Here is a 93,756-nt window from a genome sequence, read left to right on the forward strand (position 1 = left end):
CGAGCCCCTCCAGCAGGCCCTGCTCGGTCTGCGCCGGCGGGGCCTCCGCGATCAGCTTCTCGGCCTCGACGATCGCGTCGGCGAACGGCCGGGTCAACGAGAACTCGTTCTCGATCATGCCGGCACGGCCCAGCGGTTGGCGAGCAGCCGGAAGCCCGGGTTGCCCTCCCAGGAGAGCATCGACTCGTAGGTCCGGACGTACCCGATGTGCGACATCCGCCAGGCGCCGTCGGCGTCCCGGCGGTAGGTGTCCTCGTAGAAGGCGGCGCCCTCGATGATCACCTTGTGGTCGGGGACGATGACCTTGTCGGTGAACGACCACCGCCCGGTCGCGGTGTCGCCGTCGACCTCGATCTCGGGCTGACCTGCGTGGTGGACGGTGATGATGCCGTTGCCGAGGCTCGTGGTGAGGAACTCGAGGATGGCGTCGCGTCCCTCGAACTTCTTCCCGTCCCCGCCGACGGCGTGCGTCCCGTAGTCGGCCGTGGCGTCGACGGTGAAGGTGTCGGCCACCTCGTCCCACAGCTTGAGGTCCACCCCGCGCAGGTACCGGTACTTCAGCCGCTTGATCTCTTCGAGTACGACCAGGTCCATGCTCACAGGGTCTCGCACCGCTTGACCAATGACAAGAACATGTTCTACTTTTTTCCGGTGTCCGTGGCCTACGAACTGTCCCACCTGGCGGCGCTCGAAGCGGAGGCCGTGCACGTCTTCCGCGAGGTCGCGGCGACCTTCGAACGCCCGGTGCTGCTCTTTTCCGGTGGCAAGGACTCGGTGGTGATGCTGCACGCCGCCGCGAAGGCGTTCTGGCCGGCGCCGCTGCCCTTCCCCGTGCTGCACGTCGACACCGGCCACAACTTCGACGAGGTCATCCGGTTCCGGGACGAGACCGTCGCCGCGCTGAACCTGCGCCTTCTGGTCGCGAGTGTGCAGGACGACATCGACGCCGGCCGCGTCGTCGAGGAGACCGGCCCGGGCGCCAGCCGCAACCGGCTGCAGACCGTCACGCTGCTGCGCGCCATCCGCGAGGGTGGGTTCGACGCCGTGTTCGGCGGGGCCCGCCGCGACGAGGAGAAGGCCCGCGCGAAGGAACGCGTCTTCAGCTTCCGCGACGAGCACGGCCAGTGGGATCCGCGGGCCCAGCGGCCGGAGCTGTGGAACCTCTACAACGGGCGACACCGGCGCGGCGAGCACATCCGCGTCTTCCCGCTGTCGAACTGGACCGAGCTGGACATCTGGCAGTACATCCGGGACGAGCGGATCGCCTTGCCGCCGTTGTACTACGCGCACCGGCGCCCGGTCGTCCAGCGCGACGGCATGCTGCTGGCGGCGACCCGGTTTCTGTCCCTTGTGGACGGCGAGAAACCGTACGAGGCGACCGTGCGCTTCCGGACGGTCGGCGACGCCACCTGCACCGGCTGCGTCGAGTCGTCGGCGGCGACACCGTCCGAAGTGGTCGCCGAAGTGGCCGCCACGCGCGTCACCGAGCGCGGCGCCACGCGCGCCGACGACCGGATTTCCGAAGCAGGCATGGAAGACCGCAAGCGGGAGGGCTACTTCTGATGCAGCTGCTGCGGATCGCCACGGCGGGCAGCGTTGACGACGGGAAGTCCACGTTGATCGGCCGGCTGCTGTTCGACTCGAAGGCGATCTTCACCGACCAGCTCGCCGCCGTCGAACGCGCCAGCCGCGAGCGCGGCGAGGACTACCCGGACCTCGCGCTGCTCACCGACGGCCTGCGCGCCGAGCGCGAGCAGGGCATCACCATCGACGTCGCCCACCGCTACTTCGCCACGCCCAAGCGGAAGTTCATCATCGCCGACACCCCGGGCCACCTGCAGTACACGCGGAACATGGTGACCGGCGCGTCGACGGCCGACCTGGCGCTGATCCTCGTGGACGCGCGCAAGGGCGTGCTGGAGCAGTCGCGGCGGCACGCGTTTTTGGCTTCACTGCTGGGGATCGGGCACCTCGTGGTGTGCGTGAACAAGATGGACCTCGTCGGCTGGTCCCGGGAGCGGTTCGACGAGATCCGCGAGGAGTTCCGCCGGTTCGCGATGAAGCTCGACGTCGCCGACCTGACGTTCGTGCCGGTTTCGGCGCTGCACGGCGACAACGTCGTCCACCGCAGCGCGAGCATGCCGTGGTACGAAGGGACTTCGCTGCTGCACCAGCTCGAAGAGGTGCACGTCGCGTCCGACCGCAACCTGATCGACGCCCGGTTCCCGGTGCAGTACGTGATCCGCCGGCCGGACTTCCGCGGCTACGCGGGCACCATCGCGGGCGGGGTGTTCAAGCCGGGCGACGAGGTTGTGGCGCTGCCGTCGGGGTTCACCTCCCGCGTCCGGGCGGTCTGGGGTCCCGGCGGGACGCCGCTCGCGGAAGCGTTCACCGGGCAGGCGGTGACGGTCGAGCTGACCGACGACCTCGACCTGGGCCGCGGCGCGATGCTGTGCCGCCCGGGCAACCGCGCGGAGTCGGCCCGCGAGGTCGACGCGCTGGTGTGCTGGTTCTCGTCGCGCTCGTCGCTGGCACCCGGCGCTTCCTACGCGGTCCGCCACACGACGACCGAGACGCGGGGCACGGTGGAGCGGCTGGAGTACCGCCTCGACGTGACGACGCTGCACCGCTCCGAGGCGGAGTCGTTGTCCCTGAACGACATCGGCCGCGTCCGGCTGCGCACGCGGGCGCCGCTGCTGTTCGACCCCTACCGCCGCAACCGCGCCACGGGCGGCTTCCTGCTGGTGGACGAGCACACCGGCGACACGGTCGCGGCGGGCATGATCACCGGCGCGGTCGCGTCCCCGGTCGTCTGGCACACCGCGGCGGTCCGCCGCGAGGACCGCCCGACCCGCGGCGCGACGGTGTGGCTCACCGGCCTGTCGGCGTCGGGCAAGTCGTCGGTGGCGGTCGAGCTGGAACGCCGCCTGGTCGCGGCGGGCCGCCCGGCGTACCTGCTGGACGGCGACAACCTGCGCCACGGGCTGAACGCCGGGCTAGGGTTCAGCCCTTCGGACCGCGCCGAGAACGTGCGCCGGGTCGCGGAGGTGGCACGCCTGTTCGCGGACGCGGGCGTGGTGGCGATCGCGTCCCTGATCAGCCCGTACGCTTCGGACCGGGCTCGCGCGCGCGAAGTGCACGCGGACCTGCCGTTCGTGGAGGTCTTCGTGGACACGCCCCTGGAGGTGTGCGAGGCGCGCGACCCGAAGGGGATGTACGCGAAGGCGCGCGCCGGGGAGATCAAGGGGTTCACCGGCATCGACGCGCCGTACGAGCGCCCGGAGTCCCCGGACCTGGTGCTGCACCCGGCCGACGGCGACCCGGCGACCATGGCCGCCGCCGTCCAGGCCCTGCTGGACGACCTCGGCTAACCGGCTTCGAGCACGAAGAACAGGAAGCTCGGGAAGGTGTCGAGGATCGGGAAGTCGTCCGGGAACAGCTCACGCGCGGCCGCCGTGGGCCGGGGTTCGTGGACGACGGCGAGCCGGAACCCCGCCGCGGTGAAGGCGTCGGTCATCGCGTGCAGCGGCTTGTGCCAGAAGGTCATCCGCCCGGTCTGACCGTGCAGCGGGAATTCGTCGGTCCAGGTGTAGTGCGCGAAGTAGTCGGGCCGGGGGCCTTCCTGGCGGTGCGTGAGGTTGACCATGAGCGGGTGGTTGACCGACGCGATCAGCCGTCCTCCGGGCTTGAGCACCCGTTTCAGCTCGCCCAGCGTCGGCGCCCAATCGCGCAGGTAGTGCAGCACGAGCGACGCGGTGACGAGGTCGAACTCGCCGTCGGGGTAGGGCAGCGGTTCGGCGAGGTCGGCGACCCGCAGATCGGCATCGTCCCCGAGCCGCCGCCGGGCCTGCTCGACCATCCCGGCGCTCTGGTCGAACCCGGAAACCACGGCACCCCGCTCCCGCAGCGCGGCGAAGAGCGGCCCGGACCCGCACCCGGCGTCGAGCACCCGCTGCCCGGCCACGTCCCCGGCCAGCGCCAGCGCGGCGGGCCGCTCGTAGTGGGCGTTCATCAGACTGGACTCGTTCTCGGCCGCGTAGGCCTCGGCGAAGCTGTCGTATTGAGCGGTCATGCCTTCATCCTGCCGGAATCACGAAGCCCGAGTCGTAAGCCCGGATCACGGCCTGGGTCCGGTCGCGGGCACCCAGCTTCGCCAGTACGTTGCCCACGTGGGTCTTCACCGTCTGGACGCCCAGGTACAACTGCCCCGCGATCTCCACATTGGACAGTCCGGCGGCCATCAGCCGCAGGACTTCGCGCTCCCGCTCGGTCAGGTTGACGCTCGCCAGCCCGTCCCCGCTCGGCGCGTGCCCCGCGGCCAGGCGGCGGATCGCCGCGGGGAACAGCAGCGACTCCCCCGCCACCACGGTCCGGATCGCCGCCACGATCTCCTCCGGCCGGGCCCGCTTGAGCAGGAACCCGCTGGCCCCGGCGCGCAGGGCGTCGTAGACGTAGTCGTCGTTCTCGAACGTGGTCACCACGATCACCTTCGGCGGGTCCACAGTGGACATGAGGTGCGTCGTGGCGGCGATCCCGTCCACGGCGGGCATCCGCACGTCCATCAGGACGACGTCGGGCCACAGCCGGACGACGAGCCCGGGCACTTCGGCGCCGTCGGTGGCCTCGCCGACGACGGAGAGGCCGGCTTCGCTGTCGACGATCGCCCGTAACCCGGCCCGGATCAGGGGCTCGTCGTCGACCAGCAGCACCCCGACGCTCACCGCCCGCTCCCCCACGGCACCCGCACCACGACCTCCCACCGCTCGTCCACCCGTCCCGCCGACAGCTCGCCGCCCAGCACCGCCGCCCGCTCGGCCATCCCGCGCACCCCGCGACCGCCACCGGCGCGGCCGGACCCGGGCGAAAGCGGGTTCGTCACCCGGGCCACCAGCTCCTGCCCCGCGACCGACACGACCACCGCCACCGGGACCCTACCGGCGTGCCGGACCGCGTTGGTCAGGCATTCCTGCAGGATCCGGTACACCTCGCGGGACACCACCGCCGGCACCGCGGCCAGGTCGCCGTCGATCGAGGCCGTCACGGCGGTGCCCGCCAGCCGGGTCGTCTCCAGCAGCGTCGGCAGCTCGGTCAGCGCCGGGCGCGGCGTGCGGGACGCCGCCTCTTCGCGCAGCAGGCCGAGGACGTGGTCGAGGTCGTCGAGCGCCGTGCGGGCCGAGTCCTCGATCGCGCCCAGCGCGCGCTCGGTGAAGGCCGGGTCGGTGCGCAGCGTCCGCCGGGCCGCGCCCGCCTGGAGCGTGACGACGCTCAGCGCGTGCCCCACCGAGTCGTGCAGTTCCCTGGCCAGGCGGTTGCGCTCGGCGAGCTGCTCGGTCCGGCGTTCCAGCCGGGCGATGCGGTCGGCCGCGCTCATCCCGAGCAGCCCCGTCGCGGCCCGGCGCAGCAGGCCGCCGATCGCCCAGACCGCGTACACCAGCAGCACCCCGCCGAGCACGAACACCGCGGGCAGCCACGCCGACGCCCAGCCCACCGGCACCGTCAGCGCGCCGTCGGTGGTCTCGACGAGCTGCCCGGTGAACACCGCGCTCACCGACAACCCGATCGCGGCCGGCGCGAGCAGGCTGAAGAAGCTGACGACGAACCCGGCCACGACGTGCAGCACGAACATCCCCGCGGCCTGCCGCCGGCCGCGGCGGGTGTGCGGTTTCGCCGGGGCGTCCGGCACCGGGTCGTCCAGCAGCTCGCGGACGGCGGTGGATTCGAGCACGTGCACCGCGGGCAGGAACGCCGTGCCGGCCAGCACCAGCAGCGTGAGCCCGCCGCCGATCACGGTCGCCCGCTCCATCGACGTGACGAACGGCAGCACCGACGGCACTGCGATCGCGGAAAACAGCAGGTAGGGCACGCTGATCGCGCCGCCGAGGACGAGGTAGACCCAGCGGCGGTAGGTCGCCTTGGCCGTCAGGGGGCGGAGAACGCGCACCGGCCGATCTTCGCAGCCCCGGGCGGCGCGCGCCTCCCCCTCGCGATGGACGCGCTAGCGGACCGAAACCCGGGTCTCCGTCCGCGCCGCCGCGAAGCCGTTCACCCACAACGACTGCACCTTCGCGGCCTCGGTCGCGTCCGGGTTCGCGTTCTTGCACGCCGTGCCCGGGCCGTGGCCGGACATCAGCTCGGTGCACGGGCCGCTGTAGTGGTCGGGCAGGCCGAGGTTGTGGCCGAGCTCGTGCGCGGCGATCCGGGTCGGGTCGTAGCCCTCGGCGACCTGGCTGGTGTCGAGGTAGATGTCGCCGCGGCCGTGGCCGTTCGTGTTCGTGTACGAGCCGCCGCTGTGGATCTCGTGGAACTTGATCGTCGCGCTCGTGTTCCGCTTGACCAGCTTCACGTCGGTGACGGCGGCGTTCCAGTTGGCCGCGCCCTGGTCGATCTGGGCGAGGTAGTCCGGCGCGCCCGAGGAGCTGTAGTACAACGTCGTGACGGCGGCCGCCGAGGCTTCGGGGGCGAATCCGAGGGCCAGCGGGGCCACCAGCGCCAGGGCCGCGACCCGGGCGAGCACGCGTGCGTCCATCGTGTCTCCTTCGTCCGATTCAGAGAACACTTCACCGTGGTTCGAGCGATCAGGTTAGAAGTCAACGAACAAGGGTGGCCACGGCCGAAAGTAGTTCCCTCGCGGGAGGGAGCCGGGTCCCGCCGCCGCGTGAGCCGCCCGGGCCCGCCGCCGTGGTCTGCTCTCCGGCGTGGACATCCTGCTGGGCCTGCTGACCCTCCCCCTGTACGCGCTGGTGCTGTGGCCGCTCGTGGTGGCCTCGCGCCGGGTGCTCGGCGTCCGGATCGGCGCCGTGCGGGCGTTGTGCGGCGCCGGCTTCGGCTGGCTCGTCGCGGGCGGGATCGCCCAGGCGTTCCCGGTTTCCCTGCGGCACAACGGCGGCGCGGCGCTCGGCCTGCTGATCCCGTTGGCGGGCAGCGCTTTCCTCGCGACGCTGATCTTCCTCCTGGTCGCCGAGATGGCCCTGCCGAACGGGTTCCGGGTGCGCGCGCTGGGCACCAAGATCGCGCGCGCCCGCCGGTACTCGCAGATCAGCCGGATCGCCATCAAGCACGGGCTCGGCCGCTACCTCGCGGGCCGCCGCGATCCCGATCTCGCCCCGGGGCGGCACGCCAAGCTCGCCCGGTCCCTGCGCCAGGCGCTGGAAGAGGGCGGCGTGACGTTCGTGAAGCTCGGCCAGCTGCTCTCGACCCGCGCGGACCTGCTGCCGCCGGTGTTCGTCGACGAACTCGCGAAGCTGCAGGACAAGGTCGCGCCCGCCCGCGCCGACGCCGTGTGGGCCGTGCTGACCGCCGAGCTCGGCGGCTCGCCCGACGACGTCTTCGCCGAGTTCGACCCCGAACCGCTCGCGGCCGCGTCGGTCGCGCAGGTCTACCGCGCGAAGCTGCGCGGTGGCGAGGAAGTCGTGGTGAAGGTCCAGCGCCCGGGCGTGCGGGAGCAGGCCGAGCGCGACATCGACATCGTCCGGCGCGTCGCCGCGGCCCTCGAGGAACGCGCGGACTGGGCGCGCTCGCTCGGCGTCGCCGACCTGGCCGACGGTTTCGCCGAAGCACTCGCCGAGGAGCTCGACTTCACCATCGAGGCCCGCAACATCGCCGCCGTGGCCGCGACTTCCCACCCCGACGTCGTGCTGCCGACCGTCCACAAAGCACTGTCCACCGAGCGCGTCCTGGTGATGTCCCGGCTGACGGGCAAGCCGTTGGAAGCGGCGCCGCCCGCCGACCGCAAGCGGCTCGCGCGGTCGTTGCTGCGCTGCCTGCTCGATCAGTTGCTGATTGGCGGCGTCTTCCACGCCGACCCGCACCCGGGCAACCTCATGCTGCTCCCCGGCGGCCGCCTGGGCCTGCTCGACTTCGGCTCGGTCGGCCGCCTCGACGCCGGCCTGCGCGGCGGCCTGCAGAACCTGGTGCTGGCGCTGGACCGCGGTGACCCGGCGGCCCTGCGCGACGGGCTGCTGGAGATCGTCGACCGCACCGGCGACATCGACGAACAGCGGCTCGAACGCGCCCTCGGCGCGCTGGTCGCCCGCCACTTCGGCCCCGGCCGCACGCCCGGCATCGACCTGTTCACCGGGCTGTTCCGGGTGGTCGCGGACTTCCGGCTGAGCGTGCCGCCCCCGGTGGCCGCGGTGTTCCGCGCGCTGGCGACGGTGGAGGGCACGCTCGCCGCCCTCGACCCCGGCTTCGACGTGATGGCCGAGTCCCGCGCGTTCGCCGCCGAGCAGGTCGGCGCGGGCCTGCGCCCGGAGCCGCTGCGCCGCACGGCGGTCAACGAGGTGCTGGCGCTGCTCCCGGTGCTGCGCCGCCTCCCCCGCCGCGTCGACCGCATCGGCGCGGCCCTGGAGGAGGGCAGGCTGTCGGTCAACGTCCGCCTGTTCTCGGACGAGCGCGACCGCGACGTGGTGACGGGCCTGGTCCACGAGGTCCTGCTGGCGTTCGTGGGCGCGGCGACCGGGCTGATGGCGGTGTTCCTGCTGACCGGCACCGGCGGGCCCCGGATCCTGCCGGACCTGACGCTGCACCAGGTGTTCGGCTACAACCTGCTCGTGATCAGCGCGCTGGTGGGCCTGCGGCTGCTGTTCGTCGTCTTCCGGCGCTCCGGACGGCGGCCACGATCAGCCCGGTGAGCCCGGCCGCGGACAGCGCCGCACCGCCGAGGACCCACCACCGCACCCCGGTCAGGGTTTCGTCGGCGTACGGGGTTCCCGGCAGGCCCGCGTCGGTGAACGCGTTCGTGCGGGCCAGCGGCGACGGGTGCAGCACGGACCCGGTACCGACCACGAACCCGGTGACCGCGGAAAGCGGGACGACGCCGAGGACGCGCGAATCGCGGGCCCGGCCCCGCTCGTCCCCGAGCACGAACACCGTCCCTTCGTGCAGGCGCGTGAGGTAGGGCGTGGTGGCGTGCGGATCGTGCGCGTACGCGTCCTGGCTGAGGTAGGTCTCGGTGATCGGCTCGCCGTCGACCACGAGCCGCCCGTCGGTGCAGCAGGCGACGACGTCCCCGCCGACCGCGACGACCCGCAGCGCCGACGACCCGGCGGAATCCGCGTGGGCGAACGCGCCGCGGTCGAACACGACCAGGTCCCCACGGTGGACCACCTCGCCGTGGCGGACGCGCACGACGGCCGAATCCCCCGGCTTCACGGTGGGGCTCATCGCCACGCCCGGCACCCGGTAGGACCGGTAGTCGAGGAAGTCCGTGCCCAGGCCGTAGCCGGCGGCCCCGAACCCGAGGAGCAGCACGACGATCCACCCCGCTAGGACCAGGGAAATCCTACGGCGCTTCGGCGGCGCGAGTTCGGTCACGGTGATCTATCGAGCCGCGACCTGCGCCGTTACCCCGTCCGCGGCGCGTACATGATCACCGCGACCCCGGCCAGGCACAGCAGCGCGCCGATGACGTCGTAGCGGTCCGGGCGGTAACCATCCGCGACCATCCCCCACGCCAGTGATCCCGCCACGAACACGCCGCCGTACGCGGCGAGGATGCGGCCGAAGTGGGCGTCCGGCTGCAGCGTCGCCACGAAGCCGTACAGGCCGAGGGCGAGCAGGCCGCCGCCGATCCAGAGCCAGCCACGGTGTTCGCGGATGCCCTGCCAGATCAGCCACGCGCCGCCGATTTCGCAGATCGCCGCCGCGAGGAACAGGAGGATCGAGCGCAGGACCACCCCCGGGATACTAGCCGGGTGCCGTTCACGCTGAGTCATCCCGCCGCCGTGCTGCCGCTGGCGAGGCGGCCGCTGGTGGCGTCCGCGCTCGTCGCCGGGTCGGTCGCGCCGGACGTCTTCTGGTTCGTGCCGCGGCTGCCCGGGGTCGGGCTGACGAAGACCCACGAGCTCGCCTCGGTCCTCTGGCTGGACCCGCTTCTCGCGCTGGTGATCCTGGCCGTGTTCCAGCTGCTCCTGAAGGAGCCGCTGCTGGCGCTGGCCCCGAGGCCGCTGGCCGAACGGCTCCCCCGCGGCTTCAGCTGGCGACGGCCGGGCTGGATCGCCCTCTCCCTGGTGCTCGGCGCCGCCACCCACGTCGGGTGGGACGCGTTCACCCACGAAAGCGGCGGCTTCCCGTTCCTGCGGATCCCGCTGGTCACCGGCGTCGACGTCGGGCGGCTCATCCAGCTCGTCAGCACGATCGCCGGGGCCGCGGTCCTCGCCTGGTGGCTGCGGAACTGGTACCGCGCCGCGCCCACCCGTCCGGTCCCGCCGGGCACTCGCCACCGCAAGCCCGTCGCGGCCTTCCTCACCGCCGGGGCGCTCACCGGCATGGCCGCCGAACTACTGCCGTTCCTGGCCCACCACGACCCGATGACCCGCGCGGGCGTGGCCGGCAACGCGACCTACCTACTGGTCACCGGCGCGTGCAGCGGGTTCCTCGCCGCACTCGTCCTCTACGCGCTCGCCTGGCACGCCCGGAAAAGCCGTGAAGGCCACCTTGGGGAACTTGAAGTTCCTCAAGGTGGCCTTCACGAAGCAGACGAGATCAGACGGTGAAGCCGAGGGCGCGCAGCTGCTCGCGGCCGTCCTCGGTGATCTTCTCCGGGCCCCACGGCGGCATCCAGACCCAGTTGATCCGGAAGTCCTTGACGAGCCCGCCGCTGGTCAGCGCGGCCGACGTCTGGTCCTCGATGACGTCGGTCAGCGGGCAGGCCGCGGACGTCAGGGTCATGTCGAGGGTCGCCGTGTTGTCCGGCTCGACGCGGATGTCGTAGACCAGGCCGAGGTCGACGACGTTGATGCCGAGCTCGGGGTCGACGACGTCGCGCATGGCCTCCTCGACGTCCTCGATCTTGGCGAGGTCGAGGTCCTGCTTCGCCGTGGTCTCGGCGTCGAGGTCGGCGGCGGTCCGGCCTTCGCGAGCGTCGGTGGCGGTGTCTTCGGTCATGCTTTCTCAGCTCCGTTGGTGGTCCGGGCGACGGCGTCCTTGAAAGCCATCCAGCCGAGGAGGGCGCACTTGACGCGGGCGGGGTACTTGGCGACGCCCGCGAAGGCGACCCCGTCCTCCAGCACGTCCTCGTCCGGCTCGATCTTTCCCTTGCCCTGCATCAGTTCCACGAAGGCGTCCATGGTGGTGAACGCCTCCTCAAGCGTGTGGCCGACGACCAGATCCGTCAAGACCGACGTCGAGGCCTGGCTGATCGAGCAGCCCTGGCCGTCGTAGGAGACGTCGGCGACCTTCCCGTCGTCGAGCTTCACCCGCAGCGTCACCTCGTCGCCGCAGGTCGGGTTGACCTGGAACGACTCGGCGTCGAACGGGTCGCGCAGGCCGCGCCCGTGCGGGTGCTTGTAGTGGTCCAGGATGATCTCCTGGTACATGCTCTCCAAGTTCACTGCGCCACCCCGAAGAACTTCTGCGCCTCGCGGATGCCCGCGACGAGCGCGTCCACTTCGGACAGGTCGTTGTACAGGTAGAACGACGCGCGCACGGTCGCCTGCGCGTTGCACGCGCGGTGCAGCGGCCACGCGCAGTGGTGGCCGACGCGCACGGCGATGCCGAGGCTGTCGAGCACCTGGCCGGCGTCGTGCGGGTGCACGCCGTCGATCACGAACGACACGGTCGCGCCGCGGTCCGCCAGGTCCGTCGGCCCGACGATCCGCACGCCCGGGATCGCGCCGATGCCTTCCAGCGCCGCCGCGGCCAGCTCGTGCTCGTGGGCCGCGATCCGGTCCATGCCGACGGCCGAGAGGTAGTCGACGGCCGCGCCGAGGCCGATGGCCTGCGACGTCATCGGGACGCCCGCCTCGAACCGCTGCGGCGGCGGCGCGAAGGTGGAGCCCTCCATGCGGACCATCTCGATCATCGACCCGCCGGTCAGGAACGGCGGCATGGCCGACAGCAGCTCGGTGCGGCCGTAGAGGACGCCGATGCCGGACGGGCCGAGCATCTTGTGCCCGGAGAACGCCGCGAAGTCGACACCCAGCGCGTGGAAGTCGACCGCACCGTGTCCATACAAACCGTGGGGCACCGACTGGCAGGCGTCGAGCACGGTGAACGCGCCGACCGCGCGAGCCTTCTCGACCAGCAGCGAAACCGGGTTGACCGTGCCGAGCACGTTGGACTGGTGCGCGAACGCGACCACCTTCGTGCGCGGCGTGATCAGTTCGTCCACATCGGACAGGTCGAGGCGGCCCTCCGGCGTCACCTTGAACCACTTCAGCGTCGCCCCGGTGCGCTGGCAGAGCTGCTGCCACGGCACGAGGTTCGCGTGGTGCTCCATCTCGGTGACGACGATCTCGTCACCCGGGCCGACCACGAACCGCGAGGCCTCGGGACCGGCGGTGGCGGCGTTGCCGAACGAGTAGGCGACCAGGTTGATGCCCTCGGTGGCGTTCTTGGTGAACACCAGCTCCTCGGGGTCGGCGCCGACGAACTCGGCGATCTTCGCCCGGGCCGACTCGTAGGCGTCGGTCGCTTCTTCGGACAGCTGGTGCGCGCCGCGGTGCACGGCGGAGTTCGACGTGAAGACGTAGTCGCGTTCGGCGTCGAACACCGCCTGCGGACGTTGCGAGGTCGCTCCGGAGTCCAGGTACACCAAGGGTTTCCCGTCGCGGACGGTGCGCGACAGGATGGGGAAGTCGGCCCTCAGGGCCGCCACGTCGAGTGGCAAAGAGCTGGCCGAGGTGGTGGTCATCGGGCCGACTCCTCTCTTTCTCGGTGTACGGGGGAACGTCAGACGGACGCGGGCTCGGACTTGCCCACGTACTTGACGTAACCGTTCTCCTCCAGCTCGTCGGCGAGCTCCTTGCCGCCCGACTCGACGATCTTGCCGCCGGCGAAGACGTGCACGAAGTCCGGCGTGATGTGGCGGAGGATCCGGGTGTAGTGCGTGATCAGCATGACGCCGACCTCGCTCGAAGCCTTGTACGCGTTGACACCCTCGGAGACGACGCGCAGGGCGTCGACGTCCAGCCCGGAGTCGGTCTCGTCGAGGATGGCGAACTTCGGCTTGAGCAGCGCCAGCTGCAGGATCTCGTGGCGCTTCTTCTCGCCGCCGGAGAAGCCCTCGTTGACCGAGCGCTCGGCGAACTCCTGCGAGATCTCGAGCTTGCCCATCTCCTCCTTGACCTCCTTGACCCAGTGGCGCAGCTTGGGGGCCTCGCCACGGACCGCGGTGGCCGCGGTGCGGAGGAAGTTGGACATGGACACGCCCGGCACCTCGACCGGGTACTGCATCGCGAGGAACAGGCCCGCGCGGGCGCGCTCGTCGACGCTCATCTCGAGGACGTTCTCGCCGTCGAGGAGCACCTCACCCGAGGTGACTTCGTACTTCGGGTGCCCGGCGATCGCGTAGGACAGCGTGGACTTGCCCGAGCCGTTCGGGCCCATGATCGCGTGCGTCTCGCCCGACTTGATGGTCAGGTTGACGCCCTTGAGGATCTCCTTGGCGCCTTCGTCGGTCGTGACCGAGGCGTGGAGGTCCTTGATTTCCAGGGTAGCCATTTCTTCGTTTCCTAAGTCAGAGAGGGCGGTCAGGCGCCAACGGCTTCGAGTTCGGCTTCGATCGCGGCTTCGAGGCGCTCGCGCACCTCGGGGACGTCGATCTTCACCAGGATCTCGTGGAAGAACCCGCGCACGACCAGGCGCCGCGCGGCCTCTTCGGCGATCCCGCGCGACTGGAGGTAGAACAACTGCTCGTCGTCGAACCTTCCCGTCGCGCTCGCGTGGCCGGCGCCTTCGATCTCGCCGGTCTCGATCTCGAGGTTCGGCACCGAGTCCGCGCGCGCCCCGGGCGTGAGCACCAGGTTGCGGTTGAGCTCGTAGGTGTCGGTGGCCTCGGCCGCGGCCCGGATCAGGACGTCGCCGATCCAGACCGCGTGCGCGTCGTCGCCCTGCAGCGCGCCCTTGTACATCACGCGCGACTTGCAGTTCGGGACCGCGTGGTCGACGAAGAGGCGGTGCTCCTGGTGCTGGCCCTTGTCCGCGAAGTAGACGCCGAGCATCTCGACGTCGCCGCCCTTGTCCGCGAAGGTCGCGGTGGGCGAGATCCGGACGAGGTCGCCGCCGAGGGTGATCACGGTGTGCCGCAGCGCGGCGTCGCGGCCGAGCTTCAGGTGCTGCTCGGAGACGTGCACGGCGTCGTCGGCCCAGTCCTGGACGCTGACCACGGTGACCTTGGCGCCGTCGCCGATGACGAACTCGACGTTGTCGGCGTAGGTGCCGGAGCCGACGTGGTCGAGCACGATGACGGCCTCGGCGAACGCCTCGGCGCGGACCTGCAGGTGCCCGTAGGCGACCTCGCCCTCGCCCGGGCCGTGGATCCGCAGCACGGACGGCTTCGACGCCTTCGTCTCCTTGGGCACCGTCACGACGGTGGCCTTGGTGAACGCCGAGTACGCCTGCGCGGCGATCCGGTCGCTCGGGACGCCGGCCTCGCCGAGGCGCGCGTCGTCGCGGCCGACGGTCTCGATCTTCAGCTCGTCCGCCGCGTCGGCGTCGAGGGTGATCTCCCCGGTGGCGGCGGCGGTGCCGTTGTGCAGGCCGCGAAGGCGCTTCATCGGCGTGAAGCGCCAGTTCTCCTCACGACCGCCCGGGACCTCGAAGGCCTCGACGTCGTAGGAGGTGAAGCGCTCCGCGCGGGAGGCGGCCGGAATGACCGCCCCCTCGCGAAGAGCCTCGGAAACGTTGTTCTCGGTAACCGACATGACTAGCCGACGGACCCTTCCATCTGGAGCTCGATCAGGCGGTTCAGCTCGAGCGCGTACTCCATCGGCAGCTCACGGGCGATCGGCTCCACGAAGCCGCGCACGATCATCGCCATCGCCTCGGCCTCGTCGAGACCGCGCGACATCAGGTAGAACAGCTGGTCCTCGCTGACCTTGGACACCGTGGCCTCGTGGCCCATGGACACCTCGTCGTTGCGGATGTCCACGTACGGGTACGTGTCCGACCGCGAGATGGTGTCGACCAGCAGCGCGTCGCAGACCACGCTGGAGCGCGAGTGGTGCGCCCGCTTCGCGACCTTGACCAGGCCGCGGTAGGACGTCCGGCCGCCGCCGCGCGCCACCGACTTCGACACGATGGTCGAGGAGGTGTACGGCGCGAGGTGCTCCATCTTGGCGCCCGCGTCCTGGTGCTGGCCCTCGCCCGCGAACGCGACCGACAGGACCTCGCCCTTGGCGTGCTCGCCCATGAGGAACACCGACGGGTACTTCATCGTCACCTTGGAACCGATGTTGCCGTCGATCCATTCCATGGTCGCGCCGGCTTCGCACTTGGCGCGCTTGGTGACCAGGTTGTAGACGTTGTTCGACCAGTTCTGGATGGTCGTGTACCGGCAGCGGGCGCCCTTCTTGACGATGATCTCCACGACCGCCGAGTGCAGCGAGTCGGACTGGTAGATCGGCGCCGTGCAGCCCTCGACGTAGTGCACGTAGGCGTCTTCGTCGACGATGATCAGGGTGCGCTCGAACTGGCCCATGTTCTCGGTGTTGATCCGGAAGTAGGCCTGCAGCGGGATCTCGACGTGCACGCCCTTCGGCACGTAGATGAACGAGCCGCCGGACCACACCGCCGTGTTCAGCGCGGAGAACTTGTTGTCGCCGGCCGGGATGACCGAGCCGAAGTACTCCTGGAACAGCTCCGGGTGCTCCTTGAGCGCGGAGTCGGTGTCCAGGAACAGGACGCCCTGCTCCTCCAGGTCCTCGCGGATCTGGTGGTAGACGACCTCGGACTCGTACTGCGCGGCGACACCGGCGACGAGGCGCTGCTTCTCCGCCTCGGGGATGCCGAGCTTGTCGTACGTGTTCTTGATGTCCTCGGGCAGGTCCTCCCAGGAGGTGGCCTGCTTCTCCGTGGACCGCACGAAGTACTTGATGTTCTCGAAGTCGATCCCGGAGAGGTCCGCGCCCCAGTTGGGCATGGGCTTCTTCTCGAAGAGCTTGAGCGCCTTGAGTCGCGCTTCGCGCATCCACTCCGGCTCGGACTTCTTCGCGGAGATGTCGGTGACGACGTCCTCGTTCAGCCCGCGACGGGCGCTGGCGCCCGCTTCGTCGGAGTCGGCCCAGCCGAACGCGTACTTGCCAAGGGACTCGATGGTCTCTTCCTGGCTCAGTGGCGCGGTGGTGGGAGTGCGCTGCTCGGCAGCGGCAGTCATGCGGGTTTCCCTCCATTCGGGATCCGTGCTTCGCGCCCAGTGGGCACCGTGCTTCCCGGCTCGGGATGGGCCGGGTTACCCGTCGTGACGGGCACGTGTGTGGTGCACGCGGAATCACCGCGCGCGATGGTCGCCAGCCGCTGGACGTGGGTGCCCAGCAGCCGCGCGAACGCCTCCGTCTCGGCCTCGCACAGCTGCGGGAACTCCGCGGCGACGTGGGCGACCGGACAGTGGTGCTGGCAGAGCTGCGCCCCCACGTTCTGGCCAGGGGCCGGTGCGCCGACCTGACGGGTCGACGCAGCGTAGCCCTCCCTGCTCAGGGCGGTCGCCAAGGCCTCCGCGCGCGCCGCCGGATCACTCGAACCGGTGATCGCCGGGCGGTGCGGGCCGACCAGCTTCTCGACGCGCTGCTCGGCGAAGGCGCGTACGGCGTCTTCACCGGCGTGCTCGGCGAGGAAGCGGATGGCGGAGACGGCGAGGTCGTCGTAGGCGTGGCCGAACCGGGCGCGGCCGGGCTCGGTGAGGAGGAACAGCTTCGCCGGACGGCCCCGGCCCCGGGGTCCGCGGCGCGGCGCGTCCCTCGTCTCGGCCTCGCCGTCGGCGAGCAGGGCGTCGAGGTGCCGGCGGACGGCCGTCGGGCTGATGCCGAGCTGCTCGGCGACCACGGCGGCGGTCATGGGACCCTGTTCCAGCAGCAGCCGGGCGACCTCTTGCCGGGTCTTGCCGTCGGCGCTGACCTGCGACGGGACGTGCGGGTGCGGGGCACGCGGCATGTCGCCGCCCGCCTGGTCACCCGCCTCCGTCTTTTTCACAACACAAGTGTGTCTTATTTCCCCGCGGTCGGCAAAGGCGGGGTGTCCGGCAGTGATCCGACTCACTCCGGGGCGGACCGATACCCTGCACCCGTGGCAGTGGGTGAGCAGGACCAGCAGGCGGCGGTGATCGCGACGGAGGGCGCACACCCGGTGACGCTTTCGCCCGTCCGCCCCCTCGAACCGCTCCCCCTCGAAGCCGACGAGCGGCGCGGGCTGAACGTCGTGCGCCGGTTCGGCACGGTCGGGTCGCTCTTCCTCGCCCTCGGCTCGCTCGGCGCCGGCGCCGCCCCGGTGATCAACCCGGTGCAGGAGATCCCGGTGCTGCGGCTGTTCACCCGCATCCCGACGGTGTCGCTGGCCATCGCCATCTCCGGGATGGGCATCCTGGTGCTGAGCTGGCTGATGCTCGGCCGGTTCGCCCAGCCCAGCCGCGAGCGGCTCGCGTCGCAGGGCCAGCTCGCCCGCACCATCGCGCTGTGGGTGCTGCCGCTGCTGGTGATCCCGCCGCTGTTCTCCCGCGACGTCTACAGCTACCTCGCGCAGAGCGAGATCGTGCACCGCGGCATGGACCCGTACGTGCTCGGCCCGGCGCAGGCGCTCGGCGTCGCCGACCCGTACACCGCGGGCGTGTCGAACATGTGGCGCGAGACGCCGGCGCCGTACGGGCCGCTGGTGCTGCGCCTCGGCGGCTGGCTGGCGCCCCTGGCGGGCAACAGCATCGCGGTCGGCGTGCTGCTGCAGCGCGTGCTCGCGCTGGCCGGCGTCGTCCTCATCGTCTGGGCGCTGCCGCGGCTGGCGCGCCGGTTCGGCGTCCAGCCCGCGACCGCGCTGTGGCTCGGCGCGCTGAACCCGCTGCTGATCTTCCACTTCGTCGCCGGCGCCCACAACGACGCGCTCGCCGTCGGCCTGATGCTCGCCGGGCTGGAGGTGGGCATCCGGCGGCTGCCGATCCGGGTGAAGGGCGACACGCCCCCGCCGCTGGCGCGGGGCGAACTGCTCTACATCGGGCTGGGCGTGGCGATCATCACGCTCGGCGTCGCGGTGAAGCTGCCCGCGGTGTTCGCGCTGCCGTTCTTCGCCGTGATGGTCGCGCGGCGCTGGCACGGCAGGCTCAAGGACCTCTTCCTGGCGGGCGCGCCGATGGCGGCGTGGTTCGGCGTCGTGCTGGTCGCCGTCTGCTTCGGCACCGGGCTCGGCTTCGGCTGGTTCGGGGCGACGTTCAACACCCCCGGGCTGGTCCGGTCGTGGATCTCCCCCACCGCCGAGCTGGCCAACCTCTCCGGCGTCCTGGGCATCGCGCTCGGGCTCGGCAACCACACGAACGGCCTGGTACCGATCCTCGGCGCGCTCGGCTACCTCGTCGCCGTCGCCATCACGTTCAAGTTCCTCTGGGACAGCTTCAAGTGGCGCTACCGGCCGATCATCGGGCTGGGCGTCTCCCTGGGCGCGGTGATGATCCTGCAGATCAACCTGCAGCCCTGGTACGTGCTGTGGGCGGTGATCCCGCTCGCCGCGGCGGCCGGGACGTCCCGCTTCCGGGTGGCCGCGGCGGTGCTGTCGGCGGCCCTGCCGTTCCTGCTGCCGCCCACCGGCAGCACGTTCGACGGCCGCCCGTACGTGCTGCCGTTCGCCTACGTCGCGGCGATCGTGGTGTGCGGCGGCGGGCTGCTGATCGTCCGGCGGCTGGCGCCCGTGCTGCTGTCCAGGCCGTCCCCGCGGGTGCCCGCGCGGGCCGAGCCCGTATCGTGACCCGATGTGAGTGCCCCCGCCGTCGAGATCACCGGGCTGGTCAAAAGCTACGGCTCCACCCGCGCGGTCGACGGTCTCGACCTGCGGATGGAGCGCGGCAGCGTGCTGGCCCTGCTCGGCCCGAACGGGGCCGGCAAGACCACCACCGTCGAGCTCTGCGAAGGCTTCCTCAAGCCTGACGCGGGCACGGTGCGCGTCCTCGGCCTCGACCCGGTCCGCGAGTCGGCGGCCCTGCGCCCCCGCGTCGGCATCATGCCCCAGGGCGGCGGCGCGTACCCCGGCGTCCGCGCCGACGAGATGCTCCGCCTGGTGGCGTCCTGCGCGGCGTCCCCGCTGGACCCGGCCTGGCTCCTGGACACCCTCGGGCTGGCGTCGGTGCGCCGCACGCCGTTCAAGCGCCTTTCCGGCGGCCAGCAGCAGCGGCTGTCACTGGCGTGCGCCCTGGTCGGGCGCCCGGAGCTGGTGTTCCTCGACGAGCCGACGGCGGGCATGGACCCCCAGGCCCGCCGCCTGGTCTGGGACCTGCTGGCGGCGTTGCGCCGCGACGGCGTCTCGGTGCTGCTGACCACGCACCTGATGGAAGAGGCGGAGGCGCTGGCCGACACGGTGGTGATCGTCGACCACGGCAAGGTCGTCGTTTCGGGCGCGCCCCAATCGCTGACGACGGACGAGACCGGCGCGGCGGGGTTGCGGTTCAAGGCCCGCACGCGGCTCGACACGGCGCTGCTGACGGCGGCGCTGCCGGAGGGGTACGCGGTGCGCGAGTCGGCGCCCGGGACGTACGTGGTGGTCGGCTCGGTCGACCCGCAGGTGGTCTCGACGGTCACGGCGTGGTGCGCCCAGCAGGGCGTGCTGCCGGAGGAGCTGCAGGTCGGCAAGCGGACGCTCGAAGAAGTCTTCCTGGAGCTGACCGGACGGGAGCTGCGGGCATGACGGTTTTCGAACCGGGCACCTTCACCCCGGCCCCCGGCCGCGGGTCGCTGGGCCGGATGCTGCGCACCCACGCGCGGGTCGAAGCGAGCCTGACGCTGCGCCACGGCGAGCAGGTCCTGCTCACGCTGCTCATCCCGCTGGCCCTGCTCATCGGGTTGTCGCTGCTGGACATCCTGCCTGCGTCGTCGCTGGGCTCGACGTCCAAAGTGGACTGGATCACGCCCAGGATCCTGGCGCTGGCGGTGATGTCCTCGGCGTTCACCGGCCAGGCGATCGCACTGGGCTTCGACCGGCGGTACGGCGTGCTGAAGCGGTTGTCGGCGACGGCGTTGCCGCGCTGGCTCCTGGTGGCCGGGCGCGTGGTGGCGGCGCTGGTGGTGGTCGCGCTGCAGTCGGTGATCATCGGCGTGGTGGCGGCGTTCCTGGGCTGGTCGCCTTCGGCTTCCGGGCTGGTGTCGGCTCTGGTTCTGCTTGTCTTGGGGACGCTGGCGTTCGGCGCGCTGGGCGTGCTGCTGGGTGGCGCGTTGCGCGCGGAAGCCGTGCTGGCGCTGGCGAACGTGGTGTGGTTCATGCTGCTGCTGGCGGGCGGGATCCTGCTGGCGCCGTCGTCGTTGCCCGCGGGGCTGGCTTTCGTCGTCGAGCTGCTGCCGTCGGGCGCGCTGGCGGAGGGCATGCGAGCGGCGCTGGTGGACGGGGCGTTCGCGCCGGGACCGATGGCGGTACTGGCGGTGTGGGCGGTCCTGGCGGGCGCGCTGGCTTCGCGGACCACGAAACTCACCTGAGTCCCCAGCGCCCCAAGGTGGCCTTCGGTGCGTCAGACGCACCCAAGGCGGCCTTCGGTGCGCGAGACGCAACCAATGTGGCCTTGGGGCGCTCCGTCCCGGTCTTCGCGTGACCTAGGTCCCTTGTGGCCGCGCCACCGTTCTGGGCGCCCGGACCTGCCGGAAGCGCGTTTCCCGGGCGCTCTACCATCGATGGGTGCCGTTCACCAGCCTCGTCGCCCGCCTGCCGTTTCCGTCCGCCGCCGTGCAGCGGGCCGTCGGGATCGCCGCGGTCCTCGCGCAGGCGCTGATCGGCGTCACCGGCTCCATCGTGCGCGTCACCGGGTCCGGGCTCGGCTGCCCGACCTGGCCGCAGTGCGTGGCCGGCAGCCTCGTGCCGAAGCACGACTCCGGGATCGACGCACTCAACCAGTGGATCGAGTTCGGCAACCGGATGCTGACCGGCGTCGTCATCGCCGTGGCCGCGGTCGCCGTCGTCACCGCGTGGCGCGTGCAGATCGACCACCCGGGCCGCACCCGCCTGGTGAAGCTGGCCTGGACGATGCCCGGCGGCGTCGTGCTGCAGGCCGTCGTCGGCGGGCTCACCGTGCTCGCGAAGCTGGAGTGGTGGACGGTCGCGATCCACTTCCTCGCCACGACCCCGCTCGTCTGGCTCGCCGTCCTGCTGCTGCGCGCGTTCCGCGAAGGCGACGAGCCCGCGAAGCCGCTGGTCCCCGCCGCCGGCCGGGGCATCCTGGTCGCGCTGGCCGCGGTGATGTGGCTCGTCCTCGCGGCGGGCACCACGGTCACCGGCGCCGGCCCGCACAGCGGCGACCTCAACACCCACCGCCTGAACGCCCCGGTCGAAGCGCTCGCCCAGGTCCACGGCGGGCTCCTGGTGCTCTACCTGCTGCTGCTCGCGGTGTTCGGCCTCCAGCTGATGCGCGTCGGCGCGCCGAAGAGCCTGTGGCAGCGCTACACGGCGGTCTGGGTGATCGCGCTGGCGCAGGGCGGTCTCGGTTCGCTGCAGTACGCGCTGGGCGTGCCGGAGGCCATGGTGTCCTTCCACGTGCTCGGCGCGATGGCGGTCATCATCGCGACGGCGACCCTGTGGACCGGCAGCCGCGACCGCGGCCCGGTGGTCTCGCTGGAGCCCGCGCCGCGCGAACTCGCGGCCGCCTGACCGCAACGCACTGGTAACTCCGCGTCGGGGTGCCCGTTTCGCCCGTCGGTTACTGTTCGCGCCATGACCTCGCGCGCCGCCCCCAAGCCGCTGATCTCCCACCGCCGCGGCACGGGCGAGATGATCGTGCTCAAGACGTTCCTCCTCGTGCCGTTCGCGGCGCTGCTCATCGCGATCCCGCTGGTCTGGGGCTGGGGCATGACCTGGCTCGACCTGATCCTCGCCGCGGTGTTCTACGTCTTCGCGACGCTGGGCGTGACGGTCGGCTACCACCGCTACTTCACCCACGGCGCGTTCAAGGCCCCGCGCCCGCTGCGGGTGGCGCTGGCCATCGCGGGCAGTATGGCGGTCCAGGGTTCGGTGATCTTCTGGGTGGCCAGCCACCGCCGCCACCACGCGTTCGCCGACCGCGAGGGCGACCCGCACTCCCCCTGGCTGTTCGGCACCTCACCGGCGGCGCTGCTGCGCGGCTTCTGGCACGCGCACATGGGCTGGATGTTCGGCCGCGAGGTCACCAACGCGGACCGCTTCGCCCCGGACCTCGTCGCGGACGACGACCTGCGCTGGGTGAACCGCTACTTCTGGCTGTGGATCACCCTCAGCCTGGCGCTGCCGGCGGTGCTGGGCGGCCTGATCAGCTGGTCGTGGTGGGGCGTCGTGACGGCGTTCTTCTGGGCCGGGCTGGTGCGCATCGCGTTCCTGCACCACGTTTCGTGGTCGGTCAATTCGGTGTGCCACCTGATCGGCGAGCGGCCGTTCGCCAGCCGCGACAAGGCGGCGAACTTCTGGCCGCTGGCGGTGCTGTCGATGGGCGAGTCCTGGCACAACTCCCACCACGCGGACCCGACGTGCGCGCGGCACGGGGTGCTGCGGGGGCAGGTGGACATTTCGGCGCGGGTGATCCGGACGTTCGAGCAGCTGGGCTGGGCGACGGACGTGCGGTGGCCGAGGGCGGACCGGCTGGCCGCCAAACGGGCCTGAGTTCACCCACGGTAACCTTCTCTCGCGGACAGTGATCCGCGCATCCGAACAAGTACACAGAGGGAGAGAGCGCGTGGTGCACCACGACCACGCCGGTGGCGGCGGCGAAGGCGGCGGCAACACCGGCAACTGAGGTCAGCGCTCTCCAGGGAAGGGAATGAAGCCACGTTGGCGTGATGTGGCTTCGTTTTCACCGCTGCGGCCAGCGGAACGCGATCCCGTACTCCTCCCTCGGCTGGCAGCTCCCCTCGAAGGTGTGCTGCACGAACCCGTCGCCGACGTCGAGCAGGCGCGGATCACCCGGCGCCGGCCGCCGCAGCCGTTCCACCTCGAGCTGCTCCGCGTACCACCAGCAGGCAGCCGGCAAGCAGGCCTCGTCGAACTTGACCCGGATCGTCAGCCCGCCCGGCGCGACCCCGTGGTGGTCGACCTCGACGCTGATCCACCGCCGCACTTCGTCGAGTTTCCAGTCCAGTGCCTCGGAAACGAACGCGTAGCGCTCGCCCAGCCGCAGCTTCCGCCGGAACCGCAGCCGGGCCAGCACGGGGTCGCCCGGGTCCTCGCCGGGCACCGCGACCAGGCGGCAGTTCCACAGGGCGACCACCGGCAGCTCGGTGAGGTTCCCGGACCACCCGGTCCCCGCTTGGACGTCGTAGCCGTCGAGACCGTCCTTGCGGGCGACGATGTCCCGTTCGGTGATGCGGCGCAGCGCCGTCCGCCGGTGCATGACGACGGTGACCAGCATCCGCTCCACGAACACCGGCTGCGCGCCCTCGGACGGGGCACGGAACTCCTCCGGGCTCCCGCCGCCGGGCGGTGTTCCCGTCATGGCCGACCGCCCGATCTCCACGTAGGGCAGCCAGTCTTCGCCTTCGAGGTGCCCGAGCCGGCCTGCCACGGCGGCGGCGAGCATTTCCAGCGCGCCGGCCCAGGCTTTGTTCATCGGCGTGTTCGACAGCGGTTTGCGGGCCCCGAAAAGACCGCGCACCTCGGCCAGCTGCCCGAACCGTTCACCGAGGGTCGGCGCCCAGCCGCTGTCGGGAACGGGCGGCAGCCGGAACGCCGCGAGCAGGACGAAATGCTCCCGCGGTTCCACCACCGAGCCCACTTTGCCGATTTCGTCGACGACGAGTCCCCAGACCGCGAATGCACGCGTTTCCGGACTGGCCGACGGTAGCGAAGCGGTCGGGGCGACGAGGCAGCCGAGCACGTTCGCGGAGCCGTTCGACGACGGCTCGGCCGCACGCCTGAGGGCTCCGAGCAGGTCATCGTCGCGGCGCCGGGCCAGCGATCCCAGCGCCGCCTTTTCGGGAAGCCCCGGCAAAGATCGACAATCGGCAGAAAAGTCCGGCAAGCAGAAACACCTCCGCACCACCAAAGATCATTTCCGATCGCAGCCCCCGCGCGGCACCCTGAAAGGAGCGTACTAGTACACCATAGAGAGGGGTAGTACGGTGGGCAATGGGGAACGCGACCGGGACGATTCCCGGAGACTGCGGAAATTGATCAAAGCCGGCCTCACCGGAATCGGCGGGCTCTATTTGATCACCGGCTCGATGGCGGTGACCACGATCGGCGCGGTCGTCGCGCTGGCGCTCGCCGCTGTGCAGCGAGCCGCCGAGTGACTACGCCAGCTGCTGCCGCACCGCGGACGCGAAACGCAGCGCCGCGCTCGGGTCCGTCTGGCGGAAGCCCAACGACGGCTCCGTCAGCTCCAGCTCCAGCAGCAGTGGCTTCCCGTCCGCCCCGCGCACCAGGTCCACCCGGGCGTACAGCAGCTCGGCCCGCAGGATCCCCAGCAGCGCCGAAGCCGCGTCGAGGACGTCTTCGGCCAGTGCCAGCGCTTCCGCGGGCGGCGAAGCCGGTGCCAGCTTCTCCGTCAGGTACAGGCCGGAGGCGTCCATTGTGGACCCCAGCATCGCGCCCTTCGAGAAGGCGTGCGAGTAGATCCCGCCCAGGTAGACCAGCGCCAGCTCGCCCGAAGTGTCCACACTGGACTGGTACGGCTGGATCAGCGCCGTGTGGCCCTCGGCGTGCAGCGCGGCCACGTGCGCGGAAGCGTCGGCCCCGGCGGTGAAGCGGGCCGCGCCGCGCGAGCCCGCGCCCACCGACGGCTTCACCACGAAGTCCGTGGCGGGGAAGCGGGCGTCGTCGCCGGGCGCGGCCAGTGCGGTCGGCACCACGGCCAGACCCGCGTCGAGCAGCTCGGTCAGGTACGTCTTGTCCGTGTTCCACCGGACGACGTCGGCGGAGTTCAGCAGCGACGGGACCGATTCGCACCAGTCGAGGAACTCCGGGCGGCGGGCGGCGTAGTCCCAGGTCGCGCGCAGGACGACCGCGTCCGCCGCGGCGAAGTCGAACGACGAGTCCCACGGTGCCCACGACACCGAGAAGCCCAGTGACGCCAGCGCGGGCACGACAGCGTCGTCGTCGCCGTCGCCTTCCGGCAGCTCCGAACAGCTGACCAGGACCGCGGTGGGGCTCACCTGCCCGCCATCTTGCGGCGGTGCTCCGGGCCGATCTTCGTGGCCTGCACCGTCTCCGCGTCCCACGTGGCCGGTGCGAGGTCCTCGACGGCCTCGACCAGTGCCTCGCCGGTTGCGATGGTGGGCACTACGACGTCGCCGAGCGCGCCGTCGGCGCCGACGAGCACGACGCGGGCGCCCGCCCGGCCGATGTTCTCCACCACCGCGCGGGACGGCTTGCCGTGCGCCTTCACGAACTTGCGGGCCGCACCCAGCTGCGCGCTGGTCGGCGGAACAGTCTCTTCAGCCACGTTCCGAACCATAACGAAGAACCCGCCGGAACGCGGAACAGCGTGGCGTCGGCCATAGTTGCACCGGGAGAACCCGACCCGAGGAGGACCCATGCCCACCGCAGTGCAGGTGACGAAGACCGGCGGCCCGGAAGTGCTCGAACCGGCCGAAGTGGACGTCGCGGGCCCGGGGGCCGGCGAGCTGCTGGTCGACGTCGCCGCGGCCGGCGTGAACTACATCGACACCTACCAGCGCCAGGGCATCTACCCGATGGAGCTGCCCTTCGTGCTCGGCCTCGAAGGCGCCGGGACGGTCGTCGAAGCCGGCGATGGCACCGGCTTCGCGCCCGGCGACCGCGTCGCGTGGCAGGGCTCGATCGGCAGCTACGCGGCCCGCAAGCTCGTCCCGGCGTCGGTGGCCGTCCGGGTACCCGAGGGCGTCTCCCTCGAGACCGCCGCCGCGACGATGCTGCAGGGCATCACCGCGCACTACCTGGTCGCCTCGACCTTCGAGGTCAAGCCGGGCCACGACGTGCTGGTGCACGCGGCCGCCGGCGGCGTCGGGCTGCTGCTGGTCCAGCTGGCGAAGGCGCGCGGGGCCCGGGTCATCGGCACGGTGTCGACCGAGGAGAAGGAGAAGCTCGCCCGCGAAGCCGGCGCCGACGAGGTGATCCGCTACGACCGCGACGACTTCGCCAAGCTCACCCGCGAGCTGACCGGCGGCGAGGGCGTCGACGTCGTCTACGACGGCGTGGGCAAGGACACCGTCGACGGCAGCCTCGCCAGCCTCAAGGTCCGCGGCCTGCTGGCGCTGTTCGGCGCCTCGAGCGGCCCGGTCCCGCCGCTGGACCCGCAGCGCCTCAACGCGGGCGGGTCGCTGTACCTGACCCGCCCGACGTCGGTGCACTACACGCGCACGCGCGAGGAGATCGACTGGCGGTCGAAGGAGCTGTTCGACGCGATCCTCGCGGGTGAGCTGACCGTCCGCATCGGGGGCAAGTACCCGCTGGCCGACGCCCGCCGGGCCCACGAAGACCTCCAGGCCCGGCGCACGACCGGCAAGCTCCTGCTCATCCCCTGACCGTAGCTTTCACGTGAAAGCTACGGTCAGCCCTGGTTGCCGGGGACCGAGACGGCGTCGGTGACGAAGACCAGGGTCTCGTTCGGCTTGATCCCCCGGCCGCCCTCGCGGTACGCGAGGTCGGGCGGGATGATCAGCAGGCGGCGGCCGCCCTGCTTGATGCCGGTGAGGCCCTGGTCCCAGCCCGGGATGACCTCGCCCGCGCCCAGGTTCAGGTCGAACGTCTCGCCGCGGTCGTAGGAGTTGTCCAGGACCTTCTTGTCCGACCACGTCACGAGCAGGTAGTTCATCTTCAGCTTCTGCCCGGCCGCGGCCGCCGGACCGGTGCCCTCGGACAGGTCCTTCGTGATCAGCTTCTTCGGCGGGTCGCAGTCGTCCGGGACGGTGATCTCGGGCTTTTCGCCGAACTTCCCCGTCGTCTTGATGTCCTCGGCGGCGCACTCGCGGCCCTTGCTCTGGGTCGCCGGGGCGGCGTTGGACGAGGGGACGGCCGGGCCCGCCGGGGCCGCCGTTTCGGTCTTGGCGTCCTGGCCGCACGCGGCCAGCGACAGCGCCGCCGCGGCGACGACCACGAACTTCCCGATCTTCTGCATGCGAGGCACCCTAGCCAAGCACGGAGAGTGCCGGTACCTCGTCACCGGTCCGGACCACGCCGAGCCGCCGGGTCGCGCGCGTCAGGGCCACGTACAGGTCGTTGAGCCCGCGCGGCGAGCCCGCGACGACCTCGTCCGGCGCCACCAGCACCACCGAGTCGAACTCCAGGCCCTTCGACCGCTCGACCGTCAGCACGCTCAGCCGCTCGTCCGACGCCCCGAGCAGCTCCGAAACCGCCTCGAGCCGGGACGGCGGCACCAGCACCGCCACCGTGCCACCGTCCACTTCGGACAACTCGCGCGAAACCAGCCCGGGCAGCTCCGCGGCGAGCGATGCCGGGCGCGCCGACCACGGCGGCACCCCGGTCTCCCGCACCGAAGACGGCGCCGCCAGCTCCGGGGACACCTCCGCGAGGACCCGCGCGGCCACGGCCATGATCTCGGCGGGCGTCCGGTAGTTCACGGTCAGCTCTTCCAGCCGCCACCGGTCCGCGACGTACGGCGAGAGCACCTCGCCCCACGACCGCGCCCCGCCCGCCGCGCCGGTCTGGGCGACGTCGCCGACCAGCGTCATCGAGCGGTTCGGTGAGCGGCGCATGAGCAGCCGCCAGTCCATCGCCGAGAGCTCCTGGGCCTCGTCGACGATCACGTGCCCGAACGTCCAGGTCCGGTCCTGCGCCGCCCGCTGGGCCGCGGTCAGCTCGCTGCGCGCGACCTGGCGCTCGGCGAACAGCTCGGCGTCGAGGACGTCGGAGACGCGCAGCAGCTCCTCGTCGATGATCTCCTCGTCCTGCTCGAGGATGTCGAGCACGCCCTCGGCGTACGCGCGGTCCTCGCGCTCACGGCGTTTGCGCTCGACGCGGGCTTCGGTGTCGTCGACGCCGATCAGCTCGGCCAGCTCGTCGAGCAGCGGCACGTCGGCGGGCGTCCAGCGCGCGTCCCGTCCGCTTTCCAGCAGGGCGCGATCCTCGGGCGACAGCAGTTTCCGGGCCGCGCTGTCCAAGCGTTCGCGGTCGGCGAACAGGTCGTCGAGGACGCCTTCCGGGGTCAGCACGGGCCACAGCGCATCCAGCGCCGCGGCGACGTTCTCGTCGGCCGCCAGCTCGGCCCGGATGTCCTGGAGGTCCTGCCCGTCGAGCAGGTCGTCCCCCAGCTTCCGCGCGGCCTGCCGGGTCAGCGCGTCGAGGACGTCGGAGACGAACAGGCGCCGCGCCGGGTTGTGCGGGCGGCGCGAACGGCGGGCACGGGTGCGCGCGTCGGCGCACGTCTTGCGGTCCAGGCGCAGCACGTCGTGCTCGTACTCGATCTCCAGCACCGGCTCGGGCACGCGCTGGCGGTCGCGGACGGCGTTGGCGAGCACGTCGGCCATCACCAGCCGGCCCTTGACCTCGGTGGTCTCGCGGGGTTCGGCGCCGTCGGCGTCCAGGCCCGGGTAGAGCTGCCCGATGGTGGCCAGCAGCACGCCGGTCTCGCCGAGCGACGGCAGCACCTGGCCGATGTAGCGCAGGAACGTGCTGTTCGGCCCGACGACCAGCACGCCGCGCGTGGTGAGCTGCTGCCGGTGCGTGTAGAGCAGGTAGGCGGCGCGGTGCAGGGCGACGGCGGTCTTGCCGGTGCCCGGCCCGCCCTGCACGACCATGACGCCGCCCAGCGGGGCGCGGATGATGCGGTCCTGCTCGGCCTGGATGGTGGCGACGATGTCGCTCATCTCACCCGTGCGCCGCTGCTCCAGGGCGGCCAGCAGCGCGGCCTCGCCGGCCAGCCCGAGGTCCTGGCCCTGGTCGGCGGCGGTGAGGTCGAGGACCTCGTCGTCGAAGCCGGTGACCTTGCGGGTCAGCGACCGCAGGTGCCGCCGCCGGCGCACCCCTTCGGGCGACGCCGCGGTGGCGAGGTAGAACGGCCGCGCGACCGGCGCCCGCCAGTCGACGAGCAGCGGCTTGTAGTCGTCGTCCTCGTCGAACAGCCCGAGCCGGCCGATGTAGGTGGTTTCCTCGGCGCTCCCGGGGACGAAGTCGAGCCGCCCGAAGGCGAGGCCCTGCTCGACGGAGCCGAGCTGGGCGAGCCGGTCGGTGTAGAGGGTGGTGGCGACGTCGCGCTCGGTCCGGGCCTGCGGGGTCCCGCCGGTCAGCCGCAACGTCTCGTCGAGGCGGCGCTGGGCGTCGGCGCGCTCGGCGTCGAGCTTCGCGTAGAGCGTGGTGACGTACGCCTGCTCGCGGGCGAGCTCGGCGGAGAAGTCGTCCGAAGACAAAGATCCTGCTTTCGCCTCAAGGAAAAGAGCCAACAGAGTCTAACGGCGGTCGCCGCGCGATCATTCCGTCCCGAGGGCGCAGTACGGGGAGATCTCGCCGGCCCGGACGGCGACGGGCAGCACCTTCTCCCCCGGCGCGCACGACACGTCCGCCGGCGGCAGCTGCGCACCCCCGGTGATTTGCCCGTCCGGGGCACGGAACACCACCGCGGCACCGCGGCTGGTCAGCGCACGGCAGTTTCCGGAGCGGTAGCGGACCCCTCCGGGGACGACGTCGGCGGTCACGGGCGTGAAGCCGCCGAGGGACTCCGAGGGCAGCCAGGTGACCGGGCCGACGGCGGGCCGGTCGAGGACGACGCCGATCCGCTGTCCCGGGGTGAGCGCCGGCACCTCCACGGTCCGGGTGCCGGCCGTGACGACGATCCGGTAGGCGGCGAGGGTGCTGGTGTTCTCCAGCACGGCGGCACCCGGGCCCTGTTCGGCGACGCGGACGGCGCCGCCGTCGGGGGCCGGGCCGGGGACCGCGGTGATCTTGGCCGGGATGGCGCAGCCGGTCCCGAGGAGCCGGTTCTGGTCGAGGTCGACCCGGCCCCGGCCGAGGAGGACGAGCAGGCCCAGGACGACGACCGCGGCGGCCGCGGTCCCGATCCGTCTCAGAACGGCAGGCCGAGGGTGGGCAGGCCGATCGCCGAGTCGACGGCCAGCGCGACGAACACGATCATCAGGTACGTGTTCGAGCGGTGGAACAGCGCCATCGGCTTGGTCTCCTCACCGCGCCGCACCGCGGCCTGCAGGCTGTGCGCGTAGAAGAGGAACCAGCCGCCGGCGAGGATGGCGAAGGTGCCGTACAGCCAGGACGTCACCGGGAGCAGCAGCAGCGTCCAGGCCACCATCACCCACGAGTAGATGACGATCTGGCGGGCGACGTGCTGGGCGGTGGCGACCACCGGCAGCATCGGGACGCCGGCGCGCTCGTAGTCGTCGCGGTACTTCATGCCCAGCGCCCACGTGTGCGGCGGCGTCCAGAAGAAGATGACGCCGAACATCACGAACGCCGGCCACTGCACGGTGCCGGTGACGGCCGCCCAGCCGATGACCACCGGCATGCAGCCCGCCGCGCCGCCCCAGACGACGTTCTGCGACGTGCGCCGCTTCAGGCCGAGCGTGTAGACGAAGATGTAGAAGAGGATCGTCGCGACCGCGAGGATCGCCGAGAGCAGGTTCACCGTGAGGTAGAGCACGGCGGCCGAGGCGACGCCCAGGACCAGGCCGAAGATCAGCGCGCCGCGGCGGGGCACCGAGTCCTTGACCAGCGGGCGGCGCTTCGTGCGGTTCATCACCTTGTCGATGTCCGCGTCGATCACGCAGTTGAGCGCGTTCGCGCTGCCCGCGGCCATCGTCCCGCCGACCAGCGTGGCCAGGACCAGCCACGGCGACGGGATCTGACGGCCGGCGAGGAACATCGCCGGGATGGTGGTGACGAGGAGGAGCTCGATCACCCGCGGCTTCGCGAGCGCCGCGTAGGCGCCGACGACCCGGCGGAGGCTTCGCCGCTCACCGTGCGGTCGCTCACCGGTCGGGTGCACCGCGCTGGTGTCGTCACTGCGTCCGTGCGCAGCGTTCACCAACGACATTTCACTCCCTGCGTCAGGTTCGGGCGGGGCCAGTCCGGGTAGCCGGAGAACCAGCCCTACTGAACCCTCGAACGATGTTAGACGTGGTGAATCCCGTGGGTGATCGCGGGTCCTCGACAGCCCGAAGCACTAGGCTGGCCGCGACGGGCCGCGATTGCCCCTGCGCATGGCCGCGAGCAGGAATATCGTCCCTTCGGGATCGATTGAGATGAGTAGCCGCGCACACGGGTGACCGGAACGAGGAAGACCAGCCGCAACCATCATGACCGGGAGTTGGAGTTCAGTGTCCGAAACCGCCACTACCAGCGAGAACAACCCACTCCTCCGGCGCAACGTGCCCGCCGACTGGACCGAGACCGACACCCGCGCCGTGGACACCGTCCGGGTGCTCGCGGCCGACGCGGTCGAAAACTGTGGCAGCGGCCACCCCGGCACCGCGATGAGCCTGGCGCCGCTGGCCTACACGCTCTTCCAGCGCACGCTGCGTCACGACCCGAACGACCAGAACTGGCCGGGCCGCGACCGGTTCGTCCTCTCGGCCGGGCACTCGAGCCTGACGCTCTACATCCAGCTCTTCCTCGCCGGCTACGGCCTCGAGCTCGAGGACCTCAAGCAGCTGCGCAAGTGGGGCTCCAAGACCCCGGGCCACCCGGAGTACCGCCACACCGACGGCGTCGAGACCACCACCGGCCCGCTCGGGCAGGGCCTGGCCAACGCCGTGGGCATGGCGATGGCGGCCCGCCGCGAGCGCGGCCTGCTCGACCCGGACGCCGCGCCCGGCGAGAGCATCTTCGACCACTTCGTCTACGTCGTCGCCTCCGACGGCGACATCGAAGAGGGCGTCACCTCCGAGGCGTCGTCCATCGCGGGCCGCCAGGAGCTGGGGAACCTGATCGTCTTCTACGACGACAACAAGATCTCGATCGAGGACGACACCAACATCGCGCTGTCGGAGGACACCGTCGCGCGCTACGAGGCCTACGGGTGGCACACCCAGGTCGTCGAGGGCGGCGAGGACGTCGTCGCGATCGAGGAGGCGATCAAGGCCGCCAAGGCCGAGACGCAGCGGCCGTCGTTCATCGCGCTGCGGACCGTCATCGGCTACCCGGCCCCGAAGAAGATGGGCACCGGCAAGGCGCACGGCGCCGCGCTGGGCGCCGAAGAGGTCGCCGCGGTCAAGGAGATCCTGGGCTTCGACCCGGAGCAGTCGTTCCAGGTCGAGGACGAGGTGCTCAAGCACACCCGCCAGGCGCTCGACCGCGGGAAGGCCGCGCACGCGGAGTGGACCAAGAAGTTCGAGGCGTGGGGCGCCGCGAACCCGGAGCGCAAGAAGCTGGCGGACCGCCTGTCCACCCGCACGCTGCCCGAGGGCTTCGCCGACAACCTGCCGAAGTGGGAGCCGGACGCCAAGGGCATCGCCACCCGCAAGGCCTCCGGTGAGGTGCTGAACGCGCTGGCCGACCCGCTGCCGGAGCTGTGGGGCGGCTCGGCCGACCTGGCCGAGAGCAACAACACGACGATGAAGGGCGCCGACTCGTTCGGTCCCGAGAAGGCCGCCACCGACATGTGGCAGGCCAACCCGTACGGCCGGACGCTGCACTTCGGCGTCCGCGAGCACGCCATGGGCTCGATCCTCAACGGGATCGCGCTGCACGGCGGCACCCGCCCGTACGGTGCGACGTTCCTCATCTTCTCCGACTACATGCGCCCGCCGGTCCGGCTGGCCGCGCTGATGAAGGCGCCGGTCACCTACGTGTGGACGCACGACTCGATCGGCCTCGGCGAGGACGGGCCGACGCACCAGCCGATCGAGCAGCTCTCCGCGCTGCGCGCGATCCCGGGCCTCAACGTCGTCCGCCCGGCGGACGCCAACGAGACCGCGTACGCGTGGAAGGCGGTCCTGGAGGACATCCACCACCCGTCCGGCCTGGCGCTGACCCGCCAGAACGTGCCGGTGCTCGAGGGCACCAGCGCGGAGGGCGTCGCCAAGGGCGGGTACGTCCTGGCCGACTCCGACGGCACCCCGGACGTGGTCCTCATCGCCACCGGTTCCGAGGTCCAGCTCGCCGTCGAGGCGAAGAAGACCCTGGACGCCGACGGCGTCAAGGCGCGAGTCGTGTCCATGCCGTGCGTCGAGTGGTTCGACGCGCAGGACGCGGCCTACCGCGAATCCGTCATCCCGGCCGGGGTGAAGGCCCGCGTGTCCGTCGAGGCGGGGATCGCCCAGTCGTGGCACCGCTTCACCGGTGACGCCGGGGTGAACGTTTCGATCGAGCACTTCGGCGCCTCCGCCGATGCCGCCACACTGTTCCGTGAGTTCGGTTTCACCGCGGAAGCAGTCGTCGAGGCCGCGCGCCGCTCGATCCAGAACACCAAGAATTCCTGAAGGGGATGACAGTAATGAGCAACGACAAGCTCGCCGCGCTGTCCGAGGCCGGTGTCTCGATCTGGCTCGACGACCTCTCGCGTGAACGCCTGAACACCGGCAACCTGGCCGGCCTGATCCGCGACAAGCACGTCGTCGGCGTCACGACCAACCCGACGATCTTCGCCAACGCGATGTCGAAGGGCGACGCCTACGACGAGCGGACCCGGGAACTGGCCGCCCAGGGCGCCGACGTCGAGGCGACCATCCGCGACCTGACCACGACCGACGTGCGCAACGCCGCGGACCTGTTCCGCGAGGTCTACAACGCCACGAACGGCGTCGACGGCCGTGTCTCGATCGAGGTGGACCCGCGCCTGGCCAAGGACACCGGCAAGACGGTGGCCGAGGCGAAGGACCTGTGGAAGACCGTCGACCGGCCGAACGTGCTGATCAAGATCCCGGCCACCGAAGAGGGCCTGCCGGCGATCACCGCCACGCTCGCCGAGGGCATCAGCGTCAACGTCACGCTGATCTTCTCCGTGGAGCGCTACCGGGCCGTCATCGAGGCCTTCTTCGCCGGCCTGGAGCAGGCCAAGGCCAACGGCCACGACCTGCGCGGCATCCACTCGGTCGCGTCGTTCTTCGTCTCCCGCGTGGACACCGAGATCGACAAGCGCCTGGACGCCATCGGCACCGACGAGGCCAAGGCCCTGCGCGGCAAGGCCGCCGTCGCCAACGCCCGGCTCGCCTACGCGGCCTTCGAGGAGCTGTTCGCTTCGGACCGCTGGAAGGCCCTCGCGGCCGACGGCGCCAACGCGCAGCGCCCGCTGTGGGCCTCGACCGGCGTGAAGAACCCGGACTACTCGCCGACGCTCTACGTCGACGACCTGGTGGTCAAGGACACCGTCAACACCATGCCGGAGAAGACCCTGGACGCCGTCGCGGAGCATGCTGAGCTCAAGGGCGACCAGGTCACCGGGCGCGGCGCCGAGGCGCAGGAGGTCTTCGACCGGCTGGCGGCCGCCGGCATCGACATCACCGACGTCTTCCTGGTGCTGGAGAACGAAGGCGTCGAGAAGTTCGAGAAGTCGTGGACCGAGCTTCTGGAGACCGTGAACGGGCAGCTCGAGAAGGCGAAGGGCTGAAGCACGACATGACCACAGGTGAGAAGACCGGCGTCGAGATCGTGGACGCCGCACTGGCGGAGCGCGCCGCGCCGCTGGCCGACCGGCTGGTCGCCGACCAGGCCGCGTCGAAGCTGGCGGCGCAGGACGCGACGCTCTGGGGGCCGGACGCCGAACCCGAGGCGTCGATCCGGCTGTCGTGGACGACGCTGCACAAGTCGTCGCGGCCGCTGATCGGCGAGATCGAGGCGCTGCGGACCGAGCTGCGGTCCGAAGGCGTCGACCGCGTCGTGCTGGCCGGCATGGGCGGCTCGTCGCTGGCGCCCGAGGTGATCACCGCGACCGACGGCGTGCCGCTGACCGTCCTCGACACCACCGACCCGGGCCAGGTCGCCGACGCGCTCGCCGGCGACCTGGAGCGCACGGTGATCGTGGTGTCGTCGAAGTCGGGCGGCACCGTCGAGACCGACAGTCACCGGCGGATCTTCGCGAAAGCGTTCGCCGACGCGGGGATCGATGCGGCGCGGCGGATCGTGGTCGTCACCGACCCGGGCTCGCCGTTCCAGGAACTGTCCGAAAAAGAGGGGTACCGCAAGGTCTTCCTCGCCGACCCGCACGTCGGCGGCCGCTACTCGGCGCTGACCGCGTTCGGGCTCGTCCCGGCCGGGCTGGCCGGCGCGGACGTCGCCCGGCTGCTCGACCAGGCCGCTTCGGTGGCCGACGAGCTGGCCGCGGACTCCGCGGACAACCCGGCGGTCAAGCTGGCCGCCGCGTGGGCCGCGGCGCACGAGGCGGGCGCCGAGAAGGTCGTGCTGGCCGACACGGGCTCCGGGATCAAGGGCTTCCCCGACTGGGCGGAGCAGCTGATCGCCGAGTCCACCGGCAAGCAGGGCACCGGCCTGCTGCCGGTCGCGGTCGAAGGCCCGGAGGCGGCCGGCTTCGCCGACGCGAAGTCGGACGCCACGGCCACCGCGGTCGGCAGCCCGCAGGGTGCGGCGAAGATCGCCGTCACCGGCTCGCTCGGCGCGCAGTTCCTGCTCTGGGAGTTCGCGACGGCGCTCGCCGGCCGGCTGCTCGGGATCAACCCGTTCGACCAGCCGGACGTCGAGGCGGCCAAGAAGGCGGCCCGCGCGCTGCTGGACGACCCGGAGAAGCTCAAGGGCGGCGAGGCCGCGTCCAATGTGGACGGACCGGTCGAGATCTTCGGCAGTGACGGCGTTTCCACGGACGGCAGCCTGACCGACGTGCTGCGCGCGTTCTTCGCTTCGGCGCCGGACGCGGGCTACATCGCGGTGCAGGCCTACCTCGACCGGCTCGACGACGCCTCGACGTCCCTGCTGCGCGGCGAGATCGCCAAGCGCACCGGGAAGCAGACGACGTTCGGCTGGGGACCGCGGTTCCTGCACTCCACCGGCCAGTACCACAAGGGCGGGCACCAGAACGGCGTGTTCCTGCAGCTGACCGGCGCGGTCGAGCAGGACCTCGACGTGCCGGACCGGCCCTACACGCTCGGCCAGCTGCAGCACGCGCAGGCACTGGGTGACGGGCAGGTGCTCGCCGAGCACGGCCGCCCGGTGCTGCGTCTGCACCTGACCGACCGGGCCGCGGGCCTCGCGGCGGTCGTCCGCGCGGTACAGGAGGTCGGCGCATGACGTGGAGCAACCCCCTTCGCGATCCGCGGGACAAGCGGCTCCCCCGGATCGCCGGGCCGTCCAGCCTGGTGATCTTCGGTGTCACCGGCGACCTGGCCCGCAAGAAGCTGATGCCCGCCATCTACGACCTGGCCAACCGCGGGCTGCTGCCCGCGGGCTTCTCGCTCGTCGGGTTCGCCCGGCGCGACTGGGAGCACCAGGACTTCGGCGAGCTCGTGCACGACTCGGTCAAGGAGCACGCGCGGACGCCGTTCAAGGAGTCGGTGTGGAACCGGCTCGCCGAAGGCATCCGGTTCGTGCAGGGCACCTTCGACGACGACGACGCCTTCGACCGGCTCGCGCAGACTGTGAAGGACCTCGACCAGGAACGCGGCACCGGCGGCAACACCGCGTTCTACCTGTCGATCCCGCCGAGCGCGTTCCCGGTGGTGACCAAGCAGCTGGCCCGCTCCGGGCTGGCGAACGCCGACGACAAGACGTGGCGGCGCGTGGTCATCGAGAAGCCCTTCGGGCACGACCTGAAGAGCGCCGAAGAGCTGAACGCGATCGTCAACGACGTCTTCCCCGAGGAGTCGGTGTTCCGCATCGACCACTACCTCGGCAAGGAGACGGTGCAGAACATCCTGGCGCTGCGCTTCGCGAACCAGCTGTTCGAGCCGATCTGGAACGCCAACTTCGTCGACCACGTGCAGATCACCATGGCCGAGGACATCGGCCTCGGCGGCCGCGCGGGGTACTACGACGGCATCGGCGCGGCCCGGGACGTCATCCAGAACCACCTGCTGCAGCTGCTGGCCTTCACCGCGATGGAGGAGCCGCTGTCGTTCGAGCCGCGGGCCCTGCGCGCGGAGAAGATCAAGGTGCTTTCGGGCACCAAGCCGCTCGGGCCGCTGAACAAGACGAGCGCGCGCGGCCAGTACGCGGGCGGCTGGCAGGGCGGCACGAAGGTGCCGGGCCTGCTGCAGGAAGAGGGTTTCGCGAAGGACTCGAAGACCGAGACCTACGCGGCGGTGACCCTCGAGGTGCAGAACCGCCGCTGGGCCGGGGTGCCGTTCTACCTGCGCACCGGCAAGCGGCTCGGCCGCCGCGTCACCGAGATCGCCGTCGTGTTCAAGCGGGCGCCGCACCTGCCGTTCGACTCGACGTCGACCGAGGAGCTGGGGCAGAACGCCCTGGTCATCCGGGTGCAGCCGGACGAGGGCATCACGCTGCGGTTCGGCTCGAAGGTGCCGGGGACCACGATGGAGGTCCGCGACGTCACGATGGACTTCGGCTACGGCCACGCGTTCACCGAGTCCTCCCCCGAGGCCTACGAGCGCCTGATCCTCGACGTCCTGCTGGGCGAGCCGTCGCTGTTCCCGGTGAACGAAGAGGTCGAGCTGTCCTGGAAGATCCTGGACCCGATCCTCGACCACTGGGCCAAGGAAGGCGCGCCCGAGCAGTACCCGCCGGGCACCTGGGGGCCGCCGTCCGCCGACGAAATGCTGGAGCGCACCGGCCGGAAATGGAGGCGCCCGTGATCATCGACCTGCCGTCCACCACGACTTCGGCGTTGAACAAGAAGCTGGTGGAGATCCGCGAACAGGGCGGGCAAGTGGCGCTCGGGCGGGTGCTGACGCTGGTCATCGTGGCCGACGACGACGCCAGGCTGGAAGAGGCGATCGAAGCGGCCAACGGCGCCAGCCGCGAGCACCCGTCGCGGGTGATCGTGGTGGCCAAGGGCGCCCGCACCGCGGCCCCGCGCATCGACGGCCAGATCCGCGTCGGCGGCGATGCCGGCGCGAGCGAGGTCATCGTGCTGCGGCTCTACGGCCCGCTGGCCTCGCAGGGCCAGAGCGCGGTGGTGCCGCTGCTGCTGCCGGACGCGCCGATCGTCTGCTGGTGGCCGGGTGCCGGCCCGAAGGACCCGGCGAACGACCCGCTGGGCCAGCTGGCGCAGCGCCGGATCACCGACTCCGCCGCGGAGAAGAGCCCGGTCCGGGCCCTGACCACGCGCGCGAAGGCGTACACCGCGGGCGACACCGACCTGGCGTGGACCCGGCTGACCCGCTGGCGGGCGCAGCTGGTGTCGGCGCTGGACCTGCCGCCGTTCGAGAAGATCACCGGCGCGACGGTGACGGGTGAGGCCGACTCGCCGTCCACCGAGCTGCTGGCCGGCTGGCTGGCGGAGTACCTGAAGGCGCCGGTGAAGCGCGTGAAGAGCGCGGGCGCGGCCGGGATCATCTCGGTGACCCTGGACCGCCGCTCCGGGCCGGTGGAGCTGCACCGCCCGGACGGCCGCGTCGGCACGCTGACCCAGCCGGGCCAGCCGACCCGCCGGATCGCGCTGCAGCGCCGCAACAACCAGGACTGCCTGATCGAGGAGCTCCGCCGGCTCGACCCGGACGAGATCTACGAGGCGGCCCTGCACGGCCTGGGCAAGATCGCCACGGGCACCAACGGCAAGACGGGAGCCCCGCCGAAGGCCGACGTCACGTCCCCCGCCGCCGCGGCGGCGGCCGGTGCCAAGAAATGAGCAAGACGGAAGTAGTCGTCTACGCGAACCAGGACCTCCTGGCCGCCGCGGCGGCCGCCCGGCTGGTCACGCGGCTGGTGGACGTCCAGGCGGCCAAGGGCACGGCGTCCCTGGTGCTGACCGGCGGCGGGACGGGCATCGCGGTGCTGTCGGAGCTGCGCGCTTCGGCGGCCCGCGACGCGATCGACTGGTCCCGCCTCGACATCTACTGGGGCGACGAGCGGTTCGTCCCGGCGGATTCGGACGAGCGGAACGAGAAGCAGGCCCGCGAGGCGCTGCTGGACCACGTCCCGCTGGACCCGAAGCGCGTCCACGCGATCGCGGCGTCCGACGGCGAGTTCGGTGACGACGTCGACGCCGCGGCGGCGTCGTACGCCTCGGTGCTGGCGGACAACGCCGGCCCGGAGGACCACGGCAACGTCCCGACGTTCGACATCATGCTGCTGGGTCTCGGCGGCGAGGGCCACACGGCGTCGGTGTTCCCGGAGTCGCCCGCGGTGTACGAGACCGAGCGTTCGGTGGTGGCGGTGCGCAACTGCCCGAAGCCGCCGCCGACGCGGGTTTCGCTGACGCTGCCGGCGATCCGGCAGGCGCGGGATGTGTGGCTGATGACGGCGGGTTCGGCGAAGGCGGACGCGGTGGCGTTGGCTCTGTCGGGGGCCGGTGAGGTTCAGCTGCCGGTGGCCGGGGCCCGCGGGCACCGGCGGACGCTGTGGCTGCTGGACCGGTCCGCGGCGGGCAAGCTGACAAAGGTGTACCAGCCGCCCACGGCCTAGCTTTTCGGTGGTTCGTGAAGGCCACCTTGAGGAACTTGAAGTTCCTCAAGGTGGCCTTCACGGCTTTCCGGGGTCACTCCGTGCGCCAGCCGCGCTCCAGGCAGCCGAAGATCTCCTCCGCGGCCCAGCGGGGGTTTTCGTGGGCCGTGATCAGGTCGCGGGAGGCCAGGGCGAACCTCGCCAGTGCCGCGGACCGGACGTCGCCCGCCGGCGCGCCCGACTCCGCCGCGATGGCGTCGGCGAGCGCCGTCTCGTGGCGCATCCACATGCGCCTGCCGTACTCGCGCAGGGCCGGGGTGCTCTCGATCAGGCGCAGGAACTCCTCGTCCGGGCCGCCGTCGGAGACGTCGCGGAGGATGTGCTTGCGCAGCGCGTCCACGATCGTGTGGCCCGGCGGGCGGCCGTGGACCGCGGCGACCAGGGCCGCCTCGATGTCGTCGTCCTGGTCGAACAGCAGCGCTTCCTTGCTCGGGAAGTACTTGAACAACGTCGTGACCGAGACGTCGGCGGCGTCCGCGACCTCCTTCACCCCGACCTCGTCGTAGCCGCGTTCGAGGAACAGCTTCAGCGCGGCGTCGGCCAGCGCCTGCCGCGTCTGCGCCTTCTTGCGCTCGCGGCGCCCGGTCACTTCGGTCATGGCGCCAGCCTACGTGATGGTGAACTCACTTCAAAAGTTGAGTCGTTGCACTTTTTGAGTCACTGTGCTTTTCTGGGTTCAGGCCGCCGGACCGACCGGCGGCCCCGAACTCCCAGGGGGAAGCCATGAACTCCATCGCGATCGTCGGCGCCGGCCTCGGCGGCCTGGCCTGTGCCCGCGTCCTGCAGCTGCACGGCGTCGACGTCACCGTCTTCGAACAAGAGGCCTCGGCCGACGCCCGTCCCCAGGGCGGCACGCTCGACATGCACGGCGACACCGGCCAGGTCGCCCTGCGCACCGCCGGCCTGTACGACCGGTTCCGGGAACTCGCGCGCCCCGAAGGGCAGCAGATGCGCGCCCTCGACCCGCACACCGCGGAGGTCGTCATCGACGAAACCCCCGACGGCGACTTCCGCCCCGAAATCGACCGCGGCCAGCTCCGCGGTCTCCTCCTCGACTCGCTCGCCCCCGGCACCGTCCACTGGGGACAGGCGGTCACCGACGTCGCCGGCGCGCGGCTGACGTTCGACGGCGGCGAGACCAGGGACTTCGACCTCGTGATCGGCGCGGACGGCGCGTGGTCCCGCGTCCGCCGGGCCCTGACCGGCGTCCGGCCGGTCTACAGCGGGGTGACGTTCGTCGAGTTCGGCCACGACGCCGCCTCGGATCTCGCGGCCGTGACCGGCCGGGGCACGATGGTGACCAAGGCGGGCGGGCACGCGCTCTTCGCGCAGCGCACGAGCAACGGCGACGTCCGCTGCTACGCCGTGTTCTACGCGCCCGAGGACTGGCACGCCGGCCTCGACTTCGCCGACACCGCCGCCGTGCGCGCGAACCTGCTCGAGCGCTACGCCGGCTGGCACCCGGACGTGCTCCGGTTCCTGGCCGACGTCGAGGGCGGGTTCACCCACCGGCCGCTGCACGTGCTGCCGGTCCCCCACGCGTGGACGCACACGCCGGGCCTGACCCTGCTCGGCGACGCGGCCCACCTGATGCCGCCGCTCGGGGTCGGCGCGAACCTCGCCCTCCTCGACGGCACCGAGCTGGCGACCGCGCTGGCGACGGCGCCGAGCGTCGACGAGGCGGCCATGGCCTACGAGGCCGGGATGCTGCCGCGGTCGATCGAGACGGCGAAGGCGTGCGCGAGCGGTCTCGACGACCTGCTCAGCGACGACCTCAACTCGATGGCGGCCTGAAGAACTTCCGCCGGACGGCCACACGTGGGTAACATGATTCCCACGATGTGGTCGTCCGGGTACACGCAGAGCAGCACTTGCTCCACTCTGAGTAGCACCCTGGCGCGACCTTCCCCCTTTTGGACCAAGTCGTTACGGAATCCGGACGCCGGAACACCGACGGCGGGTGAAACTTACTGTCTTCGTACGCGACCTCGTTAGCATCCGCACATTTGTTCGTTGCTGCGCGTCCCGATCGGGCCCTGAGCACCTCTCACCAACAAGTCCACAAGACGAATGGGGTCGCCAGCGATGAGTACAGAGGGACTCTCGATTCCAGGCATCTCGATCGCGAGCTCGGGGCCGTCGGCCGCCGAGCGGGTGCGAAAGCGGGGGCTGAGCGTGTTCGGCTCACTGCCCCGGCCCGCCGTGGTCACGTTCGCCATCGAGGCGGCCGCGGTCATCCTGGCGGTGCTCGACGTCTGGCTGGTGATCCCCGAGAAGGCCCAGCCGTACTCGATCTGGCTCTCCGGCGCCGCCTGCCTCGCGGTGGTGTTCCGGCGGAAGTTCCCGTTCCTCGCGGTGCTCGTCGCGGTCCCCGGCTTCCTGGCCGGCTGGGCACAGCTCGCCTCGATGATCACGCTCGGCATGCTCGCCACCCGCCGCCAGCTGCACTGGCAGACCTGGGTCGGCGCGGCGCTGGTGTGGATCTGCCGGTTCGTGCAGTGGCCACTGGAGGACTTCGCCGAGCTCAGCTGGCGTGAGCACATCCTCGACGGCATCTACGGCGTCCTCGTCGCCGGCATGCCGATCGCGATCGGCCTCCTCATCGGGGCGCGGGCCGAGGTCGCGAACAAGCTCGCCGAGCTGGCCACGAGCCGCGACCGCGAGCGCCGCTTCCACGCCGACGCCGTCCGCGCCGAAGAGCGCGCCCGGCTGGCCCGCGAGATGCACGATGTGGTGTCCCACCAGATCACCCTGATCGCCATGCAGGCCGGCGCGCTGCAGGCCCAGACCACGGACGACCGGGCGCAGGAGACCGCGCAGGTCATCCGGACGCTGTCGAAGCGGACGCTCGAGGAACTGCGCTCGCTGCTGAGCGTGCTGCGCGCGGGCGCCGACGACGACGGCCCGCGCCCGGGGATCAACGACCTCGACCGGCTGATCCGGACCTCGGAGGTCCCGGTCCACCTGTCCGTGGAGCACCTCCCGGAGGCCCTCCCCAACCAGGTCTCGGCGGCGGCGTACCGGACTGTCCAGGAGTGCCTGACGAACGTCCACAAGCACGCCCCGGGCGCGACGGCGACCATCCGCATCCAGGGTGAGCACGGCGCACTCAAGATCGAGGTCCGCAACGACCGCGCGAGCCGCCCGGGCGAGTCGCTCCCCTCGGGCGGTCACGGGCTCACCGGTCTGGCCGAGCGGGCCCGCCTGCTGGGCGGCAGTTTCGAGACGTCGAAGTCGAAGGACGGCGGCTTCCGGGTGCGGGCCCGGTACCCGCTGGACCGCTGACGCCGCACTGAGCAGCCCCCGTTTTCCACGCTAGCCCCGGGTACCGACAGTTCCGGTCGTGCGCAAAGCCGTGAAGGCCACCTTGAGGGACTTTAAGTCCGTGAAGGTGGCCTTCACGGCTTTCGGCGCACGGAACTGTCGGTGCTCCCCGGTAGCGTGGAAAACGGGGGCTGCTCGCGTCCGGGTGCGCGCGAAAAACCACCCCGAGGAGTCCCGGGGTGGTCTGGGGCCCGACCCGCTAGAGGATTTCCCGGCGCTTGCGCAGGCGCTCCAGCGCCTCCGCCAGGATGGCCTCGCCGTCGGAGTCGCTGCGGCGCTCCTTCACGTAGGCCAGGTGCGTCTTGTAGGGCTCGGTCCGCGGCGCGGCCGGCGGGTTCTTCTCGTCCTGCCCGCCCGGGAGCCCGCAGCGGGGGCAGTCCCACTCGTCGGGGATTTCCGCGTCGAGCGCGAACGACGGCCGGGCCTCGTGGCCGTTGGCGCACCAATAAGCTACGCGGCGCCGCGGCGCCGATTCACCCCGTTCCGATTCGCCCGTAGGACCGGCACCCACCCTGGTGCCCCGAATCGCGTTACCGCCAACCATGAATCCTCACACCTAGGAATCGGCGGCGCGCCCCCCTATAGGCACGCCGAATCGCGCGTTCCGCCGTCGGATCCGGTCGCGATCGCGGCGGGACGCCGGACGCGTCACACCTTGAGCAGCAGACCCAGGCCCACGATGCTGATCAGCCAGACCGCGCCCAGCAGCAGGGTGATCCGGTCGAGGTTCTTCTCGGCCACGCTCGACCCGGCCAGGCTCGACTGCATCCCACCGCCGAACAGCGACGACAGGCCACCGCCCCGGCCACGGTGCAGCAGCACGGCGACCACCAGCAGGACGCTGGAGACGATCAACAGGATTTGCAGGAACAGCTTCATGTCATCCTCTGGGCTCTAGGAGAATGCAGGGGTACGGCATGGTCGTTTCCGACCTCCACCGTACCCCTGGACTCGTCCACTGCTGTGTGACGGACCGGATACACAGGTTACCCGGTCGTGGCCTCGATCAGGGCAGCGGCCCGCCCGCGGCGAGTGCGCAGAGTTTCGTGAACTCCTCGCCGTCGAGGCTCGCTCCGCCGACCAGGGCACCGTCGATGTTCTCGCAGGCCACCAGCTCGCTGATGTTGCCCGACTTCACCGATCCCCCGTAGAGCACCCGGACGGACGAAGCGACCTCGTCGCCGTACTTCTCCTGGAGGGTGGCCCGGATGGCCTTGCAGACCTCTTCGGCGTCGGCCGAGGAGGCGACCTTCCCGGTGCCGATCGCCCAGACCGGCTCGTACGCGACGACCACGCTCTGGACCTGCTCGGCCTTGAGGCCCTTCAGTCCCTCGATCAGCTGCGTCGTGGTGTGGTGGATGTGCTCGCCGGCCTCGCGGACCTCGAGCTTCTCCCCGATGCAGAGGATCGGCGTGATGCCGTGCTTGAGCGCGGCCTTGACCTTCTTGTTGACCAGCTCGTCGGACTCGGCGTGGTACTCGCGCCGCTCCGAGTGCCCGACGGCGACGAACTTGCAGCCCAGCTTCGCCAGCATCGGGCCCGACACGTCACCGGTGTAGGCACCCGAGTCCTGCGGCGCGATGTCCTGTGCGCCGTAGGTGAGCGACAGCTTGTCGCCGTCGACCAGGGTCTGCACGCTGCGGATGTCGGTGAACGGCGGCAGCACCGCCACGTCGACCTTCGCGTAGTACTTCTCCGGCAGCGCGAAGGCGATCTTCTGGACGAGCGCGATCGCCTCGAGGTGGTTCTGGTTCATCTTCCAGTTGCCGGCGATGAACGGCTTGCGTGCCACTAGTTCTTCTCCTCCAGGGCCGTCACGCCCGGCAGTTCCTTGCCCTCGAGGTACTCCAGCGAGGCACCGCCACCGGTGGAGATGTGCGAGAAGCCGTCTTCGGGCAGGCCCAGCTGCCGCACCGCGGCCGCCGAGTCGCCGCCGCCGACCACGGTGAACGCGTCGCTCTTCACCAGCGCCTCCGCGACGGCGCGCGTGCCACCGGAGAAGGCCTCGAACTCGAACACGCCCATCGGGCCGTTCCAGAACACGGTCTTCGCGTCGGCCAGCTTGCCCGCGAACAGCTCGCGCGAGCGCGGGCCGATGTCGAGGCCCTGGCGGTCGGCCGGGATCGCGGTGGCGTCGACGACCTCGTTCTCCGCGTCGGCGGCGAACTCGGTCGCGGCGAGCACGTCGACCGGCAGGACCAGTTCGACGCCGCGCTTCTCCGCCTCGGCGAGGAAGCCCTTGACCTGGTCGAGCTGGTCGGCCTGCAGCAGCGACTGGCCGACCTCGTGGCCCTGGGCCTTGAGGAAGGTGTAGGCCATGCCGCCGCCGATGAGCAGCCGGTCGACCTTGGTCAGCAGGTTCGCGATGACGCCGAGCTTGTCGGACACCTTCGCGCCGCCGAGCACGACCACGTAGGGCCGCTGGACGTCGTCGGTCAGCTTCTTCAGCACGTCCAGCTCGGCCAGCACCAGGCCACCCGCGTACGCCGGCAGCACCGAAGCGACCTCGTAGACCGAGGCCTGCTTGCGGTGGACGACGCCGAAGCCGTCGGACACGAACGCGCCGCCGGGGACGAGCGCGCCCAGCTCGGCCGCCAGCTCGGAGCGGTCCGCGGCGTCCTTGCTGGTCTCGCGCGCGTCGAAGCGCACGTTCTCCAGCAGGACGACGCCGCCGTCGGCCAGGCCGCCGGTCAGCGCCTTCGCGGACTCGCCGACCAGGTCACCCGCCAGCGCGACCTCGGCACCGAGCAGCTCGGAGAGCCGCTTGGCGACGGGCGCGAGGGTGTACTTCGGGTCCGGCTCGCCCTTGGGGCGGCCGAGGTGCGCGGTGACGACGACCTTCGCGCCCGCGTCGGCGAGCTTCTTGATCGTCGGCAGCGCGGCGCGGACCCGGCCGTCGTCGGTGATGCGGTCCCCGTCGAGCGGGACGTTCAGGTCGGACCGCACGAGCACGTACCGGCCCTGAACGCCCTCGCCCAGCAGGTCGTCGAGGTTCTTGACGCTCATCGGGTTCAGGAGATCTTCGTACCGACGAGCTTGACCAGGTCGGCGAGGCGGTTGGAGTAGCCCCACTCGTTGTCGTACCAGCCGACGACCTTGACCTGGTTGCCGATGACCTTGGTCAGCGGCGCGTCGTAGATGCAGGACGCCGGGTCGGTGACGATGTCGGCCGACACGATCGGGTCGTCCGAGTAGCGCAGGATGCCCGCGAGGGGACCTTCGGCGGCGGCCTTGTAGGCGGCGTTGATCTCCTCGACCGTGGCGGCCTTGGTGAGGGTGACCGTGAGGTCGGTGGCCGAGCCGGTCGGGACCGGGACGCGCAGCGCGTAGCCGTCCAGCTTGCCCTGCAGCTCCGGCAGCACGAGGCCGATGGCCTTGGCGGCACCGGTCGAGGTCGGGACGACGGAGAGGGCGGCGGCGCGGGCGCGGCGCAGGTCCTTGTGCGGCGCGTCCTGCAGGTTCTGGTCCTGCGTGTAGGCGTGGACGGTGGTCATCAGGCCCTGCTCGATGCCGAAGGCGTCGTGCAGCACCTTGGCCAGCGGGCCGAGGCAGTTGGTGGTGCAGGACGCGTTCGAGATGATGTTCTGCGAGCCGTCGTACTTGTCGTCGTTGACGCCGAGCACGATGGTGAGGTCCTCGCCCTTGGCGGGCGCGGAGATGATGACCTTCTTGGCACCGCCGGCGATGTGCGCCTTGGCGGCGTCGGCGTTGGTGAAGAAGCCGGTCGACTCGACGACGACGTCCACGCCCAGGTCACCCCAGGGCAGGTTGGCCGGGTCGCGCTCGGCGAGGGCCTTGATGGTCTTGCCGTCCACGACGATGCCCTCGTCGCTGACGCTGACCTCACCCGGGAACCGGCCCAGGATGGAGTCGTACTTCAGCAGGTGGGCCATGGTGGCGACGTCGCCGAGGTCGTTGAACGCGACCACCTCGATGTCGTGGCCGCTCGCCTTGACGGCGCGGAAGAAGTTGCGGCCGATCCGGCCGAAGCCGTTGACACCTACGCGAACGGTCACTGCTGCCACTCCTCTGAGGATCGGCCGGGGCGTCCGGCCGTGACTTGCGGGCTCGCGGCAACCCTAGCGTGCGGGCATGCGCGTCCCTGACTGCCCTGACGAGACTTCCACCACTTGGCGAACGGGTCAAGAATCGATTAAGAAGCCTGGTGATTTTGCTGGAGTTCCCGGGGGCGGACCACGGCGGACCAGTGGGGGTGGACGGTTCGGGGGCCGGGACCGGTTCCGGCTGGGTGCGCGGGGTGCGGCGGGTGTTCGCCGCGCTCCCGCGAGGGGCGCACTTTGACTGCTGGATCGATTCAGGCCGGGCGGGGTTTCTGAGGTGGGTTCCGGGGGTGGGGCGGGCGCGGTCCGACCCCGGGCGTGAGGTCCATGACTCGACCGATCCAGGGACGGCCGGGACGGCGGGTACACCCGGGCGAGGGGTTCTCGACGGGCGGCTCGGCGGCCGCTCGCCGAGGGTCGGCGCCCACCACGGCAAGCTCCAGAACGGCGCGGCTCGGCGCCCACCACGGCAAGGTTCGGCGCAGCGGGGCTCGGCGCCCGCCGCGCAAGGGTTCGGCACGGCGAGGCCCGGCACCCACCACGGCAAGCTCCGGCGCGGCGAGGCTCGGCACCCACCACGGCAGGCTCCGGCGCAGCGGGGCTCGGCGCCCGCCGCGCAAGGGTTCGGCACGGCGAGGCCCGGCACCCACCACGGCAAGCTCCGGCACAGCGCGGCCCGGCACCCACCACGGCAGGCTCCGGCGCAGCGGGGCTCGGCGCCCGCCGCGCAAGGGTTCGGCGCGGCGGGTTCGGCGCGCGAAGAGTGGTTCGGCCCGCCCGGCCGCCCCCGGTGACGAGCCGCGCGCTACGCCGACAGCTCCCGTTCCAGCGGGGTCCGGAACCGGGGCACCGCCCGCACTTCACCGAACCACTCCGCGCAGCGCTCCGCCGCCACCTCGACCGCCTTCGTCACCTCCCCGCCCACGTCCTCCAGCAGCCGCCAGGCGATCTCGCCCGAGGGGCGCTGGGCCCAGCCGCCGACGACCCGGCCGTCGGACCAGATCGTCGGGCCGATGTTGCCGCTGCGGTCGAACAGGGCCGGGCGGTGGGGGCCCAGGAACCAGTCGCGGTCCTGCCAGCCCATCGGGGTCGGGTCCAGTGCCGGGAGGAACGCCACCCACGGGTCCGGCGCCGGCACCGGATCCAGGTCGTCCGCCAGTGCCACCGCGGCGACGCCGTCGAGGTCGACCTCGGCCACCGGCAGGCCGGCCAGTGCCTTCTTCGCCTGGCCCGCCGTCCAGCCCGTCCACCACCTCAAATCGGACACCGGGGCCGGGCCGTACGCGCGCAGCCAGCGGCGGGCCAGTTCGACGCGGGCCTCCTCCGGGTCCCACGAGCGCAGGCCGCCCGGGACCCACTCGTCCAGGGGGTGCCAGACGTACTGCGTGCTGGTCCAGCTCCCACGCGGCCTCCCCCGCGCCATCCGGCCGCCCGCGGCCAGCAGGAACAGGACGCGGCTCGTCACGTTTCCGATCGCTTCGTACGGCTTGCCCGCCGCCATCCGCAGCTGCTGGCGCAGGCGGGGCTCGTCCTCGCTCAGCTGCTGCGCCGTCGCCGAGCCACGCGCGCGCAGCGCCTCCTCCACCGAAGCTTCGACCGAAGCCAGCCACTTCGCCGGCTCCGGGACGTTCTCCGGGTGCCCCTGCTGCGCGAGGTGCTGCTCCAGCAGTTTCCGTTGCTTCACCAGGATGTCCGCCGCGCACCCGGCCTGCACCAGCGCCGCCGTTTCCAGGTCCGTCACGAACACCGTGCGCCGCATGCCGAGCAGCCTCAACAGGGAACGATCTTCGTAGAGTGCTTGCTCCACCAGGGAAACCGCGGGTGACGCCAGCCGCGCGGAGGCCGAGAGGTGGACGGTCGCCGGGTCGGTCGCGTGCAGGGCGACGATCCCCGCCACCGCTTCCGCCACCGTGGCGGCGGGCGCGGCGAGGTGGTGCCGGACCGCGAGGCGGGCCCGGCGCTGCTCGGTGCTGATCTGCTGAGGCACCCGCTTTTCCTACCACCCGCCACCGACAAAAACGCCTGGAAACCCCCACGACCAGCGGATAGTCTCGCGGCATGGTCTCCGGTGCGCACCTGGCGGCGTTCGCCGCGCTGACGTTCCTCATGGTCGTGGTCCCCGGGCCGAGCGTGCTGTTCACGATCAGCCGCGCGCTCACCGTCGGGCGCCGCGACGCGCTGCTCACCGTCGTGGGCAACTCCGCCGGCGTGTACACGCAGGTCGTCGCCGTCGCGTTCGGGCTCGGCGCGCTGGTCACGACGTCGGCCGCGCTGTTCACCGCGATCAAGGTCGCCGGCGCGCTCTACCTCGTCTACCTGGGCGTCCAGGCCGTCCGGCACCGCCGCAAGCTGACCGACGCGATGGCCGCGAAGGTGCGCGCCACGCCCGGCCGCGTCCTCACCGTCCTGCGTGACGGCTTCGTCGTCGGCTTCGCGAACCCGAAGTCGATCGTCTTCCTGGCGGCCCTGCTCCCCCAGTTCGTCGACCCCGCCGCCGGGTCCGTCCCCGCGCAGATGCTGGTCCTCGGGCTCTGCCTGCCCGCGATCGCGCTCGCGACCGACAGCGCGTGGGCGCTGGTCGCGGGCACCGCGCGCGCCTGGTTCGCCCGCTCGCCGAAGCGCCTCGAAGCGGTCGGCGGCACCGGCGGCCTGGTCATGATCGGCCTCGGCGCCGGGCTGGCGTTCACCGGCCGGGGTGACTGAGCACCAGGTCGAGCAACCCGGGGAAGGCCGCGTCGAATTCGGGGCGCCGCAAGCGGTTCAGCCGCCGCGGGCCCTCGTCGCGCTGCTCGATCAGGCCGGCCGCGCGCAGCACCGCGAAGTGGTGGCTGCGGGTCGCCTTCGCCACCGGCAGGTCGAACGTGCCGCACGCCTTCGTCCACTCGGGCACGGCGGCCAGCTCGCGCAGGATGCTGCGGCGCACCGGATCGGCGACCGCGGCCAGCGCGTCCTGCAGCGAAACCTCCGCCGGGGGCGCGTGCGAGAGCCCCCGGGCCCGTGCCGTGCTCACCGGATCGCCGCCACCAGCCCCGGCCACCACTCCCGCGGCAGCGCGTCGAGCGGGACGACCACCTGGTCCGCCCCCGCGGCCCGGAACTCCCGCAGCCGTGCCACGACGGCGTCGAAGCCGCCCCACACCGTGACGCCGTCGACCAGCCGGTCCGACAGCCCCGCGATGTCCTCGTCGGAGAAGCCCATCCGCCGGAAGTTGGCCGCGTAGCCCGGCACGCCGGCCAGGAACTTCAGCGATCCGCCGCGGACGGTCTCCCGCATCGCGGCGGCGTCGGTCTCCGCCACGACGTTCAGCAGCACGGACAGCTGCGGGCCCGCGCCGAGGATCTCCCGCGCCGACGCGACGTAGTCGGTCGTCACGAGGTACGGGTACGCGCCCGAAGCGCGGTCGCGCGCCAGCCCGAGCATCCGCGGCCCGAGCGCCGACAAGACCCGCGCGGACGGCGGCACGACGTCCTCGATCTCGTCGAGGTAGTCGTTCAGCGCCGCCAGCGGCCGCGGCCCGTGCGCCCCGCCCAAGCCGACGACGAACCGGCCCGCGGGCAGGTCCGCGTACGTCGCGGCCACCGAGGCGGCCGGGACGCGGTCGACCGACAGGATCCCGCTGGCCACCTGGATGCGCGAGGTGCCGCGGACCACCTCGGCGATGCGCGGCAGGTTGTTCCCCTGGCCGCCGGGCAGCCACAGCGTGGCGTAGCCCAGCTCCTCCAGCTCGGCCGCGGCCGGCACGGCGGCGTCGGTGTCCAGCGCGGTGTGGGTGGCCCCCAGCGGCCCCAGCTTCGTCATGCGCGGAGGAACCACGAAGACGCCGGGGTTGTTCCCGTCACGCGCTCTGTTCGTCCTCGGCGGAATCCCCGGCGTCCTCGGCCGGCCGCGTGAACATCCGCGTGGCCGAGAGCCGCGCGACGCCGTCCGGGTCGCCCAGGTCGTCCATCGAGGTGCGGATCGTGGCGTCGACCGACAGGTACTTGCGGCCCGCGCGCAGGTCGGCGTCGTTGCGCAGCCGCACGATCAGCGGGAACTCCGACAGCGCGCCCGCGTCGAACAGGCCGGTCGTGTAGATCAGCTGCACGCCCAGCGCCTCGGCCACCGCCCGCTGCAGTTCCAGGAGGTACCCGGCCGACGCGCGGCCGATCGGGTTGTCGAGGAACAGCACGCCCGAATGCCGGTTGCGGGCCTTGCCGCGGTTGTTCGCCCGCAACGCCGCCAGCGTGCAGTACAGGATGATCGCCGCGGTCAGCTGCTGGCCGCCGGAGAAGACGTCCCGGATCTCCGAGACGCGCTGGCGTTCGGTCCGCAGCACCGAGTCCGGCTTGAGCATGTCGACGCGGAAGCCCTTGGGCGCCGCGGCCCGGACTCCGCGCAGCACCAGGGAAAGCCCGTCGCGCTTGACGTCCCGGCCGTCCGCGGTCTTGCCGACGGCGGCCTCGTCGACGACCTCGCCCAGCTTCTCGGTGAGCGCGTTGTCCTCCAGCTCGGTGAAGCGGATGCGGAGGAACTCCTGCCCGGACCAGTCGCCGAGGCCGTCGGGCAGCCGCGAGACGCGCTGGGCCGAGCGCAGCGTCCGGAGCGCGCCGTCGACCATGCCCTGCAGGCGGGTGATGATGCCGCCGCGGTGCCGGTCGATCTGCGCGAGGTCGTCGGTGAGCGACCGCAGCCGCGGCCGCAGCGCCTCGGCCCACTCCGCGGCGTGCGCCGGGAGCTGGTCGCGCTTGACCGAGATGACCTGCTGGCGCACCGGCGTGCTCAGCTTCTCGAACCGCTTCTCCGTCGCGTACTGCGCCAGCTGGTCGGCGGCCGCGCGCACCCGCCGGTCGCCCGCGTCGGCGGCTTCCTGCGCGTCGGTGAAGGTCGCGTTCAGGCGGGTGTGCTGGGCGCGCGCGGTCTCGACGTCGCCGTCGTAGGCCGCGGCGCCGGTGTCGGTGACCAGGTGGGCCATCGACTCGGCGAGCAGCGAGAAGCCCGACGCCGAACTGCGCGCCGACTCCAGCGTCGCTTCGGCCGCGGCCCGGCGTTCCTGCAGCTCTTCCCACTTCCGGGCGGCCGCGGACGCCTCCAGCCCGGCCGCGTCGATCAGCTCCAGGCCGTGCTCGATGTCGCGCGGCTTCTCGCCGGTCGCGCCGTTCTGCGTCGGCAGCGCGTCCAGCTCGGCGCGGCGCGTCGAGACGAGCCCGATCGCTTCGGTGCGCTCGTCTTCGCACGCGTCGACGACCCGGCGGGCACGGGCCAGGGCGGCCGCGCGGGCCGAGGCGTCGGACCCGTCGGGCGTCTCCAGCAGCTCCGCTGCCCGTGCGCGGACGGCCGCGTCGAGGGACTCGACGGCCGAACCCGCGGCCGCTTCGGCCGCTTCGGCCTGCTCCAGCTCGCCGCGCAGGTCGCTGCCGACCTCGACTTTCGCGTACGCCTCCGACGCCGACGCGTACGTCCGGCGCAGCGCGTCGACCGGTTCGGTCGGCGCCGGGCCGTCGGCCGCCTCGGCCGCGCCCGGCACCTCGGCCAGCTCCGCCCGCGCGGTGGTCGCGGTGCGGCGGTGGCCGTCGGCGGTGCGCTGCTCCTCCCCCGCCTGCTCGCGCAGCCGCGCGGCCTTGCCCGCCGCGTCGGACGCCTGGAGGTCGGCGCGTTCGGCGATCTCGGTCGCGCGTTCGGTCTCTTCGGTCCACTCCGCGATCCGGGCGCTGCGGGCGCCCAGCTCGCCGAGCTTCCGTGCCCGTTCCTCGGCTTCGGCGGCGGCCGCCCGCAGCTCGGGGACGCGTTCGCGCAGGGACGCCGTCTTTTCGCTCAACCGCGCGAATTCCGCCTCGGCCTGCTCCAGCGCCGTGCGGGCGGTCTCGCGCGCGGTGCGGGCCGCCTGGGCCTGTTCGGCGAGGGTCGCGATCGCGCCCGGCGGGTAGTCCTCGCGCCAGGTGGTGAGCTTCCACGTCAACGCGCCGTCCGCGGACAGCTTGGCGGACAACGCTTCGAGCCGCCGCTGCCGCTCGGTGTGCCGCCGCGCCACGGCTTCCCGCTCGGCGTCCGCGGCTTCTTCGTCGTACATCGCGGGGTTCGGCGGCACCAGGAACTCGACGCCGGGGGCGGCACTTTCACGTGAAAGTGCCGCCTCGGTCGTGCCGACGGCGATGATGGAGCTGGGGAGGAGGCGGCGCTTCGTCAGGACTTCGCGGGCGCGGTCGGCGTGCGCGGCGTCGTTGAGCAGGACGCCGGAGACCAGTTGCGGCAGGCTTTCCAGCACCTCGGCACGGCGGGATGGGTCCAGTTTGGACAGATAACGCCAGCCGGACCACGCGGTGATCCCCGCTTCTTCCAGCGCGTCCAGCGCGGCCTGGACGTCCTCCGGCGGCGGCAGCAGCCCGCCGGACCCCAGCGCGGCCAGCGCGCGTTCGTCGGCGGACTCCTCCATCCGCAGCGCGGTCTGCTCCTTCTCGACGGCCGCGCTCGCCTCGCGCAGCCGCTCCAGCAGTACCGGGAGGTCGCTTTCGAGGGCGACGTCGTCCGCGCCGAGCAGCTCGACCAGCCGGCCTTCGGCGGCGAGCGCGTCGGTCCGGCGGTGGGCCCGGTCGAGGTCCTCGGTGGCGCGCTCGAAGCGGTCCTGGGTGGTGCCCGCGAGCTGGTGGGCCTCGTTCACGGCCCGTTGCGCCGCTTGGAGATCCGCCGCGACGCGGTCGAGTTCCTGCTCGCGCCGGGCGAGTTCCGCGGTGGCCGCTTCGGCGGCGCTACGGGACGCGCGAGCCGCTTCGGCGACGTCGGCGCCGGACGGCAGCAACCCCGCGCGCACGGCGTTCTGGACCTCTTCACGCAGCTCGGTGATCCGCGCGGTGAGCCCACGCGCCTCGGCCCGCTTGGCGGCCGCGAGGTTCGCGGCCTCGTCGCGTTCGGTCTGTGCCTTCTCGGCTTCGGCGCGCAACGCGCCCGCGTGCGCCTCGGCCTTGTCCGCCTGCCGCTGTGCGTCCTGCGCCAGCGCGTGCAACCCGCGCGCGAGAGCCGCGGCGGCGTCGTTGCGCGCCTTCAAGGCAGGCCGCGCCTTCTCCTCCCGGTTGCCGACGAGTTCCCGCAGGTCCTTCGCCTTGCGCGCCGCGTTCAAGGAGTTGAGCACGGTCGCCGTCTCGCGCCAGGCTTCGGCTTCGGTCTTCGCCGCGGCCAGTTCGGCGTCGACGCGCTTGCGGGCCTCCTGGGCCTCGTCGAGGCGCAGCACGGCGACCTGGCGGCGCAGCTCCGTGACGGCCGCGGCGAGCCGCCGGTGGTCGCCCTCGGCGAGCTTCTCGGCGGACTTGACCTCGGTGACGTGGTCTTCGAGCCCGGCCAGCCGCGCGTTCTCCAGCTCGTTGCGCGCGACGACCCGCCCGGCCAGCTCCGCCATGTCGGCTTTCGCCGATTCGGCGATCTTGCGCGACTCCGCGGCGACACCCTCCTCGGCGCCCAGCGGACCGAGCAGCTCCAGGGCGCCCGCGACGAAATCCCGCTCCGACAACAGGTCCCCGCGCTGGGCGAGGTTGTGCGCGTAGGTCGCGACGACCTCGGCGAGGTCCTTCGGCTCGTCCTCGGCGATCACCGCGCGCAGCAGGAACTCGACGAACGCGTCGTCGGTGCCGAAGGCGAACGCGTCCGCCGCCTCGCCTTCGCCGGCGTTCATCGCGCGCTGGTAGCGGAACAGCTCGGTGTCGAGGCCGAGGGAGTCCAGGCGGCCGGTCCACTCGTGGTGGCGGCGGGTCCAGGACAGCTCCAGCTCGGGCTCGGCCAGCTGCGCGGCGGTCAGCTTGTCGTGGAAGCCGGACATGGTGAGCAGCCGGCCGTCCTGCGTCATCGGCAGGGAGTCGAGTCCCAGCGCCGGCGTCGGGCGGAAGCAGTACCAGGAGTCGACGAGGTTCTCGGAGTCGGCGGACACGACGTGCCCGCGCCATTCGGAGACCTTGCCGGTGATGATCCGGTGGCCGCTCTCGACGTGCAGCCACTCCAGCACGACGTGCGAAACGTCCTTGGCGGCGACGAACTTCTCGAGGACCTTCGTGCTCGTGGTGCCGACGACCTGGCGGCGGCCGGGCAGCATCACCGAGAAGATCAGCTTGATGAGCACGGACTTGCCGCCGCCGTTCTCCAGGAACAGCACGCTCGCCGGCGACGGGCGGCGCAGCTCGGCGGGCCCGGTCGCGTGGATGCCGGCGCTGAACAGCGCGTCCTGCTGGGGCGCGGTGATCTTGGCGCCGACGCCGCTGAAGTCGAGCACGACGTCCTGGTAGCGGGCACCCGCCGGGCCCACCGAATGCAGGCGGACCCGCGAAAGCTCGTACATCGATTCCCCTCTACAGCGTGTCCGAGGACGCCGCGCGCAGCGTGCCCCCGGCGTTCGCGACCGCCACGACGTCCAGCGCGAGCAGGTCGTCGAAGGCGGCGTCGGCGGCGAGTTCCCGCACCTGGATCTGGTAGCGCGGCGTGGTCCGGTAGGTGCCGCCCTGCTCGTCGCTCACCGGGACCAGGAAGCCCTGGTCGGCGAGGAAGCGCAGGGCGCGGCTGACCATGCCGCGGGTGGTGTCGGCGGCCAGGCGCCCGTCCTTGGTCGCCGCCGCTGCCGGACGGCGGGCGTAGGCGCGCCACGCCTGTTCCAGCTCGGGCGCGTCGGCCAGCGGGTCGTTGTTGGCTTCGGCCGCCGCGGCGCGTTCGTCGAGCATGCGGGCGGCCTCGCGGACCATCGCGTCGACCTGTTCGACGCTGACGCGGCCGATGTAGGTGTCGTTGGCCAGGTCGTCCGGCCGCGGGTAGCCCAGCGCGGCGGTGGCGAGGTGGATCAGGCCGTGCAGCACCTTCTCCGTCTCGCGGCGCTCGCGGATCTTGGCCTGCCGGGCGTAGGAGTCCATCTTGATCTCGAAGACGGACTCGTCGGTGGCCGCCAGCACCGCGCCGGCCTGCTGGTTGACCTCCAGCACCATCAGCCCGAGCCCGGCGGCGACGGCATGGGTGAGCGCCTTGAACGCGTTGTCCTCGCCGTAGCGGCGCACGAGGTCGCCGTAGACGACGTCACGCGCGGGCAGCTGCTTCGGCCGCATGCCGAAGGCGACCAGCCGGGCCGCGGCTTCGGCGTCCACGCTGCTGTGGGACAGCGCCATTACGCGACTTCCTCTTCTTCGTCGGCCCGCTCTACGGCGGCGGTGAACAGGAGCAGGTCGGCGCCGCCGAACTCCGGGTCGTCCAGGAGGGTGCCGTCGTCGACGGCGAGCAGCACCTGGCGGTCGCCCTGGCGGCGGGCCGCGCCGACCCCGGGACTGTAGGCGTGCACCGCGCGCAGCGCGACCAGGGCGGCGAGCCCGGGCCGTCGGCTGCGGCGGGCCTCTTCGAGCAGCCCGGACAGCCGGCGCGGCACCTCGGGCAGGTCGAGCAGCTCGTCGGCGGCGCGCCAGACGTCGTCGCCGAACTTGTCGGTGACCTCGGCGGGCATCAGCTCGGGCTCGGGGACCTCGCCGATCAGCTGGTCGCGCTCCGGCGCGGGCCGCAGCAGCAGCGAAACCAGTGAAGACAGCGAGGGCACGACCGGCGGCGTGATGCCGGCGACGGCGTGGAAGAAGTGCTCGGCCGGGGCGACGGCGTCGGCCAGCGGGAGGCCCAGGGTGGGCACGAGGAGCTGGCCGAAGAGGTCGAGCGTGGCGCGCTGGGGCGGGCCGGAGAACTGCTGGCGGTCCTGCTCGGCGCGGAACACCGCGCCCGCGTCGGCGAGCCGGGACTGCAGGCGGGTGTGCCGGCGGATGCAGTCGGCGACGATGTCGACCAGCTCGGCGGCGCGGCGCTTGCGGTCGAGGTCCTCGGTCTCGTCGCGGGCGGTGGTGATGTTCTTGAGGATGGCGTTCTCGGCGCGGAACCGGGTTTCGATGTGGCTCAGCGCGCTGTCCAGCAGCTCCGGGACCTCGCGCTCCCAGTCGACCGACCGGACGTCCCGGCGGGTCGCGTCGAGCTTCGCGCGCAGGGTCTCGCCGTACTGGACGGTCCGGTAGCGGGCCTGCTCGGCGGCCAGCTTCGCGTCGGCCAGGCGGCCGCGGTTGATGAGGTTCTCGAGCTTGACCTCGGCGGCGATCTGGGCCGACTCGACGTCGGTGTCGAGGGCGCCGACGAGGACGTTGATGGCCTCGTCGGTGGCGCGGAGGTAGACCTCGCCGTCGCGGGCGGCCAGCTCGACGAGCAGCTTGAAGTCGAACTGGCGGCGCTGGTAGCCGCTCGGGCCCATCGAGCCGTAGACGCGCCGGAAGCCGCGCTCGGTGGTGCCGACGTTGATCAGGTTGTCCAGCACCCACTTGGCCACGCGGACGTGCTCCTCGGGCATCCGCGACGGTGCCTGCTGCGCGATGAAGGGCAGCAGCCGGTCGATGACCTCGTCGTGGCCGGCGCCGGTGTCGAAGTCCATCGCGATGGTGACCTGGTCGATCGTGTGCAGCGCGATCTCGGCCATCTGGTAGATGGTGGCGTCGGCCCAGTCGAGCTTCGCCTTCCGCGCGTCCAGGTCGTGCAGCGGCGCGGTGCAGGCCAGCGCCTTGAGGCGGCGCGTCAGCCCCTCGTCGGCCAGTCCGGTAGCCCCCGTGTCGTCTCGCACAGCAGGCCAGGCTAGTCGGCCACCCTCTGCGCACGCGCGGGTGACGGGCTAACGTCCCCCTCATGCGTGAGATGAGCCGTGACGAGTGGTGGCAGTTCGCGTCCGAAGGCACCCGCACGGGCATGCTGGGCCTGGTCAGGAAGGACGGCTCCCCGATCGTGACGCCGGTCTGGTTTCTGCTGAACGAAGGCCCCGACGGCGACGAGCTGATCTTCACGACCGGCACCGAGACGCTGAAAGGCAAGGCCATCGCCCGCGACGGCCGCGTTTCCCTCGCCGTCGACGACCAGAAACCGCCGTATTCGTACGTCCAGTTCACCGCCGAGGCGCGGCTCACCCACGACTTCGACGACATGCTGGCGTGGGCAACGCGCCTCGGAGCGCGGTACATGGGCGCCGAGCGCGCCGAGGAGTACGGCAAGCGCAACGCCGTGCCGGAAGAATCCCTCGTCCGGGCGAAGATCACCAAGGTGATCGCGCGGGCCGACATCGCCGGGTGAACGCCGTTCGCGGGTAGGATGGCCCCGGGGGTGGGGGTATGCCGTCAGGGGACAGACGCGACGCCGTCAAGGCGATGGTGCGGGCCGGCCAGCGGGAGCTCGTAGCCGAACTAGAACGCCTCGACGGCGAAGCCCGCTTCGGCCGCTCCGGCCGGGCACGGCTGCTGGAGAACGGCGCGGTGTTCGAGCGCGCCTGCGTCGTGGTCACCGAGAGCGGCGAGACCGTCGGGCTGACCGTGGCGGTCCACCCGCGCAACCCGTACGTCCCGGCGTTCCACGCCCGGTTCCGGTACTGCGACTACGCGGGGTCGTGGTGGTTCGCCGGCGTGGCCGACCTGCTGCCCTGCTACGGCTTCGCCGAGGACGCGGCGCACTTCCACCGGACGCTCAAGACGTGCTGCGACACCCTCGACCCGGCGTTCCACGCGCAGGCGAAACGCGCCTGCGACGACCTCTACCGGCTGCCCCACCACGACGAACCGCGCGGGATCGGCGGCATCGCGTTCGACCACCTGCGGCCCCCGGGCCCGGACGGCTGGCGCCGCGCGGCCGCGTTCACCGCGGCGGGCATCGCCGCCCTCGCGCCCGCCTACCTGCCGATCGTCCGGCGCCGCAAGGACCGCCCGCACGGCGACCGCGAGCGGCAGTGGCAGCTGCACCGCCGCGGCCGGTTCGTCGAGTCCGCCCTCGCCCCCACGCCGGCGGCCGACGCCGAGACGGTGCTGCTGACGCTGCCGCCGCTGGTGCGGTGGGAAACCGGCGGCACGCCGGAGCCGGGGAGCGCGGAGGCCGAGCTGGTGTCGTTCCTGGAGCCGCGCGACTGGGCGGCGGAGACCACGGTGGCCGCGAGCTGACCCCAGCGCCCCAAGGTGGCCTTGGTTGCGTCTGACGCACCGAAGGCCGCCTTGGGTGCGTCAGACGCACCGAAGGCCACATTGGGGCGCTTGGTCCGGGCCGGCGCACCGGTGAGCGGGAAACCCTTCTTCACCAAGGGTGAGTGACCGTGTCGAGTATTGACACACTCACCCGGAGGGTGTGTGATCTGTCCCATAGATAGGAAACTTTCCTAACTATTTACCCACCGGTGGTCCGCCGACCCATCCCCGCCCCGGTCCCCCGACCCACGCAGGAGGCTCCCAGTGGCACCCCGTCCACCGTGGCGCGTGGTACTGGCCGGTACCGCAGCCGCGGCGCTCGGCTTCACCGCGCTCAGCCCGGTAAGCGCTTTCGCCGCGGACACCGACTACGAGTCCGAATCCGCCGTGATCTCCCAAGGCGCCGTCGAGTCGAACCACGCCGGGTACTCCGGCACCGGGTTCGTCAACTTCGACAACGTCGTGGGCAGCTACGTCGAGTACTCCGTGAACGCCGCGCAGGCGGGCACGCACACCCTGACGTTCCGCTACGCCAACGGAACCGCGGACAACCGGCCGGTGAAGCTCACCGTCGACGGCGGGGACAAGGGCACCGTCGACTTCCCCGGCACCGGCGCCTGGACCACCTGGAAGACCGCCACCGCGACCGTGCAGCTGACCGCCGGCGTCAACAAGGTCCGGACCACCGCGACCACCGCCAACGGCGGCCCGAACGCCGACAAGCTCACCGACACCTTCGTCGCGCCGACCGACGGTGAACCGCCGACGCCGCCGTCGAACCTCAAGGCCAGCAACATCCTGCCGACCGCGGCCACCTTCACCTGGACCGCGGCCACCGACAACGTCGGCGTCGTCCGCTACGAGATCAACCGCGGCGGCAACATCCTCAAGACCGTCGACGGCAACACCACCACGGCAACCGTCGACAACCTGACGCCGAACACGGCCTACGACATCTCGGTCGGCGCGTTCGACGCCGCCGGCAACCCGTCGCAGCAGAGCAACGTCGTCACCTTCACCACGCCGCCGAGCGACGACACCACCCCGCCCACCGTCCCGGGCAACCTGCGCTCCACCGGCGTCACCGCGAACAGCGTTTCGCTGGCGTGGAACGCTTCCACCGACAACGGCGGCACCATCGCCGGCTACGACGTCTACCAGGGCACCGCGAAGGTGGCCACGACGACGTCCCTGAGCACGACGGTCACGAACCTCAACCCGAGCACCTCGTACACCTTCACGGTCAAGGCGCGCGACCCCGACGGCAACAGCTCCGCGGCGAGCAACGCGGTCACCGCCAAGACGTCCGCGCCGGGTGGCGCCGGGGGCATCCCGGAGTACGACAAGGACATCACGAAGGTCGACCTCGGCTGGTCGGTGGACTTCCTGCCGAACGGCAACGCGCTGGTGACCGAGCGGGACCGGTTCGAGCTCGTGCTCGTCACGCCGTCCGGCCAGAAGACGACGCTGGGCAAGGTGCCGGGCGCGGTCACGACCAGCGGCGAGGGCGGACTGCTCGGCCTGGCGATCTCGCCGAACTGGAGCACCGACCACGCGATCTACCTCTACCACACGGCATCCGGGGACAACCGGATCGTGAAGATGACCTACGACGGCACCACGCTGTCCTCGACGTCGACGCCGGTGCTCACCGGGATCGCGAAGAACCGCTACCACAACGGCGGCCGGATCAAGTTCGGCCCGGACGGCAAGCTGTACGCCACCGTCGGCGACGCGAAGAACAGCGACAACGCGCAGAACAAGAGCTCGCTCAACGGGAAGATCCTGCGGCTGAACCCGGACGGTTCCGCGCCGAGCGACAACCCGTTCTACGCCACCGGCGGCAACGCGCGGTACGTCTGGAGCTACGGCCACCGCAACCCGCAGGGCCTGGCCTGGGACTCCCGCGGCCAGCTGTGGGCGGCGGAGTTCGGCGAGAGCAGCCAGGACGAGCTCAACCTGATCCAGAAGGGCGGCAACTTCGGCTGGCCCAGCTGCGAAGGCACGATCGGCAGCTGCAGCGGCTTCATCGCCCCGAAGAAGACCTGGCCGACGTCGCAGGCCGGGCCGAGCGGGGTGGAGATCGTCAACGACTGGATCTACATCGCCGGCGTCACGGGCCAGCAGCTGTTCGCCACGCAGATCAACGCGGCGGGCACGGGCATCGGCACGGTGTCCACGCTGTTCTCCGGCCGCTGGGGCCGCCTGCGCTCGGTCACGAAGACCCCGGACGGCGGGCTCTGGCTGACCTCGACCAACAACGACAAGAACGGCGGCACGCCGTCGGTGCTGGACAACGTGATCGTGCGGCTGAAGTTCCCCGGCGGCAGCACCCCGGGCGCCTTCAAGCTGACGAGCTCCGCGTTCGCCGACAACGCCACCATCCCGGACAAGTACACGTGTGCCGGGGACGGCACGGCGGGCCAGGACCCGTCGCCGCCGCTGGCGTGGGGTGCCGCCGAGGGCGCCAAGGGCTACGCGGTCGTGTTCGCCGACACCGCGAACGGCGGGAACAAGCTGCACTGGGCGATCTGGGACGTCCCGGCGTCGGCCCGCGCCCTGCCGGAAGGGCTCGGCGCGGGGTACACCGTGCCGGGCCAAGGCGGCGCGAAGCAGAAGGCGATGGGCAGCGGCGCGAACGCCCAGAAGTTCTTCGGCCCGTGCCCGGGCGGCTCCAGCCACCCGTACGCGTTCACGCTCTACGCCCTGAACACCGCGACCGTCCCCGGCCTGTCGTCGTCCTCGACGATGGCCCAGATCGAAACGGCGATCAAGGGCGCGTCGACGGCCAACGTGGTGCTGCGCGGCAAGTCCAGCGCGGCCGCCTAGAAGCCGCGGCAGGGGTGACCGGAGCGGCGCCGGTCACCCCTGCCGCCCTCACCCCTGTTCGGCGAGACCGCGCAGGTGGGCGTCGACGTCGAAGCCGTGTTCCTCCAGCCGCCGCCGGGCGAGCAGGAGCTCGTCGGGGGTGAACAGCTCGGCGTACTCGTCGCGGAGCATCGTCGCCTCCGAGCTGCGGCCGAGCTGGTTCTTCTCCCAGAGCACGGTGAACCCGCCGGCGGTCCCGGCCCCGCGCAGCAGCAGGCGGGCCGCCTCGACACCGCCGTGCTCGCGCACCATCCGCTCGAACTGGGCGGGCCGGTAGCCGTAGTCCCTGGCCAGGACCCGGCAACCGTCGAGCAGGTCCTCGGTGAACCGCGCGGCGAGGCGGGGGTCGGCCGGGACGGGAGTGGCGGGTTCGGGCATCGGGCACCTCTCGACGGGACGGCTTCCCTGATTAATCGCGAACGGGGGCGGTTTCGCTACGCCGTTCGGGAAGTCAATCTGCGGATGCCACTCTCCGTGCGCAGGATAACGGACAAAAGCACCAAAGAGTAACCCCGTGGTGCTCTACGGTCCACTATGGACAGAGGTGGGCCGGATGACGGCCCGCGACGCCATGAAAGAGTCGTTCACCTCACCAGACGACAGGGCTCCGACAAAGTCGCCGAGGGCCGGCCGCCCTCGGTCTGAACCCACTGGCGCCGCCGCGGCGAGTGGCACCGGGCGGCCCTGCGGTGTCTTGAATGAGTCATTCAGGACCTCCGAAGACCTGAATGAGTCATTCAAGACGTCGGCGAAGCCGCCGCGACTTTGCCGGGGCCCTGTCGCCGGACGCCATGAAAGAGTCGTTCACCTCGCCAGACGACATGAACGACCCTTTCATGACATCTCCGCGGCGCCGGGCCAGCGTCACCAGCCGAACAGGCCGCCCATGATCCGGGCGCAGCGGGCCGTCATCGCCGCCGCGTCCTCGTCCGGGCGGTCGATCCACCAGCTGATCAGCGAGTCGACCACGCCGGTCCAGACCTGCGCGATGGCTTCGATGTCGACCGGGTCGGCCAGGCCGCGCGAGGTCATCAGCTCCGTCGCGCCCAGGAGCGCGAACGCGTCCAGGCGGCGCCGGTAGTCCGCGGCCGCCGCGGCGATGTCGCCCGTCGACGGCACCGTCGCATCGCGCAGCAGGCGCCACGCGTAGCGGTCGTGGTCGAACGTCGTGAAGATCGCCGAGAGCACCTTGAGCGGCATCTTCTCGGGCTCGCCGCCGCCCGCCATGGTCGTCGCGACGCCCTCGGTGAGCCGGTCGCCCGCGCGGTGCAGGCAGGCCAGGTAGAGGCCGTCCTTCGAACCGAAGTACTGGTACAGCAACGGCTTCGTGACCCCGACGCGGCGCGCGATCTCGACCATCGACGCGCCCGCGTAGCCCGCCCGGCCGAACTCCTCGGTGCCGGCCACGACGAGCTGGGCCTCGCGTTCCTCGCGGGGCATCCCCTTGGTCCCGACCGCCCTTGACTCCGTCACGCCGCAGAGCCTACCGTTAGTAAAGTGACCCTTGGGTAAGTTACCGCAGGGTCAGATATAAGGAGGCGACGTGGCCGAGTTCCTGGCGCACCTGCGCGACCCCGTGCTGTTCGCGATCCCGGTGTTCCTGCTGTTCGTGGCGATCGAGGTCGTCGCGGTGCACGTGCTCGGGCACGACGACAACGTGGTCGGCTACAGCGTCGCCGACACCCGCACGAGCATGCTGATGGGCACCGCCGCGGTCGGGGTCAACGCGCTGTTCCGGCTGGTCATGCTCGTCGTCTTCGCGGCGCTGTTCGAGCTGGCGCCGGTGCGCCTCGATCCGCGGGACTGGTGGACGTGGGTGCTCATGCTGCTCGGCCAGGAGCTGGTCTTCTACGCCTACCACCGCGCCAGCCACCGCGTGCGGCTGCTGTGGGCCGGGCACCAGGTGCACCACTCCAGCGAGCACTACAACTTCTCGACGGCGCTGCGCCAGAAGTGGACCCCGTACTTCCAGCTGCCGTTCTGGTCGGTGCTGGCGCTGTGCGGGATCCCGCCGTGGATGATCCTGACCGGGCTCTCGATCGACCTCGTCTACCAGTTCTTCGTGCACACCGAGAAGGTCGGCAAGCTGCCGCGCTGGTTCGAGTACGTCTTCAACACCCCGTCGCACCACCGCGTCCACCACGGCAGCGACGCCGAATACCTGGACGCCAACTACGGCGGGATCCTCATCATCTGGGACCGGCTGTTCGGCAGCTTCGTCCCCGAGGGCAAGCGGCCGACGTACGGGCTGACGACGAACATCGAGACGTACAACCTGCTGAAGGTCGGCTTCCACGAGTACGGCTCGATCCTGCGCGACCTCCGCCGCGCCCGGACCTGGCGCGAGCGCGCGGGCTACGTGTTCGGGCCGCCCGGCTGGCAGCCCGAACACGCGCTCGCCTGAGGGCTACGCCGTGTGCCGCAGCGCGAGGCTGTTCAGCGGCGGGCGCTCCGGGGACGTCAGGTCGGTCAGCACCAGCTCGCGCTCGACCCCGCCGGCCGACGCGCCCCGCTGGAACTGGGCGAGCGTGGTGGCCGGCGGCACGGCCGTGACCAGCCGGTCGTAGCGTTGCAGGCGGTCGAACAGCGTCTGCATGATCTGCCCGGCCATCCGGCCCAGCGCCTGCGTGCTCTGGTGCCGGTGGGCGCGGTGGCCGAGGTCCACCTGGGCGAGCGCGTCGAGGCCGCGCAGCTCCAGCAGGTCGATGAGGTGCCCGATCTCGACGCCGTAGTTGGCGACGAACGGGATGCTCTCCAGCACCTCGCGGCGGCCCGCGTACTCGCCGGCGAGGGGCTGGACGAAGCCGGCCAGCTCCGGCCAGAACATGTTGAGCAGCGGCCGCGCGACCAGTTCGGTGACGCGGCCGCCGCCGTCGGCCTCGGTGCCCAGCGGGCGGTGGTAGAAGCCCTTGACGTAGGCCACGGACGGGTCGGTGAGCAGCGGGCCGAGCAGCCCGGTGACGTAGCCGGTGGTGAAGTCGTGCAGGTCGCCGTCGACGAAGACGACGAGGTCGCCCGACGTCGCCGCCACGCCCTTCCAGAGCGCCTCGCCCTTGCCCGGCAGCCCGGCGAGCCCGGGGAAGACGGCGTCCTGCGCGACGACGTCCGCCCCCGCGGCCGCGGCGACCTCGGCGGTGGCGTCGGTGGAGTGGCTGTCGACGACGAGGATCTCGTCGACGAGCACCCCGTAGAGCTCTTCGCGGATGGCGGTGACGATCGCCCCGACGGTGGCTTCCTCGTCCCGGGCCGGGATGACGACGGAAACGCGGGTGCCGCGCTTGGCCGCGACGAGTTCCGCGGTGGTCCGGTCGCCGGCCTTGCTGCTGCGCCGGTCGAGCCAGGAACCGACTTCCGGCGACACCTGCAAGCGTGCGTTGCGCATGGGGTTCCCCTTCCCTCGATCGGTTCCGAGGTTCCGGGCGCCGCGTTTCGGGTACGGCGCCCCGGTGCTACCGCGGTGTTACGAGATGTCGGTTCTCGTTAACGCGACGGGCCGAAAACGGGCTGACCGGCGCGGCCGACCGGCCTAGGCTCGCGGCCGATGAGCCAGTACTTCAGCATCGACGGCCAGGACGTGTGGAACCCGGCCAACGGGCCCGGCACGTTGTTCACGCGCCTCGCCGAGGCGTTCGTCCCGGTGGCCGGGCCGTCGGGGATCGGGGTGACGCCCGGCGACCCCGACGACCACCCGATCGACGGCGCGGCCTTCGCGAAGTTCACCGACGCGCTGATCGCCGAATACCGCGCGGCCTCGCACCCGATCCAGCGAGCGCTCCTGGAGGGTTTCGTGGCGACGGCGGCCGTGCTGGCGCGCCGCGGCGGGCTCGCGCTGCCCGCGCTCGACGGGCCGGCCGCGGTGCCGTCCCGGGACATCCCGGGTGGCGGAGCGGCCGGGCCCGACCGGCTCCTCGAGCTGATGGCCGGGCACGACCGCGCGATGCCGCTGTGATCGAGCCCCGCGACGACCGGACCCGACGGCGGCCGACCCGTCAGGCGTCCTCTTCTTCCAGCATCTCCGGCGTGACCGCGGACTCGGTGTCCGGGATGCTCAGGTCCTTCGCGCGCTTGTCCGCCATCGCCAGCAGCCGGCGGATGCGGCCGGCGACCGCGTCCTTCGTCATCTGCGGGTCCGACAGCTGGCCCAGCTCCTCCAGCGACGCCTGCCGGTTCGACAGGCGCAGCTTGCCCGCGGCCAGCAGGTGGTCCGGCGCCGTCTCGCCGAGGATCTCCAGCGCGCGCTCCACCCGGGCCGCCGCCGCCACCGCCGCGCGGGCCGAGCGGCGGAGGTTCGCGTCGTCGAAGTTGGCCAGGCGGTTGGCCGTCGCGCGGACTTCGCGGCGCATCCGGCGCTCTTCCCACTGCAGGACGCTCGTGTGCGCGCCCAGGCGGGTCAGCAGCGCGCCGATCGCATCGCCGTCGCGGACCACCACGCGGTCCGCGCCGCGGACCTCGCGCGACTTCGCCTGGATGCCCATCCGGCGGGCCGCGCCGACCAGCGCCAGTGCCGCCTCCGGGCCCGGGCACGTGACCTCGAGCGACGACGAGCGCCCCGGCTCGGTCAGCGAGCCGTGCGCGAGGAACGCGCCCCGCCACGCCGCTTCGGCGTCGGCCACGCCCCCGGACACCACGGCCGCGGGCAGCCCGCGCACCGGGCGGCCGCGCTGGTCGATCAGCCCGGTCTGACGGGCCAGGCCCTCGCCGTCCTTCACCACGCGCACGACGTACCGGGTGCCCTTGCGCAGCCCGCCGCTGGCGGTGATGACGTGGACGTCCGAATGGTGCCCGTACAGCTCGTGGATCTCCTTGCGCAGCCGTCGCGCGACCGAACCCGTGTCCAGCTCCGCTTCGACGACCACCCGGCCGGCCACGATGTGCAGCCCGCCGGCGAAGCGAAGCAGCGACGCGACCTCCGCCCGGCGCGGCCCGATCTTCGTGATCTCCAGCCGGCTCAGTTCGTCCTTGACCGCGGCGGTCATCGCCATTGCTGCCCCTCCCTGCCTTTCGCTCCTCCCCCGTGCTCCCCGTCCCTGCCGAGACCGAGAGCCTCCCGCATGCACCGCGCGAGCGCATCAGGATCATGCCGTCCCGCCACTTCCGGGTCGGCCACCGCCCCCAGGTGGGCCCGCGCGCCCAGCCGGGCGGCCGCCCGCCGGAGATTCGCCGGGTCGGGCACGGAATCCCGGTCCGCGATCACCGCGTCGACCCGCAGCAGGGGCGCGTGCTCCGAGAGTACGTCCAGGTGCCGCTCCGGGGAGAATCCCGCGGTTTCCCCCGGCTGGGGGACAAGGTTGAGGACGATCGCCTTGGTGGCGGTCGTGCGCACCAGCGCGTCGTGCAGCTCCGGCACGAGCAGGTGCGGTAAAACGCTCGTGAACCACGAGCCCGGTCCGAGGAAGACGACGTCGGCGGCGAGCACCGCTTCGACCGCTTCCTCGCACGCCACCGGCGGCCGCGCGGAAGCACCCGGGGAGCGCAGGCTGACCCGCCGCACCTGCCCCGGGGTCGAGGCCACCGCGACCTGCCCGCGGATCCGGCGCAGCGCCGACGGGTCTTCGCTGTCCAGGCCGCTGACCTCGCCTTCGATCTCCAGCGGCTCGGGCGACATCGGCAGCACCCGGCCCGAGACGCCCATCAGGCGGCGGGCTTCGTCGAGCGCGGCGACCGGGTCGCCGAGCACCTCGAACAGCCCGGCCAGCAGCAGGTTCCCCACTGCGTGCCCGGCCAGTGCGCCGTCGCCGCCGAAGCGGTGCTGGAAGACCTCGGCCCACAGCGTGCCGCCGTCCTCCGCGGCGAAGGCCGCGAAGGCCTGCCGGAGGTCGCCCGGCGGCAGCAGCCCGAGTTCGCGCCGCAGCCGGCCGGACGATCCGCCGTCGTCGGCCACGGTCACGATCGCCGTGACGTCGGGGGTCACCCGCCGCACCGCGGACAACGTGGCGTGCAGCCCGTGGCCGCCCCCGAGGGCGACCGCGCGCACGTTATTCACGACCAAGGTCGCGGTGCACCACCTTCACGGCCATACCGTCCTCTTTGGACAGACGCTCGGCGAGCTCCACGGACAGCGCCACGCTGCGGTGCTTGCCGCCGGTGCAGCCGACGGCGAGGGTCAGGTACCGCTTGCCCTCGCGCTTGTAGCCGGCGCCGATCAGCCGCAGCAGCTGGTGGTAGCGGTCCAGGAACTCCTCGGCGCCCTCCTGCGAGAGGACGTAGTTGCGGACCTCGCCGTCGAGGCCCGTGTGTTCGCGCAGCTCCGGGATCCAGAACGGGTTCGGCAGGAACCGGACGTCCATCACCAGGTCGGCGTCCATCGGCAGGCCGTACTTGTAGCCGAAGGACAGCACGGTGACCCGGGTCTGGGTGCTCGCCTCGGAGCCGAACGCGTCCTCGATCTTGGCGCGCAGGTCGTGCACCGACAGCGACGACGTGTCGAGCACCAGGTCGGCCTCTTCGCGCAGCGGCTCCAGCAGCGTCCGCTCCGCGGTGATGCCGTCGGCGAGCCGGCCGTCGCCCTGCATCGGGTGGCCGCGGCGGACGGCTTCGAAGCGCCGCACCAGCACCGCGTCGGTCGCCTCCAGGAACAGCACGCGCGGCTTGTAGCCCCGCGCGTCCAGGTCCTTGATGACCGAGGCGAGGTCGTCGGTGAACGCGCGCGAGCGCACGTCCATGACCACCGCCACCTTCGTGATCGCGCCGCGCGCCTGCGCGCCCAGCTCGACCATCGTCGCGATCAGCTCCGGGGGCAGGTTGTCGACGACGAACCAGCCCAGGTCCTCCAGGCACTTGGCCGCCGTGCTGCGGCCCGCCCCGGACAGCCCGGACACGACCGCGACCTCCATGCCGGACCCGCGGATTTCTTCTTGCGCACTCACTGTGTTCCCTACTCCCCTGCTTTTGTGCCGTTGCTCGCGCCGGACTCCCCGGCCAGCGCGGCGACCACGGCCTCCGCGGTGCGCCTGCCGAAGCCGGGCACCGCCTCGATCTCTTCGATCCGGGCCTGCTTGAGCTTCTTCACCGAGCCGAAGTGCTTGATCAGGGCGGCGCGCCGAGCCTGCCCCAACCCCGGCACACTGTCCAATTCGGACGTCACCAGCCGCTTGGAGCGCTTCTCCCGGTGGTAGGCGATGGCGAAGCGGTGGGCCTCGTCCCGCAGCCGCTGCAGCAGGTACAGCCCCTCCGACGTCCGCGGCAGGATCACCGGGTCGGGGTCGGCGGGCAGCCACACCTCTTCCAGCCGCTTCGCCAGCCCCACCACGGCGATGTCGGTGATGCCCAGCTCGGCCAGCACGTCGGCGGCCGCGGTGGCCTGCGGGCCCGCACCGTCGACGACCAGCAGGTTCGGCGGGTAGGCGAACTTCTTCGGCCGCCCGGTCTCCGGGTCGAGGCCGGGCTTGCCCGACTCCTCCGCGGTTTCCTTGAGGTAGCGGTGGAACCGCCGCCGCACGACTTCGGCGATCGACGCGACGTCACCCTCGGTGGCCGCCTCGCGCAGCGCGAAGCGGCGGTACTCGGACTTGCGCGCCAGCCCGTCCTCGAAGACGACCAGCGACGCCACGACGTCGCTGCCCTGGATGTGGCTGATGTCGATGCACTCGATGCGCAGCGGCGCGGTGTCCAGCGCCAGGAACTCCTGCAGCTCGGTGAGCGCCGCCGAGCGGGCCGTGAGGTCGCCGGCGCGGCGCAGCTTGTGCTGGGTGAACGCCTCCCCCGCGTTGCGCTCGACCGTCTCGGCGAGGGCCTTCTTGTCGCCGCGCTGCGGCACCCGCAGCTGCACCCGGGAGCCGCGCAGCCCGCTCAGCCACTCCGCGACCGCGTCGGCGTCGGCGGGCAGCTCCGGCACCAGCACCTCGCGCGGGACGACCGGCCCGGCGTCGACGTCGTCGCGGGCGTCCAGCTCGGCCTCGTCGCCGTAGAACTGGGTGAGGAAGTGGTCGACCAGCGCCGGGACGTCCATCTCCTCGGCCTTGTCGATCACCCAGCCGCGCTGGCCGCGGACCCGGCCGCCGCGCACGTGGAAGACCTGGACCGCGGCTTCCAGCTCGTCGTGCGCGAACGCCACGACGTCGGCGTCCGTGCCGTCGCCGAGCACCACGGCCTGCTTCTCCATGGCGCGGCGCAGGGCGCCGAGGTCGTCGCGCAGCCGGGCCGCGCGCTCGAACTCGAGCTCCTCGGACGCCGCGGCCATCTCGGCTTCGAGGCGCTTGATCATGACGTCGGTCTTGCCGGCGAGGAAGTCGCAGAAGTCCTCGACGATGTCGCGGTGCTCGTCGGCCGAGACGCGGCCGACGCAGGGCGCCGAGCACTTGTCGATGTAGCCGAGCAGGCAGGGGCGGCCGATCTGGCCGTGGCGGCGGAACACCCCGGCCGAGCAGGTGCGGGCCGGGAAGACGCGCAGCAGCAGGTCGAGCGTCTCCCGGATGGCCCACGCGTGCGCGTACGGCCCGAAGTAGCGGACGCCCTTCTTGCGCGCGCCGCGGTAGACGTGCAGGCGGGGGAACTCCTCGTTCAGCGTCACCGCGAGCACCGGGTAGCTCTTGTCGTCGCGGTAGCGGACGTTGAACCGGGGGTCGAACTCCTTGATCCAGTTGTACTCGAGCTGGAGCGCCTCGACCTCGGTGGTGACGACGGTCCATTCGACGCTCGCGGCCGTGGTGACCATCTGGCGGGTGCGCGGGTGCAGGCCGGAGAGGTCGGCGAAGTAGGAGTTCAGCCTGCTGCGGAGGCTTTTCGCCTTGCCGACGTAGATGACCCGCCTGGTCGCGTCGCGGAACTTGTACACGCCAGGGGCATCCGGGATGCTCCCCGGCGAGGGACGGTAGGTGGTCGGGTCAGCCACACTCACAGAGTATTTGGCACCACCGACAGTTCTCGCGCGCCCCCGCTCGCCCCGCCGGAAGTAGGGTGATCGCCGGCTTCCGACCTTAGTCGGTGTCCCCCTGGGTGACGCGGTGGTTACTTTCCGACCGGCCGATCCGGCCCCCGTCCGAAAGGATCCCCACCGTGAGCTCTCTCCGTCTCCTCGGCGCCGCTTCGGCGGCCGCCGTCGCGCTGACTCTCGCGGGTGGCGCCGTGGCTTCCGCCGGCGTCCAGCCGAACATCGTCGGCGGCTCCACCGCTCCCACCGTGTCGTGGGGCGCCCAGGTGTACGTCAACACCCCCGGGCGCGACTACCAGGGCTTCAACTGCTCGGGCACGGTCATCGCGGCGCGCTGGGTGCTGACCGCGGTGCACTGCCTCGACCAGGACGGCTCGGGCATGTACGTCCGGGTCGGCAGCAACACGCTGCTGTCGGGCACGAAGATCGCCGTCGACAACGAGTACGAGTCCCCGAACGGCGACATCGCGCTGCTGCACCTGGCGTCGGCGACGAGCACCGCGCCGATCTCGCTGGGCAGCTCGGACCCGGCCGTCGGCAGCACCAACCAGATCTACGGCTGGGGCCGCACCACCCCGACCGGCCCGCCGGCGACGTCGCTGAAGACGGCGAACGTCCAGGTGACCGGCCGCTCGACGGACGCCTACGGCGGCCGCGCGATCCAGAGCGTCGGCATCAACGGCTCGGCGTGGAAGGGCGACTCGGGCGGGCCCGAGGTCGCCAACGGGGTTCAGGTCGGCGTCGCGTCGACGGTCCAGAACCAGAGCGGGTCGAACACGCGCGGCACGAACAACTACGCGAGCGTGGCGGCGAGCCGCTCGTGGATCCGGACGACCGCGGGCGTCTGACACATGCCGTCAAGGCCACCTTGCGGGCGTCTGACGCCCGCAAGGTGGCCTTGACGGCATTTCCTGTCGGGGGCCTGTGGGATGCTCGCGGGCATGCGGATCGCCACCTGGAACGTGAACTCCATCGTCCCCCGCCTGCCCCGGGTGCTGGGCTTCCTGGGGGAGACGGCGCCGGACGTGCTGTGCCTGCAGGAGCTGAAGACCACGACGGAGAAGTTCCCGCTGGCCGAGGTCGAGGCGCTGGGCTACGAGGTGGCGGCGTACGGGCTGGGGCGCTGGAACGGCGTCGGGATCGTCTCGCGCGTGGGACTGTCCGACGTCGTGCGGGGCCTGCCGGAGGAGCCGCAGTTCGACGGCGCCGCGGAGGCACGCGCGATCGGCGCCACCTGCGGCGGCGTGCGGGTGTGGTCGGTGTACGTGCCGAACGGGCGCGAGCCGGACAACCCGCACTACGCGTACAAGCTGGCGTGGCTGTCGTCGCTGCATTCGCTGGTGGCTTCCGAGATTTCGGCCGGGCCGTTCGCGGTGCTGGGCGACTTCAACGTGGCGCCGACCGACGCGGACGTCTGGGACATCGCGCTGTTCGCGGAGTCGACGCACGTGACGCCCCCGGAACGCGAAGCCCTGGCGCGCCTGCGGAAGCTGGGGCTGTCGGACGTGTTCCCGCGGCCGTTGAAGTACGACCACCCGTTCACGTACTGGGACTACCGGGCCGGGAACTTCCCCAACAACAAGGGGATGCGGATCGACCTGGTCTACGGGAACGCCGCCTTTTCGGATGCGGTGAAGGATTCCTATGTGGACCGGAACATGCGGAAGGGGAAGGGGCCGTCGGACCACGCGCCGATCGTGGTGGACCTGGACCTCTGACGGCGTAACAGTGCGGGCGATCGACTGCACCCCCGGCAAAGCCGAACCGCTGGCCGGCCACGACCGTGCCCTGCCGCTGGTGACGTGCGGGGAACCGACGACACGGCCTACCTCCTCGAACCCGCGTTCCTGCCCGGGAGCGAGGTGTCCGACGCGACGTCCGGCTACGACGCGCAGCTCGGGCAGTGGGTCGTGGACAGCCGGGTCGTCTCGGTGATGACCGTCCGGATCGCCGTCCTCGACGGAATGGCCCGGATCTCCGGCAAGCTCACCGAACAGCGTGCCGGCGAGCTGGCTCGTCAGATCGAGGGCGACTAGCCGCCGGTGGCCGCGCGGTGCAGTTTCCGCAGTGCCCGCACCGCTTCCACCGCCCGGTCCCGGTCCACCGCCTGCACCGCCATCACCGCGTGGTACTCGTCGTCCGGCAGCTCCAGCCGCGCCCACGACGCGCCGTCCGGGAAGCTCACCGACAGCACCTCGTTCCACGCGAACCGTCGGGTCATCACGACGTTCCGGACCTCGATGCCCTCTTCGTCCGCGCGCACCCGGGCGATCGCGAACAGCATCACGCCGCACGCCAGCAGGATGCCGATGCCGACCATCGCCGCCTGGTCGGAGCGCTGGAAGTGGACGCCCGTGTCGCCGTTGCGCAGCAGCACCGCCACCACCACGAACACCGCCAGCAGCGCCACGGCCAGGATGCTGCACACGATCAGCGCGCGCCGCGGGCGGATCACCAGGAGCGTCTTCACGGTCACACGAATCCCCGCTCGGTCCACGGCTGGCGCAGGCTCTTCAGCACGTGCGCGGTGTCCAGTGCCGCGACCGTCGCCTCGTAGCCCTTGTCCTCCTTGGCACCCGGCCGGCCGGAGCGGTCGACCGCCTGCTCGTGCGTGTCGCACGTCAGGACGCCGTTGCCGACCGCCGTGCTCTCGTCGAGCGCCACGCGGGTCAGGCCCGCCGTCACCGCGTCGCACACGTACTCGAAGTGCGGGGTGCCGCCGCGGATGACCACGCCCAGCGCGACCACGGCGTCGTGGTTGCGGGCCAGTGCCTGCGCCACCACCGGGAGCTCCACCGCGCCCGCGACGTGGACCACGGTCGGGTCCTCTTCCAGCTCCGCCTCGCGAGCCGCGACCAGGGCGCGCTCCAGCAGGACGTCGGTGATGTCCGAGTTCCAGCGGGTCGCGACGATGCCGAGCTTGAGGGACTTGCAGCCGGTCAGGTCGAGGGATACGTCGGGACGGCCTTCGCCGCTCACAGTGCTCCTCCGTCGGGGTGCTCGGTGCCCGCGCCGACCTGGTCGTAGTGCTCGAGCTGGGCCAGGTCGTGGCCCATCCGGTCGCGCTTGGTCCGCAGGTAGCGCAGGTTCTCCGGGTTCGGCGAGATCGGCAGCGGCACGCGCCCGGTGACGCGCAGGCCGTAGCCCTCGAGGCCGATCCGCTTGGCCGGGTTGTTCGACAGCAGCCGCATGGTGCGGACGCCGAGGTCGCACAGGATCTGCGCGCCGGTGCCGTAGTCGCGGGCGTCGGCCGGGACGCCGAGGGCGAGGTTCGCGTCGACCGTGTCGGCGCCGTCGTCCTGCAGCTGGTAGGCCTGCAGCTTGTGCAGCAGGCCGATGCCGCGGCCTTCGTGCCCGCGGATGTAGAGCACGACGCCGCGGCCTTCGGTGGCCACCGCTTCCAGTGCCGCTTCCAGCTGGGGGCCGCAGTCGCAGCGCAGCGAGCCGAAGACGTCGCCGGTGAGGCACTCGGAGTGCACGCGCACCAGGATGTCCTGGCCGTCGCCGATTTCGCCGTAGACGAACGCGACGTGCTCGATGCCGTCCAGGAGCGAGTCGTAGCCGACCGCGCGGAACGTGCCCGCGGCCAGCGGGATACGGGCCTCGGCGACCCGCTCGACCTGCTTCTCGGTGCGGCGGCGGTAGGCGATCAGGTCGGCGATGGTGATGATCGCGAGGTCGTGGTCGGCGGCGAACACCTCGAGCTCGTCGCGGCGCGCCATGTCGCCTTCGTCCTTCTGCGACACGATCTCGCAGAGCACGCCCGCCGGGGCCAGCCCGGCCATCCGGGCCAGGTCGACCGACGCCTCGGTGTGCCCGGGGCGGCGCAGCACGCCGCCCTCCTTGGCGCGCAGCGGCACGACGTGGCCGGGACGGCGGAAGTCCTTCGCCGTCGACGCCGGGTCGGCCAGCAGCCGGATCGTGTGCGCGCGGTCGGCGGCCGAGATGCCGGTGGTGATGCCGTCGGCGGCGTCGACCGTGACGCTGTACGCGGTGCCCCGCGCGTCCTGGTTGGTGTGGTACATCGGCGGCAGGTCCAGCCGGTCCGCTTCGGACTCGGTCAGCGCCACGCAGACGTACCCCGAGGTGTAGCGGACCATGAAGGCCAGCAGCTCCGGCGTCGCCTTCTCGGCGGCGAAGATGAGGTCGCCCTCGTTTTCGCGGTCTTCGTCGTCGACCACGACGACCGGGCGGCCCGCCGCGATGTCCGAGATGGCCCGCTCGATGGCGTCGGCGTCGAACACCGCCCCGGCGCCGCAGGGGGTCCAGCCCGCCGCGGGCTCTGCCGCGCTCGTCTCACTCATGACCGCTCCTCCGTGCCGCCGCTGTCCCGATTCTGCACCTGATCGCGGATATGCGCTTCGGCCAGCTTCTCCACGTACTTCGCGACCACGTCGACTTCGAGGTTGACCAGGTCGCCCGCTTCGCGCCCGCCGAGCGTGGTCGCCTCGAGCGTGGTCGGGATCAGCGCCACCTTGAACCGGTCGCCGGTGACCGCGGCGACGGTGAGGGAGATCCCGTCGACGGCGATCGAGCCCTTCTCGACCACGTACCGGGACAGGTGCTCCGGCAGCGAGAACGTCGTGACGCCGTTCTCGTCGCGGGAGAGGAACACGCCCGTCCCGTCGACGTGGCCCTGCATGATGTGCCCGCCGAGCCGCCCGCCCGCCGGGGTCGCGCGCTCCAGGTTGACCCGGTCGCCGGTCGCGACCTTGGCCAGGCTCGACCGCTGCAGGGTCTCGTTCACGACGTCCACGGTGAACTCGCCGCCGGCCACCTCGACGACCGTGAGGCAGACGCCGCTGACCGCGATGGAGTCGCCATGCCCGGCGTCGCTGGTGACCAGGGGGCCGCGGACCCGCAGCCGCGCCGCGTTGGTCAGCTGCTCGACCGAGGTGATCTCGCCGATCTCCTCGACAATGCCGGTGAACACGTCCTGCCTCCTTGTGAGCCGCTGCTCCCCATCCAACACCCGGCGGCTTCGCCGGTGCCGCCCGGCCGGTCAGCCGGCCCGGCCGCGCGCCGCCTGCTCGCGCAGCGCGGCGACCGCCTTGCCCGGGTCGCCGGCGCCGTAGACGGCGGACCCGGCGACGAAGCAGTCGACGCCCGCCTCCGCGGCCTGCTCGATGGTGTCGGCATTGATGCCGCCGTCGATCTCGACGACCAGCTTGAGGTGGCCGGTGTCGACCAGCCGCCGCGCGGTGCGGACCTTCTCCAGCACGTCGGCGATGAACGACTGCCCGCCGAAGCCCGGCTCGACCGACATCACCAGCAGCGTGTCGTAGTGCTTGAGCACGTCGAGCCACGGTTCGAGCGCGGTGCCCGGCTTCAGCGACAGGCCCGCCTTCGCCCCGGCCGCGCGCAGGTTCTTCGCCAGCGCGATCGGGTCCTTCGCGGCTTCGGCGTGCACGGTGACGTTGTAGGCGCCGGCCTCGGCGTAGCCGATCGCCCAGCGGTCCGGGTCCTCGATCATGAGGTGGCAGTCGATCGGCACGTCGGTGCTCTTCAGCAGCGCCTTCACCACGGGGAGGCCGAGGGTCAGGTTCGGCACGAAGTGCGCGTCCATGACGTCGACGTGGACCCAGTCGGCACGGGTCTCCCCGCCGGCCGCGACGGCGGCGATCTCGTCGCCGAGCCGGGCGAAGTCCGCGGACAGGATGCTGGGGGCGATCAGGGGTCGGTCTGCCACGTCCCGAGTGTAGGAGGCCGCTGCTAACGCTCGCTAACCGGTTGTGACCAGGATCTGGCTCCGCGGAGGGAGGTGTGCGCCACTCCGGCCGCAATAGGCTCGCCGCATGTCCGGATTCCTCCAGTCCCTGGCGCGGATCGGCAGCTACCGCGGCCTCCCGTTCGCCGTCGCGGGCGCCGTCCTCATGGTGCCGGTGTCCCCCTTCGCCTTCGCCGCGGCGGTGTCCGTCGAGACCGATTCGCGAGTACGGGCCCTGCTCGCCCTGCTCGCCATCGCGGTGCTGACGGGGCTGCTGGGCCTGCTGGGGCCGGTGCGGCGCCTCGGCATCGGGCTGGCGAACCTGCTGCTCGGCACCACCGTCCCGGCCCCGGCCGGGCGGCCCGACGCCGGGTCGCGGCTGCGCTCGGGCCTGTGGCTCGCCCTGCACACGCTGGTCAGCGGGGTGCTGCTCACCGTGCTCGCGTTCCTCGCGCTGGGGCTGCTCGTGCCCGCGGTCTGGCTGGCCGGCGGCCAGGACCGGATCAGCCTGGTCTGGGACGACGTCCCGCTCGGCGCCTGGACGGTCCCGTTCGGCGTCGTGCTGCTCGCCGGCGCGGTCGTGCTGGTCGCGGGCGCCACCCGCGCGTTCCGGGCCGGTGCCACGGCACTGCTGGGCCCGTCCGACCGCGAACGCGCGGCGCTGGCCGAACGCCGCGCGGCCGTCCTCGCCCAGCGCAACCGGCTGGCCCGCGAGCTGCACGACTCGATCGGGCACACGCTCACGACGTCGACGATCCAGGCGGCGGCCGCGGCCGAGCTGGTGGAAGCCGACCCCGCGCAGGTGCGGCGCGCACTCGGCACGATCGAAGAAGCCTCCCGCAGCGCGCTGGAGGACCTCGACCACGTGCTGGGCCTGCTGCGCGAGGAGCCCGCGGCGAAGGAGCCGCAGCGCACGCTGGCCGAGGTCGACGTCCTCGCCGTGCGCGCCCGCGAAGCCGGGCTCGACGTGCGGCTGGCCGTTACGGGGCCGGTCGCCGCGCTGCCCGCCGCGGTGTCGCGCGAGGGCTACCGGATCGTCCAGGAGGGGCTCACGAACGCACTGCGCCACGCCGGTCCAGGCGCGGTGGACGTCCGGGTCGAGGCCGGGCCGGACGTGCTCGCCATCGCCGTGGTCAACGGGCTGGCGGACGCGGGCCCGCGCACCGGGCGGCACGGCCTGGCCGGGCTCGCCGAGCGCGTCGAAGCCCTCCGCGGCGAGCTGGCCGCGGGCCCGGACGGGGAGCGGTGGCGGTTGCGCGCGACCATCCCGCTGCGGGCGCGCGCATGACCCCGGCGGTGCTGCTCGCCGACGACGAGCCGCTGGTCCGCGCCGGGTTGCGGGCGTTGCTGGAGCAGCAGGGCCTGCGCGTGGTCGGCGAAGCCGCCGACGGGGCCGAGGTGCTGCCCGAGGTGCGCCGGAGCCGGCCGGACGTCGTGCTGATGGACGTCCGGATGCCGGGCACCGACGGCATCGAGGCCACCCGGCAGGTGCTGGCCGCGCTCGACGACCCGCCGAAGATCCTGGTCGTCACGACGTTCGACAACGACGACTACGTCCACGAAGCGCTGCTGGCCGGGGCCAGCGGCTTCCTGCTCAAGCGGGCGCGCAAGGAGGAGATCGCGCACGCCGTCCGGACCGTCGCGACCGGCGACTCGCTGCTGTTCCCCGAAGCGATCCGGCGGCTGGTGACCGCGCGGCCGCCGGGCGGGCGGTACGCGCGAGCGGCGAAGACGCTTACCCGGCGCGAAGCCGAGGTGCTCCGGCTGATCGCCGGCGGACTGTCCAACCAGGACATCGCGGCGGCGCTGGTGATCAGCCTGGAGACGGTGAAGACCCACGTGGGCAACATCTTCGCCAAGCTCGGCGCGGGCAACCGGAGCCAGGCAGTGGTCATCGCGTACGAATCGGGCGTGGTCCGGCCGGGACACCTCGCCGGTCGATAACCGACGTGCTCCCGGGCGCTGAGTGGTGGGGTGAACCCCCGGGTTCTTCCGGTGGTCTCCCCGATTCCCCCTGGTGCCCGGTGTCCCTAGCGTGGGGAACACCAAGACACCAGGGGGTTTTCTCATGCGGAAGTCACTGCGGATCGCCACCGCCGGCACGCTCGTCGCCCTGCTCGCCGCCACCACCGCGGCACCGGCGTTCGCGACCGGTTCGGTGCAGGAACGCCTGGACGTCCTCACCGCCCAGGACGGCGTACCGGGCGCGGCGGCAGTGGTCCAGGACGGCCCGCGGACGCGGGTCACGCGCAGCGGCACCGGGGACGTCACCACCGGGAAACCGTTCCCGCGCAACGGTTCCTTCCGCGCGGGCAGCGTCACGAAGACGTTCGTGGCGACGGTCGTGCTGCAGCTCGTCGGCGAGGGCCGGGTGAAGCTGGACGCGCCGGTCGAGCGCTACCTGCCGGGCCTGCTCCCGGACCGGCGGATCACCGTGCGGCAGCTGCTCCAGCACACCAGCGGGCTCTACAACTACACCGACGACCTCGACCTGTCCGACCCGGAAGCCCTGCGCCACCGCGGCGCGGAGCCGGCCGAGCTGGTGGCGATGGCGCTGAAGCACCCGGCGCTGTTCCCGCCCGGCGCGGGCTGGTCGTACTCGAACACGAACTACGTCGTGGCGGGGATGCTCGCCGAGCGGGTGACCGGACGCCCGCTGGCCGACCTCCTCACCCAGCGGATCACCCGCCCGCTGGGCCTGCGCGACACGTACTTGCCCCGGCGCGGCGACGAGAAGCTGCCCGCACCGCACGCGATCGGGTACGCGCCGATCGGCGGCCGGCTGGTGGACTTCAGCGACTTCGACGCGACGATCGCCGGCGCGGCGGGCGGGCTCGTCTCGACCCCGGCGGACCTCGACCGGTTCTACGGTGCGCTGCTGAGCGGACGGCTCCTGCGCCCGGCCGAGCTGGCGGAGATGCGCCGCACGGTCCCGGCCGGCCTCGGCGTCCCGGGCGCGGGCTACGGCCTGGGCCTGGGCCGCATCCCCGTGTCCTGCGGCGAGTTCTGGGGCCACGAAGGCGGGATCATCGGCTTCACCAACCTGGCGGGGGTGGGCCCGGGCGGGCTCCGGGTGACGGTGGTACTGAACGAGAACCCGACCCCGGCGGACACGAACGCCCACCTGCTGGCGGCGGCGGACGCGGCGGTGTGCTCCTAGCCCGGCCCGGAATTGTCGGTGGTGGCGGGTAGCGTGGAAAACGGGGGCGCCCCCGCGGCCGGGGGTCAGGGCAGCAGGTCGAGGGCCTCGGTCCACGGCCGCCGGAGGTCCAGCCGGTGCAGCGTCACCCCGGCGCCCGCGAGGGTGTCGAGGTGGCGCTGCCACGCCGGGTGGTGCGCCCGGGTGTCCTGGATCTGGTACGCCACCACGATCGTGATCCCCGGCGCGCCCAGCACGTCGCCGAGCACCGTCAGGGCCTGGTTGTCCGCGATGCCGAGCGCCAGCTTCGCCACCGAGTTGGCCGACGCCGGCGCGAAGAGGAAGACGTCCGGGTCCGGGTGCGGCCGCGGCTCCCCCGGCAGCCGGGAGACGCTGCGCACCGGCAGGTCGGTGCACGCGGCGACCTCCGCCAGCGCGCCGGTGGACTCCAGCCAGCGCATCGCGGTCGGCGTCAGCGTGATCGCCGTCCGCCAGCCGCGGTCGGCGGCGGGGCGGGCCAGCTCGGCGGCGAACCGGACGTCCAGCCCGCCGCACGAGCCGGCCACCAGCCCGAGGTTCCTCACGGTTTGCGCAGCACGCCGCAGAACATCGCGTCCGTGCCGTGGCGGTGCGGCCAGAGCTGCACGTACGGGCCGTCGCCGAGCTCCGGGACGCCCGGGAAGAACTCGCGCGTGTCCAGCACTTCGGCCTTCAGCCGGCGCGCGGTCTCCGTCAGCACGCCCTCCGTTTCGGCGAGGTGCGGCGAGCAGACGACGTAGGTGAGCGCGCCGCCGGGCCGCAGCAGCGCGTACGCCGCGCTGATCAGCTCGCCCTGCAGCTTCGTCAGGTCCGCGACGTCGGACGGCTGGCGGCGCCAGCGCGCTTCCGGCCGCCGCCGCAGGGCGCCGAGGCCGCTGCACGGCGCGTCGACGAGGATCCGGTCGTAGCCCGGTTCCAGCCCGCTTTCGCGCCCGTCGGCGACGTGCACCTTCACCGGCAACCCGCTCGTGGCCTTCTCGACCAGCTTCGCGCGGTGCGGCGCCTTCTCGACGGCGTCCACGGTGGCCCCGCTCAGCGCCGCCAGCGCGCCGAGCAGCGCGGCCTTGCCGCCGGGGCCGGCGCACAGGTCGAGCCAGCGCTCGTCGGAACCCTCGACGGGCACCGTCGTCGCGGCGATCGCGCAGAGCTGGCTGCCCTCGTCCTGGACCGCGGCCAGCCGTTCGCGGACCGGCTCGGCGTCGGCCGGGTCACCGGCACCGGCGGGCAGGCGCACGCCATACGGCGAGTACGGCGCCGGGTCGCCGCCGGTGATCGCGGCGAGCTCGTCGGCGCTGATCTCCCCGGGCCGGGCGACGAGGTGCACCTCGGGCCGCGCGTCGTCGGCTTCGAGCGCGGCCTTGAGCCCGGCGCCCTTGTCCCCCAGCGCTTCGGCGAACGAACGGGCGATCCAGCGCGGGTGCGCGGTCCGCAGCGCGTAGGCCCCGATCGGGTCGGCCGCCTCGTCCGGCGCGAGCTCGTCGAGCCACGCCGCTTCGTCCTTTTCGGACACCTTGCGCATGATCGCGTTGGCGAACCCCGTTGCCCACGAACCGGCTTCCGCCCGGACGAGGTCCACAGTGGACGTCACGGCGGCGTGCTCGGGGATGCGCGTGCGCAGCAGCTGGTAGGCGCCGAGGCGCAGCGCGTCGAGCACCGCGGGGTCGGTCTGCGAGAGCGGGCGCTCGGCGCAGGCGTCGATCACCGCGTCGAGCAGGCCCTGGGCCCGCGAAGCGCCGTACGCGAGTTCGGTGGCCAACGCGGCGTCGCGGCCGGTGATCCGCCGCTCGCGCAGCAGGTCCGGCAGGACGAGGTTGGCGTAGGCGTCCTTGGTCCGCACGGCGGCGAGGACGTCGAACGCGGCCTGCCGCGCCGGGTCCACCGACGGCGGGCGCCGCGGGCCTTCCTTGCGCGGTGCCGGACGGCCCCGCTGCGGCCGTGACGGACGTCGTTCCCTGTGGTCGTTCACCGGAGGCGCTCTCCCTGGTCGATCCTCGTACCGCGCGCCCAGTCGGTGGCCGCCATCCGTTTCTTGCCGGGTGCCTGGACTTCGCCGAGCCGCAGCGGCTTCGTCGCCGTCCCGACCAGCACCCGTTTGCGTTCCACCACGATCTCCCCCGGCGGCGGGCCGGGTTCGTCGAGCACGGTGACCGGGCCGAGCTTGAACCGCTCGCCGCGGAACTCCGCCCACGCGCCCGGGTCCGGGCTGACCGACCGGATCTGCCGGTCGACCGCCGACGCCGGGTCCGCGAAGGACACCCGCGCGTCCTCGACGGTCACCTTCGGCGCGTAGCTGACGCCCTCGGCGGGCTGCTCGCGCGCGACCAGGCTGCCGTCGGCGAGACCGTCCATGGTGGACAGCAGCAGCTTCGCCCCGGACTCCGCGAGCCGCCCGAGCAGCCCGCCCGCCGTGTCGGTGGCCCCGATGGCCTCGGTGACGACGCCGTAGACCGGGCCGGCGTCCAGCTCCTTGACGATCCGGAAGGTCGAGGCCCCGGTGATCTCGTCCCCAGCCCGGATCGCGGCCTGTACCGGCGCGGCGCCCCGCCACGCGGGCAGCAGCGAGAAGTGCAGGTTCACCCAGCCGAGCCGCGGGATGTCGAGCGCGGCCTGCGGCAGCAACGCTCCGTAAGCGACGACCGGGCAGGCATCCGGCGCGAGCTCGGTGAGCCGCGCGAGGAAGGCCGGATCGCTCGCGCGCGCCGGCGTGAGGACCTCGATGCCGTGCTCGTCGGCGAGCGCGCCGACGGGCGAACGCACGACGCGGCGGCCGCGCCCGGCCTGCGCATCGGGACGGGTGACGACCGCGACGACGTCGTGCCGCCCGGAGTCGAGCAGGGCGCGCAGCGCGGGGACCGCCGGTTCGGGCGTGCCGGCGAAGACGAGCTTCATCGGCCCACCCCCGGCGGGAGCGGGGATTCAGGTGGCTGGAACATCGGACCCGAGTCTAGAAGGCCCGCTTCAGCAGGGCGCGCTCAGCTCGGACCTGGTTGTCCACAGCGCGGTGGCGCTGTGGACAACCGGGCCCTGGGGGCGCGGTTTCCCGGGTTGTCGTCGGGGGGTGCCGATAGGCTGGACAAGGGCACGCCCCCCAGGGAGGGCGGGGGCTGCTGCCGGCGGGGGCTCGCTACCAGCGCGTCGGCCACACCACCTGCGCCGCCCCCGTCCCGCGCCGCACCGGTTCCGCCGCCGCCAGCCAGCGGCCGTCGCGCAGGTGCTCCACCCCGGTCGCCGCGCCGATCTCGGCCGGTGCCGTCGAGAAGCCCTGGCCGCGCGCCCGCAGGTCCGCCGTCTCGGGCTGGTCCAGGAACGCCTGCTCGACCTGGGCGGCCGCCGAGTTGCGCTGCGACGCCCGGGGCGCCGCGATCGCCTCCTCCAGGGACAGGCCGCGGTCGAGGCGGCCGAGGAGCACCTGCAGGACCGTCGTGATGATCGACGCGCCGCCCGGGGAACCGGTCGCGAAGAACGGGCGGCCGTGGTCGAGGACGATCGTCGGGGCCATCGACGAGCGCGGGCGCTTGCCGGGGCCCGGCAGGTTCGGGTCGGGCACGCCCGGCGTCACCGGCGTGAACGAGAAGTCGGTCAGCTCGTTGTTGAGCAGGAACCCGCGGCCCGGCACCACGATGCCGCTGCCGCCCTCCTGCTCGATCGTCAGCGTGTACGCGACGACGTTGCCCCACTTGTCGGCGACCGTCAGGTGGGTGGTGTTCTCACCCTCGTACGGCGTCGGCGCCGCCGTCGTCCCCGCCGCGCACGGCGTGGGGTGGCGGGGGTCGGCCGGGGCGACCGGGCTGGTCGCGGCCTTGTCCTTCGAGATCAGGCACGCCCGCGTGTCGGCGAAGCGCTGGCTGAGCAGCTCCCGAGCCGGGACGTCGACGAACGCCGGGTCGCCGATCCAGCGGTTGCGGTCGGCGAAGGCGAAGCGGGTCGACTCCAGGAAGTACTGCAGGTAGTCGGCCTTGCTCGCGTGCTTCAGGTCGAAGTTCTCGAGGATGTTGAGCGCCTCGGCGACGGTCAGCCCGCCGGACGACGGCGCGGGCATGCCGTAGACGTCGAGGCCGTGGTAGCCGGTGTGCGTCGGGCGGCGCTCGATCACGTCGTAGGCGGCGAGGTCGCCGGTGGTGAGCTTGCCGGGCCGGACGTTCAGCGTCGAGGCCGGGTCCACCGGCGGCTGCTGCACGGTCTTGGCGATGTCCGCGCCGATCGGGCCGTCGTACAGCGCGCCGACGCCCTGGCGTTCCAGCTGCGCGTACGTCGCGGCCAGGTCGGGGTTCTTGAAGACCGTGCCGGGCGCCGGCGGGGCGCCGTTCGGCAGGTAGAGCGAGCGCGTCGACGGGAACGCCGAGAACCGTGCGGCGTTGTTCGCGATCTGCGTCTGGAACGTCGAGTCGACGACGAAGCCGTTGCGCGCGAGGTTCTCCGCGGGCTTCAGCGACTTCGCCAGCGAGCGCGTCCCCCACTTGCGCAGCGCCTCGGACCACGTCGCCGGCGTGCCGGGCACCCCGACGCCGAGCCCGCTGGTGACCGCGTCGGCGAACGGCAGCGGCTTGCCGTTCTCGACGAACAGGTTCTCGTCGGCGGTCGACGGCGCGGTCTCGCGGCCGTCCAAAGTGTGCACACGGTGCGTCTTGGCGTCGTAGTAGACGAAGAACCCGCCCCCGCCGACGCCGGCGGAGAACGGGTCGGTGACCCCGAGCGCGGCGGCGACCGCGACCGCCGCGTCGACGGCGTTCCCGCCGTCGCGCAGCACCTGGGTGCCGATCGCGGTGGCGTCGGCGTCGATGCTGGCCACGGCACCGCCGAAGCCGACGGCGACCGGCGACTTGGGGGTGGGGGTGGCCGCGGAGGCGGGCCCGCTCGCGACGGTGGTGACGAGCGCGGCGGCAGCGGCGATGACGAGGGTTCGGCGGCATCTGAGCGCGGGCATGCGGGCGAGTCTGCCTCTTGGCTTCCCCCGCTACAAGACGCCAACAGGGCCGATACACCCGTTTCGTCAGCTTTTCACACAGTTCAGGGGTTCTGGAAATTAAATCACATGGAGCAGTGACGTTGCCGTACCCGCTGTAACAGAATCGTGCGGCGCGGCCCTGCACTGCCGCGCACAGCGAGGGCAACCGGAAGGAACAACTCAAGATGACTGCACCACGACGGTGGCGCCGCCTGCTCGGCGCCGCACTCGCGGTCTCGACCTCCCTGCTGGTCGCGACCGCCACCGGCGCCGAGGCATCGCCGCCGCTCCCCCAGCAAGACGCCACCGGAAACCACGAAATGGGGGCGGCGATCCGCGCCCACGACGGGGTGGCCCCGGCCGGCTTGGCGCCGGCGTCGGTGGACTCGAGCGTCCCCGGCATCGATGTAAGCGCTTACCAGGGCAACGTGAACTGGGCGTCGTACTGGAGCGCGGGCAAGAAGTTCGCCTACGTCAAGGCGACCGAGGGCACCGGCTACACGAACGCGTACTTCAGCCAGCAGTACACCGGTTCGTACAACGTCGGCATGATCCGCGGCGCGTACCACTACGGCCGCCCGGACACCTCGGGCGGCGCGGCGCAGGCCGACTACTTCGTCGCCCACGGCGGCGGCTGGTCGAAGGACGGCAAGACGCTCCCCGGCACCCTTGACATCGAATGGGGCCCGAACAACGCCTGCTACGGCAAGACGCCGTCCCAGATGGTGGCGTGGATCAAGGCGTTCAGCGACGAGTACCACGCGAAGACGACCCGCTGGCCGGTCATCTACACGGCGACGAGCTGGTGGAGCCAGTGCACCGGCAACACGGGCGACTTCAGCTCGACGAACCCGCTCTGGGTGGCGCGCTACGCGTCCACGGTGGGCACGCTGCCGTACAACTGGGGCTTCTACACGTTCTGGCAGTACAGCTCCTCGCCGATCGACCAGGACACCTTCAGCGCGGACATCACGCGCCTGAAGGTGCTGGCGACCGGCTGATCCCGACTTCCGCGGGTTACGCGGGTGGCGCGGTCGGCGGAAGACTCGGCCGCGTCACCCACGCCGTGGAGGGAAACCGTGCGCCTGACCGCCCTGCTCCCCCTGCTCGCCGCCGTCCCGCTCGTCGCGTTCCCGGCCGTGGCCACCGCCGCGCCCGGCTGCTTCGACGCGGCCGCACCGCTGACCGTGGAAGAACAACGCCTGACCGCGACCCTGCCCGCGGGCGGTCCCGCCGTCGGACCCGAACTGGTCCGGCTGGCCGGGCTCGACCCGCTCGTCGCCGAGGTGAAGCACGACCTCTGCGCGGCGCGCACCCCGCGCCGGGCCGAGCGCCTGCTCACGCGAGCCGGCGACCGGCTGTGGCGCACGGCCGTCGACCGCGCGCAGGGCCGCCGTCCCGACCTCGGCACGCTCGACCGGTTCGACGACCGGCCGCTGTACTGGGCGCGGCTGCAGCTGAGCAGCGCGATCCGGCAGTGGCGGCCGGCGTTCGAGCTGCCGGACCGGACCGCGCTGCTCACGGCGTTCGACCGCGGCTCCCGAGGGCTCGACGACGTCCGCTTCCCGCTCGGCAAAACGCGGCGAGTCATGGTGAGCGGCTTCGACCCGTTCCAGCTGGACGGCCGCGGCCTCTCGATTTCGAACCCCGCCGGGGCGTCGGCGCTGCAGCTGGACGGCCGCGTCCTGGACACGCCGTCGGGCCCGGCCGTCGTCCAGGCGGTGAGCTTCCCGGTGGTGTGGGGCTACTTCGACGACGGCATCGTCGAAGCGGCATACGGCTCGGCACTGCGCGACCGCGCGCGGCGGCCGGACGTCGTGCTGACGATCAGCCAGGGCCGCCCGAGCCGCTTCGACGTCGAACGCTGGGCGGGCGCGTGGCGGGGTGGCTTCCCGGACAACAACAACGCGTCGGTCACGGGCGGTGTCCCGCCGGCCGCGGGCTGGCCGCAGCCGGACGTCCAGTTCATCGAGACGACGCTCCCGTACGCGCGGATGACCGGGGTTCCGGGCGCGTACCCGGTGAACTTCAACCAGGCGTTCTGCGTGTGGCCGGATTCTTCGCACCCGGGCAGCGGAACGCCGGTGTGCCGTTCGGACGCCCCGGCCCCCGGCGAGATCGCGGCTTCGGGCGGGGGCGGGAACTACCTGAGCAATGAATCGATGTTCCGCGCGAACCGGGTCCGGCTGGGGCTGGGCCTGACGTCGGTGGCGGGCGGGCACCTGCACACGCCGGTGCTGGGACAGCCCGCCGACCCGGCGGCGCTGACGGACCCGGCGTTCGAGTCCCGGCGGCAGGCGATCGCGGCCCAGGTGATCTCGCTGACGGCGGCCGCGGCGGGCGGGCCGGACGCGGGAATCCCGCTGCGCCAGACCGAATCCCCGCGTGCGGCGCTGGAGTCCTTGCCGGGCACGGTGGTGAGCCGCTGAGCACCTGCGCACGATCCCTCATTGTGCGCACGAGCCGTGAAGGGTATATCACCAAGTGTGACACGAGGGTTTCGCGCGCTTCTGGGTGAGGATCGCTGGAGCAGGCTCCTGGAATACGGGGTCGACAAGGCGTACCCGCCGGGCCACTGCCTGTTCCGGCAAGGTGATCCCGGCTCGGCAGTTCTCGCTCTGGTTTCCGGACGCGTCAAAGTCCTCGGAACCGAGCCCGACGGCGGCAAACTGCTGATCACATTGCGCGGAGCCGACGATCTGATCGGCGAGGTCGCCGCCCGGCGGTTGTCGAAGCGCACCGCCACCGTCGAGACGATCGATCGCTGCACGGCACGAGTGCTTTCCGTCGACCGGTTCAACGCCTTCCTAAGCCGGCACGACGGACACTCGGTGCTCACCGACTACCTGGTCACCAAGCTTTCCCAAACGGTGCCGTACCAGGTGGAACTCGTGCACTTCAGCCCCGAACGCAAGATCGCGCGGCTGCTCCTGGAAGTCGTGGCCCTCGCCGACCGGTCCTCGGCGAACCCGGACCACATCCCCTTCTCCCAGCAAGAGGTCGCCGACGCGCTGGGCATGGCGCGCAGCACCGTCGCGCTGCACCTCCAGCGGCTCCGCGAGTCCGGCGCGCTTCGAGCCGGACCGCGACTCGCGGTCTCCGACCTCAGCACACTGAAAGCATCCGCCGGAGTGTGACGCACGACACTTTTCAACTGTCCGACGCCGGACAACGCCCGGTCGCGAACCTCGGCACCCTCGTCCTCGCAGCTCGACGACGAGGAGAAACAAGTGCCGCGAACAGCCACCGAACTGCCCCCTTACCGCGCCCTGCTCGCCGTGGACATCCGGGACTTCAGCGGATCCCTCGGCAGGGACCACGCCCGGATCACCGATGCGGTGCCGAAGATCCTGCGCTCCGCGTTCCAGCGGTGCGGTCTCGCCGAAACGTGGCAGGAGATGCGCTTCGGCTTCGGCACCGGCGACGGCTACGCACTCGGTCTTTCCTCGGCCGCGTTGCCGTTCCTGCTGAACCCGTTCCTCCCGGCACTGCAGGAGGAACTCGTCTACCGCGACGAGGTGAACGCCGACCCGGTGCCACTGCGGATGCGCGTCAGCGTCCACGTCGGCCCGGTGACGGATTCGGGAGAGGGGCTGCTCAGTGAAGGCAGTGGAACCGCTCGCATCGAAACCCACCGGTTGCTCGACGCGGAGCCGGTGCGCGAGCTGCTGAACCGGTCCGGTCCGATGACCCGGGTCGCGGCGATCGTGTCCGCCCGAGCGTACGAAGACGCCGTGCTCTCGGGGTACGCGGCGGACGCACCCGAGCACTACGTGCCCGCGCCGGTGAAGGTCAAGAAGCTGACCGACACCGGCTACCTCCGGGTGCCGTCCCCCAGCGGGGACCTGCTCCGTGACGGTTTCCTGCCCCGCATCACCGACCCGGCGGTCGTCGGGGACGAAGGCCACCGCGGCGACGAGGCGGACCGGTCGGGCGCAGGACCCCGGAACGCCTACACCTTCCGCGGTCCGGGCTACGTCCACGGTGGCACCGGCGACCAGTACAACGGACCTCACCCCACGAAGCCGTGATCACCGTGCCGGACAGCTACACATTCGAAGGCCCGGGCTTCGTTCACGGCGGCACCGGCGACCAGCACAACCACTTCGTCGTCGAGATGCGGCGACGGCGACCCGCGCAATTCGTGGCCGGGGAACACATCAAGTGGCTCGCCGAGCGGTTCGTCTGGCCCGAGCCGCTCAGCCGGAGCGCGTTGCGGGACTCGCACACCCTCGTCCTCACCGGTCCCGAAGGCTCCGGCCGCCGCAGCGCCGCGCTGATGTGCCTCACCGAGAAGGCGACGCTGGACGCCGGACGCCTGCGCGAGCTTTCCGACCGCAGCGAAGACGGCGAACTCGCCTTGGACCCGGCAGACATCAGGCCAGGTGAGCGCCTCCTCCTCGACCTCACACACACCGACGACCACCACGTCCGCGAACTCCGCCGCCAGCTCGAAGGGTTCCGCGCCGCGGTGGACGACCAAGACGCCCGGCTCGTCGTGGTGGTCCGGCGCGAGCAACGGATCCTGTTGCCCGAATCGCTCCTCGCCACGGTCATACCGATCGACCGGCCGTCCGGACCCGAGGTGTTCGAGGCCTACCTGTCCGCCGAAGGGCTTTCGCTGCCCAAACCGCTTCCGGCGCTCGACGCGCTCGCTCCGTTCCTGGCGACGTCACCCATGAGCGAAGTCGTCGAACTGGCTTCCTTGACCGTGGCCGAGGCTCGGAGGACCGGACGCGGCACGGTCGCCGAGTGGGCACGAGAAGCAGTGGCGGCGCACTCCGAGCGAGGCGAACAAGCCGCCGCTTTGTTCCGCGAGCACCAGGATCCCGTCCTGCGGGCGCTCCTGGTGGTATCGGCCTTCCTCCCGGGCGCGACGCTGGACGCGATGGTCGAGGCCGAAGGCGCTTTCAGCCGGCTCGTAAACCTCCCCCGAGAGGACAAGCACGTTCTCGACGGGGCTTATCTCGCCGAGCGGATGGCGAAGATCCGGCTCCACACCGACGGCCGCAAGGCTGTCGAATTCAAGGACCTGGCCCTGGACAAGGCCGTGCGAACGCACTTCTGGACCTACTTCCCGGAGCTGCGGGAAAAGATGTCCGAGTGGGTGGCGGCGGTGACCGCTCTCCCGGTTGTCGGCGCACCCGCCGCCGCGGCCCTCGCGGATCATTTCGCCGACCAGGTCCTGACGACGGGCCCGGTCTCGCCCCTCCAGGACCTGGCACGCCGGTGGTCCGTGAACGGCGACCAGAAAGTCCTCGCCCTCCAGGTTCTGGACGCCGGCCTGCAACACGCCACGTACTCGCCGGAGTTCCGCAAGTTCGTCTACGACCAGGCTCGGAAGCCGAACATCGAGGCCGGCTTCGCCGAAGTGCTGATCGAAGCGTGCACCGAAACGATCGCACCGGAGCGGCCGACCCAGGCGATGGTGCGCCTGCACTACTTCACCAGGCACAGCGACCTTTCCGTCCGTGCCTTGGCACAACGGCGGCTGCTCGCCCTCGTCACCGCGCGGGGTTTCGAGCGATGGCTGCTCCACCGGCTGGCGACCGTCACCGCACAGCCGACGGACGACGAGCTCCTGCTGGAGCTGGACATCCCCGCTCGGCTCGCCGCCGAACGCAGCGCCAAGACCAACCTCGGCACCCTCTGGCGCCGGCTGCTCGGGAACGGGATCGACACGTTGCCCGAGGCGTCGGTGCAACGCTGGCTCGACCAGCACCCCGCCGTGCTCGTCGACGCGTGCGACGGGCAGGTACGCCTGCTCAGCACGCTGTACGCGTTCGCCCGCGACCAGGTCGACCGGGCTGTCGACGCGGAAGCGCGGCAGGCCCGGCGCGAAAGCGCGTTGACGCTCCAACATCTCATCGATGCCGCAATGGCACCCGTCCAGCCCGAGGAGCTGCGATGAGCAAGAACACCACCGAAACGATCGCGGGTGGCGCCATCGCCTTGCTCGTGCCGCTGTGCGTGGGCTTCGCCGCGGACTGGCCCGCCTGGGTCACCGTCTCGGCGGCCGTGGTCGCCTTCCTCGTCACGTTGTGGGGGCTGCGCAACTACCACTTCCGCACCGAGCAGGCGCAGCTCCGCGCGGAAAACGCCTACCGGCAGCAGATGGCAGCGCAGCAAGCGCCGCCACCGCCGCCTCCGCCGGCGCCCGGCCCGCCGCCGAGCCGGGCCGTCGCCCCGATGTCGCTGCCCAGCTCGTTGGAAGGCATCCCGTTCACCTTCGGGTGCACGGTGCACTGGGATCCCCCGGAATTGCGGCTCGACCGGGGACACGCCGATCCGGCCGCGGTCGCCACCGCGGCGATCGTGGAACGAGCCCGGGAGATCAGCCAGTCGCACCACCCGGACGACGACGCCGTCGTCCACGCGCTGGCCGCGTCCCTCGGGCGGCCCGCCGCCACGCCCGACCGGCTGCTGCAGGCGTGGGCGACCGACGTCAGAACCCAGGTCGGCCAGCACCACCGCGAGCACCTGAACGCCCTGGCCACCTTGCGACGGCAGCAACAACTGCAGGAACAACGCATCGCGAACCAGCGCATGGTGCGCGCGTACCTGGGCGACGAGGTCCTGACCGACGTCGGCAGCACCGTCGTGTGGTGGCTCGCGCGCAACGAAGAGGAAGTACGCGAGACAGTCGACCTCATCGGAACGCTGGCACGGCTGTCCGCGGCGGCCAACAACCAAGAGGTCGACGAGTTGTTCCGCCACCTCGTGCCCGAACACGCCGCTCCGCGGCCGGCCGTGCCGCCGCAGCCGTTCTTCACCCCGCCGGAGCCGGCGTTCTTCGTCGACGCTGCGGGCGAAGTCAACCCGGTGGCGGAGGACCGGGGTGGCAAGGTCGACCTGCTCCCCGATCCCGGCGATTCCCAGAACAGTCTCTTCGGGCACCAGCTGGCGAATCTCGTCGAGCGGCACGGGCACTCCGACCTGGCACAGGAGTACCGCGAGCGGTACCGGACGGTCGACGCAACCGGACCTTCCAGCTCGGCCGCTCCTCCTGAAGAGCAAGGTGGCTTCTTCGAGCCCGAGCCGCCCTCGACCGAGCCTCCGACGGGGAATGACGGCGCCCCCTCGTCGCCGGAGGCCCCGGATCGGGAACCGGACAGCGAAGACCGGCGTGACTGGGGCGCGGGTGGCTAGCTGAGGTCAGCGGGTCCCGCGGATCCCCTCCGGCGCGGGCGCCACCACGCCGTCCGGGTCGTCGGCGAGGTCGTTGCGGTGGCTTTCCGCCAGCGCGAGCACGCTCAGCACGGTGAGCAGGCAGCACGCGGCGATCACCGCGGAGATCACCAGTGTGCCGGCGCCGGCGATGCTCGCGAACACCACCGGGGCGATGCCCGCGCCGAGGCCGGCGATCTGGTAGCCCAGTGACGCGCCGGTGTAGCGCGTGCGGGTGCCGAACAGCTCGGTGCACAGCGCGGCCAGCGGTCCGTACATCGCCGGGTGCGCGATCGACTGCCCGAGGACGAGCGCCAGGACCAGCAGGCCCGCCGAGTGGCTGTCGACCATCGGGAACAGCAGGAAGCCCACCAGCGCCGTGGCCACCGCGCCGCCGATGACCACCGGGCGGCGGCCGATGCGGTCCGACAGCGCCGAGAACCCGATGATGCCCGCCACCGCTCCCACCGAGGACACCGTGATCGCGTTGAGCACCGTCTGGCGGGAGAAGCCCTGGCCGACCGCGTAGGCGAGGACGTACGTGGTGAGCGTGCCCTGCGCGACGAACGCGCCGAAGCCGACGCCCACCGCCAGCAGCAGGTTCTTCGGGTGCCGCCGCAGCACCTCCAGCAGCGGGGCGCGCGACGGGCGGCTCGTCGCCGCGAAGACCGGTGTTTCGGTCACCTTCAGCCGGACGAACAGGCCGATGGCGAGCAGCACCACGCTGAGCAGGAACGGGATCCGCCAGCCCCACGCCAGGAACTGCGCGTCGGTCGTCACCGCGGCCATGAGCGTCAGCATCAGCGTCGAGACGACCATGCCGCTGGGGGCGCCGGCGTTGGTGAAGCTCGCCCACAGGCCGCGGCGGGTGGTGGCGTGCTCGGCCGACATCAGCACCGCGCCGCCCCACTCGCCGCCGACCGCGACGCCCTGCAGCACGCGCAGCACGATCAGCAGGATCGGGGCCAGGGCGCCGGCCTGGGCGTACGTCGGGAGCACGCCGATCAGCGTGCTCGCGAGGCCCATCATCGTCATGGTGATCACGAGCATCCGCTTGCGGCCGAGCAGGTCCCCGAAGTGCCCGAAGACGATCCCGCCGAGCGGGCGGGCCAGGTAGCCGGTGGTGAAGGTGCCCAGGCTCGCGATCGTGCCGATCACCGGGTCCAGGCCGGAGAAGAAGACCTTGGAGAACACCACGGCCGACGCCGTGGCGTAGAGCAGGAAGTCGTAGTACTCGATCACGCTGCCCAGGTAGCTGGACAGCACCGCCCTGCGCAGCTGCACGGTGTCCGTCATCGCGTGTCCCGCCTCGTCGCCGACCGCCGGATGCGGACGTGGCCTGCGCCACATCCGGCGCAAACATTAAGCACATCGATGACTGCGGTCAATACTGTGCCCAACATCGACTCGCTTATGCTGGCGCGGTGACCACCGTGGCCGACCACGAGACCGAGCAGGGCGACGACCTCTCCCCCGGCGGGACCCCGCGCCCGCAGGCGCTGCTGCTCGCGTTCCTCGGCGCGCACGTCCTCGGCCACGACGTCCAGGTGGCCACGGCGAGCGTGCTCGAGGTGCTCGGCCGGGCCGGCGTCTCCGAGCACGCGGCCCGCTCGACGCTGAGCCGGATGGCCCGGCGCGACCTGCTGCGGCGCACCCGCCGCGGCCGCAACGTCTACATCGGACTGACCGGCCGGTCGCGCGCGATCCTGCTCGACGGCGCGCACCGCATCTGGCACCTCGGCGCGGTCGACCACGAATGGGACGGCACCTGGACCCTGCTCGGCTTTTCGATGCCGGAGTCGTGGCAGCGCCAGCGCCACGTCCTGCGCTCCCGCCTGCTGTGGGCCGGGTTCGGCAGCCTGCAGAGCGGGCTGTGGATCGCACCCTCCACAGTGGACACCGCGCCGCTGCTGGACGGCCTGGGCACCGACGGCCACGTCAAGGTGTTCCAGGCCCGCGCCCTGCCGCCGACGGAGGTCGCCGAGATCGTGCAGGAGGCGTGGGACCTCGAGCGCATCGCGAGCCACTACCGCGGTTTCCTGGACCGCTGGGGCGACCCGGGCGAAGCGGCGGCGCAGGCGCCGGACAGCCTGGCCCGCCACCTCCGGCTGGAAGCCGACTGGCTGCAGACGATCCGCACCGACCCCCGGCTCCCCCGGGACCTCCTGCCCTCCGGCTGGCCCGCGGAGCCGGCCCAGGACCTCTTCCGCGGCGCGAGCACCGAGCTGAAGCGCGCGGCACGGGACATCGCCGGCGGCATCCTCGACACGATCCCCGACGAGCCTGCCGGGCAGGACGGCTGACGGCCCGCCGCACCGAGCGCCGGTAAGCCGCGCCCGCGGTCGGCGAGGTCGCCGCCATACGGCCCCGCCGGAGCCCCGAC

General features: G+C 71.9%; 89 protein-coding genes (1 of these 89 running past the window's edge). 38 read left to right on the forward strand and 51 right to left on the reverse strand.

Annotated elements, in window-relative coordinates; genetic code table 11:
* Both EIY87_RS20860 and EIY87_RS20865 read right to left on the reverse strand, forming a co-directional pair.
* Nucleotides 1-118 carry the 5' portion of a hypothetical protein gene (locus EIY87_RS20860; RefSeq protein ID WP_125310702.1) on the reverse strand. Its footprint begins 1,073 nt before the window's first position, so 118 of the gene's 1,191 nt are visible here — the first part of the coding sequence; the start codon lies at nt 116-118; the stop codon falls past the left edge of the window.
* Nucleotides 115-594, reverse strand: coding sequence for a nuclear transport factor 2 family protein (locus EIY87_RS20865; RefSeq protein WP_163046701.1), 480 nt, complete (start codon nt 592-594; stop codon nt 115-117). The genes EIY87_RS20860 and EIY87_RS20865 overlap by 4 nt, the downstream gene beginning before the upstream one ends.
* A 39-nt stretch (nt 595-633) precedes the next feature.
* Between EIY87_RS20865 and cysD the strand changes: the two genes are divergently transcribed.
* Complete coding sequence (cysD, locus tag EIY87_RS20870; protein ID WP_191984201.1) at nt 634-1,563, forward strand: sulfate adenylyltransferase subunit CysD; 930 nt, start codon at nt 634-636, stop codon at nt 1,561-1,563.
* Entirely contained in the window at nt 1,563-3,371 is a 1,809-nt protein-coding gene (gene cysC / locus EIY87_RS20875; protein ID WP_125310706.1) for an adenylyl-sulfate kinase, read from the forward strand. Before cysD ends, cysC begins: the two co-directional genes overlap by 1 nt.
* Here cysC and EIY87_RS20880 read toward each other — a convergent pair.
* Genes EIY87_RS20880 through EIY87_RS20895 form a run of 4 tightly spaced genes read right to left on the reverse strand, consistent with a single transcriptional unit; the run spans nt 3,368 to nt 6,526 of the window.
* Nucleotides 3,368-4,072, reverse strand: a complete 705-nt coding sequence (locus EIY87_RS20880; RefSeq protein WP_125310708.1) for a class I SAM-dependent methyltransferase — start codon at nt 4,070-4,072, stop codon at nt 3,368-3,370. The genes cysC and EIY87_RS20880 overlap by 4 nt on opposite strands.
* A 4-nt stretch (nt 4,073-4,076) precedes the next feature.
* Entirely contained in the window at nt 4,077-4,721 is a 645-nt protein-coding gene (locus EIY87_RS20885; protein WP_125310710.1) for a response regulator, read from the reverse strand.
* Nucleotides 4,718-5,941 carry a sensor histidine kinase gene (locus EIY87_RS20890; RefSeq protein ID WP_125310712.1) on the reverse strand — a complete coding sequence of 408 codons (1,224 nt, stop codon included), beginning with the start codon at nt 5,939-5,941 and terminating at the stop codon, nt 4,718-4,720. The genes EIY87_RS20885 and EIY87_RS20890 overlap by 4 nt, the downstream gene beginning before the upstream one ends.
* Nucleotides 5,942-5,995: 54 nt before the next feature.
* Nucleotides 5,996-6,526 (reverse strand): snapalysin family zinc-dependent metalloprotease, encoded by a 531-nt coding sequence (locus EIY87_RS20895; RefSeq protein WP_125310714.1) that lies wholly within the window; start codon nt 6,524-6,526, stop codon nt 5,996-5,998.
* Between the two features lie 169 nt (nt 6,527-6,695).
* Between EIY87_RS20895 and EIY87_RS20900 the strand changes: the two genes are divergently transcribed.
* Nucleotides 6,696-8,630: an ABC1 kinase family protein gene (locus tag EIY87_RS20900; RefSeq protein ID WP_125310716.1), complete on the forward strand. Its 1,935-nt coding sequence runs from the start codon at nt 6,696-6,698 to the stop codon at nt 8,628-8,630.
* On the opposite strand, the gene lepB is transcribed toward EIY87_RS20900, so the two are convergent.
* Nucleotides 8,554-9,312: a signal peptidase I gene (gene lepB, locus EIY87_RS20905; RefSeq protein WP_225439959.1), complete on the reverse strand. Its 759-nt coding sequence runs from the start codon at nt 9,310-9,312 to the stop codon at nt 8,554-8,556. The genes EIY87_RS20900 and lepB overlap by 77 nt on opposite strands.
* Before the next feature lie 29 nt (nt 9,313-9,341).
* On the reverse strand, nt 9,342-9,713 hold the full coding sequence (locus EIY87_RS20910) for a YnfA family protein (RefSeq protein WP_191984202.1): 372 nt from the start codon (nt 9,711-9,713) through the stop codon (nt 9,342-9,344).
* Between EIY87_RS20910 and EIY87_RS20915 the strand changes: the two genes are divergently transcribed.
* Nucleotides 9,693-10,493: a DUF4184 family protein gene (locus EIY87_RS20915; RefSeq protein ID WP_191984203.1), complete on the forward strand. Its 801-nt coding sequence runs from the start codon at nt 9,693-9,695 to the stop codon at nt 10,491-10,493. The two genes, EIY87_RS20910 and EIY87_RS20915, sit on opposite strands and share 21 nt — an antisense overlap.
* On the opposite strand, the gene EIY87_RS20920 is transcribed toward EIY87_RS20915, so the two are convergent.
* The 7 genes from EIY87_RS20920 to EIY87_RS20950 are packed head-to-tail and all read right to left on the reverse strand — an operon-like array spanning nt 10,483 to nt 16,866.
* On the reverse strand, nt 10,483-10,884 hold the full coding sequence (locus EIY87_RS20920) for a metal-sulfur cluster assembly factor (RefSeq protein WP_125310720.1): 402 nt from the start codon (nt 10,882-10,884) through the stop codon (nt 10,483-10,485). The genes EIY87_RS20915 and EIY87_RS20920 overlap by 11 nt on opposite strands.
* Nucleotides 10,881-11,330: a Fe-S cluster assembly sulfur transfer protein SufU gene (sufU, locus tag EIY87_RS20925; RefSeq protein ID WP_125310722.1), complete on the reverse strand. Its 450-nt coding sequence runs from the start codon at nt 11,328-11,330 to the stop codon at nt 10,881-10,883. The genes EIY87_RS20920 and sufU overlap by 4 nt, the downstream gene beginning before the upstream one ends.
* Nucleotides 11,327-12,631, reverse strand: coding sequence for a cysteine desulfurase (locus EIY87_RS20930; protein ID WP_125310724.1), 1,305 nt, complete (start codon nt 12,629-12,631; stop codon nt 11,327-11,329). Before EIY87_RS20930 ends, sufU begins: the two co-directional genes overlap by 4 nt.
* A gap of 38 nt (nt 12,632-12,669) precedes the next feature.
* Nucleotides 12,670-13,440 carry a Fe-S cluster assembly ATPase SufC gene (sufC, locus tag EIY87_RS20935; protein WP_125310726.1) on the reverse strand — a complete coding sequence of 257 codons (771 nt, stop codon included), beginning with the start codon at nt 13,438-13,440 and terminating at the stop codon, nt 12,670-12,672.
* Nucleotides 13,441-13,469: 29 nt separating this feature from the next.
* The gene (sufD, locus tag EIY87_RS20940; protein ID WP_125310728.1) at nt 13,470-14,642 is read right to left on the reverse strand and encodes a Fe-S cluster assembly protein SufD; all 1,173 of its coding nucleotides are present in this window, start codon (nt 14,640-14,642) and stop codon (nt 13,470-13,472) included.
* Between the two features lie 2 nt (nt 14,643-14,644).
* On the reverse strand, nt 14,645-16,093 hold the full coding sequence (sufB, locus tag EIY87_RS20945) for a Fe-S cluster assembly protein SufB (protein WP_125310731.1): 1,449 nt from the start codon (nt 16,091-16,093) through the stop codon (nt 14,645-14,647).
* Nucleotides 16,090-16,866 carry a helix-turn-helix transcriptional regulator gene (locus tag EIY87_RS20950; protein WP_191984208.1) on the reverse strand — a complete coding sequence of 259 codons (777 nt, stop codon included), beginning with the start codon at nt 16,864-16,866 and terminating at the stop codon, nt 16,090-16,092. Before EIY87_RS20950 ends, sufB begins: the two co-directional genes overlap by 4 nt.
* A gap of 138 nt (nt 16,867-17,004) precedes the next feature.
* On the opposite strand from EIY87_RS20950, the gene mptB reads away from it, so the two are divergent.
* The 5 genes from mptB to EIY87_RS20975 all read left to right on the forward strand — a co-directional run bounded on the left by mptB (nt 17,005) and on the right by EIY87_RS20975 (nt 22,515).
* Nucleotides 17,005-18,657 carry a polyprenol phosphomannose-dependent alpha 1,6 mannosyltransferase MptB gene (gene mptB, locus EIY87_RS20955; RefSeq protein ID WP_225439967.1) on the forward strand — a complete coding sequence of 551 codons (1,653 nt, stop codon included), beginning with the start codon at nt 17,005-17,007 and terminating at the stop codon, nt 18,655-18,657.
* Between the two features lie 6 nt (nt 18,658-18,663).
* Nucleotides 18,664-19,590 (forward strand): ABC transporter ATP-binding protein, encoded by a 927-nt coding sequence (locus EIY87_RS20960; RefSeq protein WP_125310736.1) that lies wholly within the window; start codon nt 18,664-18,666, stop codon nt 19,588-19,590.
* Nucleotides 19,587-20,372 (forward strand): ABC transporter permease, encoded by a 786-nt coding sequence (locus tag EIY87_RS20965; protein ID WP_125310739.1) that lies wholly within the window; start codon nt 19,587-19,589, stop codon nt 20,370-20,372. The genes EIY87_RS20960 and EIY87_RS20965 overlap by 4 nt, the downstream gene beginning before the upstream one ends.
* Before the next feature lie 196 nt (nt 20,373-20,568).
* Complete coding sequence (locus tag EIY87_RS20970) at nt 20,569-21,534, forward strand: COX15/CtaA family protein (protein WP_125310742.1); 966 nt, start codon at nt 20,569-20,571, stop codon at nt 21,532-21,534.
* A 63-nt stretch (nt 21,535-21,597) separates the two neighbouring features.
* Entirely contained in the window at nt 21,598-22,515 is a 918-nt protein-coding gene (locus tag EIY87_RS20975) for an acyl-CoA desaturase (RefSeq protein WP_125310744.1), read from the forward strand.
* Between the two features lie 190 nt (nt 22,516-22,705).
* Here EIY87_RS20975 and EIY87_RS20980 read toward each other — a convergent pair whose 3' ends face one another.
* Nucleotides 22,706-23,839: a hypothetical protein gene (locus EIY87_RS20980; RefSeq protein WP_225439960.1), complete on the reverse strand. Its 1,134-nt coding sequence runs from the start codon at nt 23,837-23,839 to the stop codon at nt 22,706-22,708.
* Between the two features lie 178 nt (nt 23,840-24,017).
* Between EIY87_RS20980 and EIY87_RS48935 the strand changes: the two genes are divergently transcribed.
* Nucleotides 24,018-24,140, forward strand: coding sequence for a hypothetical protein (locus tag EIY87_RS48935; RefSeq protein WP_263855616.1), 123 nt, complete (start codon nt 24,018-24,020; stop codon nt 24,138-24,140).
* Here EIY87_RS48935 and EIY87_RS20985 read toward each other — a convergent pair whose 3' ends face one another.
* Both EIY87_RS20985 and EIY87_RS20990 read right to left on the reverse strand, forming a co-directional pair.
* Nucleotides 24,141-25,001, reverse strand: coding sequence for an ATP-grasp domain-containing protein (locus EIY87_RS20985; protein ID WP_125310747.1), 861 nt, complete (start codon nt 24,999-25,001; stop codon nt 24,141-24,143).
* On the reverse strand, nt 24,998-25,291 hold the full coding sequence (locus EIY87_RS20990) for a hypothetical protein (protein ID WP_225439961.1): 294 nt from the start codon (nt 25,289-25,291) through the stop codon (nt 24,998-25,000). The genes EIY87_RS20985 and EIY87_RS20990 overlap by 4 nt, the downstream gene beginning before the upstream one ends.
* A gap of 91 nt (nt 25,292-25,382) precedes the next feature.
* Here EIY87_RS20990 and EIY87_RS20995 point away from each other — a divergent pair, with 91 nt between their 5' ends.
* Nucleotides 25,383-26,351 (forward strand): quinone oxidoreductase family protein, encoded by a 969-nt coding sequence (locus tag EIY87_RS20995; protein WP_125310753.1) that lies wholly within the window; start codon nt 25,383-25,385, stop codon nt 26,349-26,351.
* Nucleotides 26,352-26,377: 26 nt separating this feature from the next.
* Here EIY87_RS20995 and EIY87_RS21000 read toward each other — a convergent pair whose 3' ends face one another.
* The 4 genes from EIY87_RS21000 to EIY87_RS21015 form a co-directional block, all read right to left on the reverse strand.
* Nucleotides 26,378-26,944, reverse strand: a complete 567-nt coding sequence (locus EIY87_RS21000; protein WP_125310756.1) for an FKBP-type peptidyl-prolyl cis-trans isomerase — start codon at nt 26,942-26,944, stop codon at nt 26,378-26,380.
* Between the two features lie 10 nt (nt 26,945-26,954).
* Nucleotides 26,955-29,192, reverse strand: a complete 2,238-nt coding sequence (locus tag EIY87_RS21005; RefSeq protein ID WP_191984204.1) for a HelD family protein — start codon at nt 29,190-29,192, stop codon at nt 26,955-26,957.
* Between the two features lie 60 nt (nt 29,193-29,252).
* Nucleotides 29,253-29,651, reverse strand: coding sequence for a hypothetical protein (locus tag EIY87_RS21010; RefSeq protein WP_125310761.1), 399 nt, complete (start codon nt 29,649-29,651; stop codon nt 29,253-29,255).
* Nucleotides 29,652-29,845: 194 nt separating this feature from the next.
* Complete coding sequence (locus EIY87_RS21015) at nt 29,846-30,826, reverse strand: heme o synthase (protein ID WP_125310764.1); 981 nt, start codon at nt 30,824-30,826, stop codon at nt 29,846-29,848.
* A 283-nt stretch (nt 30,827-31,109) separates the two neighbouring features.
* Between EIY87_RS21015 and tkt the strand changes: the two genes are divergently transcribed.
* From tkt to pgl, 6 genes are read left to right on the forward strand one after another with little or no spacing between them, the layout of a single operon-like run.
* Nucleotides 31,110-33,212, forward strand: coding sequence for a transketolase (gene tkt, locus EIY87_RS21020; protein ID WP_125310766.1), 2,103 nt, complete (start codon nt 31,110-31,112; stop codon nt 33,210-33,212).
* Nucleotides 33,213-33,226: 14 nt separating this feature from the next.
* The gene (gene tal / locus EIY87_RS21025) at nt 33,227-34,339 is read left to right on the forward strand and encodes a transaldolase (RefSeq protein WP_125310768.1); all 1,113 of its coding nucleotides are present in this window, start codon (nt 33,227-33,229) and stop codon (nt 34,337-34,339) included.
* 8 nt (nt 34,340-34,347) lie between these two features.
* Nucleotides 34,348-35,970: a glucose-6-phosphate isomerase gene (locus EIY87_RS21030; protein ID WP_125310770.1), complete on the forward strand. Its 1,623-nt coding sequence runs from the start codon at nt 34,348-34,350 to the stop codon at nt 35,968-35,970.
* Entirely contained in the window at nt 35,967-37,490 is a 1,524-nt protein-coding gene (zwf, locus tag EIY87_RS21035; RefSeq protein ID WP_125310772.1) for a glucose-6-phosphate dehydrogenase, read from the forward strand. Before EIY87_RS21030 ends, zwf begins: the two co-directional genes overlap by 4 nt.
* On the forward strand, nt 37,487-38,485 hold the full coding sequence (gene opcA, locus EIY87_RS21040; RefSeq protein ID WP_125310774.1) for a glucose-6-phosphate dehydrogenase assembly protein OpcA: 999 nt from the start codon (nt 37,487-37,489) through the stop codon (nt 38,483-38,485). The genes zwf and opcA overlap by 4 nt, the downstream gene beginning before the upstream one ends.
* Nucleotides 38,482-39,261 (forward strand): 6-phosphogluconolactonase, encoded by a 780-nt coding sequence (gene pgl, locus EIY87_RS21045; RefSeq protein WP_125310776.1) that lies wholly within the window; start codon nt 38,482-38,484, stop codon nt 39,259-39,261. Before opcA ends, pgl begins: the two co-directional genes overlap by 4 nt.
* Before the next feature lie 73 nt (nt 39,262-39,334).
* Here the strand turns inward: pgl and EIY87_RS21050 are convergent, their stop codons facing one another.
* The gene (locus EIY87_RS21050; RefSeq protein ID WP_125310778.1) at nt 39,335-39,898 is read right to left on the reverse strand and encodes a TetR/AcrR family transcriptional regulator; all 564 of its coding nucleotides are present in this window, start codon (nt 39,896-39,898) and stop codon (nt 39,335-39,337) included.
* Between the two features lie 125 nt (nt 39,899-40,023).
* Between EIY87_RS21050 and EIY87_RS21055 the strand changes: the two genes are divergently transcribed.
* Both EIY87_RS21055 and EIY87_RS21060 read left to right on the forward strand, forming a co-directional pair.
* Complete coding sequence (locus EIY87_RS21055) at nt 40,024-41,094, forward strand: FAD-dependent oxidoreductase (protein WP_125310780.1); 1,071 nt, start codon at nt 40,024-40,026, stop codon at nt 41,092-41,094.
* Between the two features lie 291 nt (nt 41,095-41,385).
* The gene (locus tag EIY87_RS21060) at nt 41,386-42,585 is read left to right on the forward strand and encodes a sensor histidine kinase (RefSeq protein ID WP_191984205.1); all 1,200 of its coding nucleotides are present in this window, start codon (nt 41,386-41,388) and stop codon (nt 42,583-42,585) included.
* A gap of 238 nt (nt 42,586-42,823) precedes the next feature.
* Here EIY87_RS21060 and EIY87_RS21065 read toward each other — a convergent pair whose 3' ends face one another.
* The 6 genes from EIY87_RS21065 to EIY87_RS21090 form a co-directional block, all read right to left on the reverse strand.
* Entirely contained in the window at nt 42,824-43,168 is a 345-nt protein-coding gene (locus EIY87_RS21065) for an RNA polymerase-binding protein RbpA (protein WP_086856717.1), read from the reverse strand.
* Between the two features lie 104 nt (nt 43,169-43,272).
* Nucleotides 43,273-43,503, reverse strand: coding sequence for a preprotein translocase subunit SecG (gene secG / locus EIY87_RS21070; protein ID WP_003071471.1), 231 nt, complete (start codon nt 43,501-43,503; stop codon nt 43,273-43,275).
* Nucleotides 43,504-43,630: 127 nt separating this feature from the next.
* Nucleotides 43,631-44,416, reverse strand: a complete 786-nt coding sequence (gene tpiA / locus EIY87_RS21075) for a triose-phosphate isomerase (protein ID WP_125310782.1) — start codon at nt 44,414-44,416, stop codon at nt 43,631-43,633.
* Complete coding sequence (locus tag EIY87_RS21080) at nt 44,416-45,630, reverse strand: phosphoglycerate kinase (RefSeq protein WP_125310784.1); 1,215 nt, start codon at nt 45,628-45,630, stop codon at nt 44,416-44,418. Before EIY87_RS21080 ends, tpiA begins: the two co-directional genes overlap by 1 nt.
* 5 nt (nt 45,631-45,635) lie before the next feature.
* A complete protein-coding gene (gene gap, locus EIY87_RS21085; protein ID WP_125310786.1) occupies nt 45,636-46,640 on the reverse strand; it encodes a type I glyceraldehyde-3-phosphate dehydrogenase in 1,005 nt (334 codons plus the stop codon).
* A gap of 850 nt (nt 46,641-47,490) precedes the next feature.
* Nucleotides 47,491-48,672, reverse strand: coding sequence for a winged helix DNA-binding domain-containing protein (locus EIY87_RS21090; RefSeq protein ID WP_125310788.1), 1,182 nt, complete (start codon nt 48,670-48,672; stop codon nt 47,491-47,493).
* A 71-nt stretch (nt 48,673-48,743) separates the two neighbouring features.
* Here EIY87_RS21090 and EIY87_RS21095 point away from each other — a divergent pair, with 71 nt between their 5' ends.
* Entirely contained in the window at nt 48,744-49,388 is a 645-nt protein-coding gene (locus tag EIY87_RS21095; protein WP_125310790.1) for a LysE family translocator, read from the forward strand.
* Here EIY87_RS21095 and EIY87_RS21100 read toward each other — a convergent pair.
* The 5 genes from EIY87_RS21100 to EIY87_RS21120 are packed head-to-tail and all read right to left on the reverse strand — an operon-like array spanning nt 49,369 to nt 57,264.
* Nucleotides 49,369-49,695, reverse strand: a complete 327-nt coding sequence (locus EIY87_RS21100) for an ArsR/SmtB family transcription factor (protein WP_125310792.1) — start codon at nt 49,693-49,695, stop codon at nt 49,369-49,371. The two genes, EIY87_RS21095 and EIY87_RS21100, sit on opposite strands and share 20 nt — an antisense overlap.
* Nucleotides 49,692-50,483 (reverse strand): TIGR03620 family F420-dependent LLM class oxidoreductase, encoded by a 792-nt coding sequence (locus EIY87_RS21105; protein ID WP_125310794.1) that lies wholly within the window; start codon nt 50,481-50,483, stop codon nt 49,692-49,694. Before EIY87_RS21105 ends, EIY87_RS21100 begins: the two co-directional genes overlap by 4 nt.
* Before the next feature lie 37 nt (nt 50,484-50,520).
* Complete coding sequence (locus tag EIY87_RS21110) at nt 50,521-54,981, reverse strand: coiled-coil domain-containing protein (RefSeq protein ID WP_125310796.1); 4,461 nt, start codon at nt 54,979-54,981, stop codon at nt 50,521-50,523.
* 10 nt (nt 54,982-54,991) lie between these two features.
* Nucleotides 54,992-55,792, reverse strand: a complete 801-nt coding sequence (locus tag EIY87_RS21115) for a hypothetical protein (protein ID WP_086860823.1) — start codon at nt 55,790-55,792, stop codon at nt 54,992-54,994.
* Nucleotides 55,792-57,264 carry a hypothetical protein gene (locus EIY87_RS21120; RefSeq protein WP_125310798.1) on the reverse strand — a complete coding sequence of 491 codons (1,473 nt, stop codon included), beginning with the start codon at nt 57,262-57,264 and terminating at the stop codon, nt 55,792-55,794. The genes EIY87_RS21115 and EIY87_RS21120 overlap by 1 nt, the downstream gene beginning before the upstream one ends.
* A gap of 62 nt (nt 57,265-57,326) precedes the next feature.
* Between EIY87_RS21120 and EIY87_RS21125 the strand changes: the two genes are divergently transcribed.
* The 3 genes from EIY87_RS21125 (at nt 57,327) to EIY87_RS21135 (ending at nt 61,468) form a co-directional block, all read left to right on the forward strand.
* On the forward strand, nt 57,327-57,764 hold the full coding sequence (locus EIY87_RS21125; protein WP_125310800.1) for a PPOX class F420-dependent oxidoreductase: 438 nt from the start codon (nt 57,327-57,329) through the stop codon (nt 57,762-57,764).
* Between the two features lie 38 nt (nt 57,765-57,802).
* Nucleotides 57,803-58,618: a coproporphyrinogen III oxidase gene (locus tag EIY87_RS21130; protein WP_125310802.1), complete on the forward strand. Its 816-nt coding sequence runs from the start codon at nt 57,803-57,805 to the stop codon at nt 58,616-58,618.
* A 285-nt stretch (nt 58,619-58,903) separates the two neighbouring features.
* Nucleotides 58,904-61,468, forward strand: coding sequence for a PQQ-dependent sugar dehydrogenase (locus EIY87_RS21135; protein ID WP_125310804.1), 2,565 nt, complete (start codon nt 58,904-58,906; stop codon nt 61,466-61,468).
* 48 nt (nt 61,469-61,516) lie between these two features.
* Here the strand turns inward: EIY87_RS21135 and EIY87_RS21140 are convergent, their stop codons facing one another.
* The gene (locus tag EIY87_RS21140; protein ID WP_125310806.1) at nt 61,517-61,885 is read right to left on the reverse strand and encodes a hypothetical protein; all 369 of its coding nucleotides are present in this window, start codon (nt 61,883-61,885) and stop codon (nt 61,517-61,519) included.
* Between the two features lie 486 nt (nt 61,886-62,371).
* On the reverse strand, nt 62,372-62,980 hold the full coding sequence (locus EIY87_RS21145) for a TetR/AcrR family transcriptional regulator (RefSeq protein WP_225439962.1): 609 nt from the start codon (nt 62,978-62,980) through the stop codon (nt 62,372-62,374).
* 70 nt (nt 62,981-63,050) lie between these two features.
* On the opposite strand from EIY87_RS21145, the gene EIY87_RS21150 reads away from it, so the two are divergent.
* Nucleotides 63,051-63,911 (forward strand): sterol desaturase family protein, encoded by an 861-nt coding sequence (locus tag EIY87_RS21150; RefSeq protein WP_125310809.1) that lies wholly within the window; start codon nt 63,051-63,053, stop codon nt 63,909-63,911.
* Between the two features lie 3 nt (nt 63,912-63,914).
* Here the strand turns inward: EIY87_RS21150 and EIY87_RS21155 are convergent, their stop codons facing one another.
* Nucleotides 63,915-64,889, reverse strand: coding sequence for a glucosyl-3-phosphoglycerate synthase (locus tag EIY87_RS21155; protein ID WP_125310811.1), 975 nt, complete (start codon nt 64,887-64,889; stop codon nt 63,915-63,917).
* Nucleotides 64,890-65,048: 159 nt separating this feature from the next.
* Here EIY87_RS21155 and EIY87_RS21160 point away from each other — a divergent pair, with 159 nt between their 5' ends.
* Nucleotides 65,049-65,456 (forward strand): DUF6086 family protein, encoded by a 408-nt coding sequence (locus EIY87_RS21160; protein ID WP_125310814.1) that lies wholly within the window; start codon nt 65,049-65,051, stop codon nt 65,454-65,456.
* A 40-nt stretch (nt 65,457-65,496) separates the two neighbouring features.
* Here EIY87_RS21160 and whiA read toward each other — a convergent pair whose 3' ends face one another.
* Genes whiA through uvrC form a run of 4 tightly spaced genes read right to left on the reverse strand, consistent with a single transcriptional unit; the run spans nt 65,497 to nt 70,337 of the window.
* Complete coding sequence (whiA, locus tag EIY87_RS21165; RefSeq protein WP_125310816.1) at nt 65,497-66,489, reverse strand: DNA-binding protein WhiA; 993 nt, start codon at nt 66,487-66,489, stop codon at nt 65,497-65,499.
* On the reverse strand, nt 66,480-67,481 hold the full coding sequence (locus EIY87_RS21170; RefSeq protein WP_125310819.1) for a gluconeogenesis factor YvcK family protein: 1,002 nt from the start codon (nt 67,479-67,481) through the stop codon (nt 66,480-66,482). The genes whiA and EIY87_RS21170 overlap by 10 nt, the downstream gene beginning before the upstream one ends.
* A 1-nt stretch (nt 67,482) precedes the next feature.
* Nucleotides 67,483-68,340, reverse strand: a complete 858-nt coding sequence (gene rapZ, locus EIY87_RS21175) for an RNase adapter RapZ (RefSeq protein ID WP_014466867.1) — start codon at nt 68,338-68,340, stop codon at nt 67,483-67,485.
* Nucleotides 68,341-68,381: 41 nt separating this feature from the next.
* Nucleotides 68,382-70,337, reverse strand: coding sequence for an excinuclease ABC subunit UvrC (gene uvrC / locus EIY87_RS21180; protein ID WP_125310821.1), 1,956 nt, complete (start codon nt 70,335-70,337; stop codon nt 68,382-68,384).
* 164 nt (nt 70,338-70,501) lie between these two features.
* Here uvrC and EIY87_RS21185 point away from each other — a divergent pair, with 164 nt between their 5' ends.
* The 3 genes from EIY87_RS21185 to EIY87_RS21195 all read left to right on the forward strand — a co-directional run bounded on the left by EIY87_RS21185 (nt 70,502) and on the right by EIY87_RS21195 (nt 72,412).
* Nucleotides 70,502-71,224 carry a S1 family peptidase gene (locus EIY87_RS21185; RefSeq protein WP_125310823.1) on the forward strand — a complete coding sequence of 241 codons (723 nt, stop codon included), beginning with the start codon at nt 70,502-70,504 and terminating at the stop codon, nt 71,222-71,224.
* Between the two features lie 93 nt (nt 71,225-71,317).
* Nucleotides 71,318-72,094 carry an exodeoxyribonuclease III gene (locus EIY87_RS21190; RefSeq protein WP_125310825.1) on the forward strand — a complete coding sequence of 259 codons (777 nt, stop codon included), beginning with the start codon at nt 71,318-71,320 and terminating at the stop codon, nt 72,092-72,094.
* Between the two features lie 84 nt (nt 72,095-72,178).
* Entirely contained in the window at nt 72,179-72,412 is a 234-nt protein-coding gene (locus EIY87_RS21195; protein WP_125310827.1) for a hypothetical protein, read from the forward strand.
* Here the strand turns inward: EIY87_RS21195 and EIY87_RS21200 are convergent.
* From EIY87_RS21200 to rpe, 5 genes are all read right to left on the reverse strand, one after another.
* Nucleotides 72,409-72,852, reverse strand: coding sequence for a PH domain-containing protein (locus EIY87_RS21200; protein ID WP_125310829.1), 444 nt, complete (start codon nt 72,850-72,852; stop codon nt 72,409-72,411). The genes EIY87_RS21195 and EIY87_RS21200 overlap by 4 nt on opposite strands.
* On the reverse strand, nt 72,849-73,355 hold the full coding sequence (gene ribH / locus EIY87_RS21205; protein WP_125310831.1) for a 6,7-dimethyl-8-ribityllumazine synthase: 507 nt from the start codon (nt 73,353-73,355) through the stop codon (nt 72,849-72,851). The genes EIY87_RS21200 and ribH overlap by 4 nt, the downstream gene beginning before the upstream one ends.
* Complete coding sequence (locus EIY87_RS21210) at nt 73,352-74,680, reverse strand: bifunctional 3,4-dihydroxy-2-butanone-4-phosphate synthase/GTP cyclohydrolase II (protein WP_125310833.1); 1,329 nt, start codon at nt 74,678-74,680, stop codon at nt 73,352-73,354. Before EIY87_RS21210 ends, ribH begins: the two co-directional genes overlap by 4 nt.
* Nucleotides 74,677-75,309, reverse strand: a complete 633-nt coding sequence (locus EIY87_RS21215) for a riboflavin synthase (protein ID WP_125310835.1) — start codon at nt 75,307-75,309, stop codon at nt 74,677-74,679. Before EIY87_RS21215 ends, EIY87_RS21210 begins: the two co-directional genes overlap by 4 nt.
* Nucleotides 75,310-75,378: 69 nt before the next feature.
* A complete protein-coding gene (rpe, locus tag EIY87_RS21220; protein ID WP_125310937.1) occupies nt 75,379-76,050 on the reverse strand; it encodes a ribulose-phosphate 3-epimerase in 672 nt (223 codons plus the stop codon).
* A 121-nt stretch (nt 76,051-76,171) separates the two neighbouring features.
* Between rpe and EIY87_RS21225 the strand changes: the two genes are divergently transcribed.
* From EIY87_RS21225 to EIY87_RS21235, 3 genes are all read left to right on the forward strand, one after another.
* Nucleotides 76,172-77,371, forward strand: a complete 1,200-nt coding sequence (locus EIY87_RS21225) for a sensor histidine kinase (protein ID WP_125310837.1) — start codon at nt 76,172-76,174, stop codon at nt 77,369-77,371.
* Nucleotides 77,368-78,027 (forward strand): response regulator transcription factor, encoded by a 660-nt coding sequence (locus tag EIY87_RS21230; protein WP_125310840.1) that lies wholly within the window; start codon nt 77,368-77,370, stop codon nt 78,025-78,027. Before EIY87_RS21225 ends, EIY87_RS21230 begins: the two co-directional genes overlap by 4 nt.
* 124 nt (nt 78,028-78,151) lie before the next feature.
* Complete coding sequence (locus EIY87_RS21235; RefSeq protein ID WP_191984206.1) at nt 78,152-79,243, forward strand: serine hydrolase domain-containing protein; 1,092 nt, start codon at nt 78,152-78,154, stop codon at nt 79,241-79,243.
* A gap of 65 nt (nt 79,244-79,308) precedes the next feature.
* Here the strand turns inward: EIY87_RS21235 and EIY87_RS21240 are convergent, their stop codons facing one another.
* From EIY87_RS21240 to ggt, 4 genes are all read right to left on the reverse strand, one after another.
* On the reverse strand, nt 79,309-79,806 hold the full coding sequence (locus tag EIY87_RS21240) for a flavoprotein (protein ID WP_125310842.1): 498 nt from the start codon (nt 79,804-79,806) through the stop codon (nt 79,309-79,311).
* On the reverse strand, nt 79,803-81,227 hold the full coding sequence (locus EIY87_RS21245) for an RsmB/NOP family class I SAM-dependent RNA methyltransferase (protein ID WP_125310845.1): 1,425 nt from the start codon (nt 81,225-81,227) through the stop codon (nt 79,803-79,805). The genes EIY87_RS21240 and EIY87_RS21245 overlap by 4 nt, the downstream gene beginning before the upstream one ends.
* On the reverse strand, nt 81,224-82,150 hold the full coding sequence (fmt, locus tag EIY87_RS21250; protein ID WP_125310848.1) for a methionyl-tRNA formyltransferase: 927 nt from the start codon (nt 82,148-82,150) through the stop codon (nt 81,224-81,226). The genes EIY87_RS21245 and fmt overlap by 4 nt, the downstream gene beginning before the upstream one ends.
* A gap of 235 nt (nt 82,151-82,385) precedes the next feature.
* Entirely contained in the window at nt 82,386-84,185 is a 1,800-nt protein-coding gene (gene ggt / locus EIY87_RS21255) for a gamma-glutamyltransferase (RefSeq protein ID WP_125310851.1), read from the reverse strand.
* A gap of 206 nt (nt 84,186-84,391) precedes the next feature.
* Between ggt and EIY87_RS21260 the strand changes: the two genes are divergently transcribed.
* The 6 genes from EIY87_RS21260 to EIY87_RS21285 all read left to right on the forward strand — a co-directional run bounded on the left by EIY87_RS21260 (nt 84,392) and on the right by EIY87_RS21285 (nt 91,355).
* Complete coding sequence (locus EIY87_RS21260; protein WP_125310854.1) at nt 84,392-85,207, forward strand: lysozyme; 816 nt, start codon at nt 84,392-84,394, stop codon at nt 85,205-85,207.
* 78 nt (nt 85,208-85,285) lie between these two features.
* The gene (locus EIY87_RS21265) at nt 85,286-86,635 is read left to right on the forward strand and encodes a C15 family peptidase (RefSeq protein WP_125310857.1); all 1,350 of its coding nucleotides are present in this window, start codon (nt 85,286-85,288) and stop codon (nt 86,633-86,635) included.
* Between the two features lie 36 nt (nt 86,636-86,671).
* Nucleotides 86,672-87,343, forward strand: a complete 672-nt coding sequence (locus EIY87_RS21270) for a Crp/Fnr family transcriptional regulator (protein ID WP_158641324.1) — start codon at nt 86,672-86,674, stop codon at nt 87,341-87,343.
* A 93-nt stretch (nt 87,344-87,436) separates the two neighbouring features.
* Nucleotides 87,437-88,237 (forward strand): hypothetical protein, encoded by an 801-nt coding sequence (locus EIY87_RS21275; protein WP_125310862.1) that lies wholly within the window; start codon nt 87,437-87,439, stop codon nt 88,235-88,237.
* The gene (locus tag EIY87_RS21280; protein ID WP_125310864.1) at nt 88,234-90,117 is read left to right on the forward strand and encodes a hypothetical protein; all 1,884 of its coding nucleotides are present in this window, start codon (nt 88,234-88,236) and stop codon (nt 90,115-90,117) included. The genes EIY87_RS21275 and EIY87_RS21280 overlap by 4 nt, the downstream gene beginning before the upstream one ends.
* Nucleotides 90,114-91,355 carry a hypothetical protein gene (locus tag EIY87_RS21285; RefSeq protein WP_125310867.1) on the forward strand — a complete coding sequence of 414 codons (1,242 nt, stop codon included), beginning with the start codon at nt 90,114-90,116 and terminating at the stop codon, nt 91,353-91,355. The genes EIY87_RS21280 and EIY87_RS21285 overlap by 4 nt, the downstream gene beginning before the upstream one ends.
* Nucleotides 91,356-91,361: 6 nt before the next feature.
* Here the strand turns inward: EIY87_RS21285 and EIY87_RS21290 are convergent, their stop codons facing one another.
* The gene (locus EIY87_RS21290) at nt 91,362-92,669 is read right to left on the reverse strand and encodes an MFS transporter (protein WP_125310870.1); all 1,308 of its coding nucleotides are present in this window, start codon (nt 92,667-92,669) and stop codon (nt 91,362-91,364) included.
* 128 nt (nt 92,670-92,797) lie between these two features.
* Here EIY87_RS21290 and EIY87_RS21295 point away from each other — a divergent pair, with 128 nt between their 5' ends.
* Complete coding sequence (locus EIY87_RS21295) at nt 92,798-93,676, forward strand: PaaX family transcriptional regulator (RefSeq protein ID WP_225439963.1); 879 nt, start codon at nt 92,798-92,800, stop codon at nt 93,674-93,676.
* Nucleotides 93,677-93,756 lie beyond the last annotated feature (80 nt).

Source organism: Amycolatopsis eburnea (assembly GCF_003937945.1).
In the GTDB taxonomy this organism is placed as follows: domain Bacteria; phylum Actinomycetota; class Actinomycetes; order Mycobacteriales; family Pseudonocardiaceae; genus Amycolatopsis; species Amycolatopsis eburnea.

Coding starts and splice junctions, on each gene's coding strand:
- EIY87_RS20865 (WP_163046701.1), bottom strand. CDS start 594: ATGGACCTGGTCGTACTCGAAGAGATCAAGCGGCTGAAGTACCGGTAC.
- cysD (WP_191984201.1), top strand. CDS start 634: ATGTTCTACTTTTTTCCGGTGTCCGTGGCCTACGAACTGTCCCACCTG.
- cysC (WP_125310706.1), top strand. CDS start 1,563: ATGCAGCTGCTGCGGATCGCCACGGCGGGCAGCGTTGACGACGGGAAG.
- EIY87_RS20880 (WP_125310708.1), bottom strand. CDS start 4,072: ATGACCGCTCAATACGACAGCTTCGCCGAGGCCTACGCGGCCGAGAAC.
- EIY87_RS20895 (WP_125310714.1), bottom strand. CDS start 6,526: ATGGACGCACGCGTGCTCGCCCGGGTCGCGGCCCTGGCGCTGGTGGCC.
- EIY87_RS20910 (WP_191984202.1), bottom strand. CDS start 9,713: ATGACTCAGCGTGAACGGCACCCGGCTAGTATCCCGGGGGTGGTCCTG.
- EIY87_RS20920 (WP_125310720.1), bottom strand. CDS start 10,884: ATGACCGAAGACACCGCCACCGACGCTCGCGAAGGCCGGACCGCCGCC.
- EIY87_RS20930 (WP_125310724.1), bottom strand. CDS start 12,631: ATGACCACCACCTCGGCCAGCTCTTTGCCACTCGACGTGGCGGCCCTG.
- sufC (WP_125310726.1), bottom strand. CDS start 13,440: ATGGCTACCCTGGAAATCAAGGACCTCCACGCCTCGGTCACGACCGAC.
- sufD (WP_125310728.1), bottom strand. CDS start 14,642: ATGTCGGTTACCGAGAACAACGTTTCCGAGGCTCTTCGCGAGGGGGCG.
- sufB (WP_125310731.1), bottom strand. CDS start 16,093: ATGACTGCCGCTGCCGAGCAGCGCACTCCCACCACCGCGCCACTGAGC.
- EIY87_RS20950 (WP_191984208.1), bottom strand. CDS start 16,866: ATGCCGCGTGCCCCGCACCCGCACGTCCCGTCGCAGGTCAGCGCCGAC.
- EIY87_RS20965 (WP_125310739.1), top strand. CDS start 19,587: ATGACGGTTTTCGAACCGGGCACCTTCACCCCGGCCCCCGGCCGCGGG.
- EIY87_RS20975 (WP_125310744.1), top strand. CDS start 21,598: ATGACCTCGCGCGCCGCCCCCAAGCCGCTGATCTCCCACCGCCGCGGC.
- EIY87_RS20995 (WP_125310753.1), top strand. CDS start 25,383: ATGCCCACCGCAGTGCAGGTGACGAAGACCGGCGGCCCGGAAGTGCTC.
- EIY87_RS21000 (WP_125310756.1), bottom strand. CDS start 26,944: ATGCAGAAGATCGGGAAGTTCGTGGTCGTCGCCGCGGCGGCGCTGTCG.
- EIY87_RS21015 (WP_125310764.1), bottom strand. CDS start 30,826: ATGTCGTTGGTGAACGCTGCGCACGGACGCAGTGACGACACCAGCGCG.
- tal (WP_125310768.1), top strand. CDS start 33,227: ATGAGCAACGACAAGCTCGCCGCGCTGTCCGAGGCCGGTGTCTCGATC.
- EIY87_RS21030 (WP_125310770.1), top strand. CDS start 34,348: ATGACCACAGGTGAGAAGACCGGCGTCGAGATCGTGGACGCCGCACTG.
- zwf (WP_125310772.1), top strand. CDS start 35,967: ATGACGTGGAGCAACCCCCTTCGCGATCCGCGGGACAAGCGGCTCCCC.
- pgl (WP_125310776.1), top strand. CDS start 38,482: ATGAGCAAGACGGAAGTAGTCGTCTACGCGAACCAGGACCTCCTGGCC.
- EIY87_RS21050 (WP_125310778.1), bottom strand. CDS start 39,898: ATGACCGAAGTGACCGGGCGCCGCGAGCGCAAGAAGGCGCAGACGCGG.
- EIY87_RS21055 (WP_125310780.1), top strand. CDS start 40,024: ATGAACTCCATCGCGATCGTCGGCGCCGGCCTCGGCGGCCTGGCCTGT.
- EIY87_RS21060 (WP_191984205.1), top strand. CDS start 41,386: ATGAGTACAGAGGGACTCTCGATTCCAGGCATCTCGATCGCGAGCTCG.
- EIY87_RS21065 (WP_086856717.1), bottom strand. CDS start 43,168: ATGGTTGGCGGTAACGCGATTCGGGGCACCAGGGTGGGTGCCGGTCCT.
- secG (WP_003071471.1), bottom strand. CDS start 43,503: ATGAAGCTGTTCCTGCAAATCCTGTTGATCGTCTCCAGCGTCCTGCTG.
- EIY87_RS21080 (WP_125310784.1), bottom strand. CDS start 45,630: ATGAGCGTCAAGAACCTCGACGACCTGCTGGGCGAGGGCGTTCAGGGC.
- EIY87_RS21095 (WP_125310790.1), top strand. CDS start 48,744: ATGGTCTCCGGTGCGCACCTGGCGGCGTTCGCCGCGCTGACGTTCCTC.
- EIY87_RS21105 (WP_125310794.1), bottom strand. CDS start 50,483: ATGACGAAGCTGGGGCCGCTGGGGGCCACCCACACCGCGCTGGACACC.
- EIY87_RS21110 (WP_125310796.1), bottom strand. CDS start 54,981: ATGTACGAGCTTTCGCGGGTCCGCCTGCATTCGGTGGGCCCGGCGGGT.
- EIY87_RS21115 (WP_086860823.1), bottom strand. CDS start 55,792: ATGGCGCTGTCCCACAGCAGCGTGGACGCCGAAGCCGCGGCCCGGCTG.
- EIY87_RS21125 (WP_125310800.1), top strand. CDS start 57,327: ATGCGTGAGATGAGCCGTGACGAGTGGTGGCAGTTCGCGTCCGAAGGC.
- EIY87_RS21130 (WP_125310802.1), top strand. CDS start 57,803: ATGCCGTCAGGGGACAGACGCGACGCCGTCAAGGCGATGGTGCGGGCC.
- EIY87_RS21140 (WP_125310806.1), bottom strand. CDS start 61,885: ATGCCCGAACCCGCCACTCCCGTCCCGGCCGACCCCCGCCTCGCCGCG.
- EIY87_RS21155 (WP_125310811.1), bottom strand. CDS start 64,889: ATGCGCAACGCACGCTTGCAGGTGTCGCCGGAAGTCGGTTCCTGGCTC.
- EIY87_RS21160 (WP_125310814.1), top strand. CDS start 65,049: ATGAGCCAGTACTTCAGCATCGACGGCCAGGACGTGTGGAACCCGGCC.
- whiA (WP_125310816.1), bottom strand. CDS start 66,489: ATGGCGATGACCGCCGCGGTCAAGGACGAACTGAGCCGGCTGGAGATC.
- rapZ (WP_014466867.1), bottom strand. CDS start 68,340: ATGGAGGTCGCGGTCGTGTCCGGGCTGTCCGGGGCGGGCCGCAGCACG.
- EIY87_RS21190 (WP_125310825.1), top strand. CDS start 71,318: ATGCGGATCGCCACCTGGAACGTGAACTCCATCGTCCCCCGCCTGCCC.
- EIY87_RS21210 (WP_125310833.1), bottom strand. CDS start 74,680: ATGAGTGAGACGAGCGCGGCAGAGCCCGCGGCGGGCTGGACCCCCTGC.
- EIY87_RS21225 (WP_125310837.1), top strand. CDS start 76,172: ATGTCCGGATTCCTCCAGTCCCTGGCGCGGATCGGCAGCTACCGCGGC.
- EIY87_RS21230 (WP_125310840.1), top strand. CDS start 77,368: ATGACCCCGGCGGTGCTGCTCGCCGACGACGAGCCGCTGGTCCGCGCC.
- EIY87_RS21235 (WP_191984206.1), top strand. CDS start 78,152: ATGCGGAAGTCACTGCGGATCGCCACCGCCGGCACGCTCGTCGCCCTG.
- fmt (WP_125310848.1), bottom strand. CDS start 82,150: ATGAAGCTCGTCTTCGCCGGCACGCCCGAACCGGCGGTCCCCGCGCTG.
- ggt (WP_125310851.1), bottom strand. CDS start 84,185: ATGCCCGCGCTCAGATGCCGCCGAACCCTCGTCATCGCCGCTGCCGCC.
- EIY87_RS21260 (WP_125310854.1), top strand. CDS start 84,392: ATGACTGCACCACGACGGTGGCGCCGCCTGCTCGGCGCCGCACTCGCG.
- EIY87_RS21285 (WP_125310867.1), top strand. CDS start 90,114: ATGAGCAAGAACACCACCGAAACGATCGCGGGTGGCGCCATCGCCTTG.
- EIY87_RS21290 (WP_125310870.1), bottom strand. CDS start 92,669: ATGACGGACACCGTGCAGCTGCGCAGGGCGGTGCTGTCCAGCTACCTG.